Raw genomic sequence first — 115343 nt, 5'->3', positions numbered from 1 at the left:
ATGGAGACAGCAGGGATTCGTCGTTCGCTACCCCTCGAGCCGTGATGGTGCCTGCCGGAACACCGCCCTGTACCAGGTATTCGCGTACTGCTTCTGCACGGCGCTGGGACAGTCCAAGGTTATATTCACGGCTACCGATACGGTCTGTATGGCCGACCACAATCGCTGCGTCGTAATCCAGTTCGTTGAGCTGGCGCAGCAGAGCATCAAGCTCCTGACGTCCAGACGGTCTGATAGTTGACTCGTCAAAGTCAAACAGCAGGCTGGCGTCCAGTGTGATGCTTACAGGCTCAGGTGCGGGTTCAGGGGCAGGCTCGGGCCGTGGTGCGGGTGCAGGCGTCGGAGCGACAGGTGCTGGCGCCGGGGCAGCCCGTCCAAAGCGGTAAACCACACCAACAGTCGCCATATGGGCACTGTCGCCAATCATCTGGTTTGAAGGCAGCTTGTAGTAATCCAGCTCTGCGCGTGCGGACAGGGCATCAGTAAAGTCATATTCCAGACCAACGCCGGCCTTGCCCTCGAATTCACGATCGGTTCGGCCGTCAAAGCTGTTGGCAGGTGTAGATGGGAAACGGGAGAATGACTGCGCGACCGCAGTACGTGCCACACCGGCGCGGAGCAAGGCTGTCAGCCTGTCGGTTACCGGCATTTTGGTGACCAGATCGAGCCCGAAACCGTCTACATTGGCTCTGCCTCTCATGTTCTGAGCGGGAGCAAGTCTCGTGTTGAAGTCATAGTCGCCCAGACGAAAATAACTGAATTCGGCAGCGAAGATGTCGTTGATATCGTAGCCCAGCAGAAGTTTGCCGGCGCCGTCCTCATCATCCTTGGTCAGTGACAGTACCTGCCGCCCATTCGCCTGAAAGGTTTCTGAGACCTCTTCGCGAGACAGACGACCATAACTTTCGCCATAACTGCCGCCAATGTAAAAGCCGCTATCCTGAGCCATAGCAAATGAACTTGCCAGCAGCAGGGGGGCTGATACGATAGCAGCAGCGAGTGAGCCTTTAATCGGGTGGAATGGGTGTTTCATGTCTTTGAACTCCCTTGTGGGTTAGAATTCTCAGCTCATTCTTTATTATCAAGACAGTAAAAGCAAGGAATGCCCGCTCAGTAAGTGATTGATATCACAGTTGCCATGGTAGTTTCTGCGGATATGGCTCTCTAAGTCGGCGCGATTGAGAGGATAATGTGTCATGGGCTGGGATCCAGTCGTTCTGTTCTTTATTTTTGGCCTGGTGGCGGGCCTGCTGCGCAGTGAGTTGAAGCTGCCTCCTGCGCTATACGAGACGCTGTCCATCCTTCTTTTATTGGCAATCGGCCTGCACGGTGGCGTGGAGCTGGCCGCTCAGGCCAGTCCCGCCCTGCTTTGGCAGATGCTGGCGGTGTTATTGATGGGCGTGGCCTTGCCACTGATTGCCTTCCCACTTCTGCGCATCCTGCGCTTCGGGCGTATTGATTCTGCAAGTATTGCTGCGCACTACGGCTCTGTCAGCGCCGGTACCTTTGCCGTTGTGGTGGCCTATATGGTCACTGAGGAAGTTTTTTTCGAAAGTTATATGCCGCTGTTTGTAGCCATTCTGGAGATCCCGGCAATCATCGTCGGTATTATTCTGGCAAGAGGGCTTTCAAAACAGACCCACTGGGGCGAACTGGGCAGGGAAATACTGCTCGGTAAGAGCATCATGCTGCTATTGGGTGGTCTGGTTATAGGCGTGCTGGCGGGCAAAGAAGCGGTTGCACCTCTCGAGCCGCTCTATACCAGCATGTTCCCCCCGGTACTGGCGCTGTTCCTGCTGGAGATGGGGCTGATAGCCTCGAGGCAGATGTCAGCGCTGCGCTCCGTTGGTCTGCGCCTGGTGTTTTTCGCGCTGCTGATGCCATGGCTGGGCGCCGGCGTTGGTCTGATGGTAGGCGCAGGAATTGGCCTGTCGATCGGTGGCACGGCAATGCTGGCGACTCTGGGTGCGAGTGCTTCCTATATCGCGGTGCCTGCCGCCATGCGACTGGCCCTGCCTGAGGCCAACCCTTCACTTTCGCTGGCAGCGTCTCTGGGTATCACATTCCCGTTTAATATCCTGATTGGAATCCCTCTTTATCTGCAGGCAGCGCAATGGCTGCTGACTGGAGCATCATCATGAGCGAACACAGTGGCGCTGCAACACGGACATTGGTGACCATCATCTGCGAAGCGGTCCTGGAGTCCAGGCTGCTTAAAGACCTGGACGCGCTGGGGGCGCCCGGCTGGACGATCTCAGAAGCGCGCGGCAGTGGCAGTCGCGGCGTAAGGGCATCGGATTGGGACAACAACAGCAATATCCGGGTGGAGGTTGTCTGTGGTCGACCCGTGGCAGAAAAAATCATGCAGTACATGCAGGTGCACTATTATGCAGACTTTGCCATGATCTGCTTCCTGTCAGACGTGGAAGTGCTGCGATTGCACAAGTTCTGATATATACTACGCGCTTTTTCTTTCTGAGAGGAAATGCCAATGACCGCACCGGCAAAACCTTTGGTGGGTGTCATCATGGGGTCCAAGTCTGACTGGTCGACCATGAGCCATACCGCCCAGATGCTGGAGCAGCTCGGTATCCCCCACGAAGTCAAAGTCGTCTCGGCACACCGTACGCCTGATCTTTTGTTCAGCTACGCGGACACTGCCGCCGAGCGAGGGCTTGAAGTCATTATTGCAGGTGCAGGCGGCGCAGCCCACCTTCCCGGTATGTGTGCGTCAAAAACGCATCTGCCGGTGCTGGGTGTTCCGGTGCAGTCCTCCATGTTGTCTGGAGTAGACTCTCTTCTCTCAATTGTGCAGATGCCAGCGGGCATCGCTGTGGCTACTCTGGCTATCGGTCGCGCCGGTGCAGTCAATGCGGCGCTGCTGGCTGCCAGCATACTGGGTAACAAGTACCCCGAGTACCAGCAGGCACTCAAGGCCTTTCGGGACAATCAGACCCGGACAGTGCTGGACAATCCCGATCCAAGTCAGGCGTAACTGGCACAACGTGACGGTCAACTTATGAAAATAGGCGTGATTGGTGGTGGTCAATTGGGGCGGATGCTGGCTTTGGCAGGCACTCCGCTGGGGATGCAGTTTGTGTTTCTGGATCCAGCGTCGGATGCCTGCGCAGCCGCTCTGGGTTCGCACATCTGTGCAGATTACAACGACTACGATCATCTGCAGCAGCTGGCGCAGCAGGTTGACCTGGTAACCTTCGAGTTTGAGAACGTGCCAGCCGATACAGTTGCCTTTCTGTCGCAACTGGTGCCTGTCTATCCGGGTGCTGAAGCGCTGCGCATCGCACGCGACCGACTGCTGGAAAAGACGCTGTTCAGGCAGCTGGGTATTCCGGTTGCACCCTTCGCCGATATTCACAGCCAGGCTGATCTGGAAGAGGCTGCCAAAACCCTGGGTTTACCTGCGGTCCTGAAAACACGGACACTGGGTTACGATGGCAAGGGGCAACGTGTGCTGCGTCAGCCAGAAGACCTGCAGGGAGCATTCGCGGCACTGGGCTCGGTGCCCTGCATACTGGAAACCTTTGTGCCTTTCAGTGGCGAAGTTTCTCTGGTCGCTGTGCGCGGGCGCGATGGCGAAACCCGCGCCTATCCGCTGGTTCATAATACCCACACCGACGGTATCCTGCGCCTGTCCATCGCCAGTTCCGACCATCCCTTGCAGGCTCAGGCTGAGGACTACGTGAATCGCGTGCTGGAGCATCTGGATTATGTCGGGGTTCTGGCATTTGAATTCTTCGAAATTGATGGCGGGCTAAAAGCCAATGAAATTGCGCCGCGAGTGCATAACAGTGGTCACTGGACTATTGAAGGGGCCGAGTGCAGTCAGTTCGAAAATCATCTGCGGGCGATTACCGGACTGCCATTGGGTGATACCCGTAAAGTAGGCGAAAGTGCCATGATTAACTTCATAGGTGAAGTGCCCGACGCCAGCGCGGTTCTTGCCGAACAGTCATGCCACCTGCATCACTACAACAAGGCGTTTAAGGCCGGTCGCAAGGTCGGACACGCTACCCTTCGTTGCGACAGCATGGACCAGCTCCAGCAGACCCTGCAACGCATGCAACAGATAGTTTGACACCAGTCGCCAGCTGAGCAAGCATTGAGACAGACGCGATGGCCCGGACGCACCGGGCCGCGACAGGAGATGTCTGTATGTTGACCCGCAAGACCGTCAAACGTCGATCACTTCGATCACGCTTCATCAGCTGGTTTCTAAAGCGCAAATTCAAGCCCAAATTGATGGCCGACGGTTTTGACCCGATACGCTTCCGCAAAACTGTTGAGCGCGATATGGGGCAGGGGGGGCCGGCAGACGGTGTCAGCATCCGTGAAGTTGAACAGCCCGGCCTTAAGGGCGAGTGGCATGAGCCCGCTGATGCGGATCCGGCGCGATGCATCCTGTATTGCCATGGAGGCGGTTATCTGTTTGGTACAGCCGCCTCCTACCGTCCATTCACGACGCGACTCGCCAAACAGTCCGGTGCCAGGGTGTTTTCCCTGGACTATCGTCGTGCTCCGGAGGCGCCTTTTCCAGCGGCCGCGGATGATGCCATGGCTGCCTGGCACTACCTGTTGGAAACGTTTCAGCCAGAGCAGATTTATCTGGCGGGCGATTCTGCAGGTGGTGGACTGGTATTGTCACTGCTGCACCAGATACGACAGGCTGGTCTTGCCATGCCCGCGAAAGCTGTGGTGTTGTCCCCTTATGCTGATTTGAAGTGCACGGGAACGTCGCTGGACAGCAATGATCGTAGTTGTGCAATGTTCAGTGGCGACGCGATTCGTCGAGCTGCGGCGGGTTATTTAAATGGCGCTGATCCCAAAGATCCCCGAGCTTCACCGCTGTATGCGGACTACACAGGGTTTCCGCCACTGCGAATTTATCTGAGTGACTCAGAAGTGCTGCGCGATGACGGTATCAGGGTTGCGGAACGAGCCGCGGATGCTGGTGTCAGTGTCGAATTGCACACCTGGCGCGGCCAGCCTCATGTCTGGCCACTTTTTGTTCCAGTAATGCCAGAGGCAAACACCACGCTTCAGGAAATGGCTGATTTCTGCCGGACCTGATTTTTGCTCAGGATTCGCGTAGCACCAGTTCGACACGACGATTGCCAGCCCGACCCTCCGCGCTGGCATTGCTCTGCAGGGGTTGAGTGTCAGCGTAACCAATAGCGCGCATGCGTGATGGATCGATGCCATCACTTTCCAGAAAACGCAGTACAGAAATTGCGCGTGCGCTGGACAGCTCCCAGTTGGATGGGAAGCGGGGAGTGCTGATCGGTATATTGTCGGTGTGGCCTTCTACCGAGATGTCGCCACTGAATGCTTCAAGTACTTCAGTCAATTGGCTGATCAGAATCATACCCTCGTAACGCAGCTCTGCCTCGCCGCTGTCGAATAACAGGTTGTCGGCGATACGCAGGGTCAGTCCTTCTGTGCCAGGTGTCGCGTCGACGCCCTGCAGCGACAAAGCGTTGAGGCTGTCCTGCAGATCACCATAACGTTCCTCGTAATCCTCAATGCTCTGGTCGTTGGTACCGGTGGCGTCAGCATCGGGATTGGTCTCGCCAGAGTTGCCGGCAATTATGGCGTTGTACTCGGGTAAAACACCGATTCCTCCCGTCAAGACGCCGTCAGTGGCCGCCTGGACGCTGGTAATCTGATTCGGGTTAGTAGACGTGCTGCCAGTCACCAGTCCGTCGGCGCCGGGTGCTCCCGAGGTGACCAGGGTCTGGAGGACGGGCTCCTCTTCGGTTTTTGGTTCCGACATTGCCAGCAATAGCACAAAAAAGGCGATCAGCAGCGTCAAGACGTCCAGGTAGCTGAGCATCCAGGAATTATCCTGCTCTGGTGGTGCCCCGTCGTCGCCAACCTGGTCGACGGAATATCGACTCATTTCCATAACACAGTTCCAGTGCCGTCAGGCGTCCGCCCTCCGCTTCATGGGTGGCATGCCCTTGTCGCGAATTTCGTCTTCATAAGTTGCTGCAAAGCCTTTAAGCGTATCTTCGATGAAAGACGGCGGGCGGCGCTTGCTCATCATGGCGACGCCTTCGAGCACCATGTTCATCGCAATCAGGCGTTCCTCGGTTCGACGTTCCAGCTTGACGGCAATCGGCTGAAAAAACACGTTGCCCAGCAAAATACCGTAAAAGGTGGTCAGCAGCGCAACCGCCATCTGCGGACCGATCATGTCCAGGCTGCCTGAATCCATCACCGCCAGCATATTCACCAGCCCTACCAGCGTGCCTATCATGCCGAAGGCGGCAGCGTAGGTGGACATGGTTCGGAAGATATGCGCTTCGGCTTTCTCTCTCGCCTTCACGCGGGCGATCCGCCAGCGCATGGTGTCGATGATTTCCTGCTCGTCAGTATTGGCGATCACCAGCTGTATGCCATTGCGCAGAAAGGGGTTTTTTATCTTGACCAGCGCATCGTCGACATCCTTGATATTGCCTTGAAACCACAGGCGCGATACCTGCACCATCTCTTTGATGTCGTCACGCGTGTAGGTGTTTTCGCGCCGGAATACCAGGCCGACCAGTTTGAATACCCGCAACACCTCTTTCATGGGGTAGCTGATGAATGTCGCCGCCATTGTGCCGGTTATCACGATGGCCAACCCTGGCAGGTTCAAAAAGCTGGTCTCCGACTCAGCAGAAAAGAACAGTACGCTGGTCAGCAGCGCAACGCTGGACAGCATGCCGATGATGGTGGACGGATTCATAACAGGTCCTGGATTGCAGGTTAACTCCTTAAGTATCGGCTGGCGACGGTCAATCTTTAGTGCCAGATCTGCATGTCATTGAACCGTCATGTAAGTTACATCAATTGGTCACCAAAGCTTCATAGCATGGTCGCGAAAAATAAAACCGACAAATTCCCACATGCTTCTGGAGTTTTTTGATGAGCAATTCTCACGCATTCACATACCGCAAGCTTTTGATCGCCATGCTGGCTGTCAGCGGCGCAAGCGGCGCCAACGCACAGTCATCGGGCGAAATGGAAGAGATCCTGGTATTCGGCCAGCGCGCCGCCCAGAACAAAGCGCTGGATGAGTACCGTCGCGCCAACTCGATCACCAACTATATCGCAGCCGATGACATGGGGCAGTTCGTGGACCAGAACGTCGCCGAATCCCTGCAGCGTCTGCCTGGTATCTCTATTACCCGTGATCAGGGCGAGGGACGATTTGTCAGCGTGCGCGGTATTGATGCGGGACTGAGCACGGTCACCATCAATGGCGTGCGTATTGGCACACCGGAAGATGGTTCACGCGCTGTGCCGCTGGATGTGATTCCTACTGGCTCAGTTGATCTGCTGGAAGTCACCAAGGTACCAACTCCGGATATGCCAGGTGATGCCATTGGTGGCGCCGTCAATGTGCGCTCTGCGTCAGCCTTCGATCGTAACGAAAGGCAGATCAGTTATCGCGTACAAGGTTCCTATAACGAGCTGAGCGGTGAGACCTCTCCCAGAGGTCAGCTGGATTTCAGCGACGTGGTCAGCGCCTTTGGTGGCACCGAAAATCTGGGTGTGACCTTCGGCGTCAACTACACTGAACGCAGCATGGAGTCCGATAACATCGAGCCGGAGTACGACTTCCTGGATTTCAATGGCGAAGATGTCTTCTCACTGCTGGAAGTGAATGAGCGTAAGTATGCGCTGACCCGGGAGCGCATCGGCATGAACCTGAACCTGGAGTATCAGGCCAACGACCAGACCCGTCTGTATGCCAATACCGTTTATAGCGAATTTACCGACGCCGAAAGCCGCCAGCGTAATGTCTTTGTGTTTGAAGACGGCACCATCACCTCCTACGATGGTACCAACGTTACCTATGCGGACCTGCCGGAAGACAGCTTCCGCCGCCGTATTCGTTTCCGCACTAAAGACCAGGATACGCTGGCGTTCAATGTGGGCGCTGAACATGCCCTGCGCGCCTGGACGCTGGACTACAATGTCGGCGTCTCAACCACCAAAGAACGCGTGTTGGACGAGAAGGAAGGTCGCTTCGAGAAAACCGGCAGTGAGTTGGATGCGAATGTCGTGATTGGTCAGGGCATCGCGCGCTACACCTTTCTGGAAAACGGCTCGCCTGCCACAGCTTATCTGGATAATGCGATTTACGAGCTCGACCGCGTAGTGGTTGAGCCAATTCTGGTGGACGACGACGAAGTCAACTTCCAGCTCAACATGGAAGTGCCCTATGCCTTTGGTATGGAGTCACTGACATTAAAAGCAGGCCTGGATGGGCGCTACAAGGACAAAAAAACCGACATCAGCGAAATCGAAGAGCGTATTACACCCGATGTGATGCTGTCGCAGTTCACAACCACGGCACCATCCTACGGTCTGGGTAATCTGGGTCAGGGTATTGATGCGGGTGCGTTCATGAGCTACTACGATCAGAACCGCAACCAGTTTGCTGTTCGTCCTCAGGATCGGGATGAAACTCTGGTATTGAATACCGTTAACGATTTTGACGCTGAGGAAGATGTGACAGCCGCCTATCTGATGGGCACCTGGGCGCTGGACCGGCTGCAGATCATCGCGGGCGCGCGTGTCGAGCGCACCAGCTATAGTGCCGACGGCAATCAACTGGTGTTTGATGAAAATGAAAACCTCAGCGTCAATGCACGCTCGGTCTCATCGGACTACAGCAATTTGCTGCCGGGTCTGCACCTGCGTTATGAGCCGCTGGACAATCTGGTGGTTCGTGCGGCGTGGAGCAACACCATTGCGCGGCCCAATTTCAACGATATCTCGCCACGTTCACAGATCAATCGTGAATCACTGGAGATCGACATGGGCAACCCGGATCTGGATCCGTATGAATCCAGCAACCTGGACCTGCTGGCAGACTGGTACTACGGTGGGTCTGGTGTGATCTCTGCGGGTGTCTTTTATAAAGATATCGACGACTACATTGTTGAATTCACTACGCGTAACAGCACAGCATTCAACGGTTATGATGTCACCATGCCGATCAACGGCACCAAAGCATCGGTAACAGGTGTCGAATTCAATGCGCAGCAGGGGCTGGATGTTATCAATGCGCAATTGTCCGGCCTGCTGGTGGGACTTAACCTGACCGTGCTGGATACCGAGTTGAACGTTGCGGAACGTGCTAACGAAAACTTCATGCTGCCGCAGGCCGCAGAACGTTCAGCCAATGCCTATCTTGGATTTGAGAATGAGCGTTTAAGCACTCGTCTGAGTATTACGCATCGTGATGAGTACCTGGAAGAGATAGGTGACGACACTCGCTTCGACATCTACGTGGCGCCGCATACACAAGTGGATCTGACCGCGGCATATCGAATCAGCGACCAGCTTGAAGTAGTCGCGGAGTTGACCAACCTGACCGATGAGCCTTTGGAGCTGTATCAGGGAAGCAAGGCCTATACCTTCCAGTTTGAGGAATACGGCCCGACATTTGCCGTGGGTCTGAAAGGTCGATTCTAAGTACTTCTGGTCCAACGCAATAGCACAAGGCCCGGTTAACACCGGGCCTTTGTGTTTATGCCCCCAATTGAACCCGGCCGGTAATTACATTAATCTGCTGGAATACCGGGTTATTGTTATGAACGGGCTTCCAATCTATGGGTGACATCACACCTGTCCTGCCCTCACACTGCCTTAACTGTGACACTGAGTTGCAGGGGCAGTGGTGCCATCATTGCGGCCAGAAGGCCAGGAGCGAAGTCCGCCATTTTGGATCGGTTTTCACCGATATCCTCGACACTGTCTTTGAGTACGACAATCGCATCTGGCGAACACTGGTGCCCCTGTATTTTAAGCCCGGGCGTCTGACGCGCGACTATATGGCAGGCAAACGAGCTCGTTACGTATTGCCATTTCGGCTGTTCTTTGTCCTGAGTATCGTCAGTTTCCTGGCATTGCAGCTACTGGCATTGCCTGATGAAGTAACAGAACTGAGTGCCCGTGCGAATTATGAAATATTTGCGGAGCTCGAAACCGCAGACGCCGTTATCGCAGAACGTGATCGCTTGATATCAGAAATCCAGCAATCGCTCACTGAGCTGGAAGCCGGTTCGGTTGATGGCGGTGGACTTGCCGGCAACACGCTACGAAGTGCTAGAGACGGTATTGAAACTGCGGCCCGATCGCGGCTTGAAGAGCTTGGAGTCACAACTGAGCCGCCAGCTATTCCGCCGCCCGAGCCGGTGACGCCGCAGGAGCCAGCCGAAACCGGCCTGCCTGATACGACTGGCGAATCAGCAGAGGACAGCTTCCGCAGTGAGCTACAGATCGACTGGTTGCCGCAAAGTGCCAACCAGTGGCTGAATGCCATGGTCGAGCGTGGAGTCGGCAACCTGGAGCAGGTGAATCAGGATCCGGGCCGGTTGATTGATGCCATGTTCAGCCTGTTGCCTATCGTGCTTTTCTGCATGCTGCCCATTTTTGCGCTGTTGCTGAAGTTGTTCTATGTCTTCTCTGGCCGTATGTACATGGAGCATTTTGTGGTGGCTCTGCACAGCCACAGTTTCCTTTTCATGGCGCTGTTGATCGGTCTGCTTCTGAACTGGGTTTCCGGATTGCCGCCGGCTGGCTCGTTTCTGGACGGGGTTCTTTCCACCATCGGAAGGGTGGCTACAGTTTGGGCGCCGCTTTATCTTCTGCTGATGCAAAGGACTGTGTACGGGCAGGGCTGGGATATGACGGTAGCAAAATATCTGGTGATAGGGGTTCTGTACTTCATGCTGCTGGCAATGGCGCTGCTGACAGCGGCCTTGCTGAGTCTGGTCAGCCTTTAGCGAACGCTGTCAGGCTGACCTCCTCGAGATCACTGATTAAGCCAGGTTTTCGTTAGCGAAATCCCAGTTGATCAGGTTGTCGACAAAACTGTTCAGGAAGTCAGGGCGACGATTCTGGTAATCCAGGTAGTAGGCATGTTCCCACACGTCGCAGACCAGGATGGGCTTGGCGCTGGTGGTCAGCGGTGTTTCGGCATTCGGAGTCTTGACGACTTTCAGTTTGCCACCGTCTTCAACCAGCCATACCCAGCCGCTGCCGAACTGGCCGGCACCGCCATTCACGAATTCTTTCTTGAAATTTTCATAGCTGCCAAAATCAGCATTAATGCGATCGGCAATTGCGCCGGTTGGCGCGCCACCACCATTAGGTGTCATGCTTTTCCAGAAGAAATTGTGGTTGTACACCTGGGCGACGTTGTTGAACAGTGGGCCGCCTACTTTGGCTGATTCGCGGACCAGATCTTCCAGGTTATCGGCGTCGATGCCGGCGTCAGCCAGCAGTTCATTGCCTTTGACGACATAGGTGTTGTGGTGTTTGCCATGGTGGAAACTGAAGGTTTCCGCCGACATATGCGGCTCCAGTGCATTGGCCGCATACGGGAGTTCAGGTAGTTCTAATTTCATAGCATCCTCAGCTTGTTTTGGATTGAACTAGACCCAGTGAGCATAATGCACAAAGGCCGGTGATTCAAGGCAAGCCACTGTTGGACAGGCTTTGCTGGCAGCCCCTGAATGCGTCTACAATAGGCGGTAACCCTGTACTGAGGAATTGAGTGATGCGAGATAACGACGATATTGGTGATGATATTCCTTCGATGTCGGTGCCGAAGGATGAGGTAGCATCCCGCCAGAAAGGCCGTCGTCAGCCAGACCTGGTAAAAACGACCTCCTATGTCGAGCAGGTAAAGGTATCCACCTGGCCGGTACGCATCATGCTGGGTATATTGTCGCTGGCGCTGATAGGTGGTGCCTACGCCGGCTATACGGTTTATCAGGCCACCCTGCAGCAGCTTGATCAGGCAGAGCGCCGTATTCTGGACCTGGAAGACAGACTTGCCCTGGTCGGTGACAGCGCGGAGGAAACCACAGGCAATATCATTGAGCGTCTGGACTTTAATTTCTCGGAGATCGATAAACTGTGGGCGGCACGAAATGCCACCAACAGCAATGTCGACGATCTCACCGGGCGAGTTGCCAATGTTGAGACCCGTTCACAGGAAAACCTCACGGCGATTGAAGAAACCAACCAGCGAGTGGTCAATGTGTCCTCACTGGCTGAGGGCGCGCAGCGAGACATCGCAGCCGTGCGTCAGGAGACCAGTCAGGTGTCGCAGCGCCTGAATACACTGAACGGGCAGGTGCAAAACCTGCAGGGCGTGGCTCAGGAGCTGGTCAATCTACGCGCAACCATCAGTACTGCCGAGAATGCCTCAGGTGGTCTTAACGATCGCCTGATGCGCGTTGAAGAGGCGATTGAGGCGATTGATGCCTACCGTCTGCAGTCCAACCAGGCCCTGCAGCGACTGCAGCAGCAGATTGAAGCGGTCGCCCAGGATTAATCGAAACCAGAGCACTGGCAGAGCAGGCCGCGCCGCTATATAATGCGCGGCCTTTCTCAAGGCGGACGTGGTGGAATTGGTAGACACGCTGGATTTAGGTTCCAGTGCCGCAAGGTGTGAGAGTTCGAGTCTCTCCGTCCGCACCATTAAATAACTCACTTATCCTTCGCTCAGTATCTTTGCTTTTTCCCGTTACCCAGGACTAACGATTGATGCACGTCGTGCCTCAGTCATGTTCTGTTTGAAATTCAATGTGACCACACAGGGCTTTACATGTGTATATACACGGTATAAGATGCCCGCCATGAACAAAACAATCCTTGAAGACGTTTATAGCAATTGCGCCTGTTACCGTGCCCGGGCTGCCGCTCGCCGCGTGACTCGTGACTACGATGATGCGCTCAAGCCACTGGGTCTCAAGATCACCCAGTTTACGGTATTGGCCACTATCAAGGGACATAAACCCAGCTCTACGTCGAAGCTGGCCAATGGTCTGGCGATGGAGCGAACATCGTTGGTGCGCACACTGGAGCTGATGCAAACGAAAGGCTGGGTGCGACTGGGTCCTGAAGGTTATCGCCGCGAGCAGCAGATGGAGCTGACAGCCAAAGGTGAGGCGCTCCTTGAAAAGGCGTTGCCCGTCTGGCGGGAAGTGCAGACTCGATTTGAAAATCGCGTTGGTAAAGAACGCTGGGACGAGAACAAGGACTGGTTGCTGGATGTTGCTTTCGGTGACGATTAACAACCCCTTTTAATGACTGAAACGCCGGAACGGGGCGCAGTCCAATGAGAGGGGTTTTTTTATATATTACAAAGTGTATATACACGACATGAATAAAGAGACTGACGTAATTGGCAGCAAGCAGATGCTTGCTCAGCTTAAGGAGACAGACATGCAAGGTAACAGAGTGTTTTCACAACTGATTCGCTGGCGCTGGCCAACATTGATTATCTCGTTGTTGTTTTTTGGTGTATTGGCTGTCAATGCGCCAAAGCTCACTCGTGATACCAGTTCAGATGCTTTTATCGATCCGCTAGACCCGGCGCTACTGAATCGAGAGCGTGTAGAAGAGATTTTTGGTCTGGCGGACCCGATTGTCATCGCGGTTGTGAACGAAGGTAAAGACGGTATCTATAACCCGGGCTCACTGAATCTGGTGGCCTGGATTACGGATCAGTTGATGCGAGTGGGGAATATCGACCCGGACCAGGTGACGTCACTGGCGACCGAGTCGTCAATCACTGGCACTGCTTCGGGTATGGAAGTTGATGACTTCTTCGAGACCTTGCCAGTTGCCCAGGCTAATGTCGACCGCATTAAAACTGGCGTTGATAATTTCCCGTTGTATCAGGGGTCGCTGGTGGCAAGAAATGGAAAAGCGACAGTCGTGATAGGTGAACTGATCGATCCGGACCTGGCAACAGAGACCTACCAGGAAATCATGACATTACTGGAAGAGGCGCCGGCATCACCAGGCGACGCCCTGCATGTTACCGGTGAGGGCGCGGTAGCTGCCTATCTCTCTACTTACGTTGACAGTGATGCAAGCCGACTCAACCCACTGGCAGCCGTTGTCATTACTATTGTGCTGCTACTTGCGTTCAGAACACTGCGTGGCACCTTGCTGCCCAACCTGATTGTGTTGCTTACTGCCGGCGGTACGGTTGGCGCCATGGCTGCGTCAGGCGTGAGTTTCTATGTCATTACCAACGGACTGATTGTCTGCATGATTGGTATAGCCGTCGCGGATTCGGTACACATTTTCAGTCAGTACTACGAAGAAATCAGCAAAGACCCATTGGCAGATGGCAAGACGGTTACGCAACGTGCCATGTCTGCCATGTGGAAACCAGTGACCTTAACCACGCTAACGACCATGGCTGGATTTTTCGCTCTGGCTTTAACTACCACGATGCCGCCTATCTATTATTTCGGCATCTTTGGGGCCTGGGCCGTAGGGTTGGCCTGGCTGTTCTCAATGACGACTCTGCCTGCCATTCTCAGCATGTTGAAACCAAAGCAGAGCCGAAGTTTTCGTGCTGCAACCGAAGAACGAGGGCTGTCATTAAATGTGACTGGCCGCCTGATGCATCGGTTTGGTACTGCCGTAGTGAACTGGCCGCTAGGCGTTGTTGTGACGGGCACACTGATTGCTGTTATCGCCACTGTGGGTGCCATGTTTGTAGTGGCAAACGAGGAGAGGATTGACAGCTTTCGAACTGAGGAGCCCATCCATATCGCCGACAGGACGATTAATCGCCTTATGGATGGTACGTATTACCTTGACGTGATGATAGAGACAGAGCAGGCAGAAGGTGTGTTGGAACCGGCTGTGCTTCGACAGATTGATCAGACACAACGATACCTGGAAACGCTACCCAACGTGGGGGGCACGACATCTATCGTGGACTACATTAAACGTATGCATCAGGCGATCAATGAGGATGATCCTGACTACTACAGTATTCCCGATAATAAAAACCTTATCGCACAGTTGTTTCTGCTGTACTCAGCGTCGGGAGATCCTTCGGACTTTGAGGAGGAAATTGATGGCGAGCGGCGACTGGCATTGATTCGTGCCAACGTGGCTGTGAATCGCTATCAGGACAACTCTGTACTGGTTCAGCGTGTCACCGAGCACCTGAATGAGTCCTACCCGGTTGCCGGGGCCTCTGCAACATTAACCGGTGACTTGAACGTTGACTATCATTGGATTGATGGCATCGTGAAATCCAACCTGCTCAGTATCGTGCTTTGCCTGTCAGCGGTGTTTCTGATGGCATCTATCCTTTTTCGTTCTCTGGTAGCCGGACTGTTTGCCACCGTTCCGGTCAGCATGGCAGTGCTTTTTGTATACGCAGTGATGGGCGTAAGCGGTATCTGGCTGGGTGTCAGCACCTCCATGTTTGCATCCATCGCAATCGGCCTGGGTGTGGATTTTTCCATTCATACACTGCACAGCATGCAGGAGAAAATCTCGGCGGTAACGGGCTCATGGAACGAGCGCCTTGTGACACTTTATGCGTCCACCGGACGGGCGCAACTTTTTAATTTCCTGGCCATAGCCCTCGGGTTCAGCGTCTTGATGACATCCACGGTTCCGCCGCTGGTTCGCTTTGGTGCTCTGGTTGGAGTGGCCGTTGCATCCGCATTTTTGGCGGCGATGACGCTGTTACCAGCCATGGCATTGGTTTTTAAACCTGCCTTCCTGCATTCGAATCAGACTGAAAAGGAGTAACGACATGAAATTCTCCCTAACGATTTTGAGCCTGCTTACGGCATTACCCGTATTGCTCAATGCCGCCGACCTTGATGCATCCGCTCGTGGCATTATCGAAGCCGTTAATGCCAGAGAGGATGGGAATCATGTGACGCGAGATGCCACGTTCGAATTGACTGACCGTCGGGGAATAACCCGCGTGGAGAAAACCACGGGTTATCGAAAATATTTTGGTGATGAAAAAAGAACCGTCATTTTCTACACAGAACCCAGCAATGTTCGCGGTACTGGTTTCCTGACCTGGGACTATCCGGACGCAGGCACAGAGGATGATCAGTGGTTGTATCTTCCTGCGCTGGGAAAGGTGCGACGTATCTCTGCGTCTGACCGCGGTGACTACTTTTTGGGCACGGACCTGACCTATGATGAAATCAAGAAAGAGAACAAAATCGAAATTGACGATTATCACTATACGATAGTGGGTGATACGGTGATTGACGGTGTGCCGGTGACCGAAATTGAAGCAGTGCCCATCAATGAGGCTGTAGCTCGTGAGCTTGGCTATTCACGCATCGTGCTTTCGGTTGATCGTGAGATCCAGATGTCCAGGCACAGTGAATACTGGGATGTGAACGGCAATCACCTGAAAACCATACACAATGCCGGTATAGAGCAAATAGATGGTATCTGGACAGTAACCGAGGTCACGGTAGTCAATCACAAAACAAACCACAAGACCCGATTGCTGTTTGAGAATATCGATTACCAGACAGATGTGCCTGATCGCATTTTTAATCAGCAAATGCTGGAGCGGGGGCTGCGATGAAATGGCAGCTTTTGCTCAGTACCCTGTGGTGGAGTGTCAGTCCGGTGAGCAATGCAGAACTGGTCGGACCATGGACGAGTGTATGGTCCGGCCTTGATGCAGAATGGCGTGGACAATACAAGCTGCGTCTTACACAAGGCCTGGAAAACGTTGATCTAAGGGTTCTGCAGCACAGCCTGTTACCCGAACTCGATCTGACATTGCCGGGTGATCTACGTCTGCACATGGAAGGGCGATTGCGATTTGACGAACGTGATCGGCTGGAACCAGGTAGCACAAACGATAGCAAGTACCGTAGTGATTGGAGTCGCCGCCATGAATTCGGTGATCGCGGCGAAGCTGAATTACTAGAATTCTATGTAGATGGTTATGCTGGAGACACCTTCTTTCGGATGGGGAAACAAACAATTGCCTGGGGAGCCGCCATTGGCCTTGAGGTGCTTGATGTCGTCAATCCCGTCACTATGCGAGAGTTCGTGCTGCCAGATCGGGATGAAAGACGTATACCCTTGTGGGCCGTGAACATTGAAAGACCCGTCGGAGACTGGATGGCTTCCTTTATCTGGCTGCCGGATACAAGCTATGAGCAAATGCCTGTGCCGGGCGCTGCCTTCGCAATTCGTCCGCCTGCTTTTCTGATGCAACCGGATACACACTGGTTAGAAGCAGACAGGCCTGATGACCCGATATCCGATGCGGATTTTGGGACGCAGGTTACATCGTTCATCGCGGGCTGGGACGTCAGCCTTAACTACCTTTATCACTATAACGACCAACCGGTTCTGGAAAGGCAGTCGCATGATACGCACGTAAGTGTGAAACCCATCTATTACCGAACCCATACATTGGGAGGATCGCTATCAAACGCTTTCGGTGACTTCACCTTGCGTGCCGAATTCGGATACGACACCCGGCAGTATTATCCGAATGCCGATGAGTCAATTATAACTGGATGGTCCAGGTCACCAGAAGTCAGCTCGGTGGTAGGTGTCGACTACAGTGGTGTGAGTGACTGGTTGATTAGTACGCAGCTGTTTAGCAGTTACCTGCCTGACTATCGAAGCGGTCTGATCCGGGAGCGTCGGCAGGATCGGGCGACGCTGTTGATTAGAGGTGACTTGTTCGGGCATACGCAAACAGCAGAAATGCTGGTGATTCACTCACTGGATCAGCATGATGGGATTTTCCAGCTGGCCTGGGATTACAGGCTGCGCAGTCACATTACCCTTCAGGCCATGCTGGATATTCCCTATGGCCGCGCCTCAGGTGTTTTTGGACAGTTTAGACATCTGGATCAGTTCTCACTGGGGTTGGAGTACAGTTTTTGATGATCGCGTCGTCTGCCGGTGTTATCTTGAAGCGATTACATCTATGTGTCGGAAACAGCGAAGCCTGCGAGCGAGTAAATGAAAGTTAGCAATCTGTTTGCCAGGGTGCCTGACGGGACTGACGCCGAGCAGTTTGACGAAATACTCAATACGCCTGCTGTGCGCATCGAGCGCATCGTCTCTCGGGGGCACACATCTCCCACGGAAGGGTGGTACGACCAGGATGAACATGAGTGGGTCATGGTGCTGCAGGGCAGTGCAATCCTCGCCTTCGAAAACAGTCCAGATGTGCGCTTGGCTGCCGGCGACTACATCAATATTCCTGCACACTGCCGTCACCGGGTAGCGTGGACAGACCCGGAACACAATACAGTCTGGCTGGCGGTGTTTTATCGCTGACAGCGTGTCCTGTCGTTGCTTTCGCGAAGATCAACATGCAACCAGTCATGCGTGAGTCCATACCTGCGAGCGTGATCCCGATTTCCCATGCAATTCGCCCTGCCTGTTAAAAATTTAGCAATTAAAGCTTGACAGATTCTTTGCTGTGTTATTTTATTAGCACCATGCTAAATATTTAACAGATATGTTTGTAAACCGAACACCAGCCGGGAGCAACAGATGACCAAAGCCGACCAGTTAAGCCGCCGCGAGCGCCAGATTATGGATATTCTCTACCGGCTTGAGCATGCCAGCGTCAAAGACGTGATGGACCTGATGGAAGATCCCCCCAGCTATTCTTCGGTACGGACGCTATTGGGCAAGCTCGTGGAAAAAGGGCACATCGGTCACAAAGAGAGCGGCTTGAAGTACGTCTATTTTCCATTGGTAGCACGAGAGAAAGCCTCCCGGTCTGCACTGGGTAATGTGGTCAAGACCTTCTTTGATGATTCGCCTTATCTGGCGGTGAACTCCTTGCTGGATATGTCTATTGATGACCTCACAGACGAGGAGCTGGATGAACTGAAATCCATGATCCAGGCACACAAGCAGCGTAAATCCAAAAGCGGGGGAGATCAATAATGGAACAGATGATCTGGATTATGGACCTGGTCGGCAAGTCAGTCGTGCTGGTTGTGGTGTTTGCATTGGCAGCCAGTCTGTTCGCCAGCCGAAAAAGTGCCGAGAGTCACCACTTGTTGTGGCTTGGCTGCATGTTCTGTCTGGCCTTGATGCCGGTGATGCCGGTCGTGGTGCCGTGGATGTTGAGTCAGGAGACGTCAGCTGCTGCGGCTGGCGCACTGTTTGAACTCAAGATAACAAGTGGGGCTACTCAGCAAGGTAGTCAACTAACCCTTATTGACATGATGGCTGGCTTGTATGTGATTGTCGCGATGTTGTTGGCCATGCGTCTGGGAGTCGCCGCGTTGCGGCTGCGCCGGCTGACCCGCAGTGCCCGCATGGTAACTGATCCGCGAGTGACAGCAGAGACCGCCAGGCTTGCCACCGAGTTGCAGATTGCTCGACTGGTTAGTGTTCGTGTGGGCCGGGACCTGGACTCACCTGTTTCTTTTGGGCTGTTTCGACCTCAAATCCTATTGCCTGCAGCGGCCGACGACTGGTCGGAGGCCGTACTCAGGGATGTCTTACTTCATGAGCTCTGCCACATCAAACGTTTGGACTGGATAACGTCCCTGGTGTCCTATCTGATCGCGTGTGCGCTGTGGATTAACCCTCTGGTGTGGTTTGCCGTCAGGCGCCTGCATGAAGCCTCAGAAAACAGCTGCGATGCTGCTGTGCTACGTACCGGTCGGGCGGGCCCAGATTACGCAGAAAGCTTGCTGGGCGTGGCAACAGGCTGTATCCATGCCCGGCGTTCCAGACTCACCAGCCAGCTGCTGGTGCAGACAATGCACGATCGAAATACTCTCAAACAAAGAATAAGCCGAGTGCTTGAGGAGAACGTCATGAGTAGTCAGGAATCGAAACGCAGTGCACGTAGAACGCTGGCGGCAGTCGTCATGCTGTCCGTTGCCATGATGGGCATTGTGGGAAGCCATCAGGTGCTGAAGGCACAGGAGCAACCTAACCCGGACGCTCGTGAAGTGGATCAGGAAATGATTCCACTGAACACTGTAGAACCAATGTATCCAAAGCAGGCAGCCGATGAGGGGATTGAGGGTTGGGTGCATGTTCGATTCACCGTGACGGCGGATGGTATGGTGGACTCGGAGTCGGTTCGGGTGCTTGATGCGGAACCTGCTTACACATTCGATCACACGGCCGTGGCGGCCACTAAACAGTTCCGCTTTCGGCCGCGGGTGGTGGCCGGTCAGGCTGTGGACGTACCGAATGTGCAGTATGTGTTCCGCTATCAGTTGCAGAATCCTGACGCTGCACAATAATCGCTCTGTATTTGCGCAGCCCTGGTGATCACGGCCGGGCTGCGCTGCTTCGCTGCCTTTGTTATGCTGGGGCTTTACGGCGTTGAACACGTTGATGCCGGACACCCAGAGGCGGCGAATGAAAGATCTCAAGCAACTGATTGACCGAAAAAAGCAGTCAGTATCAGAACCCAAGGGCACTGTTCCTGCCAAACGTCCGGAAGTCAGCCAGTTCCTCCAGCAGGTCAAGTCTATGCCTCCGGTGAACACGAATGGCCGCAGCGGTCGTTTGATTTTTGCACTGGATGCCACCGCCTCCCGCGAGGCGACCTGGGACAAGGCCATGCAGCTTCAGGCTGACATGTTTGCCAGTGCCAGCAGCCTGGGCGGCCTGCAGATTCAACTTTGTTATTTCAGGGGCGTTGCCGAGTTTCGTGCCAGCGACTGGTACGGTGACTCCTCACAGTTGCTACCACAGATGACAGGCATTCGCTGCCAGGCGGGCATCACCAAGATCGAGAGACTGCTGGAGCACGTAAAGACTGAAACACGCCGTGAGAAAGTGCATGCAGTGGTATACGTCGGTGATTGCATGGAAGAGAGCATGGATGTGTTGTGCCAGCATGCCGGCGAGCTGGGCTTATTGCGTGTTCCTCTGTTTGTTTTTCAGGAAGGTCAGGATATTACTGCACAACGCTGTTTTGTTGAGATGGCGCGGCTTTCCGGCGGTGCCTATTCGCCCTTTGATCACGGCAGTGCGGAGCAGCTGCGTGACCTGTTGAAGGCCGTTGCGGTGTACGCCAGCGGCGGGATCAAGGCGCTGGAGGATTTCAGTCGTCGTGCCCACCCTTCAGTAAAATTGCTTGGCCAACAGCTATCCGGTTAAGCTTCCAGCCTGATTGTTCCACCTGCTGCTTAAAACGATTGGGAGACTGCATCGTTGTTGATTATTAGACTGCTGGGCCCGCTGTTGCTGATAGGGCTTGCCTGGTGGGGGCTGTTGCGCGTCAGGCAACATTACTCACTCACAAAACAGCAGTTTCGCTGGCTGGTTGCACTGACGTCGGTATTGGTGCTTGTACTGGCCCTTATCCTGATGGGACGACTGCCAGTGCAGGCAGTACTGGCACCAATCATATTCCTGCTTACATTCGCGATGCGCAATGCCCACTGGCTGATGCAGCTCGCGTCCATGTTACGTCTACGGCGCTCCTCGACGGGTTCAGGGCCTGCTGGCAGCGGTGGACGTCGCTCTGGCAGCTCTACAGTTAAAACTGACTGGCTGGCGATGGAGCTGCAGCACAGCACTGGGGCAATGGACGGGCGAGTCCTGCAAGGTCAGTTTAAGGGCAAGCGACTGTCGCAACTGGGTCTTCCGGACCTGTTGGAACTGGCGCAGGAGAGCCAGGACGACGCTGATACCCTGCAATTGCTGGAAGCCTATCTGGACCGGATGCATCCAGACTGGCGTGAGCAGGCCGATTCGGCTTCAAGCCAGACGGGCGGTGAACGTGCACATCAAGACAGCGATACAATGTCCGAGTCACTGGCGCTGGAAATACTGGGGCTTGAGGCGGGTGCCACCCGAGAGCAAATCGTGGCGGCCCACAGGCGCCTGATGCAGAAGCTGCACCCGGACCGGGGAGGTTCGCCTTACCTGGCGCAGCGGCTTAATGAGGCTCGTGATGTTTTGCTGGGAAAACGAGCCTGATTAATAACAGCTGGGCCAGTGGCTAAACCGGGGCTTATTTCTTTTTGTTAAGAAATGCCTGGAAAATCGCCTGGGCGTCAGGTGATTGCAGCAGTCGTGAGAATTGCAGCAGTTCAGCCTGAATTGTATCGTTCATTGGCGATGCCTGGTTGCGCTTTATCAATGCTTTTGAGGTGCGCACCGCATCGGCAGGCAGTTTCGCCAGTTCTGTCGCCTTGGCCATGGCGTGCTCCAGATATCCGGCCGAAGGCAGCACCTCATTCACCATGCCATACTGATGGGCTTTGGCGGCGGAGAAACGATCACCCAGCAACAACAGCTCGCTGGCGCGCTGGTGGCCCAGGATCTGCGGCAGCAGGGCACTGGAGCCGGCCTCTGGGCACAGACCCAGACGAGTGAATGGCAGCTGGAAGTAGGCATCCTCAGCCGCATACACAAGGTCACAGTGCAGCAGCATGGTGGTGCCAATACCGATGGCAAGCCCCCCGACCGCCGCCACAACTGGTTTGCCCGCATGTGCGATGGCCTTCATGAACTGAACAGAGGGACGCTCTGTGCCGACGTCAGACGATTTAACAAAGTCATTGACGTCGTTGCCACTGGTGAAGCAGTCCTCAGAACCCCGAATCAGAATCACCCGCGCGTCGTCGTCTTTTTCAGCAGCCGAAATGCCCTGAGCCAATGCCTGGTACATGGTCTGTGTCAGCGCATTCTTTTTTTCAGGGCGCTGAATCTGCATTACAAAAACGCCGTGTGTCAGTTGATAGCTAATATTCGGATCGGGTGATGTGATCATGGGTACCGCTCTGATAAATGAATGATTAGGCCAGCCAGACACCCGATTGTAGAGCAAGCAGTCAGCTATTGGTAGGGCTGGTGATACGCTCAAGGCGCTTGCGCACGTTGTCAGTCATAAGGCCCGCAGAGCTCATGTTCAGGCTGAGTTGCCGCAGCCTCTGGCGGGCAATTTCAGGGTGGCGAATACGGTATTGTCGCAGGTGCAGTCGGAGGTGTGCGGCATCCCAGCGACCTTCACGCGCCAGTACCGCGCTACTGTGTGTTGTATCGATCAGCAGCAGGGCGCTGTGTAGCAGATGGCTGCCCCTGAGTTCTCTCTCCTCTGCTGTGAGATCTGCAAAAGCTTCATGCAATGTGTCAGTGCCGAATTTCACATGCCTGGCTTCATCCTGCAATATCAGCGCAAGCCCCTGTTGCAGAGCCGGTATGCGGCTACTGCTTTTGAGCTCCCTGAATCTGGCCAGAGCCAGGCTTTCAATCAGGACCTGGCATACACTGAACTTATAGCGCCAGTCCGGGCTTTGCAGCGCGCCATGAATAAGCCTCGCGAGCTGATTGTTGGGCGCGGAAACAGGAAGCTTCGCCGCGACCATATACTGAATAAAAAAATCTACGTGACGGGCCTCATCTGAGACCTGACTACTCATGAACAGTCTTGCTGCTGGGGTGGGTACAACCGACAACAATTGCGCTGAAAGTAACAGAGCGGCCTGTTCGCCGTGAAGTATGTCGCTGAGCTCCATCGCATGACGACGCCAGCTCAGCGCCCGACGCCGTTCTCGGGAAAGTGACTGGTAAGGCTGGTAGGCGTCAAGAGGATCATCGCTTTTACACTCCGGAAAGGCAGAGCTGCGTTTCGACATGTCCCAGTTAATCTGTTGCTGCACATTCCACACCCGTGCGTTTGCCAACTCGTAAAGCATACGTTGGCGAGTCTCAGTGCGCGTTCCGGACGTGTCTGGGTTTTCATCAAGATAGCCCAAGAGGAATGAGCTTTGAAGCGAAGTTGAATAGCTTATATTTGTATGACTCATGGCCCTTTTATTGCTGACACTGGTGCCTGTGTACATATTGATTACCGCCGTCATTGCATAGATACCTAACCTGGATGTTAGACAGGAAGATGGAGGTTTGCCGGAAATTATTTTTAGGAAAATCTCAGATGCCTGTGCTTAAACTCTTGGTAACCATGGCGGGAATTGATAGTCACAAGGAACAGTGATATGCAAAATCGGCTTTTAACAACGGCAGACCATGACCGCACTGCAGAGTCGGAGACACTTCCGGGGTTATTGCGATGCCGCACGGCATCAGAACCTGAAAAACTGATATACACGTTTTTGAATGCTGACCTCAAACCGGAGTGTCAGATAACATTGTCAGGCCTGCTTGAGCAGTCGCAAAAACTGGCCTGTGGCATGCAGCGTATTGGCTTAAAGGGAACGCGGGTAGGCCTTATTTATACACATGGCCCGGAGTTCGTGCAGGTATTCTGGGCATCAGTGCTGGCGGGAGTCACGCCGGTACCGATGACAAAACCACGAGGCACATCCTGGACCGGGATGGCGGCGTTGCTAAGTAAACATGGTGTCCGCGCTGTGCTTACAGGGCAGACCCTGGCAGCCTTGATCAAGGTTGATCATGTACCGGTATACACACTTCAGTCGCTGCTTGAGTTCAGTCATGAACAGCCACAGCTTGAGCTGCAATCGCCACAGGCGTCCGACGTCGCTTTCATACAGTTTACTTCGGGATCCACCAGCCAACCCAAAGGAGTGGCAATCTCTCACAGCAACATATTGGCTAATGTCAGGCAGATTAGCAGTGCATTCCAATGCAACAGGGATGATGTCGGTCTTTCATGGCTACCGTTTCATCACGATATGGGCCTGATTGGACATGTCATCCAGCCAGTCTATGCGGGTATCCACAATTATTTTCTGTCGCCAAAGACATTTGTTGCCAGACCACTTAAGTGGCTTGCCGCGATCGACAAATACCGCGTCACCATTTCAGGTGCTCCAAGTTTTGCCTATCGTCGATGCCTGCAGCAGATATCCCAGTCTGGACAGCTGGACACGGATCTGGATCTGAGTTGCTGGCGCCTGGCTTACTGCGGCTCAGAGCGAGTCAGTTACCGGACACTCCGGGAATTTCTGATAGCACTGCGTCGATATGGCATGCAGGAACGGGCACTGTTTCCCTGTTACGGGCTTGCCGAGGCAACATTATTTGTCAGCGGAGTGCAAGGCTTGAAGGCAGACAGGGAAAGCCTCAATAAGAGGGATGATCAAGCCGTTGCTGTTGGGAGTAGCAGTCGAGTTATCAAGGTAGTGGATACCGTCAGGCGACGTTGTTGCGAAGACGGTCAGGAAGGTGAGATCTGGGTTAAATCGGCATCAGTAGCGCGCGGATATACCCTTGAAACTGAAAGTGATGGCAGGGTTTTTGGTCAAAAGCTTAACGACGTTTCCGGCAGATTCTTGCGTACCGGTGATCGCGGATATTTCAGAGCGGGACTGCTGTATGTCACCGGGCGAGAGAACAGTGTGCTCAAAGTCCGCGGTAGACCACTTTGTGCAGAGTTCATCGAGGGGCAGGTTGAACACAGGTTTACCAGACATGGCATTGGCAGATGTGCAGCTGTTGCAGTCAACTGTGACGGCTGTGAAACATTGGGGCTGGTTCTGGAAAGTACTCGGGCCATAGCCAGTCTCGACCTGCATCGGATTGTTTCCTTTGTGCTTGAGTTGACCGGGGTAGCGCCAGAGGGAGCGCACGTTCTATCAAGCGGACGTATGCCGTTGACGACCAGTGGAAAAATCAAGCGCGATCAGTGCAGATCGCTAATGCAGAGTCTGCTGGACAAGGAGGTCAACTGTGCCTGAGTCTCTGATAAGGGCCGGCATCGAGAATAAATTGCTGGAGCAGATTAATGTCACCGCGTCCCAATCAACTGGTAGTAAGGAGCCATGTCTGCAGTCCTATGACAGGGATATTCGCGTTGCCGACCTGGGGCTCGATTCCCTGAAGCTGGTAGAGGTTGTTTTTGAGCTGGAAGCTGAGTTCGGCATAGATGTGGATGAGTCCATGCTGATTCAGGTGTCTACTCTGGGTGACCTGGTGGAGCTTGTATTTTCCGCTATTCATACCGAGATTGCGACGTGATGCCTTGTGCCCGACCCAGAAAACAGCCAGCGGGGAGCGTCGGGCTGATGGCCTCCTGCCAGGACTTTCAACTCCGTTGTCAGCAGATTGAGGACCGCATGGCACAAAGCCTCCAGCTCAGGAGCCAGGCATTTATAGAGCACTCGATTCGTGCTGGGGATTTACCAGTCGATGGTTTGCGGATTCTAAGGACTGAGCGTGGAGCACAGGTCTTTGCTGCTTGCAGAAACGTCGAGGGTCCCACACAACGCGAAGAACATTTCGAGAAGTTGAAAGCACAGCTGAGCGTCATTGAAAAGCTGATGGCGCAGCCAATGAGTACTCTTGAGTGGATACATGTGTCATGTCGCAGGAAGTTACACGATTCGATAAAAGCCGCCATAGTTGAGCACCCGTTGCTGAGGGGGTACTTAAAACTCGTCAGCAATTGCACAAGCTATTCTGAGGCGCTTTTGAAAGAGGAACGTGTGACCAGGCAGCTGCGACGACAGATAATAGGTGTTCTGCTCGGCGAGCCTGAAAGGCGTGTGGCCAGGCTGCTGATTCAGCAGCAGCATATGACCGCGTTGTTTTACTGTTGGCGCCTGGCGCACTATCAGACTCGTAAAACTGATAACGCTCAGTTGAGCCGCTTCATCTGGCCTGAAGAAAGTGCCTATCAACGAATGATACAAGAGAATCAGGAATCTCGCGTACTGGTCACTATTCATATGGGAGATTTTGTGGGCGCCATGAAGCGGATAGCCACGCACGCATCTCCAGAGCGCAGTGTCATCACATTAAAACGTGAGCATGACAGCCCAGCACTGCAGCACCAGTTCCAGGGTGAAAAGGGTCAACATCATGTACTGCTGCATGGTCAGTATGACCCGGTGGAGATAGTGGCCAGAATGCGCCAAGGTAACCATACCCTGAACATTCTGTTCGATCTTGGTGACGATTTTGGAGAGACGACAGAAGTATACTTTTTTGGATATCGCGCGCGTTTCGTCAAGGGGCCCGCACTGCTGGCGATCATGGCTAAGGCGCCAATACTCCCGTTCTGCACATTCGAACAAAGTGGGGCAAGTTTTATTGACATGCAGGCGGAGATTGATGCCAGGCCAGTTCATGGGGAGCGTCTGGACGTCGCCTGTCAACGAATTACCCAGAAGCTTGCAAAACTGGCGGAGACATGGATACGACGCCATCCGGAGCAGTGGAAGTTTCTACCTGAGCTGCCAAGGTATCTGGACCGGCAATCTATAAGAGTTTGCAGTCAACAGCGTGCCGGAGGGTGACTGACATGTTGTTTCGGGAAGAAGCCCTGCAATTTAGTCGCGGTTCTCAATTTGGTGATGGAATACTGTACCAACCAGTCTCGGTGAGATTGATGGTGGCTGGTGCGCTAATGGCCTGTATTGTGTTTGTGTTGTTTGCCACCTTTGCGACATTCAAGCAGGTTGAGCGGGTGCGTGGTTATCTCAGTCCAGTAGTCGGCGAATCGAAAGTGTTTGCAAACACTGCTGGCACAATTTCGGCGATTAATATTAAAGAGGGCGATCTGGTAGAAGCCGGACAGGTGCTGATGACCATCAGCGCCCCGGGATTTGACGTCACAGGAAAGAATCAGCTGAAGGAACAGGTAATGCTGGTAGATAGCCAGATACAGCTTCTGAAGCAGCGTCAGATCAATAAAAAAGTACAGGCTCAAATAGAGCAACAAAAATTCCACAGCAGAACCCAGGGCCTGGTTGAGGAATTGAGGATCGCGGCGCAGGCGCATCAACTATTGAAACAGCGTCTTGAAATTATTGACAGCGATTACGAAAAACATCAGATACTGTTTGACCGTGACCTTATCTCACGACGAGAGCTGGATCGAATCAGATCCGAGCAGGTTAACTTGCAACAACAGAACATGTCATCTGAAGCAGAACTGCTCACCAGAGAGTCGGCATTACTGGACGCAACTCAGCAGCTGGAAATCTTGAAGGCACAGGCCCATGACCAGCAGTTGAGTCTCGCAGCTAACCTGCTGCAGCTGCAACAGCGCCGTGCTGAGCTGCAGATTCTGTCAGCTCAGAGCATTGTAGCTCCCGTATCAGGCATCGTGGATAACCTGATGTACGACGTGGGGGAGTCTGTGGACGCTCGCCTGCCGCTGTTGACTGTGCTGCCGGAGACTCAGGAACTGGAAGCTCATCTGTATTTGCCGTCCAGAGCCATTGGAGAGCTCAGGACGGGACAGGAGTTAATGATGAGTTACGACGCATTTCCCTACCAGTTGTATGGCACACACAGCGCCGAAGTAGCAAGAATATCAGGGACGGTGATCGATCCACGAGAGCATCTGATACCGCTTGAGGTGAACGAGCCCGTATACCTTGTGAGGGCCAGCACAGGCAGTGTCATCGAACATGCAGGCTCGCTGTATCAGTTACAGCCGGGTATGCAGTTCACCGCGGATGTGGTGACCGGTGAGGAAACCCTGATGCAACGAATAACAAGGCCGCTCAGTAGTGTGGAGCGTCGATTATGATCGCCTCACTGTTTGGCGGCAGGTTTCGTCTCCCCGTTATCTTGCAGTCCGAGCGTGCCGAATGTGGTCTCGCCTGTATTGCCATGATCGCCAGTTTCTTCGGTAATCGAATTGATCTCAATACTCTGCGTAGCCGTCACGAAATATCTGGTCGCGGAAGTCGCCTGTCTGATCTTTTGTCCATTGGAGAGTCCATCAGCCTGAAGGCCAGACCCCTGAAACTGGATATAAACGATCTGTCAGCAATTCAGCTGCCTGCAGTGCTGCACTGGGATATGAATCACTTTGTAGTACTCAAGAGCGTCAGTAAGCGCAGTATCCGCATACATGACCCGGCAGTCGGAGAGCGGCGTTACAGTATGGCCGAAGTCGGCAGGCATTTTACCGGCATCGCTCTGGAGATGACACCTGGCGCTGATTTTCATCAGGGCAGTACCAACATGCGATCGCGAATTTCTGATCTGTACCGACGCTACCCGGGTTTTAATCGCGCCGTTGTCCAGCTGTTTGTTCTGTCGCTGTTTCTGCAACTGGCATCGATAGGCAGCGCGTTTTACATGCAACTGGTCATAGACGAAGGCCTGTCCAGGCAGGATGCCGATGTGCTCAGTCTGCTGGCTCTGGCTTTTCTGATGCTGGGGCTGACGTCGGTAGCAATGACTTATGCCCGATCACAGGTGCAACTGTATTTTTCCAATCAGATCGGCTTTCAGATGGCTGGTAATGTTCTGACGCATCTATTGAGCCTGCCAGTCGCTTACTTTGAAAAACGTCATGTTGGCGACCTTGTCTCGCGCTTTGGCTCGATCAGGGAGATTAGACGCATTCTGACAGAGGATCTGATAACCGTGGTTCTTGACGGGGTTTTCGCGTTGATTACTCTGCTGGTCATGTTCTACTTTAGCGGCATGCTGGCGGTGACGGTGCTGCTGTTTGTCCTGGTGTCTGCCTTGCTTAAAGTGGTCTGTATTCCTGCCATGCAGTCTCTGCAGGAGCAGGTTGTGGTGGCAGAGGCCAAAACCAGCTCTCAACTGATGGAGAATATGCGCACCATTGAGGTCATCAAATTTTATTGCCGGGAGTTGACCCGACAGTTCCTGTGGCGAAATCGTTACGCTGAACAGATCAATGCCCAGGTACGGCTGGCAAGGTTCAATATCAACATTGACGCTGTTTACGGCGTGCTGACGACGGCGGAGCATGTGGTTGTGGTGTTTCTGGCAGCGACACTGGTACTGGATGGCAATATCACGCTGGGTTTCCTGACTGCCTTCGTTGCACTCAAGGGGAATTTCACCAGCGCCATCAGATCGTTTATCGAAAAGCTGGTTCAGATACGTCTGGTCAGGCTTCAGCTTGAAAGGGTGTCAGACATCACCTGCGCCGAGCGCGAAACCGAATCCCTGCATATGCCAGCAGTGCGCAGGCGTGTGAAGGGGCAGTTGACGATCGAGAACGTGTCTTACACCTATCCAGGCGCGACAGGTCCTGTTATCGATGGCATAAGCATTGAAGTGAAGCCGGGCGAGGTGCTGGCGATCTCGGGCGTTTCCGGCGCAGGCAAATCGACACTCCTGAAAATCATGGCCGGCCTGCTGAAACCCGATAGTGGCCGGGTTCTTATAGATGGCATCGATATCCTTCAGTATGGAGTCCGTGAGTATCGTTACGCCTGCGCGGGAGTCTTGCAGACCGATCAGCTATTGTCGGGTTCCATTGCAGATAACATCACAATGTTCGATGAGGCTGCAGATCAATCGCGTATGGAGTTTGCTGCTGAACAGGCTGGGATAAAATCCTTTGTTGCGAGCCTGCCAATGGCCTTCAACAGCCTGGTAGGTGATATGGGCTCGATGATGTCTGCGGGGCAGCAACAGCGTATCTTGTTGGCCAGGGCATTCTACAAAAGACCTGCGATCATGTTTCTGGATGAAGCAACCGCGAATCTGGATGAGGCGCTGGAGGAGGGGATACTCAAAAACCTTCGTGAACTGTCCTGCACTGTGTTGCTCATTTCGCATCGGCCTGTCGCGCTGAGAGCTGCCAGTCGAACCATAAAGTTCGGGCAGCTTTGAGCCTGGCGAAAATGCAAAAAAAACGGCGCAGCTGAATGGCTTCAGCGCGCCGCTTCTTGGATCGTCAATCTTGCGACCGACGACTCAGTAATACCTGTCAGGCAGTCATGGTCAAGGCACGCTTAACCAGATTGTCCATCAGTGGCATTTTGAAGTGGTTGCGTGTCAGAGGCTGTGCGCCCTGACTGGCCATACCGGCAACCATGTCGGCAGTCGCCTGGTTGCGGGGTTGACCCTGTATGGCACGCTCAACGTTTGTCATACGACGTGGCGTGCACTGGACAGCGCCTGCAACCATGCGTGAGTCAGCAATTGTGCCGCCTTCCACGCGCATTGCTGCCGCGATGCTTACCAGTGCAAAGTCCCAAACGTTACGGTCAGCGACCTTCTCGAAGTAGAACTCGGCATTGGCCCACTTGGCCGGGATGCGGACAGCGGTCAGAATGTCGCCTGGACGCAGAACGGTGGTGTTCTCGATATCAAGCGCTGGCCCAATCCAGAAGTCTTCTGCATCCACGACTCGTTCGCCACTTTCGTTGCGAATGACCATTTGTGCTTCCAGAGCGACCAGTGCAGGTGCCGTATCACTTGGCGTCACGGCTACACAGCGGCTGGCTTCGAACAGGGCGTGTTCACGGTTCTGACCATCAGGTGTGTCTGCGTAACACAGGTTGCCACCAGCGCGGTAGCAAGCCAGTCCGCGGCGGTAGTACCAGCAGCGTACGTCCTGAGCCATATTGCCGGCCAGGGTGCCGACGTTGCGGATCTGCGGGCTGGCAACCTTGCTGGCTGCCTGCGCAAGCAGGGCGTAACGCTCAAGGACGATAGGGCTGGTGGCCACTTCAGTCAGGGTAGTGAGGGCACCGATTTCGATGCCATCACTGGTTTCGCGAATACCGCGCAGAGCTTCAATTCCGTTCAGATCGATCAGCGCTTCTGGACGCTTGGCGCGGTCTTTGATCCATCCGTAGGTGTCCTGACCGCCACCCAGCAACCAGCCGCGATCGGCGAGTCGTGAGGCTAGCGCGAGGGCGTCTTCAACCTGAACCGGCTGATAGAGGCCCATTTCTGGCATATTGTCATAAGCTGGCATAGTTAAAACCTCAGAATGTGTTCGTTTTCAGTTCGCCGGTGTTGTACTGATCAAGCTGCGCTACATGATTCACGATCATGTCCGGAGTGATCGGCGCGCGGTTGAACAGGTGTTGCCCGCCAAGTGCATCGGTGATCGCACTGGCCAGCGCGGCTGCAGCACATCCCTGAGCTGGTTCACCCACACCACGTGAACCCATTGGGCTCTGTGGATCAGGGATATCCAGGCCAGCACTGTTACTTACGTGCGGGACATCCAGATAGCTGGGGATTCGAGCCTGATACAGGCCCACATTTGCTGGCAGGCCGTTCTGAGGATCATATACGTGACGTTCGTAACCGGACAGACCCACACCCCAGACGCCACCACCGTTCATACCCTGACGGAAGCCCAGTGGGTGAATGATCGTGCCGCAGTCGGCGACGCAGGTGTAATCCACGATGTCGTACTTGCCGGTATCCAGGTCCATTTCGATTTCCATGAAACCGATGGTCATGGCTGGCACCGTGCCAGAGTGACGAGAGTCCTTGGCAACACCAATCAGGCCGCTGCCTGCCAGACCCTGCACGGCACGCTTGGTGACGTCGTTGAGCTCTTCCGGGAACTCCTGGCCGCTGTATTCACCACCCATTGCCACGGCACGCTGCGCGGCTTCGGCGTAGGTCATACCCTGTTCCGGGTTGCTGGTCAGGAACACGCGCTGTCCATCGATGTCGTAGTCATCTGCATTGCCGCCCAGATCAGCGGCTGCGATGGCTTTAAGTTTGCGCAGGGCATCCTGGGCAGCCACATAGTTGGTACGAACTTCGGTGAACATGGTGTTACTGCCGGCCTGGTAGGTGCTGTAAGGCAGGTGCAGGTCAGTGTTGCCGCGTACGATCTCACAGTTGTCCCAGTCTACTTTCAGGACTTCTGCGGCGGTACGCACAACGGCTGCATAGGAGTACGTGCCGAGGTTACCGACACCAGTGTGCAGGTACAGCTTGCCATCGGTGCCGATGCGGCACAGACCGTCGTAACCGCTGGCGCCCGCTGAGTGATAACCCATGCCGATGCCGATACCAGTGACTTTGCTGCCATTACGCTGGCCGGAACGCTGTGAACGCTCGCTCCAGTTAAACATGTCCGCGCCCATCTGGATGGCCTGCGGGAAGAAGGCACTGGTCAGATCGCCGCGACGCGGACCAATCTTGTCTTCACTCACCGGCGCATTCAGGCGACGGACTTCCATACGGTCGAGTCCGGCTTGACGAATCGCTTTGTCATATATGGGTGCCAGTACAGCAGCCATCTCGTTTTGGCCTGGCCCACGCTGTGCACCACGCGGAGTGGTGTTAGTGTAGATGCTGACACCTCGGAAGCGCATGGCAGCGGGTTGCAGCATCAGTGTGATGTGCTCCGCAGCTGAACTGCCGCTGGCGCCACCGCCAGAACCGGCATCACCAACGATTATGGTATCGACTGCGCCGACTTCGCCATTCGGCTTGAGTCCCAGCTTGATCCAGCCCTGCATGCCCGCGCGTGCCGAGCCGATGTAAAACTCTTCTTCACGCGTGATTCGCAGCTGCACTGGACGGTTAATCTTGCGGGCCAGGTGACCGGTTACCGCCATGATCGGGTAAGGGAAAATCTTGCCGCCGAAACCACCACCAGTGTATTCGTTGATGAATACCAGGTTGGCCGGGTCAATACCCAGCATGCCGGCCAGAGGCGCGACTGCAATAGTGTGACTCTGCAGGGAGCCGTGGAAGTAGCAACGTCCATTTTCCCAATACGCCATACCGGTGCGCGGTTCCAGCGCGTGGTGCGGCTGACCGATAGTGACAAACGGCTCTTCAACGATGGTGGTGCACTGTGCGAATTCGGATTCGATATCGCCGTAGCTCCACTCGTCTCCGAAAGTGACGCCGCTGGGCTCGCGGCCGGCACGGAATGCGTTCATGGCATCGCGTGACCACTTGATCTCACCAACATCTGTACCGGCAGCGGTGGTACCTGCTGCGGCTTCGCCGGCGTTTCGGATCAGTGTGTTACCAGTCGGGTAGGGGTTTGGACCGCCCTCAACCAGTGTGTCCAGCGGGTCAGTGACGAACGGGCGACGCTCAAACTCAATGCGGATCTTCTCGATTGCGTTTTCGGCAATCTCTTCAGTGACCGCAGCGACCGCCAGCAGCGGCTGACCGATGTAGGTAATGTGATCGGATGCCAGCGCCGGGTTGGCGGGCGGTGGCGGCTGGGGCAGGTCAGCAGTAGTCAGAATGCCGACCACGCCTTCCATTGCTTCAGCTTCAGAGGTATCGATGCTGATAATACGACCTGCGGGTAGCGGGCTGGTCAGCAGGCGGGCGAATACCATGCCCTCTTTTTTGAAGTCTTCTGCGTAACGTGCAGCACCGGTTACCTTTGCTTCGATATCCGGCGGAGTGAAATTCTTACCGATATGCTTGTATGTCATGACAATTGCCCCGAGGCGCGCATCACGCCATTCAGATAGTGTTCATAGGCACCACAGCGACACAGATTGCCTGACATGGCCTGGCGAACTTCATCGCGGGTGGGTCGTGGATTCACTTTCAGCAGGGCAACAGCTGACATGATCTGTCCGGGGGTGCAGAAACCGCACTGGGGACTCAGCTCATCAATGAACGCCTGCTGGACGGGGTGCAGCGTGCCATCGGCGGCGCGCAGGCCTTCGACTGTCAGTACCGCACGGTCCTTGACCGAGTGGGTCAGCGTGGAGCACGCATAGTTGGTGACGTCGTCGATTGTGACCGTACAGGCACCACATTCACCGCGGTTACAGCCGATCTTGGTACCGGTCAGACCCAGTTTATAACGCAGGGTATGCGCCAGCGTCTCCTGGGGGGCTACGTCGACACGACGCGTACGACCGTTGATGTTAAGGGATATCAGGCGTTCTACGCCGCCGGCGGATCTTGAAGCAGCCGACGCGTAATACAGTCCGGCACCACTTGACGCAGCGGCCCCAACGAATATGACGCCCTTGATAAATCGTCTGCGGGTCAGTCTAGAGTTCACGGATGAATTCTCCACTTATTATTAAAAGATTGATGGAGGCTGGTTTTTGAGCTTGCTACTATAATATTTTATCGCCTGGAACACTAGGCTATGCCCGTTTAAAGCAAGTATCAAGTTCCAATACAAATTTGTCACAATTTGTGGTGATTTAGCTACATGCTGCGTGTGACCTGCGATCTCAGTCAGTAGTCAGGAAATCTTCAATCAAATCCGCCTTTTGGTCAATAAGATAGACACCATCCAGGTGTCCCCAGGGGCCTTCTATCTCTTCATAGGCACTACGTTTGCCCAGCCCGACGAGCGTTTCATGGGCCGTGCGCGCCAGGTAGGGTTGCAGCAACAGGTCGTTGCTGGCGGGGAGGAACAGTGTTTTTGCGGTAACTGGAGCCAAACCTGCGCCCAGCGTCTCCGAAAAACCGGCCATATACAGCTGGTTGGCCCGCACCAGATAAAGTACATGATTGGCGTCAGCAAAGCGCGTACGTGCCTCGGCGGCAGCACTCAACTGCTGCACCACCGTAAAGTCGGCACGAATATCCTGAAGCGGTGCAGTTTCCCGTGGGCCGCTGGCAGCATAGATCTGATTGAACATCATGGGGTGCATGGCCTGCAGAGTGACCATGCCAAGTGCCTGCCGTAGACCCACTAGTGGCGCATCGCCCTGGTAGTAGTCACCGTTGTTCCAGTTCGGGTCGGCGATAATGGGATTGGCCCACTGCTGCAGCGTGGCGATGGTCCATGGATCAACAGCACCCCCGCCAATCACTGAAATGACGCGCTGGACAAAGTCAGGATAGGCAGTCGCCCAGTCCAGTGCCTGCAGGGATCCCATTGATGCCCCAACGACGGCGTGCAGCCGGGTCACGCCCAGGCTGTCCAGCAGCGCCTTCTGGACATTCACAAAGTCACGAATGGTGACTACCGGAAAGTCCAGGGCGTAGGGCTGTCCTGTCGCGGGATTTATGCTGGCCGGTCCCGTTGTGGTAACCATGGGGTTATGCGGTTCCTGATTTACCAGGGTGTCCGAGCTGATGACGTAATACTTGTCAGTATCGATTGCTTTGCCGGGCCCGATGATGCTGTCCCAGTAGCCCGGCAGTGCGTCGTCTTGATCGTAGCGACCGGCGGCATGGCTATTGCCGGAAAAGAAATGCGTGATAAGGACAACATTGTCCTTGCGCTCATTCAGCTGACCATAGGCCTCCCAGCCAACACTGACCTCCGCAATACTGGCGCCGTTGAGTGTCTGAAAGTTCTGCGTTGTGAACACCTGTTTTGATACGATGCCAACTGAGCCCTCGTCTGCCGTTGTCGCCGCGCACATCAGGCACGCGATGGCAGCGAAAAAAAGGCGGATTTGCGCTGTGAATCTCGGGGTTCGGCTCATATTGGCAGCTCTCATCTTAATTCAATGGGGACGTTCGCTCTTACAGAAGAATATTTCGATACTGCTCGCGCAGCTCATTCTTTAGTACTTTGCCAGTGCCCGTCCGTGGAAGGGACGTCAGAAACTCAATACGGTCTGGCATCCACCAGCGTGCTATGCGCCCGTCCAGGAATTCACGGATGGCATCAGCATCAATGTGGCTTTTTGCCCGGGCTACGATAAACAGCACGGGGCGCTCATCCCATTTGGGGTGTCTCGCACCGATAACTGCACATTCACTGACGGCTTCATGTTGGCTGACAATATTCTCGATTTCCAGTGAGCTGATCCACTCGCCGCCGCTCTTTACCACATCCTTTATGCGATCGACCACCCGGAGGATCCCGTCCGCATCGATGGTGGCGATATCGCCCGTGGCCAGCCAGCCATCCGGAAACGCGCTCATGTCATCATTCTTGAAGTACTGTCTGCAGATCCAGGGACCGCGGACGCGAAGTTCTCCAGAAGCTTTGCCGTCGTGCGGCAGGGCGTGACCGGCGGCATCAAATATGCCCAGTTCAACGCCAAATGCCGCCCGTCCTGCGGAGGTCTGAAGGTCCAGACGTTTGTCATCCGGCAGGCTCAGCAGCCATGACGCGGGCGGCAGCGAGGTCGCCAGAGGCCCGGTTTCAGTCATACCCCAGATGGGTTGCCAGTAGACGCCATAGCGGCGGTGATAGGTCTCCACCATGCCACGGGGCGAGGCGGCCCCTCCAACGCAGACACGTTGCAGAGAGGTCTCAGTGATGTTCTGATCCAGCCAGTGATTGTGCAGCGTCAGCCAGATCGTCGGCACGCCCAATCCGACGGTCACATTTTCAGTGGCGATCAGCTCGGCCATTGAGGCGCCGTCCATACCAGCCCCTGGTAAAACCAGTTTGCAACCTGCCAGCGGTGCTGCGTATGGGGCGCCCCAGGCGCCGGCATGATACATCGCCACCATTGGCAGCAGCACGGTGTCAGTGTCCAGGTCCAGCAGCTCGCGCGAAGCCGTTGCCTGGGCATGCAATACCATCGCCCGGTGGGAATAGAGCACACCTTTTGGATTGCCAGTTGTACCGGAGGTATAGCACAGCGCTGCTGCGGTGTTTTCGTCAAACCGGGGCCAGTCGTAGCTGTCAGGCTGATTCTGCAGCAGGTCTTCGTAGCAGTGCAGCGGGCCAAGTGATGTCTCGGGCATGTGCGCGCGGTCGGTCATCACGACAAAACCCTTGACCGAAGTCAGTTGCTCGGCGATCGATTCAAGTAGTTCAACAAAACCCAGATCCACAAAGACGTACTTGTCCTCGGCGTGATTGATGACGTATTCGATCTGTTCACTGAACAGCCGCGGATTTACCGTGTGCAGCACAGCGCCGCGTCCGGAAACTGCGTAATAAAGCTCCATATGGCGATGCGTATTCCAGGCCAGAGTTGCTACGCAGTCACCAGATTTAATGTCCAGTTGTTCCAGAGCATTGGCCAGTTGTCCACTGCGCTGCCATATTTCCCGATAACTGCTGCGGTGGATATCGCCCTCCTGGCGACGCGATACCACTTGTTGATCAGGGTGGTGTCGTCTGCCGTGATCAAGCAGATCAATAATCAGCAGCGGGGAGTCCATCATATTGCCATGCATAAACAGTGTCTCAGAACAGATTGAATAACAGAATTGCGAGTGACAGCCCCATCAGCGGGACAACAACGGTGACAGCGCCAACTGCCCAGTAGGCATCCTTGTGCGATTCATTGCAGATGCCGCGAATGGTGGTTACCACGTAACCATTGTGCGGCAATGAATCCAGTGCTCCTGATGAAATAGCCACCACCCGGTGCAGCTGTTCCGGATTTACGCCGAGATCCAGATAGTGAGGGCCAACCGCGGGCAGGGCGATCACCTGGCCGCCGGATGCTGAGCCGGTCAGACCGGCAATGGCGCTGACCGCAATGGCTGCACCAACCAGCTCATTGCCAGGCAGCGAGGTCACGGCCGCGACTGCCAGATCAAACGCTGGCGTTACTCGGGCAACACCACCAAAACCCACTACGGCTGCGGTATTGCCAATGGCAATGAGCGCCCCGGTCGTGGCATTGCCCAACGCTGCCTGCAGGTTGGTAAAAAAGCGCCAGTTGATGATCATCAGACTGATCACGCCACCCAGCAGTGCGATAATCAGTGCGTTCTGCATCAGCGTGTCGTGATAGATGAATGATAGTCCCAATACCACAAGAAGGGGCAACAGTCCGGTTGCTGGATGTGGTAATTCCCGGTCGACGAGCTGAGGGTCGGAACTGCGTTCCTGGAAATGCTCGCCGCGTTTGACTGCGCTGTTGATGATGCGCTGCAGCCACCAGTAACCAAACACTGCCATGAAAACCGCGACGACCAGGCTGACTTCCCAGGCGGCGTAAGGTGTTGTGCCCAGGTATTCAATCGGGATCCAGTTCTGAATTTCCGGGGAGCCGGCAGAGGTCATTGTGAAGGTGACCGATCCAAATGCCAGTGCGGCAGGAATGAAGCGACGTGGCAGGTTGGCCTCCTTGAACAGGCTCAGCGCCATTGGGTAAACGGCAAATGCAACCACAAAAAGGCTGACGCCGCCGTAGGTTAAAACTGCACAGGCGGCCACAACGGCGAGCACCGCCCGTTGTTTGCCCAGTAGCCCGGTAATCCACGCAGCCACGCTGTCGGCTGCACCGGTATCCTCCATGAACTTACCGAATATTGAGCCGAGCAGGAACATGAAAAACCAGGATGCAATGAAGCCGGTAAAGCCGGCCAAGTAGTTCTGCACAAAATTGATGTCGCCGGTAAATACCGGGATGTTGCTGCTGAAGGCTACGATCAGTGCGCAGAGAGGCGCGCTGATAAAAAGATTCCAGCCACGCAGGGTCAGCACTATGAGCAGGGCCAGTCCTCCGACCAGACCGATTAAACTGATGACTTCCGACATGTGCCCCTCACGTTTTCTGATTATTGGCGTGAACTGATGGTTCCTCAGTGGGGGGTATTGTTCATCAATGCAACGGTGCAACCCATAGTACTATGGTACAGGTCACAAAGCTGACGACTTGGAGTAAGGTGGCTGCCGACCAATAAAAATCACGGGGGAGCCATTCCGATGCAACAGACAACATTCAAATACTCAGCCTGCGCCTTGGCCGTGTCAGCCGCGATCAGTGGCCTGGCTACCCCGGCCCTGGCCCAGGACCAGCAGGAACGTCAGCCCGAAGGCAGGATACTTGAGAGTATCGAAGTAACGGCGCGGCGCACCGTCGAGAACATGCAGCGTGTCCCGTTGGCCGTGACCTCGCTGGGTGAGGGCGAAATCGAAACGCGCGGTCTGGACACCATCCTTGAGGTTCAACAGTTTTCTCCCAACACTACCCTGCAGGAAAGCCGGGCCACTAACTCAACGCTGACTGCTTTCATCCGCGGCGTAGGTCAGGAAGATCCGCTTTGGGGATATGAATCCGGTGTTGGTATTTATGTAGACGATGTCTATCTTGCCAGACCACAGGGTGCTGTCCTTGATATTCTGAATATACAGCGTGTTGAGGTGCTGCGTGGACCTCAGGGCACACTCTACGGCAAGAACACCGTTGGTGGGGCGCTGAAGTATGTCACGCAGCGCATGAGTGGTGATGCCGAGCTCGACACGAAACTGACGGTTGGCAACTACGGCCAGCGTGACCTGAAACTGGTGGGCCAGGTGCCGGTAACCGACAAGCTTTATCTTGGTTTCGGCTATGCCGACCTCAATCGTGACGGCTACGGAAAATTTCTCGTCAGTGATCTGCCGGGCCAGGACCTGGAGAACTACAACAAAGACCTACAGGCGTTTCGTGTAACCGCTGAATATGCGCCGCTTGATAATGTGTTTATGCAGCTGGGTTATGATCGAACTGATGACAAATCCAACTCCAAGGGCGGTTATCGATTGCTCCCCAGTCTGTTGACCAATCAGGCGCCAGTCCCCGACAGCATTTACGACTCCTACACCAGCCTGCCGACTGAAAACCGGGTCGAGACCGAAGGTGTCAACCTGACCGTCACCTGGGATGTCAACGAGCGTGCGACGCTGAAATCTATTACCTCGCGCCGTGAGAATTACTCGCCGGTCAATATCGATTTCGACAACACACCACTGCGTATCTTTGACGTGCCGGCTATCTATGAAGACGAGTGGTTCACCCAGGAGCTGCAACTGAACTACCGCGGCGATAACTGGAATGTCGTGTCCGGAATTTATTACTTTGATTCAGAATCCTGTGGTGTATTTGACGCAATTCTGGAAAGGCTGGGACAGTCGTTGGGCGCGGCCGGTCTGACCCGTGAAGTGTCGGGCTGCAGCAATGGCACCAGCACAGCGGTCTACGCGGACGGTACCTACCGAATAAACGATCAGTGGAGCGTGAGCGGTGGCCTGCGTTATACAAAGGACGAGAAAGATGCCCTGGTACGCAACGGCCTGATCTTCGCGACCGTCTACCCTGAGTCTGGCTGGGTTCCCGGCTATACAAGGGCACCTGGAACCGGTACACCCGTTGTGCTGGATGACTCGGCTGACTGGTCCAAGGTGACGCCACGCATAAGCGTTGAGTATCAGGCGACAGAAGACACCATGTTTTATGCCAGCTACAGCGAAGGCTTCAAATCAGGTACCTTCAATCCACGAGCGGAGCGTGCCGAACCTGCAGCGGATCCGGAAGATGTGCAGTCCTACGAAGTGGGCGTCAAGACTGACCTGACGTCGACATTCCGACTGAATGCTGCCGCCTTTATGCTGGATCACAAGAACCGTCAGTACATTGCTGTGATTCCTGACCCCAACAACGCTGCTGCACTTAACCAGCGACTGGGTAACGTGGGTCAGTCAGATGCAACAGGCGCCGAATTCGAGTTTACCTGGCTGGCTACACAGAACCTGAGTCTGTTCGGCAACATCGGCGTGATCGATGCCAAGTTCAAGAATGTATTCAGCTTTGATGCCAATCTGAATCGTATCGATATCACAGACAATTTTGTGATCACAAATACGCCAGAGCGCACCATGAATGTCGGCTTTACCTACGATATGCCAATGGCGTCAGGTGATGTCGCGGTAACCGGCAACTACAGCTATCGCAGTAAATACAGCCTGACGGAATTGGGCAATGTGCTGGAGCAGGATGCCTACGGTGTGCTGAACCTGGGTGTCACCTGGACCAGCATGGACGATAAGTGGGCTCTCGGCCTGCATGGTAAAAACCTGACTGATGAAGAGTTCCTGGTGGGTAACTATGCGTTCCTGGGTGCTGCCAATGCGTCCCTGCCGAATGGATACGCACCGGGCCTGGGTGGCGACACCACGCTGATCGGATACTACGGTGCACCGCGTACAGTAAGTCTCTCTCTGGGATACCGCTTCTGACTGTGAGTAGTGGGTAGCTCCTCATGATCCTGGCCACCACGATAGCTTTCGTGGTGGCTTTTTTTTTGCCGCTGGTTTAGGTTTAACGTGAAAGCCGTATGTTTATCAGTACTGAAGCCCGTAACATGACAACAAGCCCACCTGAGTCTCTGGATGCCATCAAGGCAGTAATTGCCGATGATCACCCGCTATTTCGGGCGGCTCTTCGACAGACATTAAGCTCTACGCTTGCCGCCAGTGTGCATGAGGCGGCGAGCTTCACAGAGCTGATACAGTGCCTTGATCAGCATGCCCAGGTCGAGCTGGTTTTTCTTGATCTCAATATGCCGGGTAACCAGGGGCTGGCCGGGTTAACCGCCATCAGAAACCAGTTTCCTGACATCCTGGTGGTGGTTGTGTCTGCCAATGAGCAGCAGGACGTGATTGCGCGTGCCATGAGTTTTGGTGCCAGTGCCTATGTGCCCAAGTCTACACCACTGCCCGAAATTGTCATGGCGGTGGAGACCGTCCTGGCAGGCGACAGCTGGCTGCCCAACCATCTGCGCACTAGCTTGACGGATCAGTCGAATCGATTGCACCAGGAGTTCGCGATTAAACTGGGACAGTTGACACCTCAGCAGTTCAAGGTCTTGCGCTGCCTCGCAGATGGCCTGCTGAACAAGCAGATTGCCCATGAGCTGGATATTCAGGAAACAACGGTAAAGCAACATGTTTCTGCGATCCTGCGCAAGCTGGGGGTGATCAATCGTACTCAGGCTGGTGTGCTGTTTCACGATATGCTGCGTGCGGATGATGAAGACAATAATCCAACCGAAAGTATGTCTTAAAGCGTGTTTTTCAATAGCCGTTTGAGCGCTGCCTGTTTCACCGGTTTCGGCAGAAACAGGGCATTCACTTCTATTACCTGTTCACGAATATGTTCGTCAGGATCAGCTGTACTCAAAATAGCCGGGGTGTCTGCCCGGAAATGACGTCGCAACTGCCTTATTGCCTCCGTGCCAACTTCCTGATCAGACAAGTGGTAGTCAACGAATAACAGGTCGGGACGGCGATTCATCTGTAGTGCATCCTGCAGCGTCACAAAAGCATGGACCTCTGCGCCCCAGCCATTAAACAACGAGGAAAGTGCTTCACGTATATTGTCGTCGTCATCGAGAATAAGCACCCGTGTGTTGTCAGGAACCGACCAGCCTGCTCTGTCTGGAGGCGCTGTGCCTGGTCGCAGTGTCGCCGTGTTGGTTAGTCTGCTTGGCCAGTGGCTGACAGGCAGCGTAATGCCAAAACAGGTGCCTTTGTCCAGGGTGGAGTGCAGCCGCAACGGCAGATCCAGCAGTTTGCACATGCGATCAACTATCGCCAGGCCAAGCCCAAGGCCGGGGTTGTGATCCTGCTGATCCAGTTGTTTAAACTCCATGAATATTTCCTGAAATTTTTCAGGCGGGATGCCGCGGCCTGTGTCCCACACCTGAAGTTCTACGCGATTGCCAGACCGGCGCCGAACACCGCAAACAATACGACCACTGTTGGTATAACGTATTGCATTGGTAAGCAGGTTTTGCAGGATACGCTGGAGAATTTTCTGGTCGGTGTGGACCACTGCCTGTGTATGGTGCATGCACAGCGTAAGGCCTTTTTCCTGGGCCAGCATCTGGAACGATGCCTGCAGGGGTTCCATGATGTCCCAAAGTGCGATGTCACGCTTTACAGGTTGCAGATTGCCTGACTCCAGCTTGGTCATTTCCAGCAGCATGGTCAGCAGCTCTTCGGCATTCTGCAGGGATTGCTGTATCTGCAGCGCCAGTCTGGCCTCGTCGTGCTGCACGCGCTGCAGGAGCATTTCGCAGAACAGACTCGCTGCGTTGAATGGCTGCATCAGGTCATGCCCGGCGGCAGCGAAGAATTTCGATTTGCTCTGATGGGCCTGCTCTGCGGCTAGTTTGGCTTCTGACAAAGCCTGCGTGCGCTCAGCCACACGGGCCTCCAACTCCTGGTTAATGCGGCGCAGCTCGTTCTGAGCGTTGACCAGTTCTGTGATATCCGTGTAAGTGGTGACAAAGCCGCCATCGGGCATGGGATTTCCCTGCAGTTCAATGATCTGACCTGAAGGTTGCTGTCTCTGGTAACGATAGCGGCTGCCGGTTCTTAGATGCTCCAGTCGTTTGGCTACTTCTTCCTCAATGTTCGCATCGGGCGCGCCAAACAGGCCGCGACTGGCATTGAAATGCAGAATCTCTTCAATCGCGACACCGGCACGTATCAGTCCTTCCGGATAATCAAAAATCTCCAGATAACGACGGTTCCAGGCCACCAGCCGTAGTTCTTTGTCAATCACGCTGATGCCCTGCGGAATGTTCTCAACGGATGCCTGCAGCAGCTCACGATTGAAGCGATATAACTGAGAAGCTTCCGACGCCCAGTCGACCACCTCGTCGACCGCTACCGGCGATGTCCTGGCAAGACTGCTGATCAGCAGGCGGCTGGCGGCACTGCCGATTGCGCCGGCCAGCTCGCGCTCAAGCCGCGAAAGTAGTGCCGGATGTACCAGTTTTTCGTCGGGCAGATCGGCAATAGTCAGACCGAGGCGTTTGTCGAGACCGCCGGCGTCAGCCGGGTCAACAAAACGGGCCAGTACTGCCCGCAGTTTTCCCCAGGTTACCTGCTGCATTTCGTCCACCGGAGCGGACTCATTATCTGGCCGGGTAAATTGCTGAGCCTGGCCGCGTTCAACCGCACTCTGTCGAGTCAATATGGAAACCATTATGTAAATCAGTATATTGACGGCAAGACTGCTTACCACTCCGTCACTGATAGCCCGGTCGGAAAGTGTTCCTGACGGATTCAGGGAAGGCAACAGCAGCATAACTGTCCATACCGCTGTTCCGGACAAGAGGCCGGCCATGGCTCCATGCCGGCTGGCACGCGACCACAACAGGCCACCGAACATCGCCGGCGCCAGTTGTGATACCAGGGCCATGGCAATCAGGCCGTTACTGACCAGCGGGATGCCACCCTGAGTCAGCTTGTGGTAGACGTAGGCCAACAGGATGATGATCACCATAGTGAGTCGGCGCGTCAGCAGAATGTCGGCGGGCATGAGATTGGAGATCAGGTTGCCGGCTCGTCGGCTGCGGATCCATAACGGTGTAATCACGTCGTTGGAGATCATGATGCTCAAGGCCAGAGTCGCCATGATGACCATACTGGTTGCGGTCGACAGACCGCCAATGAACGCGATCAGGCTGATGTCCGGGCGGTCGGCCAGGATGGGTAGTGCGAGCAGAAAGGTATCCTGGTATTGTGCTTCAGGCACCAGCAGCATGCCGCCCATGGCAATCGGCAGAATAAAAAAGTTGATGGCAAACAGGTAAAGCGGGAAAGCCCAGCGAGCCTTTTTCAGCTCTTCCGCACTGTTGTTCTCAATAAAATTGACCTGAAATTGTCTGGGCAATACAAACATGGCCAGCGCACCCAGCAGCATATGAGTGACGTAGATATACACCCCGTCCTCTTTGGGCTGCAGCATGCGCTGCGCGATCGGGTCAGAAGCCGTTTTGATAATCAGGTCATTGATACCATCAAACAGCTGGTAGCTGACAAACAGGCCCACTATGGCGAAGGCCCCCAGCTTCACTACGGACTCGAAGGCAACTGCATCCATCAGGCCAGGATGCTGTTCGGCCAGACTCAGTCGGCGGGCGCCGAACAGAATGGCAAAGCCAATCATGGCCAGTGCAACCGCAGCGGCCAGGTCTACGAACCAGGGGGCAAGCGAGGGCTCTATACTGGTAACCGCTGCAAAGCTGGCGGCCACAGCGCGTAACTGCAAGGCAATGTAGGGGATCAGTGCGACCAGGCAGATCAAAGCAACGGCTGCGGCCAGGGTCGGAGACTTGCCGTAGCGTGACCCAATCAGGTCGGCGATAGACGTCAGGTTCTGTTGCTTGACCAGTTTCAACATTTTGATCTGAAACTGATGAGCAAACAGAAAAACACAGATGCCGCCTAGATAGGTTGGCGCAAACCACCAGCCGTAATTGGCGGCCTGGGTCACTGTGCCATAAAAGGCCCAGGTGGTGCAGTGAACGCCAAGCGCCAGGGTGTAGCGCCAGGGTCGCATCGTGTTACTGGTTCGCCTTTCACCGCGTGAGGCAATGCCAAACAGCAGGGTCAGGTAAATCACTGCCGCAATCAGTACGGTAGAAATCGATAGCATCGCTAGGGCGTCGTTTTGTTGTCTTTATCGATCCCATGGTATCACCCGCCAAACAAAAAGCCGACGATTCTGGTTGCATCTCCTGCAATCATCATTGCCACGCCTACCCACTGTTTGGTAGGCATCTTTTCTCTTAGCCCGGACTGAATCCATGCAACAGTCGGCCGGGAGGGAGTCACAAATACTGCAACTCCTGAAGACATGAGTGCACCCAGCCAGTCAGACTTCAGAGAGTGGGTGACTACATTAGTCGAAGAAACGACAAGCAGAAGTAACAATATCGCTTTTATGAGTGCCGAATTGATCATCTGCCTGCGCTCCAGGTAGGTTTTATTTACTTTCAGGATGAGTGGCCGTCGACAAAATCCTGCAGACCGAGCATATCTGATCCGTGACTGTTGATTGCTCCGGAATAGCTGTTCCAGGCACCCTGAGCCCAGTGCATCGTCTGATCAAAGTCTCTGACAATAGTGAATACTGTGTATCCGATTGTCAGTGGTCCCCAAAAATTTCCGCCGCCAACGCTGTTGGTCTCTTCATCGTTGAGCTCTCTCATAAAAATCTCCATTTTCTCTGTTAATTGACTTGCTGAGATCCGTCTCCATTCAATTAGGTTGTAGTCGTTACTCGACAGCATTTCCTGTATTTCACTTGATTGCTGAATTGTGCCCCATGGGCCGCCACGCTGAATGTGGTAAAATGCCGCCGTTTTCAGCGTCAGCGCCATACGGCCAGATGCACATGTCCCGTCAAGACAGGAATCACACATGACTGTAATCAAGCAAGACGACCTTATTCAGAGCGTGGCCGATGCGCTGCAGTACATCTCTTACTACCACCCTCTGGACTTTATCCAGGCGGTCAACGAAGCCTACGAGCGCGAGGAGTCACAGGCAGCCAAAGATGCCATGGCGCAGATCCTGATCAACTCCCGGCTGTGTGCCGAAGGCAAACGGCCAATCTGTCAGGACACCGGCATCGTGACCGTATTCATCAAAATCGGCATGAATGTCCAGTGGGAAGCGAACAGCAGCGTGGCTGACATGATCAATGAAGGGGTGCGTCGTGCCTACCTGCACCCGGACAACGTCCTGCGTGCCTCCATCCTGGCCGATCCGGCCGGCGCCCGTAAAAACACCAAGGACAACACGCCTGCCGTTATTCACATGGAAGTCGTGCCAGGAGATAAGGTTGATGTCATTGTGGCTGCCAAGGGCGGCGGCTCCGAGAACAAGGCAAAAATGGTCATGCTGAACCCCAGCGACAGCATCGTTGACTGGGTCGTCAAGACAGTGCCGACGATGGGCGCCGGCTGGTGTCCGCCCGGCATGCTGGGTATCGGTATTGGCGGGACTGCCGAAAAGGCTGCCGTTCTGGCCAAGGAAGCGCTGATGGATCCGATCGATATCCATGAGTTGCGCGAGCGTGGTCCACAGAATCGTGTTGAAGAGCTGCGACTGGAGATCATGGACAAGGTCAATGCGCTGGGTATCGGCGCCCAGGGCCTGGGTGGCTTGACCACCGTTCTTGATATCAAAATCAAGGATTACCCCACACACGCAGCGTCCCTGCCGGTAGCGATGATTCCGAACTGTGCGGCGACGCGCCACGCACACTTTGTGCTGGACGGATCGGGACCCGCACACCTGCAGCCGCCAAAGCTGGAAGACTGGCCGCAGATTACCTGGGACGCAGGCCCTACGGCGCGTCGGGTAAACCTGGACACAGTCACCGCTGAAGACGTTGCCAGCTGGAAGCCGGGTGAAACGCTGTTACTGTCAGGTAAGATGCTGACGGGTCGCGATGCTGCCCACAAGCGTATGGTGGATATGTTCAATCGTGGTGAATCGCTTCCTGATGGTGTCGACCTGAAGGGACGCTTTATCTACTACGTGGGCCCGGTCGATGCAGTTCGCGACGAGGTGATTGGGCCGGCTGGTCCGACCACAGCGACTCGCATGGACAAATTTACCGATACAATTCTTGAGAAAACCGGCCTGCTGGGCATGATCGGTAAAGCCGAGCGTGGCCAGGTGGCCATTGACGCCATCCAGAAACACAAAGCGGTCTACCTGATGGCGGTTGGTGGCGCAGCCTACCTTGTGTCCAAGGCAATCCGGGATGCTCGTATCGTTGCCTTCGAGGACCTGGGCATGGAAGCGATTCATGAGTTTGTGGTCGAGGATATGCCGGTGACGGTTGCTGTGGACGTCAATGGCAGCTCCGTGCATCGAACTGGACCTGCCGAATGGCAGGCAAAAATCGCCGAAGCCAGACCTGTCAAAGTAACTGGCTGATCTGCAGGTCTATCAGACAGGCTTCGGGAGACCCGAGCAATAGCGGTCTCCCGAAGCTCCAGTCTTTCTGGCGCTGCAATATTAAACATCCTGACTTTCTGTACCTGCCAACCGCGTTTCCCTCTGAACTTTTCTAATGCCATTCCCGCCTCGGGATAAGTTGATAGTGCTTTTTTTTGAGAAATCTCGAAAAGTCGCGACGGATTCTCGCGTACTACCCGTATCACGCTATGTAAACAGGCATATACTGGCCGAGCCAGAATGGGAGACTTATTATGATTAGACAAATCTATTGCATAGCACTTACCGCGTTATGCGCTGCAGGCGCATTGCAGGTATCAGCGCAGGAAACAGGTCAGGGTCATGGCCAGGGGCATGGCCAAGGGCAAGCACAGGCGCAGGCACAGGCACAGGCACAGGCACAGGCACAGGCACAGGCACAGGCACAGGCACAAGCTCGCTTTGAGGAGCTGGATGTTAATGGCGATGGCAATCTGACGCTTGAAGAATTCGCAGCGGCACCGATGGCCAACTTTCAGCGCCAGGACACCAACGGTGACGGTGCCATCAGCAGGCAGGAGGCTCTGGAGCGCGCGTTTCAGCGACTTGATCAGGATGGTAACGGCCTGATTTCTGCGGATGAAATGCGTCCACAAAGAGGCATGCAGCAGATGGGTGAAATGAGCCCTGAACAGCGCCGCCAGATGCGGGATCGTATGGGTGAAATGAGCCCCGAGCAGCGCCGTCAGATGCGTGAGCGGATGGCGAACATGACAGAGGAACAGCGAGCTGCGATGCGCGAGCGTATGGAAGAGCGACGTCAGGCAGGTCCAAATGGTGAGCAGCAGTCGGACCACACGGATCATTGATAGAGTTCTGTTTCCGCGCGCGGCAACTACTGCCAGGCAAGACATATGTCGATTGAAGAGCAGATGATGCAGGCAATCGTTGCTGGACGGCAGGATGCCTATGCCCGCGCGGTCCATCAGTATGGTCGTCTGATAGCTGCTTATGCTTACCGCTTGCTGGGCAGCCAGGCTGAGGCTGAAGATGTTGCGCAGGAGACCTTCCTGAAGTTATGGACCCAGGCAGCGCGCTGGGATCCCGCACGGGGCAATGTGTCCGCCTGGCTGCACCGTATCGCGCACAACCTGTGTGTCGATAATCTGCGGAAGCGGTCAGCGCAGGCAATTGACGCAGACCTTGATAGCGTTATTGATACCGGCGCAGCAGCTGCCGACCAGGGGCTGGCTGCGCAGCGTCAACACGAACGGTTGCAGCAACTGATTGGCGGACTGCCCGAGCGACAGCGCAGCGCTCTGATTCTGGTCCACTACCAGGGCTTATCGAATCAGCAGGCAGCCGATGTGCTTGATGTATCGGTTGATGCGCTGGAGTCCTTGCTCGCGCGTGCGCGCCGAGCCCTGAAGAGTCAAATGTCCGCGGAGGATAAATAATGTTGTCGAGAGATCGACTGATCAGTCTGATTGACGCCTACGGTGGAGACCTGCAGCGATGGCCAGCGGCCGAGCGCGAGCTCGCCGAGCAGTGCCTGGACAACTATCCCGAGCTGCTTGCTGAGCTGAAAAATGCACAGGCTCTGGACAGCTGGTTAAGCGATTCGCAGACTCCGGCATTTGCGGGTCTTGAGGCGCGTCTGCTGGCTCAGCCCTTACCGCCTCGTCGACCAGGCATTCTGGGGTGGGCAGGGCACTGGCTGATGGCGGTTACCTCAGCTGGTGTAGCTCAATGGTGGCGACCCGCAGTGCTGGCGTGTATTCCCCTGATGCTGGGTCTTTATGTTGGCATGCAGTTGAATCTGGACAGTGATGCGAACACCTGGCTGACCACCGATGAGGAGTTGTACTGGATGGCGCTGGGTGAATTAGTTGAGGAAACGCCATGATGCTTTTACGAAAGAACATGTTGGTCGTCGCCTTGCTGGTGTCGACAGGCGTGAATCTGTTTCTGGCAGGTGTAGTAGGTGCGCAGCTGTTCGACGGGCCAGAGCCGCCGCCTGCACCTGTAGGCATGATGTGGATGAATCAGTCACTGGATCCGCAGGCGCGCGATAGAGTGCAGTCGCAGATGCGGCTGGCTAACGAGGAGTTACGACAGGTGCGGCGTCAGATGCTTCAGGCGCAACGTGAAGTAAATCAGTTGCTGGTTCAGGAACCTCTGGACAGTGAGGCGCTAACGGGCGCTTTTGCAAGACTGCGACAGGCCAGTGTGGCGTATCAGGAGCGCAGTCACGGTCAATTGGTCGATATGATGAGCCGGCTGACGGTTGAGCAGAGGCAGCAGGCGTTGCGTCGACTGAGCGCCAGGCGTGGAGATGAACGACCACCTGTTGAAAGACGTCCGCCTGCGGATGCCCCATTGACGCCGCAATAGTGCCTGACTGAGGCGCTGGTGCCGTCAGTCAAGCATATCCCCGTAAGGCGACTGGTGGCGGGTTGATATTTCGTGTGTGTGTCCTGGCACCTTGATGGCATCACGGCTGATTCCCAGCTCTTCGCCTCCGAGTACATTGTGGTCAAATCGATAAATGACCTCGGCAGTATTGCGTCGAACCGACTCGTCATAGTCAGCAATTTTCTGCTTGACTGATTCATTGCGTTCGGCCCAGGCCGCGGTCGCCGACTTGCCGTGCCGCTTCTCCAGCATTTTGCGTGTCTGCTGTGGCGACAGCACGGAGGCAGTGGCATTGTTGCCGCCGAAACCTTTGGCATTGATCAGCACAGCATCCATCGCATCCGCGCCAACTTCAGTGTGGTTCAGCAGAAAATTGAGGTGGCTGCCATGTACATCGTCGGCAATTTTATCCACCGTGGTGATGCCCGGAATGATGCCGTACTGCCACACACCCAGGCTGGCTACCAGCTGGTCGCCGGATGCAGACGCCAGAGAGTGTCCGACATAGGTCTTGAGTGCAGTGACAGGCCAGTTTTTAATGCCCCAGGTTTGTGCCAGCGTGTTGAAGATATGAGACTCGGTCACGCGATTCTGAGGGGTGCCAGTGCCGTGTGCCTGCACGTAACTGCGTTGCTGCAGGCCCTGTTCGCCAATAACAGCCGCGGTTGCCGCCATCGCCTTCGCCATGGTGATGTAGTTACCGGCGCCCGGGCTGGATATGGATTTCTTGTAGCCGTCGGCATTGACGAATACATCGTTGACTGACCCGTAAATATTGGCGCCCAGTTCCAGAGCCAGTTTGTCGTCACAAAGGATGACAAACTGTGCTGACTCACCCAGTGTGAATCCAGCATTATTGCCAAACGGGCGGCAGGCCCGGCGATGATCCGGGGCACTCAGTCCTTTGTCAGCATCCAGTGCCAGCAGCGCTGCATCGTCCACCAGGGCGCCCATGGTGTGGTAGCCATCCATCACCTCCGGTACCAGTGGTGCTTCGGCGGTGCCGACAATAACCAGTCGGTGGGTACCGTTTCGAATGTCGCGGATACCCTGGCGCAGGTTATAGAGGAATGTAGCACACGCTGCTGCGTTAGTGCCGGTTGTCCCTAAATTGCCCAGTACATAGGCATTGATAAAGTCAGCTGGCATTTCAGCAAAACCCAGGGCCAGTTGCTTGGAACTGACTTTTTTGCCAAGCAGACGTGCCTGCAGCAGTCCGCCGTTGCCGTCATAGTCGAGCTGGCTCATGCTGCTGCCGGCGTACACACTGATCTGATCAGCTGATACATGCTGGAGTACGGTCTGCCAATCTACACCCAGTGACTGTATCGCATCACTGGCGCCGAACACCGTCATCTGCAAACCGCGCGGATGATTGCGCGACTGATAGAGCGCCCGCGGATCAAATCCGCTGGGCAGCTGGCCCGCAGAGTTGACCGCAGATTTACGTGTGTTCTCGGTCATGATCTCCAGCGATGTGGGGATTTCGACATCAACCAGCCCATTGCCGGCATCACTCAGCAGCCAGTCCATTGGTATTCGATCTGGCAAGTGCTGGCGCCGCATACGGAACCGGATCGGGCTGGTATCGCTGGCGTTCAGCACGGCCTTTTTGTGGTAGGGCAGGCGAGCGGGATCAAACAGATTGTTTTCAAGTTTCCGGATAAGTGTGCCGTGCTTCAGCTGTGCATCAATGCTCATCAGGTAGGGTTCGAGCTCGACGGCTTTGTTATCGGTCGGATTGAACCAGCGGCCTTCGTGCCATTGCAGCAGCCCCATCAGGCTGGCCAGGCTGGCTCTGGTCTGCATCGCATCCTGCGCGGCCAGCTGATCCATTATCATGCGGCGATACCCATGATGTGAGGAACTGCGGCCTGCCGGGTTGATCCCGCCGAAGCCAATAATCACGGGAAGTGCTGTCATCCGATAATTCTCCTTTACGCTATGACGGCCAGTGCAACGACTGCTACGATATGAGTAATATAGCTAAACACCCTTTGTGCAATTATGTCGTTACAGTCAAACAATATGGCATTTAAGACACCTGTCTCGTCAATTGACGAGCTACAGTCCTTGTTTGCCCGACTGGGGATCCCGGCCGATTACCCCACTACTTCGGGGTTGCCGTTTCATCCCGAGCCAGATCGGCTGGTTGATGCGGGTCATGACATGTTCCAGCGTCCCGTGCAGTTGACGCCAGTGGCCTTGCGGGCCTGGCAGGCCATGCAGGCAGCGGCTGCGCGTGACGGCATTACTCTGCAATTGATCTCGGCATTTCGCAGTGTGGCTTATCAGGCAGACCTGATCAAACGCAAGCTTGCCTCTGGTCGGACGCTTGAAGATGTCCTTGCCTACACTGCGGCCCCCGGTTTCAGCGAGCACCACACCGGGCGTGCCATTGACATCGGCACACCGGGCAGCAAACCACTGGAGACAGAGTTCGATAGTACAGCTGCTTACGCCTGGTTAACGGCCAATGCGGAGGATTACGGATTTTTGTTGTCCTATCCTGAGGGAGGTACCGGAATGATCTGTTACGAGCCCTGGCACTGGTGCTATCACGAGACAATCGACGCGCATCTGTTAGACAAAACTGAATTTAAGGAGTAGGCTGAAATCATCATGGGAGTATGTGTTTGATGACTCGATTGTGGTTTGGTTTGACCCGAATGGCATGTGTGACGATAGTGGTCCTGTCATTCGCTGGATGGAAAGTTAGTGCCCAGTCAGACAGTGAAGTCGCTGCTCCTGATCCCGAGTTTCAACAGTGGCTGCAGCAGCTAATCGCCGAGGCAAGAGAAGCCGGCATCTCCGAAGATATCATCGATCAGGCGCTGACAGGGTTGGCGCCCATCCCTCAGGTTGTAAGCAACGACCGTAATCAGGCCGAATTTGTCGAAACGCTGGCTCAGTATCTAGACAAGCGTGTGACGGACTGGCGCATCCAGACTGGCAGGACGCGCATGGCGCAGCACCGCGATGTGCTAAACCAGGTGGCTGCCGAATATGGTGTGCCGGCCCGCTTTATCGTCGCCATATGGGGTATCGAAACCAATTACGGCAATTTCACAGGTGGCACGGACGTGATTCGTGCCCTCGCCACGCTGGCCTACGACCCGCGCCGCGCTGCCTACTTCCGGGGTGAGCTGCTGTCCGCACTGCGCATTCTTCAGGAGGGTCATATCGACCATCCGAACATGAAAGGCTCCTGGGCTGGCGCCATGGGACAAAGCCAGTTCATGCCCTCCAGCTTTATCAACCACGCGGTAGATTTTGACGGCGACGGCCGGGTCGACATCTGGACGACCGAGGCTGATGTCTTTGCGTCTATTGCCAATTACCTGCGTAATGCCGGCTGGCAGTCTGGTGAGCGCTGGGGACGGCAAGTCACACTGCCTGCCGACTACCACGATCGCGCCTCGCAGTGGAGTCAGGAGAATGTCAGCTACTCATGCAGTGTGCTGCGTCGCCATACTGTGCAGCGTCCGGTGGACGAGTGGCAGCTTGAGGGCGTGCGCCAGGCTGATGGCAGCGACTTACCGACTTCAGACATCGCAGCATCCATTGTGTTGCCAGATGGCGCCGATGGGCCTGCATTTTTGACCTACCAGAACTTCCGTGCCCTGCTGAGCTACAACTGCGCGAATAACTACGCGCTGGCGGTTGCCAGACTGGCCGACAGTTTCTGATCACGTCCGCAAACTGGCTGATACAGCCGAGGAGGAGTTGACCTATAAAGTGACCAAAAAAATAGAAAAGTGATCACCGTTAAATCAGGAGACAAGTGATTATGTCCAATGAATTTCAGGTAGTGTTTCACAATCTCGAACAAACAGAAGCTATTGTTGACGCCGTTAACAAGCGAATCGATAAATTGCGTCGCTTCTGCAGTGACATCATAGGTGGTCGTGTGGTTCTTGATTCGCCCCACAACAACCACCACAAGGGTAAAGTCTATTCCGTGACCCTTGAATTACATACCCCGAACAAGCCTGTGGTTGTTACGCAGGAGCAGCATGACAATCACGCACACGAAGATCTCTATGTGGCGATTCGCGACGCGTTTAATGCCGCCGAGCGCCAGTTGAAGTCTGTCGACAAAAAACACCGCAAAGAAGCCATCCACAAAATGCCGGAAGCCGTTGATGACGGCATGGGCGATCTGGCCGATGACGAAGAGCCGGAATACACCAGCGCTACCGGCTAACGACCACGGTCGATCGTCAATGTGACGGGGGAGGTCTGCTGCGGCGGGCCTCTCCTGACAGAAAGTACGAATTTTCAAGCTCAGAACCCGCCACCGAACTTCGCTCGCAACCACCTTTCAAGTTACACTTTCGACTATTCATGAATAGTTGAGGTTAGTGTTTTATGTCTGATGCAAAAAACGACGTGCTGCGAACAGAGCTTGAGGCAGCCGCATTCCGGCGACTGCTGAGACACCTGGATGAAAACAAGCAGGTACAAAACATCGATTTGATGGAGCTGGCCGGATTCTGTCGTAATTGTCTTGCCAAGTGGTATGCGGCTGAAGCGCAGGAGCGGGGAGTTGCCATGGATTATGAGCAGGCAAGGGAACGGGTCTATGGCATGCCCTACGCTGAATGGAAAGAAAAATATCAGACACCTCGTTAGCGTGGGCTGTCACCCTTCCTGGTGCACGTTGAACACCTTGTTGCGCACCAGTCGTCGGTAAGCATTTGGGGTTACCCCCTGCAGACGCTTGAATAGCCCCGTAAAATAACTGACGTCCTGGTAAGCAACAGCAAAGGCGATTTCCGCAATACTGAGGTTGCTCTGTTTGAGCAACTCGCGTGCCTGGTCAACGCGAACTTCCTGCAGATACTGCATGGGCGTCTTGCCGGCCGCAAGGCGAAAGCGACGATTGAACGTGCGGCTGTTCAGACCGAAGCGTTTTGCCACCTCGGTGAGGTTGATCGTTTCCGCGTAGTGTTTCTGCAACCACTCCTGAACCTTGATGATCTGCTCGTCGTGATGGCTGTTCTTTTGATCAGTCGCCAGCAGCAGGGCTTCGAATGAGCGTTTGAGTTCGTGTGTGAAATGGCGCGCCACTTCGTCCGCGATCTGCGCATCAAACAGTACTTCGACAAAATGCAGCATGACATCGCGCACAGCATTGACGCTGCCCGTGCAATACAGCCTGTCCTGGTGTGTGATAAAGCGTTTTCGCTGGAGATTGACGCGAGGATACTCTCTGGAAAAATCGTCAAAGTAGCGCCAATGAGTCGTCGCCGTGCGATCGTCCAGCAGTCCCGCCTCTGCCAGGAAGTAGCTGCCTGTACCGACGCTGCAGAAGGTGGCGCCTCGCTGATATTGCTGCTGCAGCCAGTCAACCATCTGCGCATGGCGCCGCACTGCCGCGCGCGGATTGCCCCACAGCGCAGGAATGAAAACCAGATTGCTTTCCGCTACCTGGTCAATAGAGGTGGTCGGCGTCAGCGAGATGCCGGCGGTCATGGGCAACGGTTCTATGTGCTCGGCAACAATATCCAGTTGCAGCTCTCGCTGGCGTCGGTGCTGCCGCAGCCCGTGAATCGTGTCGGCAGCACTCATCATCTCCAGTGGTATGGATACGCTGGAGGCCAGAGCCTCGGGCAGGGCCAGCATGCAGACACGTTTCATGGCTGCATGTTATAACGAATTGAGACAATCCAGTAGCTGGCGCGGCCAGTAGGGGAATTGATTGTAACTTCATCGTCAAGCTGGCGGCCAAGCAGCGCTCGACCCAGAGGTGCATCCATGCTGATGTAGCCGTCATGGTCGCCGACTTCGTCGGGGCCAACGATACGGTACTGATTCACGTCGCCGGCCTCATTCTCAAGCTCCACCCAGGCGCCAAAATAGACTTTGTTCGTGTCATCGGGGGGGCGGCGGACCACCGTGGCGGCCTCCAGTCGTTTGCGTAAATAACGCACCCGCCGGTCGATTTCACGCAGCCGTTTTTTGCCGTAGATGTATTCGGCATTTTCGGATCGATCACCCAGTGCAGCTGCATCACTGACCTGCTGTGTGACCAGGGGCCGTTCCTCACGCCAGAGGGTATCCAGCTCCTGCCGCAGTCGGGCTTCGCCCTCTGCGGTCAGGTAGTTGGATTTTGGCGGGGCAGGTGGTCGGTAGCGGCTCATCCGTTCTGCTGAGCAAACTCCTTCATGAAGTCTGCCAGTGTCTGGCAGCCTTCCAGTGGCATGGCGTTATAGATTGACGCCCGGATGCCACCTACCAGACGGTGGCCCTTCAGCGCGTAGAGGTCACGTGCCAGAGCCTCATCCAGGAATTTCTTGTCGAGCGCGCTGTCTTTCAGGTTAAAGGTCACATTCATGTGTGAGCGATGTGCCTTTTGAGCAGAGCCGATGTAGAAATCATGGCTGTCAATCACATCATAAAGCAGCTTGGCTTTTTCCGCGTTAAGCTGTTCGATAGCCGGCAGTCCGCCCTGAGCTTTCAGCCATTTGAGCATCAGATTCATGATGTAGATGGCGAATGTGTTGATGGTGTTGGGCATGGAGTGATTTTTTTCGAAGGTCGCGTAATTGAGCAGCGACGGCGTCTGCGGCAGCGCGTGACCAATCAGGTCTTTGCGGACCAGTACCACGGCCATGCCTGAGGGGCCCAGGTTTTTCTGCAGGCCAGCGAAAATCAGGCCAAACTGGTCAAAGTTCAGTTTGCGTGACAGCAGTTCTGAAGTCATGTCGGCAACCAGTGGAATCTTGCCTGTGTCAGGGAACTGATTCCAGCGTGTACCGAAAATTGTATTGTTGCTGGTCAGGTGGACATAAGAGGTATCCGGGTCCAGCGCGCTGACGTCAAGCTCGGGAATATGGTCAAAGTTGCTGGCCTCGCTGCTGGCGGCGATGGTGATATTGCCGAAGCGGGAGGCTTCTTTGCGGGCGAGCTGCGCGAAATTACCTGTCTCTACGTAGGCTGCCTTGTGTGCTGGGTTCAGTCCCAGCAGGTTGAACGGTACTGCCGCGAACTGCATCTGGGCGCTACCGTGCATGTACAGAATCTCAAAGTTATCGGGCAGGCCGGATACTTCCCGGATCAGCTCGTCGGTTTCCGTCAGCAGAGCCTCAAACTCCTTGCTGCGGTGGCTGATTTCTACCACAGAGATGCCCATGCCGTTCCAGTCGAGCATCTCATCACGCGCCTGTTCCATGACTGACGTTGGCAGCATGGCCGGTCCGGCCCCAAAATTGTACACACGTTTCATAGCATTGGTTCCTGCAACTAATTGACTCAGTAGGTGTTTATAAACGGGTCACTCTGATGACATCAGCGGTATTGGCAATTGCAGCCACAGCGGCGTCAGAAGGCGCGCTGGCGAGGTCTATCAGGTTATAGGCAATCTCGTCCCGGCTCTTGTTGATCATGTCCACCACGTTGATGTTCTGGTCAGCAAGCACAGACAGGATTTTTCCCAACATGCCGGGGACGTTTTTATTGGTAATGGCCAGGCGGGTACCAGCATCGGCGCCAGGCACCCGATCCAGGGTCAGGAACGGGAAATTGACCGAGTTCCGGATATTACCATTCTCCAGAAAATCCTTCAGCTGTTCTGCTGCCATAATGGCGCAATTTTCTTCGGCTTCGGCGGTGCTTGCGCCGATGTGCGGCGTCAGGATCACATCTTCCCTGCCGATCAGTTCATGCCGCGGGAAGTCACTGACGTACAATCGCAGCTGCTTGCTGTTCAGGCCGGCAATGACTGCGTCGTGATCGACGATCTCGTCGCGGGCAAAGTTCAGCAGACACAAGCCCGGTTTCATCGCCGACACCAGGTCTGCATTGATCAGATTGCGCGTGCTGTCCAGTACCGGCAGGTGCAGACTGACAAAGTCAGCATTGGCCATCAGCGCGCTCAGGTTCTCGATTTTGTGAACCTGGCTCGGCAGTCGCCATGCGGCATCAACGGACAGGGCCGGATCGTAGCCAAGCACTGTCATACCCAGATCGATTGCCATGCCGGCCACCATGGAGCCGATGGCGCCCAGGCCGACGATACCAAGTGTTTTACCTGCCAGCTCCTGGCCGGCGAAACGCTTCTTCTCGGCTTCCAGCAGTTTGGACATTGCTGCGTTGTCGGTCATTTCATTAAGGGTGTCTACGAAGGCCATGCCCGGCAAAATGCCGCGCGACGCCAGCAGCATGCCGGTCAGAACCAGCTCCTTGACCGCGTTGGCGTTGGCGCCGGGTGTATTAAAGACAACAATACCTCGTTCAGTGCAGTGGCTGACCGGCACATTATTGACGCCTGCGCCGGCGCGGGCGACAGCACGGACTGAGTCATTCAGTTCTTCAGGGGCGAGTTTGTGGCTGCGCAGCAGGATGGCATCGGCCTGGTCCTGGATACCGCCTACCTGATAGTGCGACGACGTGAATCGATTTATGCCTTTTTCCGAGATCTGATTGTAGGTTGTGATCTTGTACATGTGTCTCTGCCCTGCATTATTTATTGTTGTCGATGGCCCTTTCCGGTCGCAATCCTCGGGGACATTAACCTGACGGCCAAAAAAGGAGCCATTTATAGCGTGAATCGTCGGTGAAAACCACCCTGGCCGGGTCTGTCCGCGTGACATGGTCATGAACGGGTGAAGCCGTTATCATTGGCGCTCTTGCAACTTACTGGCACAACATGAGCATGGATAATTCCCGATTTGTCGTCGGCAGGCCGACTCTGCTGCGCGACGGACTCCAACCCGGCGAGGTGCCCGTGCACCGGATTCTGTGCCCCAATGCCAGCACCATGACCGGGCCGGGCACCAATACCTATCTGATCGGTTCGGAGAGCATGGCGCTGGTGGATCCAGGCCCGGCGCTCCCAGAGCATATTGCCGCCATTGAGGCGGCGCTCGAGGGACGGCCGCTGGAATGGATTTTTGTCACTCATACGCATGGTGACCACTCGCCGGGGGCCATGGCACTGCACCGGGCTACCGGTGCGGAACTGATCGGTCTGGCAGCACCACCGGAGGCGGCCTATCAGGATACCGGGTTTCAGCCATCCCGCATCTACAAAGACCAGGAGCGTATCGAATGTGATGGTTTTACCATGCGCCTGATCAGCACACCTGGACATGTTTCCAATCATCTGTGTTTTCTGCTGGAGGAACAATCGCTGCTGTTCACCGGGGATCACATTCTGCAAGGCACGACGCCGGTCATACTGCCGCCTGATGGTGACATGAAGGACTATCTGGACTCGCTGCAGCAGTTGCGTAGTCTGCCGCTGCAGTATCTGGCGCCCGGACACGGAGAGTTGATGAGCGACCCGGAGCAGATGATCAGCGCCCTGATTCGTCATCGTCAGCGCCGCGAGCTGAAAATCATCACTCATCTTGCAGACATTCAGCCAGTCACGCTGAAGCAGCTGGTGGTCCCGGTGTATGATGATGTTCCAGCCCATTTGTTGCCATGGGCTGAGAAGACACTGCTGGCACATCTGCTGAAACTGGAAAGAGAAGGTCGCGCCCGCCAGCAGGGCAGTCAGCAGAACAGCGCTGCCAGCGACGATTCAGCTCTGTGGAGTCTGATCGGTGGTCAATGATGGCTGGCATGTCTACGTGGTTCGCTGCGGTGACGACAGCCTATACACCGGTATCAGTACCGACGTCGCCCGGCGCTTCGCCGAGCATCAGGCACAGGGTGCCCGGACTGCACGTTACCTGCGGGGGCGTGGTCCGCTGGAGCTGGTCTATGTGACGCAGAGCGTTGATCAACGCACAGCACGGCAGCTGGAATATAAAATCAAACAACTGAGCCGCGCAGAAAAACTGCAACTGATTGCCGGCCAACTGCAACTGGATATCACATCATGAACGAGCACCAGCATCAAAAAATCCCGGTTGGCATCAGTGCCTGCCTGGTGGGCGAAGAGGTGCGCTTCAACGGGGGCCACAAACAGCACTCCTACATTCAGCGCACGCTGGGACAGTATTTTGAGTTTCGCACCTTCTGTCCGGAGGTTGATATTGGCCTTGGCATTCCCCGGCGTCCAATCCGGCTGGTCAAGCGGGAAGACGAAGTACGCTGCGTTGATTTTGAGGACGATACCCTCGACTACACGGACAAGCTGACCGCCAGCGCTGATGCCCAGGCCCATTGGGTGGGTGAGATGTGCGGGTTTATACTGAAAAAAGATTCACCCAGCTGCGGTATGGAGCGGGTGAAGGTGTACGGTCCGGGGCATGCGCCTCGCGAGGGCGCCGGCATATTCGCAGCACGTATGATGGAGCGTTTTCCGGAGCTGCCGGTGGAAGAGGAAGGGCGACTTGGTGATGCCGTGTTGCGGGAGAACTTCATTCAGCGGGTCTACGTGATGAATCGCTGGCGACAACTGGTGGCTGATGGGTTGTCAGTGGCTTCCCTAACGGATTTTCATGCACGTCACAAACTGATACTGATGAGCCACTGCCAGAAAGCCTATCGCCGTCTGGGGCCGCTGGTGGCCAGCGCGCGCAAGGACAACGTCTTCGAGGTGGCCAAACAGTACCTGCCTGAGCTGATGCAGGCGCTGAAGGAGCGTGCTTCACGTGGCGATCACGTTAATGTGCTGCAGCATATTCAGGGTTATCTGAAAGAGCAGCTGGATGCGCAGGACAAAGAGGAATTACGCGAGATGCTGGAACGGTATCACAAAGGGCTGTTGCCCCTGATTGTGCCCATTACACTCCTGAATCATCATTTTCGCCGCAATCCGGTCGAGTACATTGAGCGTTCCTGGTACATGCATCCCTACCCGGCGGAAATGGCCCTGCAGAATCACATCTGAGTGCGCTATAATGCGCGCCTTTCCAAACTTTTCACTGCGGATTCATTCAAATGAGCGATATCGCGGCCTACATGGACAAGGTAGGCTCACAGGCCAGACAGGCGTCCCGTATCACTGCGGCGGCGACTACCGGCCAGAAAAACCAGGCACTGCTGGCAATGGCCGATGCTATTGAAAGCAGTCGCGCTGAACTGGAGAGTGCCAATGCGCGCGACCTGGAAGCCGGCAAGGCCAAGGGTCTTGATGCGGCCATGCTTGATCGCCTGGCCCTGACACCGGCCAGAATTGATGGCATGGTGGAAGGCCTGCGGCAGGTTGCGGCGCTGCAGGATCCAGTGGGCGAGATCAGCGACATGCGCTATCGCCCCAGTGGTATCCAGGTTGGCAAAATGCGCGTGCCGCTTGGTGTCATCGGTATCATTTATGAATCTCGACCCAACGTGACCTGTGAGGCTGCCAGTCTGTGTCTCAAATCAGGCAATGCTGCCATTCTGCGCGGCGGCTCAGAGGCGCTTCACTCCAATCAGGCGATCGCGGCCTGTATCCGCCAGGGGCTGGCAGCTGCTGGTCTGACCGAACATGCCGTGCAGGTAATTGATACCACTGACCGTGAAGCGGTCGGCCGGTTGATCACCATGCCGCAGTACGTCGATGTCATCGTGCCACGCGGCGGCAAAGGCCTGATTGAACGCATCAGCACCGAGTCTCGTGTGCCGGTCATCAAACATCTAGACGGCAATTGCCATGTTTATATTGATGACCGCGCTGATCTGGAGAAGGCGGTAAAAATCACGCTGAATGCCAAGACACAGCGTTACGGGACCTGCAATACACTGGAGTCCCTGCTGGTTGCCGAGGCGGTTGCCGCTGAGGTTCTGCCGCAGCTGGCTGAAGCGATGGCGCCGCACCAGATCGAGTGGCGCGCCTGTTCGCAGTCACTGCCATTGATTCCCGGTGCCGGAGAAGCCAGCGCTGCCGACTGGGACGAAGAGTATCTGGCGCCCATTCTCTCGGTGAAAATTGTCGCTGGTCTGGATGAAGCGATCGAGCATATCAATCTCCACAGTTCGGCTCATACCGAGTCAATCGTGACCGAGGACTTCAACCGTGCGCAGCGATTTCTCCGGGAAGTGGATTCCAGCTCGGTGATGATCAATGCGTCGACTCGATTCGCTGATGGATTTGAGTATGGCCTGGGTGCAGAAATCGGCATTTCGACCGACAAACTGCACGCGCGTGGTCCGGTTGGGCTGGAAGGCCTTACTTCGCAGAAATATATCGTGATTGGTGACGGTCACATCCGCACATGATCAATACCTCGGCGAGCATGCGACTGGGAATCATGGGTGGCATGTTCGACCCGGTGCACACTGGACACCTTCGGGTGGCGCAAACGGCTCAGTTGAAACTGAATCTGGACCAGGTGCGTCTGATTCCCTGTTCTGTTCCGGGGCATCGCGCGGGCGCTAACACCAGCGCTGAGCACCGGCTGGCCATGATGGAAGCCGCCATCGCGGACTATCCGGGCTTTGTTGTAGACACGCGAGAATTGCAGCGACCAGGTATTTCCTACATGGTCGATACGCTTGGCAGTCTGCGCGCGGAATTTCCGCAGGCAGCCATGGTCTATATTATGGGCATGGACAGTTTTCTGTCGCTGCCCAGCTGGCACCGCTGGCGGGATATCCTGGACTTGGCACATTTGTGTGTGGTCAGCCGTGATGAACTCTCGCAGGCGAATGCAGAACCAGCACTGCAGACGGAGCTGGCGGCACGTCTGGTGTCGAAACAGGAAGATTTGTTCGACACGCGGGCTGGCCGAATTTTGTTTGTAACAGGAATCAAACTGCCCCAGTCATCAACACGAGTTCGCCGGGATGCACGGCAAACCGGTACCATAGCGATTGACGATTTGCCAACAGTCGTCGCCGACTACATCAAAACGCATAAACTATACAGATAACCGCATGCCCACGGGCAGGAGATTGCAAGCATTGGAAAACAAGCAACTGATTGAAGTCATCAAAACGGCGCTGGAGGATATCAAGGGTCAGCAGATCGAAGTGTTTGACGTGGCTGACCTGACACCTTTAACGGACGCCATGGTGATATGTACAGGAACATCCAGTACCCATATCAAGGCACTGGCGGATGAGGTTGTGGTCAAGGTCAAACAGGCAGGCGCGCCGGTAAACAGTGTCGAAGGCCGGGAACAGGCCGAATGGGTGCTGGTTGATCTGGGCAACGTGGTCGTGCACCTCATGCTGGGTGCCACCCGCGCGCTGTATCGACTGGAAGACCTGTGGAGCTTCCGTCCGCAATCAGCAAATGACAAGCGAGCCGCCGACAAAGAGTGAACATCAATCTGATATCTGTGGGTACCCGCATGCCTGACTGGGTCAGTCAGGGCGTGCAGGAGTATCAAAAGCGGCTGCCAGCCGATTTTGCCCTGAACCTGATTGAAGTGCCAATGGCGCGGCGCAGCAAAAATCTGAATGTGGAGCAGATGATGGAGCAGGAGGCAGACAGTCTCCTGGCCAAAGTCGGCACACGTGACTATCTGGTTGCGCTGGATGTGCAGGGCAAAGCATTAAGCACAGAGCAGATGGCTTCACGGGTATCTGATATCCGTGACAATGGTTCTCATCTGAGTCTGCTTGTGGGCGGGCCCGACGGACTGTCACCCAGATGCCTGCAAAAGGCATCGGAAAAGTGGTCGCTGTCGGCACTGACGCTGCCTCACCCGCTGGTTCGAATTTTGATCGCAGAACAGATTTATCGTGTCTGGAGTGTGATCAATGGTCATCCCTACCATCGCGCCTGAAATTACGTGTAAACTAATTGATAAATAGCCTGTCTACTTAGGTTTCCAGGGCATGATGGCCCGGACGAGCGCTGACACCAGGACACTATGGCACACAAATTCCGTTTGGATGAGCATAAACAAGAGATACGGGTTTTTCACGGTCGATTGATTTTCGCGGCCGGGTTCGTGACGCTGCTGGTATTAATCCTCGCGGGATGGATGCTCAACCTGCAGCTTTTCAACCATGATTACTTTTCAGCGCGTTCTGATGGCAACCGACTCCATTCCCAGTTCATACCTCCCACGCGCGGACTGATCTACGATCGCAACGGCAGTCTGCTGGCGGACAATCGGCCAATTTTCAACCTGACGGTAGTTCGAGAGACGGCTACTGATTTTGAAAAATCACTGGAAGTGGTTCGCGACTTCATACCGCTCACCGATGAGGACCTGGAACAATACCGGGAGCGACTGCAGAGACGGTCCGTACCTCACACGTCAGTGCCATTGAAGTTTCAGCTGAATGACGAGGAAATTGCCCATATTGCGGTCAATCAGCACAAATTGCCTGGTTTTGCTGTCGAGGCGCAACTGCTGCGTTATTACCCGTATGGTGAAGCCACAGCGCACTCGATTGGTTATGTCTCGGAGATTAACCGTGACGAACTTCAGGCCATGAATGAAGAGCAATCGCGAAACTATCGTGGCAGCAATCACATCGGCAAGATTGGCATTGAGAAGACTTATGAGGAACACCTTCACGGTACTGTAGGCTTCGAAACCGTCGAGAAGAATAATCGGGGTCGCGTCACGCGCGTATTGGGGCGAACCGACCCGGTACCCGGGCTGGATATTCAGTTGCACATGGATATTCAGCTTCAGATCGCGGCAGAGGCTGCCCTGGGTGACCGGCGGGGCGCTATTGTCGCGATCGATCCTGCCACAGGAGGCGTGCTGGCCATGGTCAGCAAACCAGGTTATGACCCCAATCTGTTTGTGACCGGTATCAGTCGTGATCAGCTTAATGAGCTTAACCGGTCACGTTATTCGCCCATGTTCAACCGTGCGATCAACCCCAGAGTACCTGGCTCCACGATCAAGCCAATCGTAGGGCTTGCCGGTTTGTATCATGGCATTGTGGATAAGGAATTTACCATTCAGGACCCTGGCTTCTATCGACTGCCCGGACGTTCCCGGCCTTACTATGACTGGACGTGGTGGGTGGATAAGTCAGGACACGGCACCATCGATCTGGAGCGCGCGATTTATCAGTCATGCAATACCTATTTCAGTCATATCGCGGTTGAACTTGGCATTGATACGCTGCACGACTATCTGCTGACCTGGGGTTTCGGCAGCAACACTGCGCTGGATATTCCCAATGCCAATCCCGGCCTGGTGCCATCACCAGAGTGGAAGCGCGAGGCACGCGGCGAGCCCTGGTATCCGGGCGAAACGCCGCCTGAAGGTTTCGGCAATGGCATGTTCCAGGCCACCACTCTGCAAATGGCCAGCGCGGCGGCGACGATTGCCAACCACGGGGTCTTTAAACGCCCCCGCATGCTAAAGGCTGTCCAGAATGGTGTCGATGGCGAGTTTGCGGACACTATTTTTGCGGATGAGGACGTGCTGCAGCCGCTGCTCCCTTCAGCCGAAGACGTGGCCTATGTGCGACAGGCGATGGAGCATACCGTCAGCAAACCTTACGATCGCGAACACCGACGTCACGAGGGCACCGCCTATCCCTACGTGCACGGTGCAGAGCCACTGGCCTATCCGATGGGGGGCAAGTCGGGAACGGCGCAGGTGGTGGGGGTTCAGGTTGATGCACGGGGCAATCGCATGGATCCTGAAACCGTCAATGAGGATCACCTGAATCATGCGATGTTCATTGCGTTTGATGCATCCCCCAAATCACGCATCGCGGTGGCGGTGTTCATAGAGAATGGCGAGGGTGGCAGCTCGGTTGGTGGCCCATTGGCCCGGGAAGTGCTGGACGCGTATCTGCTGCCGATCATTGAACAAGAGCAGGTGGATGACGGGTCCCTGTTACTGACAAGCAGTGACTAACACGTTAGTATTGCGGGTCGCATACGATTGAAACAAAGGTAGTTCAGGTGATATGCGATCAGCCAGAGGCACAATAGTGAAAATAAGAATTTTTGTTGTAGTTGTGCTGGCCGGAGTGCTGGCAGCATGCGGCAGCACATCTACCCCGCGTGGTGACAGCAGCAGTTCACAAAGTGGCCGCTACAGTATCAGTCAGGACCGTGCGCCGACAGCACCAATGGATCCGGCGAGTATTCGCGAGGTTGTGCCTGAACCGCTGCAGAGAACCATGGCCGGCAATCGGTCGCCCTATACCGTCAATGGTCGAAGCTATCGAGTCATGGCGACAGAAGAGGGCTTTCAACAAACTGGTCTGGCATCCTGGTACGGTGAGAAGTTCCATGGCCATTTGACGTCCAATGGCGAAATCTTTGACATGTACCAGATTTCGGCGGCGCATACCGCGCTGCCCATCCCCAGTTTCGCCAGAGTCACCAACCTGGAAAATCAACGCAGCATCATCGTTCGTGTTAACGACCGTGGTCCCTTCCATAACGACCGCGTGATTGATCTTTCCTACGCCGCTGCCTGGAAGCTGGGTTTTGCCGACCAAGGCACGGCGCTGGTGCATATCGAATCCATTGTGCCTGGACAGCAGCTGCTGCTGGCAGCCAATGATGCTGGCAGTGCAGTCACAACATCTGCCAATAACGTCGCTGCAACGGACCTTGTAGCACAGACTGCAGGGAAGTATTTGCAAGCTGGCGCGTTTTCCAGTCGTAGAGCAGCTGAACAGCTGTCGGCGCGACTGCGCGACCTGACTTCTCGCCCGGTGTTTATTCGCTCTGTTCAGAGCAATCAACAGGAGCTGCACCGGGTTCGAATCGGGCCGATTATTGAGCAAAGCGAGATACAGCGCCTGACTGACCTGATGATAGCTGCTGACCTGGGTCAGCCATTTACCGTCGAAGAGTAATTAGTTCATGACAATACAGATTTCAAAAACAGACGCACAATCAACCACATCCGCTCATTCAGGACTGACGCGCTGGCGTCGCCTGGTTGCCGTGTTGACCACTGCCAGTCTGGTGCTGGCCTCGGCAATGCCGGCTGCGGCTCAGAACATTATGCCCAGAGCGCCGGAAATAGCCGGTAGCAGTTATATTCTGCTGGATGCCAAAACTGGTCATGTCATCATGGAACACAATGCAGACGAGGCGTTGCCGCCCGCCAGTCTGACCAAGATGATGACCTCATATATTGCCGAGGTGGAAATCGACAATGGCAATATGAGCTATGACGATCTTGTTTTTATCAGCGAGAAGGCATGGCAGACCCAAGGCTCCAAAACCTTCGTCGATGTAAACAGCCGCGTGCGTGTTGAAGATCTGCTGCGGGGCATCATCATTCAGTCCGGCAATGACGCCAGTGTGGCCATGGCGGAACACATAGCCGGCAGCGAAGCTGCCTTTGCGGACCTGATGAACCAGCACGCCCAGTCTTTGGGTATGTCCAGCTCCTACTTCATTAATTCCAGCGGCCTGGATGATGGCGCCGAAACCAACCTGATGTCGGCGCGCGATCTGGCGACGCTGGCACGCGTCAAGATCATGGAGCACCCTGATCATTACGCCATGTACTCGGAGCGTGAATTTACCTTCAATGGCATTACCCAGGCCAATCGCAATACATTGCTGTTTCGCGATCCGACTGTTGATGGCATGAAAACTGGCTGGACCACGGCTGCAGGTTACTGTCTGGTCGCTTCTGCCGAGCGTGATGGCATGCGCCTGATTTCTGTGGTGATGGGTACTGCCAACGAAGAGGCGCGCGCAGTAGAGACCCAGAAGATGCTCAGCTATGGTTTCCGTTTCTTTGAAACTCACAAACTTTATGATGCCGGCCAGGTTATCAATAATGCCCGCGTCTGGGCCGGGGCGGCCAACAGTGTTGATCTGGGCATCCAGGAAGAAGTGTTCCTGACCATTCCTCGTGGCAGGGCCGAGGATCTGGTGGCAACTCTTGATACAGAAGAGGTGATTCGCGGCGGTTTTGAGGCCGGTGAAGTGCTTGGTCAGGTTAACATCACGCTTGATGATGAGGTGCTGTACACCGGCGATGTCGTGGCAATAGATGCCGTGGAACGTGGTGGCTTCTTTAAGCGTCTGATCGATGCGCTGACGCTGTTCTTCATGAACCTGTTCAGGTAACAGACCATGAGCGAACCGAAAGCACCGAAAATCGAATTTCCCTGCCAGTATCCGATCAAAGTGATGGGCGAGGCGGTCGAGGGGTTTGAGCTTGACGTGCTGGAAATCGTCAAGCTTCACTCGCCCGGGGTGAGCGCCGACAACATGAATACCCGCGGCAGCGCCCAGGGCAACTATCTGTCCGTAACGATCGTGATCGAAGCTACCGGTGAAGAGCAGCTCCAGGCCCTGTTCGCGGACCTGAAAGGTCATTCGGCGGTCAGACTGGTTTTATGAGTCAGGCTCTGGTTCTTCGGCAACTGGGCTTGCAGCCTTATGTGCCGGTCTGGCAGGCAATGCAGACCTTCACATCCGAGCGGGACCAGACAACACCGGATGAGATCTGGATACTTTCGCATCCACCCGTGTTCACTCAGGGGCAGGCCGGCAAAGCCGAACATCTGCTGGCGCCTGGTGATATTCCGGTGGTGCAAATTGATCGCGGCGGTCAGGTCACCTATCATGGCCCCGGACAACTGGTGGTGTACCTGCTGATCGACATACGACGATCAGGGACGGGCGTCAGGGATCTGGTCAGTGGTATTGAGCAGGCCATCATCGAAACCCTGTCATCATTGAAAGTTAACGCACAGACTCGAACTGGAGCACCAGGCGTGTACGTCGGGGATGCCAAGATCGCCTCGCTCGGATTGCGTATTCGCAGAGGCTGCTCTTATCACGGCCTCAGCCTGAACGTGGCCATGGATCTGGAGCCGTTCTCACGAATCAATCCCTGTGGTTATCAGGGGCTTGCAGTCACTCAGGTGACTGAACTGGTGAACGGTGAAGAGCTGGGCCTGAAGACAGAAGCAGATTACATGCACACGGTAGAAAAACTGCTGTTGCAGGAGTTGATCACCCGCACAGGGGTGTACGGTTGGATTGACGTCAGGCAGACATTGCCGACCTGACGATGACAGGAGATTTTATGCAGGATTCGATGAATACACGCCGCCACAAGCGCAGCTTTATGCAACGAACGCTCGTCGTTCTCGCAAGCTGTGGCATGCTCGTCACGACCTCGGCGCTGGCCCAGACCAATACGCTGGTGCGTGTGGCCACTTCCTATGGCGACTTTACGATTGAACTGTTTGATCAGCAGACGCCCAACACCGTGCGCAATTTTCTCGGCTATGTGGATCGCGGTGACTACAGTGGGTCTGTTTTTCACCGCTCGGTAGACAATTTTGTCATTCAGTCAGGTGCCTATCGCTGGCTGGGGAATTGCCCGCAGGGTGCCAGTCCCGGAATCAATTGCAGTGCGCAGCGAATCACCCAGCGTGACGCCGTAGTTAATGAGCCGGGGATTTCCAATACCGCGGGTACACTGGCAATGGCTAAACTGGAAGGAAACCCGAACAGCGCAACCAGCCAGTGGTTCATTAACGTTTCCAACAATGCGGAAACACTGGACAATCAGAACGGCGGCTTCACAGTGTTTGCGCGCATACTTGGGGAAGGGCTTGAAGTTGCCGATGCCATAAACGATCTGACGGAATATGCGATTGGTGGTGAGGCGCAGGCCATGCCTTTGCGCAGCTCAGAAGGGGCGCCATTGCCCTCGAACGGGATTCCACCCGTGACCGAGAACCTGGTGTTGATCAATATGCACCGGGTACAGCGGTTCAGCTCTGCCATGCACGTGTTTGAATACCAGACGGGCATACTCAGCACGAAGGTCAATGCCGGGGACGAGCTCGGACACATGAGCATGCTCCTGCGTGTGGTTGCCGGGGACGATCCCGCCCAGACTTATTTTGAGATTGATCCACGCAGTATGGTGGATCTGGCGATCAACCCCGAGGGTATGGCAAGCTTCAGTACCAGCGATCAGCGGCTGCGTATCCCGCAAGTCGAGATCAATAATAATGGCAACGTCTCTCTGGTGAATAATGTCGTACTCAGAATGGTAGACGAGGCCCGGCTTCGTTTTGTTCTGGAATCCTACGAATGAGTGCACCGCGCGGCGAGTTTAGTTCACGTTTTGGTTTCTTGATGGCAGCCTCAGGCTCAGCAGTGGGGCTGGGCAATATCTGGGGATTTCCAACCAATGCGGCGAGTAACGGCGGCGCGGCATTCCTGTTTACCTATCTGATACTGGCGTTCGCGCTGGCTTACCCGGCATTGATGGCTGAACTTATCATCGGACGTCATGCCAAAGCCAATGCGGTCACTGCTTTGAGAGGGCTTGCCACCAGCCAGGCAAGCCGTGCACTGGGCACCACGGTTGGTTTCGCTGGTATGATAACGGTCAGCTTTATCCTGAGCTTTTACGCCATAGTCAGCGGCTGGATGATGGCCTACATGCTGGCGGCTGGTGCTGATATCGTTGGCGCAGATGCGCTTTCCTCCTGGTTGCAGACCCCTGGGCTGACACGCGACTCTCTGTTCACTGTTGTATTCATGATGCTCACTATTGCGGTAGTAGTGGCTGGCGTTAAACACGGTATCGAGAAGTGGGCCTCGCGCCTGATGCCATCGCTGGTTGTCATCCTGGTGGCGCTTATTGCCTATGTGATGACACTGGACGGCGCCATGGATGGATTGCGTCTGTATCTGGTGCCTGATTTCAGTCGTGTCGCAGATACGGGCTTGCTGCTCAGTGCCATGGGGCAGGCTTTCTTTTCACTGTCTCTTGGTGTCGGCACCATGCTGATTTACGGCTCCTATATCAGCAAACGGGAAAACCTGCCGGCGCTGGGTGGTATGGTCACCCTGCTGGATATTGCAATTGCGGTAACTGCCGGATTGTTGATTCTGCCGGCGATGATGGTGGCGCTGAACAATGGTATTCAGATTTACGACGATCAGGGTGGCCTGGTCGCTGGTCCGGGACTAATCATTGCGGTATTGCCTGCATTGTTTGAACAGATGGGCGGCGCTGGCATGCTGGTGGCGCTGGCCTTTTTTGTATTAATGACCATCGCATCGCTGACCTCATCCATATCCATGCTTGAGGTGCCGCTTTCGTATCTGGTTGAGACCCGCTCGGTATCACGACGCAGGGCGGGCGTTGTGCTGGGTGCTGGTATTGCGGTCATCAGCTTGATAATTGTTTTCAATTTCAACGTATTGTTCGATCTGGTGGTAAGCCTGACCACCGAATACAGTCAGCCGCTGCTGGGATTCTTCTTTGCCATATTTGCTGGCTGGATATGGAATCGCAATGGCATACTGACTGAAATCAAACAGGGCTGTGAAGGCGCGGAATACGGTCTGTTCTGGCGCATTTGGCCGTTTTATATCCGTTTCATCTGTCCGCTGGCGATTCTTGCGGTTTATGTTCAAATGCTGTTTGCCTGAATATCTGACCCCAGGCTCAGAGCTCAGGCAATAGCCTGTTTAACCGCGTTGCAGAACCGAGTAATTTCCGCTTCGGTATTAAAATAGTGTACGGAAGCGCGATTGATATCGCCCAGCCCCCGTTCCTCAAACTCAAGACGTGTATTGCGCTGGCGCAATACAGAGCTATTGATGCTCTGCGCCTGCAGACGCTGTTGCAGCGTCTCTGCAGACAGTGGTGTGTCGAAGGTGACGATGCCTCCCAGGTGTTCACATTGGCTCGCTTCTGCCATGAAACCCGGATCGTGAATACGCACGCCTGAAATACGCGACAGCTGCTGGCGCAAGCTGTGCCCAAGACGCTGGATGGCAGCCGAGGTTTCGGCGATGTTGTTGTCGAGGGCGTACTGCGCAGCAATGGCCAGGCCGATCTTGCCCGCCACATAGTGTTCAAATAGTTCGAATCGCCTGGCGTCGTCCCGCCACTCAAAATGATCGCGCTGCAGCCAGCTGATTGCACTCAGGTCCACGGTAGCCGGTTTCAGAAAGTCCAGAATGCTGTGGCGCACATACATAAACCCCGTGCCTCGAGGTCCTCGCAGGTATTTGCGGCCGCTGCCGGTCAGCATGTCGCAGTGGATCTCATTGACGTCCAGTTCAGTCTGGCCCGCGGACTGGCAGGCGTCCAGCAGAAACAGTATGCGGCGCTGCTGGCAGAGTCTGCCCACTTCGGCAGCGGGGTGAATGACACCTGACTGACTGGGTATGTGTGTCAGCGCCACCAGTCTGACATTGTCGTCCAGCGCAGCCTCCAGTTTTTCCAGGTCAATCTGACCCAATTCGTTGTTTGGCACGATATCGATAATCACACCCTGTGTTTTTGCAAGGTGCAGCAAAGACAGGTAATTGCTGGCGTATTCCGAGACACCGGTAACGATATGATCGCCGACCTCAAAGGGGATTGCCTGCAGCAGGAGGTTCCAGCCGCGCGAGGCATTCTCGACATAAGCGATTTCACGAGGGTTGCAGTTCAGCAGGGCAGCAAAGGCTGTATAGAATCGTTCACTGGCGTCGGCGTTTGCCTGCGCAGCCTCGTAGCCGCCCACTGTTTGCTCGAGTAACAGGTGCTGCACAACCGCGTCCGTCACTGGACGCGGCTGCAGCGATGAGCCGGCGTTATTGAAGTGGAGCAGCTCCCGGCACGCCGGGGTGTCACTTCTCAGCAGCTCGATTGGCTTCATGCTCAGGCCAGCTTGATGGCGCGGCCGTGGTTGTATACTTCCACCAGTTGCTCATGCATGGCTTTTATCGCCGTTTCGAAGTCATCTTCGTCCAGCACAAACTGCATGTCGACCTGCCGCATACACTGATGTACACCCTGAATATCAACGCCAGCATCCGCCAGCGCCTTGGCTGTACGAGCCAGCATGCCAGGAATCTTCAGGTCACTGCCAATCGCAGAAACGATACACACCTTGCGCACGTTTATTTCGGCGCCGGGGAACAGATCAGCCAGTGATGCCTGAATGCGCTTGACGGTTTTCAGGTTGGCAGACAGGTAGTGAGTAATAGTGTTGGCATTGAGGTCTTTGTTGATTACCTGTGCCTTGTATCGCGTAATTTGTCCCAGAAACTGTTTCTCGTAATGTGATAGGTCGCCCACCATGTCCTGGTCAAACAGCTCAATGGCATACACACCTTTCCGGCCGGCGATGATTTCAACGCAGGCGGACTCACTGACGTAGTCGCGCGTGATCAAGGTGCCGTTGTGTTCGGGCTCAAATGTATTCTTTACACGCAAATGGATGTTGCTCTGTCGCAGGCCTTTGGCGGCCCGGGGATGGATCGCTTCCATGCCAAGGTTGGCCAACTGGTCTGCCACGTCATAGTTTGTGCGGCCAATCGGTACCGCTTTGTCTTCGCCGACAATGCCCGGGTCGGCACTGCTGAGGTGAAATTCTTTGTGGATGACCGCTTCGCGAGCGCCCGTCAGCACGGCAATCCTGCTGAATGTCATTTCGCTGTAGCCACGGTCGAATATGGCCATCAGGCCGCCATCACAATGGCTGTAACCGGTTGCAATCGGCAGCTCATTGCTTAGATCGATACCTTCAAAAGCTTTGGTGATATGGTCGTCCAGCGACAGATGTTTGGTACTGGCCCAGCCTGACAAGTCGACGAGACGTGCGTTCAGTCCGTGCAGCCGCAAAAGTTGCGCGGTATTGGAGGCGCTGTGCATTTCGCCCAGACTTGCCAGCATTTCGCGAACCGTCTGCAGGTAGTCGGACAGCGCAAAATGGCCGTGCTGACAGAGACTGGAAACGTCCTCCAGAACACTTTCCGCATCGTTCAGGCGGTCCAGAATGAAGCTGTCGGCCTCTTCTTTCTCGCTGGCTGCGTGCGGAGCGAATAAATCGGCATTGATCTCCAGCATGCGATCGCGCAGCGCTTTAAACGCATCACGCCAGCTTTGCTGCTCTTCAGCGTCAGAAAAAAGTGCATAAATGCCGGGCTGTCCGGTTTTTTTGTGCTCCAACAACATGTTGGTGATGCCGGCATACGCTGATACAACAAAGATTCGCTGGTAGTAATCGCCTTTGAGCGCGGGGTTCATGAAGATATTCTGTCGAACGGCGTCAAATTGACTCATGGAAGTGCCGCCGATTTTTTCGACGGTGTGCTTCTTGTCATTGTCTAGACTACTGGCGGCAACTGATGCATTGGCGTCTGTCATTTGTCATCCTGTGGTGATGAATGGGAATATCAAAGCCGCAATATTATAGCGTATCGGCAACAGGATTTCATGGCAGTGCCCCGGGCGCGCCGGTAGCCGCTTAGTCGAGGATGTGGAAATAGATGTATTGCGCGTCCGGATCCTGCGGAATCGGATGGTCCTCGCGCGTAAGCGGCAGTGGAGTGAACAGCGACTTGAAGCCGTCGCACAAGGTGTTAAATATCACTTCCTGAATGATCAGGATATTGTAGTGTCGCAGCCCCAGATCATCTGCACGTGCGTGGATGGCTTTATGGATGACGGGGTGCTTTCGTAGTTCTTCATAGCGATAGGCCTGTACCAGTGCATCACCAAAAAGATCGTAAGCGCGAATACCACTGCTCTGAAACGTGCCCTGTACCGAATTGTAGGCTAGCCCCATAGCCGCCTTGATTGGATAGCCATAGGCGAATTTGTCGACCTCCGCGTTAAACGCTCTGAACATCAGCAGGGCAGTTTCAACAGCATGGTCTGCAAGTGTGTGTTTCTGATCAGTCAGGAATGGATAGCCGACCGCACTGATGAAGCCGTCGCCTGTCTCCTTGAGTCGGAATGCGCGTGCCTGTAATGGGTTATGTTTGTAACCCATCATGCATATCTGCGAAAACGCCCGAAACACCTCAAGGAAAAAATCCTGAGTTCGTTCATGTTTTATGTTGCTTGAGTTCTGGATATCAAAGACGTTGATAATGGCCTTGCTCTTCTCAACCGGCATGGTGGATTCGAGCTGATCGCCAGCCTTGATTCGCTCCAGCTGGTGAGGGTAAACCAGTTTGGACAATTGCTTGTACAGATGCTGACGGGTGTCTGCGTCAATGGATTTGTAGTAAAAGCGTGTCTGTATTCGGCGGAAAAACAGCCAGCTGACAATGATGCCGCCCAGATAACCCTGCACCAGCTGTATCGCGTTGATGGCGAGGAACTCCGGATTGATCAGGAATATCAGAAGGGCGGCGAGCAGAGCAAATATAGTATTGCGCAGCAATGTCAGTGCAAAACTTATGTGGTACGAAAAGGCGGTGGTCATCAACACCACAAAGTTGATCTGGCCAGACAGCGCCAGGAAGGCGTCAGACTGATAGCTCTCTGAAAGGTTGGGCTCAAACACAAAATGCAGTGTCAGGCAGAACCCCCCCAGAATACTCAACAGGAAGACGTCGAGAACGCTGCGCGAATATTTTTCGAAGCCTGCAAACAATAGCGTCAGTAGCGGATACAGAAACACCAGCGCGATGGGCGGAGCATAGGCAAACATACTGTGCAGTGCGTAGGGATTGCCGCTTTCCTGCAGGTTGCTCCAGGTCAGCATCGAAGACAGGGCCAGCAAAACGGCTGCGGCTTTCCCTGGCCAGTTACGCAATGCCTTGGCAGCATCCTCGCGCATTTCGTCCCTGAATTCTGCAGCGTGCTCTTTACAGTACGCCGCGTATTTGTCTGTTTTCATAGTCGCAAAGTCATGATGCGGGCCTGATTCTGTGTGTGTGCCGATTATACATAATTGGTGCCAGTCGGCAATTGCGAACACGCGGACTGGAGTGTATAACAATGTCAAAGTTTCATCATACTGCAAAGGGATTGTGTCATGCTGCAAATGGCGGTTTTTTCGCTATATCTGACTATTGTGCTGAGCCTTGTCTGGGCTCGTTTCCGTTTCTTTACCGTTAATGTTGGCACTGGCCGACTACGCGCATTGACGTATGATTTTGCAGTCGCGATTCAAATGCTGTCAACCGCATGGCATTTTTATAATGTGACGGATATCACAAAACCAGAGCTGATCATTTGTGCGCTCTTGTACAGCCTTTCGCTGGTGATATTCTGGTCAGCGATAAGCACCGCCAAGTCACTTGACTTCGCATTTAGTAACCATGTCGGAAGTATTGTGACATCAGGTCCGTTTGGTGTTTTTCGTCATCCATTTTATGTCTCATACATGATTGCCTGGTTCGCCAGTACGTGGCTGTTCGGTACGATATTGTTGTGGCTGAGCTTCGTGTATCTGATGGCGTTTTATGTGATGTCTGCTAGAAAGGAAGAACGCATGATCCTGAATAGTGATCAGGCAAGCGAGTATCAACTTTACCAACAACACGTAGGCATGTTCCTACCGAGGATAAAACGATGGAAGCGATCAAATTCAAAACTCTGACCCAGGAAAAAGATATCGAGTATTTTTTGAGCCGTTTTGAGGGCTACGTCGGTGTCAAGCTGCCTTATGACTATGCGCAGCGCAGCACGTTTGTGGCTGGCTATAAGGGTGACGAGATGGTTGGTGGATACATGCTGGTTACCAAGCCGGAGTTCAGAAGTCTGATGTTTGTTCCCGATGACGTCAGGGAATCTCATGAATTCTTCCGTAACGAAGCCTACGACATGATGGAAATCAACGGTGTCTGGATGAGTGCGTCGCTGAAAACAGCTTCTGAACAGTTCAGTATCTGGTTAAAACTGATACTTGACGCCTTTAAGTGCCGCAAACAGTTTGTCCTGTTGATGGCGAATCAGCGTAATATCAATATTCGACACGTGCACGCCATGACGGGAGCCAAGGATATTTATGAAGGCGCTCCGATGCTGATGTCAGGCGACAAGAGCCATTCAACTATTCGTGTGAGCTACACAACACGGTGGTCACTGCTGTTGAATGTGCCTCGTTACTGGTTTGAGTACAAGAGCCGCGAGCGTCGTTTCCACCGTCGTCTCAAGCAGCGTGCCTACTCTCGGGTCGCCAGCAGAGCGAGCTGATAGGCGCGACAGGAAATACCTCGGTGGCTTCACATTGAGCAGGACCGGTTGCACCGGTTCTGCTTGTGCCGACCTTTGACTGGCATTAACATGTATTCATTCACGATGGAGGAATACGTGTGAGCCAGGAAAGAATCAGGCAGTTGCTGCAGGAACTTCAGTCGGAGCTAGCCAAAACAGAGGATCTGGATGACGACACGCTGGCACTGGCGCGCCAGCTTGATGACGATGTTGATACGCTGTTGGAAACATCCGCGCGAAACAGTCCGGAAATGGATAATGCCATCGCGCTGGAGGCGCGCTTCGCCGCGACACATCCCGTCGCCGAGCGACTGATGCGTGAGATTATTGCCACCTTGAGTCGGATGGGAGTTTAAGCGCCCGGCCACTCAGCCGAGCGACCAGCTGCTCCAGCAGTTCCCATGCAGACAGATGGGTCAGGCCCTTGACGCTGATGTCGATCTGTCTGGCCAGCGTCAGCTGTTTTCTAAGCGCGGGTTCGCTTAAACGGTTTAACGCAGAGCTCATCAGCGCCTGTCTTGACTTCCAGACCCGCTGGGACTGTATGACGCTTTGTGCCGACAGACCTCTCTGCATTTGACAGGCCATGCCATGCAGAGTGCGGAGCTCACGGGCCAGCATGGTATTGATCATCAGGGCCTGGGCGCCTTCGTCGCGCATACGTCGCAGTGTTCTTATCGCCTTGCCACCTTCGCCAGCCAGGCAGGCATCAATCAACGCAAACACATTGAAGCGCGAGCTGTCCGCGACGCTGCGAGCGATCGCTGCCGCGTCAAGATGTGTACCTGACCCGAACAGCAGAGATAGTTTTTCAATCTCCTGGTCAGCGGCCAGCATATTACCTTCAACCCGATCTGCAAGCAGTTGGCAGGCATCAGCATCGGCACTCAATTGACGCTGAGAAAGGCGTTGCGTGATCCATGCTGGCAGGCGTGATGCCTCAACCGGATAAAGCTGCACTACGCCAAGCAAGGATTCGAGCTGCTTGTACCACTGGGTTTTGGTCGCAGCCCCTTCGATACGGGGGCTCAGGATAAGCAGCAAGGTGTCTTCCGGGGCTGACTTGAGATACTCAATCAACAGTTTTCTGTCAGCGTCGGCGATCTTGCTGGAGCCCAGGCGCAGCTCGATCAGCTTTTTGTCGCTGAATAATGACATGCTGGCACCTGCCGAGGTCAACGTTCGCCAGTCAAACTGCCGGTCTGCCTCATAGACTTCGCGTTCGGTATAACCCAGTGTTTTGGTGGTCTGCCTGACAATATCTGCACAGTCACGCATCTGCAGGGGTTCATCTCCAGCCAGCCAGTAGCCTGGCATCAGTTTGCCTGACTGAAAGTGTCTGGCTAACTGATCGGCATACAGCTTCATAATTCCACGGCCTGCAGGCGTCGGACTATGTTGTCGGCGAGTTCGCGCCGCATGTCATTTAAAGTCAGCTCCAGCCCGCTGTTGCTGCCACTGATGTTCGCAGTGTCTTCGTAAAATGTGCCCCGCACTTGAAAGGTCTCGGGGCCAGCGATGACCTGACCGCCCTGTCGCAAAGCGGCATCGACACTCAGCATCAGTTCGTACTGACCCGCCCCGGCTCGCGTATTGATGCTGATTGCACGCCGCTCCAGTTGCTCCGCAGACAGAGCAAGCTCCAGAACCTGCCCGTTGCCATGAACAATTTCGACATCGCTGGCCTCCAGAGTGTCTTCCAGTGCTCCCTGCAAAGGGTAGGGGCCTGATGGCACGGTCAGCGCCATCTGCTGCATCGGCAACACGGCTGTCTGGGCGCCGCGAAGCGCGAAGCCACAGCCAGACAACGCCACAAGCAGCGAGATCAGCAACAGACGGCGTAAAGCGTTCATCAGCCCACCACGATGTTGATCAGCTTGCCCGGCACAACAATCACCTTGCGAACGGTCTTGTCGGCAATATGCCGTTGTACGTTGTCATCGGCCATGGCCAGTGCTTCCAGCTTGTCCTTGCTGGTGTCACGCGCGACGGTCAACTTGCCACGCAGCTTGCCATTGACCTGTATGACGACCTGAATCTCATCCTGCACAAGAGCGGTCTGATCAACTGTCGGCCAGGGCTCATCAATGATGGCGCCCGGTTTTCCGATACTTGCCCACAGAGCGTGGCAAAAATGCGGAACTACTGGCGACAGGCCAAGCAGCACAATCTGCAGAGCTTCTCCGATGACTGCATTATCCTGCTCACTCAAATTGTCAGCGCGGTCATCCTGGAAACGGGTGATGCTGTTAACCAGTTCCATAATGGCTGCGATGGCTGTGTTGAATGTCTGCCGTCGCCCATAGTCGTCACTGACCTTTTCCAGTGTCGTATGCGTTTTGTAGCGCAGCTGCTTCTGCTCACTGTCCAACTGGGTCTGGTCCGGCGATTGCGAAGACGCAGTGCTATGACCGTAGCCTGTTACGACGCGCCAGAGTTTGCGCAGGAACCTGGAGCTGCCTTCCACGCCGCTGTCCGACCATTCAAGAGACTGGTTGGGCGGTGCTGCAAACATCGTAAACAGTCTCACCGTGTCTGCGCCATACTGCTCGATCAGTTTGGCCGGTTCCACGGTGTTGCCTTTGGACTTGGACATCTTGCTGCCGTCTTTGAGAACCATGCCCTGAGTCAGCAGGCGTTTGAAAGGTTCGTCCGAGGAAATGAGACCCTCGTCGCGCATCAGTTTATGGAAGAAACGCGCATACAGCAGGTGAAGAATGGCGTGTTCTATGCCGCCGATATACTGATCCACAGACAGCCAGTAATTTGCGCGCTCGTCCAGCATGCCAGTCTTGAGGTCAGGGCAGCTGTATCGGGCATAATACCAGGACGATTCCATGAAGGTATCGAAGGTGTCTGTCTCGCGCTCTGCATCTTTGCCACAAGAGGGACACTTGACACTATAGAATTCCGGCATTTTCTTTAATGGAGAGCCAGAGTCCGTGAAACTGACATCTTCTGGCAATACCACTGGCAGATCCTGCTCAGGCACCGGTACAGCGCCACAATCCGGGCAGTTGATGATCGGGATAGGGGTGCCCCAGTAACGTTGCCGGGATACACCCCAGTCACGCAGGCGGAAGTTGATCTGTTTGCTGCCAAGATCCCGCTCGCGCAGCCATTTTTCAATCGCCTCAAAAGCGGTTGCCGAATCCATGCCATCAAACTGGCCGGAATTGATAAGAATGCCTTTGCTTGTAAACGCCTGCTCTTCAAGCTTGCAGACTTCGTCATCGCTGCCGGGTTTGATCACCTGCTTGATGGGCAGCTGGTACTTGCGGGCAAATTCGTAATCGCGCTGATCATGGGCAGGCACGGCCATCACGGCGCCAGTGCCGTAGCTCATCAGGACAAAATTGGCGACAAACACCGGTACCTGTTCGCCACTGATCGGGTGAACAGCCTTGAACCCGCTGTCCATGCCTTTCTTTTCCATCGTAGCCATGTCAGCTTCTGCCACTTTGATGTGGCTTTGTTCTTCAATGAAACGTGCAAGCTCGACGTTCTGTTCAGCCGCCTGCAAGGCCAGTGGATGCTGCGGTGCGACAGCGACATAGCTCACGCCCATCAGGGTGTCCGGGCGGGTTGTATAGACCGTAAGCCTGGTGTCCTGGCCTGCCACTTCGAAGCTAAGCTCCACACCTTCGGATCGACCAATCCAGTTGGCCTGCATGGTTCGCACTTCGTCTGGCCAGCCATCCAGTTTGTCCAGGTCGTCCAGCAGTTCCTGTGCATAGGCCGTGATCTTGATGAACCACTGAGGGATCTTGCGACGCTCCACCAGGGCGCCGGAACGCCAGCCGCGTCCGTCAACCACCTGCTCATTGGCAAGCACAGTCTGATCGACAGGGTCCCAGTTCACTTCGGCTTCTTTTTTGTAGACAAGGCCTTTCTCGAACAGACGCGTAAAAAACCATTGTTCCCAGCGGTAATAGTCCGGATGACAGGTTGCCAGCTCCCGGCTCCAGTCATAGGCATAACCCAGCTGTTTGAGCTGCTTGCGCATGTAGTCGATGTTGCTCCAGGTCCATGAGGCCGGCGCGATACCGCGCTGCATGGCGGCATTTTCCGCAGGCAGGCCGAACGCGTCCCAACCCATGGGCTGCAGCACACTCTTGCCCTGCATTCGCTGATAGCGGCTGATGACATCGCCGATCAGGTAGTTTCGTACGTGTCCCATGTGCAGGTGGCCACTGGGATACGGGAACATCGACAGGCAGTAGAACTTTTCCCGGGTCGGATCTTCGCTGGCCTTGAATGACTGGTGTTGCTCCCAGTATTGCTGTGCCTGTGCCTCCACTTCTTGTGGATTGTATTGGGTTTCTTCGCTGTTGCTCATGGCTGGTAAGTTGTCTCGAATAGTCGTCTGTTTGGGGCAGTATTGTTTTCGGTTAGTGTTTGCGTCTGTCTAGTCAATGTTTTCTGCCGCGCCCGGAGGCAGCGCGGTCAGTTTTAGCAGACGTATCTGGCGACTGTCGGCGTTCAGAACCGTGAACTGGTAGCCGCCCAGTGCAACTGTCTCATCGCGTTCCGGGATATGCCGCAGCTCCTGCAACAGCAGGCCACCAACGGTGTCGGCATCATCTTCGCTGAACTCGCTGCCGAAGAATTCATTGAACTCTTCAACCGGGGTCAGCGCCTTGACGATATACTGCTCATCGCCTAGCGGTTTGATGTAGCTCTCGTCATCGACGTCGTATTCGTCATCGATCTCACCGATGATCTGTTCCAGAACGTCCTCAATGGTGACCAGCCCGCAGACCATACCATATTCGTCAATTACGACTGCCATATGGTTGCGTGTCTCGCGGAACTCACGCAGCAGAACGTTCAGTCGTTTGCTTTCCGGAACACAGGTTGCCGGTCGGATCATATCTTTCAGGTTGAATCGTTCGGCGTTATCGCCCAGCGCCAGTGGCAGCAGATCCTTTGCCAGCAAAATCCCAATCACCTGGTCTGGGTTTTCACCCGTCACCGGGAAGCGGGAGTGCGCAGCTTCGACGACGACGTCGAGAATTTCGGCGAGCGTCTGTCGCACCGAGACCGTCGTCATCTGCGAGCGCGGGATCATGATCTCGCGCACCTGCATGCTGGATACCTGCAGGGCACCTTCAATGATGCTCAGTGCATCAGCATCCAGCACCTGATCCTGCTCGGCATTGCGGAGCAGATTCAGCAGGCTTCTGGTGTCGGTTGGTTCATCAGAAAACACCTGCGCGATGCGCTCGAGCCAGGACTTTTGCCGCGGCTCGCTACTGGGAGGGTCGTCGGTCATGCCGGTATGTTGCTCCTGTCGTAATAGGGGTTGGCAATATTGAAGCCTTCAAGAATGCGTATTTCCAGCTGTTCCATGAGTTCTGCTTCTTCGTCGTCCTGATGATCCAGTCCGCAAAGATGCAGGACGCCGTGCACAATCAGGTGCGCCCAGTGGTCAATTGTCGACTTGCCCTGTGCCTGTGCCTCTTCGATAACGATATCGGCACACACGACCAGGTCACCCAGCGGATATTCGTCCAGTTGTGCTGCAACGGTACCGGGAATGTCGGCAGGAAACGAAAGAATATTGGTTGCATAGTCTTTCTGGCGATATTGGTGGTTCAGTTGGGCTGCCTCGTCGCGATCAACGATCCGCACACTGATGACACAGGGTTGGCCGCTGCGCTGCTGCTCGTGCAGGGATTCATTGGCAGTCTGATGTGTCAGTGCGGCAGTACACCAGGACGCGATGCTGTCGCTGTCCGGCGCATTGAGAGATGGATGCTCACAAATGACATCAACCGTCACGTTCATGGCTGCCGTCATCTTTACTCAGCGATTTGATGGTCGTCTGTCTCTCGTAGGCGTCGTAAGCTTCGACGATGCGCTGCACGAGTGCATGTCGCACCACATCTTTGGAGTCAAAAAAGTTGAAGCCGATTCCTGGCAGGCCGTTCAATACCTTCAGGACGTGAACCAGGCCGGAGCGTGTGCCTGAGGGCAGGTCGATCTGGGTGACATCACCGGTAATGACAGCGGTGGAGCCGAAACCGATTCGCGTCAGAAACATCTTCATCTGGGAAATGGTGGTGTTCTGACTTTCATCCAGAATAATAAACGAGCCGTTCAGGGTGCGTCCGCGCATGTAGGCCAGAGGCGCCACTTCGATAACGTTTTTTTCGATCAGGCGGGTAACCCGCTCAAACCCGAGCATTTCGTAGAGAGCGTCGTAGAGAGGGCGCAGATATGGATCGATTTTCTGGGACAGGTCGCCAGGCAGGAAGCCCAGTTTTTCGCCAGCCTCGACGGCGGGTCGCACGAGCAGCAGTCGTTTGACCTGGTCCTGCATCAATGCTTCGACGGCACAGGCGACGGCCAGATAGGTCTTGCCGGTGCCTGCCGGACCGATACCAAAATTGATGTCCATCTGACGGATCGACTCGACGTACTGCCGCTGATGTCGGCCGCGCGGTTTGATTGAGCTGTGCGGGGTCTTTATCAGGACTGGCCGGGTGCTGTCTTCGGCGGACTGAACTGCCTGTGGTGTGGCTGGCGGTACAGGCGTAAACCCTGACTCCTTGAGAGTCAGGTGAATAAGGTCGGGGCTGACATTGGTGCCATCAGCAGTCACGGCATAGAGCGACTCAAGCACTCTGATGCCCTCGCGGACGGCATCAGCTTCGCCAGACAATTCAAATTCGCTGCCGCGTTGCCGAATCTGCAGCGCCAGTGATTTTTCGATCTGGTGGATGTGCTCGTTCAGATGACCGCCCAGGTTCGCCAGGCGATGTGTGTCTTCCGGCGTCAAAGTGAGCCGTTGAGTGCTTTGTTCAGTAGCCATGCAGCTGGGGTACTACCTCCACCTCAAATGTGAGACGTCATATTTTCAGACTGGGCAATCAGTATAGAGCAATCCGTGTGATGGGCAAAATCTGGCCACAATTATCTCCGCAACTGCCCGCTACAGGTCCAGATGCTGTTGCTTAGAGCTCTCCGGCCAGGGAGTTCGGATAGGCCTCGCGGATGCGGACATCTACAAACTGCCCGATCAGGCGGGTGTCGTCACAGTGGAAATTGACCACGCGGTTGTTCTCGGTGCGGCCCTGCAGGCTGCTCAGGCCACGTTTGGATTCGCCGGTGACCAGCACGCGCTGGGTGCTGCCCACCATTGCCTGGCTGATAGCGGCTGCCTGCTGGTTGATCTGTGCCTGGAGCACAGTAAGCCGGTGCTTCTTTTCCTGCTCACTGGTATTGTCGGGCAGGTCTGATGCCGGCGTGCCTGGTCTGGGGCTGTAGATGAAACTGAATGATGTGTCGAAACCGACATCAATAATCAGGTTCATGGTGTCTTCAAAATCCTTCTGTGTCTCGCCAGGAAAGCCAACAATAAAGTCCGACGACATACTGATGTCGGGGCGAATTGCCTTCAGTTTGCGAATGATGGATTTATATTCCAGAGCAGTGTGTCCGCGTTTCATGGCGGCCAGGATGCGATCCGAACCGCTTTGCACTGGCAAGTGCAGATGGCTGACCAGTGCCGGCACGTGACGATAGACCTCAATCAGATTGGCAGAAAACTCTGTCGGGTGTGACGTCGTAAAACGAATGCGGTCGATTCCGTCCAGCGCCGAGATGTAGGTAATCAGGGTCGCCAGGTCAACAATCTGGCCGTCGTGGCTCAGCCCGCGGTAGGCGTTGACATTCTGACCCAGCAGATTGATTTCACGCACGCCCTGTGTTGCCAGATGCGCTGCTTCTGCCAGAACGTCATCCAGCGGTCGACTTACTTCCTCGCCGCGGGTGTAGGGCACGACGCAGAATGAACAGTACTTGCTGCAGCCTTCCATGATGGTCAGAAATGCCTGGCAGCCTGCGACACTTGGTTCCGGCAGGCGGTCGAATTTTTCGATCTCTGGAAACGTAATGTCTACCAGCGGCAGTCCGCGGCCGGAGCGGTTCAGCATTTCAGGCAATTTGTGCAGTGTCTGGGGACCAAAAACAACATCGACATAGGGCGCGCGTTTTCCAATTGCTTCGCCTTCCTGGCTCGCCACGCAGCCACCCACAGCTATTTTAAGACCGGGTTTGGCTTCCTTGAGACTGCGCCAGCGGCCCAGTTGGTGAAAGACTTTTTCCTGGGCTTTTTCACGGATCGAGCAGGTATTGAGAAGCAGAATGTCGGCTTCTTCTGGTGTTTCCACCAGGTCTGCACCTTGCGTCTCGCGCAGCAAATCCAGCATGCGTGACGAATCATACTCATTCATCTGGCATCCGTGGGTCTTGATGTAGACTTTTTTGCGTGTGCCGCTGGCTTGCTCGTTGGTGCTCATGACAATTCGGGCTCGTTGTGGAAATAAAGCTGCTGAATTACAGAAAGGCGCGGATTATACCAGTTCTGACGCTCGCGAATAAGTCTGAATGGGCTTCAAAAGAAGCCTGACTATCAGTCAGCTGTATTCCGGGCAGGGGTTTGCGTTACAATACGCGCCTCGCTCCCATTCCCAGTAGTCGTCCACGAGAGTCTTATGGCCAGTCGTCAGGAAATCTATCGCATTACATTCCTCAACAAAGGGAAGGTCTATGAGCTGTTTGCACGTCAGGTGTATCAAAGCGAGCTCTATGGATTCATTGAAATAGAGGAATTCCTGTTCGATGAGCGCAGTCAGGTGGTGGTCGATCCCGGCGAAGAGAAACTCAAAAACGAGTTTCAGGACGTTAAACGCAGCTTTATTCCCCTTCAGGCCATCATCCGCATAGATGAAGTCGAAAAGACTGGCGTCGCCAAGATTTCCAGTGGCGACAACGTCATGCCTTTCCCCATACCCGGATTTGTCAGTCAGCATCAGTCTGAGAGCTGATCGTCCCACCGTCGTTCAGTCTGCATTCAGGCAGGTAGCGCTATAACGGTACCGAGCATGTGCAAACGAGGAGGGCAGGTGATGAAGTTCTATTCAAGAAAGTATCGTATGGTGATGCTGGCAGCGGCTACATTAATGCTGGCATCAGTCAGCACAGGCGCGCTCGCAGATCGCTACAAGCGAGTGACGGTCTACGAGACTATTCACAAACCGATCACGGTGGTTCACTCGCCAGTTATTGGCTCTGTTTATATCGGCACTACCGTATATCGAGCCGACTATGGTCATGGGCGTCATCACGACAACCGTAAACACTACCGCAAACACGGTCATCATGATCGGGGATATCACGGCAAAGGACATCGCAAACATGACCATCATCGCCATGGTCACGGCTATAGTGGCCACTTCCAGGGGCATGACATCTGGCGTGGCGGCAGTTACCACGATCGTCACCAGCACAACGCGCGCGGCAGCTGGGAGACTGATCGCCGCCACGGCACTGTCTATGTCAATGAAAGAGGACGCAAGGGCTCGACCTATCGTCAGGTCGAGCGCAACAGCGTGGTGATTCGCCAGCGGGGCCGTTAGGCGGCTTCCAGGCTGGCCAGCTCCACACACAATACAAACACCGCCATGGCTTCGTCGATCTCCTCAAGGCTGGGGAAGGACGGTGCCAGGCGGATGTTGCTGTTGTTGGGGTCTCGCTGATACGGCCAGGTTGAGCCAGCCGGTGTCAGCTTGACGCCTGCTTCCGCGCAGAGTTTGACTACCTTGTCTGCCAGTCCTGGCTGGGTATCGAACAGCACAAAATAGCCCCCCTGCGGGCGCGTCCAGTTACCCAGTGGCTGCCCGTTAACGGTCTTGCCTGCCAGACTGTCGTCAAGATGTTTCAATACCCGCTCGAACTTGGGCTGCAGAATGGCGCGGTGTTGCTGCATCAGGCTGCGCAATCCGTCCATGTTCTTCAGGAAACGCACATGGCGTAACTGGTTGACCTTGTCCGGGCCGATGGTTGAGATACCCAGATAGTCAGCAAACTGTTTGATATTGGCTTCCGATGACGCGATAAACGCCATGCCGGCACCGGCAAAGGTGATCTTGGAGGTTGAGCCAATGACGATGGCGCTATCCAGGGTGCCCTGTTGTTCACATAGGCTCAACAGGTTTGCCAGCTCGGGCGGGTTGTCGACCAGATGGTGCTCGGCATAGGCGTTATCCCACATGATACGGAAATTGGCGCCAGCGATTTTTGCCAACGCCGCAAAACGGCTGACCACAGCGTCAGAGTAAACGACACCGTTCGGGTTGGCATACTTGGGCACACACCAGATGCCCTTGATCAGCGAATCGCTTTTGACCAACTGCTCGACCTGATCCATGTCAGGCCCTTCCTCTGTCATAGCCACCGGGATCATCTCGATGCCGAGCGCCTCGCAGACCGAAAAGTGACGGTCGTAGCCGGGTGCCGGACACAGAAATTTGACTTTCTGGCCGTCACGCGCTTCTTTGCTCCAGGCAGAATCTGCGCCTTTGACACCATTGATGTGCGCATTGGCAACGTACTGATACATAAGCTGCAGTGAGCTGTTACCGCCCACCATGACCTGCGCAGGGCGTGTTTCCAGATAATCTGCAGCGAATTGCCGGGCTTCAGGGATTCCCAGGCCGCCGCCGTAGTTTCGGGCGTCAGTGCCGTCAGCACAGCGGTAATTGCCTTGCAGGGTGCCGTCCAGGGCATTGCTCAGGTCCAGTTGCGCAGTGGCCGGTTTGCCACGCGTCAGGTCCAGATTGAGCTTTCGGGCCTTGATCTGTTGGTAGGCAGACTGTAATTCCTGAAGACGCGCTTGTGCGTTAGTCATGCTGACGATGTACTCCTTGCTGGATGTGTGGTGAGTGGCTTGCATTGTTGGTCTGCGACGGTGTTGTCAGGCCGGGCGTCAGACCAGAAAAACCGCGTCGACCAGAGACGCTGGCCGAAAACAGTCGACTGAAACCAATGCGGGTAGGCATTTTACAGTATACTCGCGGCAAACTCGATCCACAGGCCGCAATTGATGAATGAAACAAGCCAGTCCAGCCACCCGTATCAGTCGCTGGGCCCAGATCAGGTGCTGGATGCGATTGATGGCCTGGGTTTACAGACCAATGCGCGCGTATTTGCTCTCAACAGCTATGAGAACCGCGTGTATCAGGTGGGCATGGAGGACGGATCCTATCTGGTGGTGAAGTTTTATCGACCCGATCGCTGGAGTGACGAACAGATCCTGGAGGAGCACGCGTTTGCGCAGGAGCTGGCAGATCTGGATGTGCCTGTGGTCCCGCCGCAGCGCATCAATGAGCAGACTTTGCATGCCTGCCAGTGTGGAACCCAGCAATTTCGGTTCGCATTGTTTCCCCGACTGGCGGGGCGGGCCCCGGAGCTGGACAACCCGGACAACCTGCTGGTAATGGGCAGGTTCATCGGCCGGGTCCATCTGGTTGGTTCTCAGCGCAGCTTCGCTAATCGACTGCAATTGTCAGTCGCCACTCATGCCGTTGCCAGTCGTGAGTTTCTGTTGCGGCATGATTTTATTCCCGCCTCTTTGCGCACCGCCTATGAGACGCTGTCGGGTCATCTTGTTGAACGATTGGATCGGGTATTTGCAGATCAGCCCAACCTTCAGCAAATCAGGCTGCACGGCGACTGTCACCCTGGCAATGTACTCTGGCGCGATGAGAGGCCGTTTTTTGTCGATTTTGATGACGCGCTGACCGGGCCTGCCATGCAGGACCTGTGGATGATGCTATCGGGTGAACGTGATCAGCAGCAGGCACAATTGCTGGAAATAGTGGAGGGCTATGAGGAGTTCTTTGATTTTCAGCCACGTCAGCTGGCACTGATTGAGCCGCTGCGGACCATGCGACTTATGCATTACAGCTCGTGGCTGGCGCGGCGATGGGATGATCCGGCGTTCCCGATGAGCTTTCCCTGGTTTAATACCGAGCGATACTGGTCAGAACATATTCTGGAGTTGCGCGAGCAAATGGCTGCGCTGGATGAGCCACTGTTGCGTCTGTATCCATAAAGAGTCAGTGAAGCCATGGCTGCAGGGCACCCGCGGCCATTCACCGCTCTTCGTTGAGTAACTCCACCAGCGCCTGTTCCAGCAGTTCTGTATCGCCTTCCCGAAACCCTTCGTGCACTTTACGAATTACGCCTTGCCGGTCGATCAGGAATGAAGTCGGCATGCCGAACACATCGTAGGCATTCATAACGTCAGTGGTTCGATCGGCGACCAGATGGTAGGCCAGCGGGGTTTCAAGATCGGCCAGGAATTCGTGGGCATCCTCGATAGGGTCATCGATTGTGATGGCTACCACTTCGAAGCCCTGGTCACGATACTGTTCGTAAAGGGTATTGATCTGAGGCAGTGAGCGCAGGCAGGGCAGGCACCAGGATGCCCAGAAGTCGACATAGACTATTTTTCCGCGCAGATCTTCAAGTGCCACGGCGCTGTCCTGGTCGCGTACACCCGGCAGTTCAAATGCCGGAGCGGTATCGCCTGGCTCAAGAGCAGATACAGAGCTTGCCAGCAGGCAGAACAGACTGGCAGCCAGCGCTACGCCGCGTACCGGGTTTTTGCCAAGCAGGAGCTTCACAGAGTTCAACATGATGCGATCAGGCCGCCGAAGCTTGCTGGTTGGCAAAATTGTGCATCAGATCCTGCCATCGCTGACGCTGCAGCTTAAGCTTGTAACGGACCTCACGGTAACTGTCGCGCAGTGCCAGACGATCCCACTTTTCGTGAATCTGGTCGTGCAGCTGCGTTGTTTTAGCCTCATACCATTCCTGGCGATGCTTGGCCCAAAGGTCCAGCGTCGATTTCAGTTGCTGGTACTCTTCTTCCAGTTTAGCTCGCCACTTTTCGGCGTTCGCCAGCGTGCTGCAGCGTTCGGAGGCGTGTCGATATTGCATCTCCAGGCGGGCTGTTTCGATGCTCAGTGGAGACACTCGTTTCAGGTCGCTGGTCAGACCCAGCCACTCACAGCTTCGGATCAGCCATTTAGTAGGGTCGAAGTGCCACCAGCGGATGCCGTTGCGATAGTCCCACTGAAAGGTGTGGTGGTAGTTGTGGTAGCCCTCGCCATAAGTGAGGAATGCCAGCAGCGAGTTGTCACGGGCTGAACTCTTGTCGCTATAGGGTTGTCGCCCCCACATGTGTGCCAGTGAGTTGATCAGATAGGTGACGTGCTGACTGAGTACAAGGCGCAGCAGACCACTTAACAGCAGGCCAGCCATGATGCTGCCACCAAGGTAGCCGATAAATGCCGGAACGGCGATGTTCATGAACAGCACAAGGGCCAGGTAGTGTTTGTGCTGCCATTGCAGAATGGGGTCTTTCTGCAGATCCTTGATATTGGAGAAGTCCTGCACGCCACTGGGGTAGTGACGCACGATCCAGCCAATATGCGAAAACCAGAATCCGCGGCCGGCGGAGTAAGGGTCGCGATCATTGTTGTCGACAAAAGCATGGTGTCGGCGGTGGTCCGATGCCCAGTTAAAAACGTCATTCTGCAGGGCGCAGGCACCACCCAGCGCAAAAATGAAACGCAGCACCGGATGTGCTTTGTACGCCTTGTGTGACCAGAGTCGGTGGTAACCAGCGGTAATTGAAATGCCGCAGAAGCCCATCATCAGCACGAACATGACCCAGTCGTATACCGAGTAACCGTAAACGAACCCGAACAGGGGAACGAGAATCACGGCTAAGATCGGTGTGCTGGTAAATAGCACCATATTGGTCCAGTTAATCGGGGCATGCTCCTTTGCCGCTGCTGAGTCTGTGTTACCTGGCTGGGAAAGCTGCTTGTCTTGCATATGTCTATAACTTCCTGAAAAACCGAATGAATACTGCTGTTAACGTGGCCTTGCGGTGGATTAACCCCTGGAATGGACTATTGAATGAACTAAGACAGGCCAGAGGTCTGGAATATTACACGCTTAGGCGTGCAAATAGAAATATGACAGCCACGAATCGGAGTACAATACACCTGCCATTCATGCGGCAATGATACATTGGGCAGCCCGGAGCTGGGCTCAGGGGGTAGCGTAATGATGACAGATGATCAACTGGTGGACCTGCAAACACGGATAGCGTTTCAGGAAGACAGCCTGTCGACTTTGAACGATGTGATTGCCAGGCAGCAGCAGCAGATTGACGCTCTGGAACGCGAGCTGGCGCTCCACCGCGACAAGATTACAGAACTACTGGAAATCCAGGCAGAGCGGTCAATCAGTCCCGGCGCGCAGGAAGAAAAACCACCGCATTATTGATTGTCATGCGCCGGCGACGATGCGTGCCGGCGCAATCCGTATGCGGGACGGGCGGTCAGACAATCGTAGTCAGTCTCATTGCTGCTGGCTCAATGCAACAACGTCATCTGCCTGCAAGCCTTTGTCACCTTCGCTGACAGCAAACTCGACGCGTTGTCCGTCACGCAGAATACGATGTCCTTCGCCGCGGATTGCTCGAAAATGGACGAAAACATCGTCCCCACTATCACGGGTAATGAAGCCAAATCCTTTGCTGGCATTGAACCATTTGACGCTGCCCTGCTCGCGTGCGGCATTGCTGCTGGATCGATTCTGCTTTGGCTTGCGGGAACGTTTTTTCCTGGGGCTGCTTTGCAGGCGACTGGCAAGCAGCGAACTGAGCAATGTTGCCAGCAAAATCAAGACCAGTAAGCCGGCCATCTGATTGACGGCGGGCACCAGGAAGTACAAAACGGGTGCACTGATAATAGTTGCGACTACTGCCGCGATGACTGTATTGCGGAACATGGGCTCTCTCTTGGGGGAATACTTTAGGCGGCGCTCTGGGCCTGATGGTCGAGAGGGGGCTTGCCCGCGCCGGCAGTCGGGCAATTTGATGCCTCTTGTTGCCAGCCAGTATTCCTGCATCCTGATTGTTGTTGTTAATATCCGGGCTGGATTGTACCCGTATCGCGTCAGGATTCAAACTCTCCGCAGCCTGAATCGATTGCAGGCGTCGTTAAGTTATCGTTCAGCTGATTACCGCTATTCTGCACACGTCAACCAATGGACGAGGTGCAAAATGAACATCCACACGCAAGCAAAAAAAAGATCAATGCTGGCGATCGCGCTGTCAGCCGGTTTCTGGCTTTCGTCATCAGTCGCGTCTGCACAGACTCAGTATGTTTACGCTGACGTTATTGATACACGGCCTGTTTACCAGTCGGTCACGATTTCAGAGCCTCTTGAAACCTGCTGGAATGAGCAGGTCCTGGTAAAGGAAGACCGCCATGGGCAAAGCCGTACTCCAGTGCTGATCAGCACCATAGTCGGTGGTGCTATAGGTAACGCGCTTGGCACCAATAAATCGAGTCAGCGAGTTGGTGCGGTGGTTGGCGCTGTGTTGGGGCATTCTGTAGGCCGTGATATAGTGAAAGCCAACCACAAACCGCAGCACGCCCGGTACCAGACCGTGCAGCATTGCGAAGTGACAGAGTCCTACCGCGATGAGGAGCGCCTGACCGGATACCAGGTGCGCTACCGCTATAACGGCGAGGAATACACGGTACACACGGATCACGATCCCGGCAGAAAAATTCGGCTTCGCGTCGACGTTGCGCCGGTGTTTTAACTCTCTCCGGCAAGCTGCTGATGAGCCCGGTGGAGTGATTCCGGCTGTATCCTGACGGCAGTTTCGACATATGGAGAGACATAGTGAGTATGGTGACGTTAATGAGGGGCCGGCGCAGGAATCGATTGCTGATAGCAGCCATCGTATCCTGGCTGGCTCTGGCCGGAAGCGACGTGGTCGCGCAACCTCCGGCTGATCAGGCCGAGCAGCAACAGAACAGTGGTCGGACGGTCAATCAGCGACAGGCACTGGATATCGTCAGAGCCCAGTTTCCTGGCGAGGTCATCAGCATCAATGAAGTCAGGCAGGGCGACCGGGTTCGTTATCGGGTCAGACTGGACAATGAAGGAAATATTTACACTGTCTATGTCGACAAAGCGACAGGTGCCATCAGCAGGGAGTGAGCATGCGGGTATTGGTTGTAGAAGATGCCAGCCTGTTGCGGCAGCAGCTTAAACTGGGTCTGGAGCAGGCCGGATTTGTCGTCGATGATGCCAGGGACGGACGCACAGGCGTTTACCTGGCCGTCGAAAATGATTACGACGCCGCCATCATTGATCTTGGCCTGCCAGAACTGGATGGCATCAGCCTGATTCGCCAGATGCGTGAGGCGGGGCAACGCTATCCAGTACTGATTCTTACAGCGCGCGGTGATTGGCAGGATAAAGTCAGTGGCCTTGATGCAGGCGCCGATGATTACGTCGTAAAACCGTTTCGCATGGAAGAAATTCTTGCGCGCCTCAATGCCCTGATGCGCCGCGCCGCTGGCTTCGCCAGCCCGATCATCACCTCGGGATCCATCCAGCTCGATACCAGTGCCAAACGCGTCAGTGTTAACGGCACTGGCGTGGATCTGACCGCCTACGAGTACAAGACACTTGAGTATCTGATGTTGCACCCTGATCAGGTTGTCTCCAAGACGGAACTGACTGAGCACCTGTACGCACAGGATTACGATCGTGACAGCAATGTGCTGGAGGTGTTCGTTCGGCGCCTGAGACAGAAGCTTGATCCGGATCAGACGCTCAATCCTATTGAAACTGTGCGGGGCCAGGGTTACCGCATGCGCGTCATGGATTGATGCCAGGTGTCCAGGCCCGGTTCCTATTCGCTGCAGAGCCGACTGCTGGTCTCGGTCAGCATTCTCCTGGCGGTGTTTCTGGGTTTGACGGGAGTGGTGCTGGACAGGGCGTTCAGAGCCAGCGCCGAGGCCGGCATAGCCGAACAGTTACAGGTTCAGATCTACGTGCTGCTGGCGGCTGTCGATCAAAGCGACGGCGACTTCTATTTCATTGAAGATCTGCGCGAGCCGCGCTTTTCTCAGCTCAATTCCGGGCTTTACGGCCTAATCAGAGATGCTGACGGACAGGTGTTGTTGCGCACTCCCTCGGCGCTTGAACTCGCTGTTAATGAGCTGGCGCTGGGACGTGAGCTGTCACGTGGCGACACGCAGTTTCGTCGTCTGGCCGGGGCATCAGAACTGGAATTCTTTGTTAGCAGTTATGCTGTGACCTGGGAAAATCGACCCGCGCCTGTCATCTTTACGGTGCTCGAGGATACTGCCACTTATCAGTTGGAGGTGAATCAGTTTCGTCGCAGCCTGTGGTCCTGGCTGGGAGGCCTGGCCGCGCTGCTTTTATTGTTGCAGCTGGCGCTATTAAGATGGGGGCTGGCACCGTTGAGAAGACTGGCCCGGGATCTGGTCAGCATCGAAAGAGGTGACAGCGAAACCCTCGGAGAAGACTATCCGCGCGAGTTGAACGCAGTAACAACCAACCTCAATCTTTTGATTCAGTCAGAGCGCAAACAGCAGCAGCGCTATCGCACCACACTGGGCGATCTGGCGCACAGCCTGAAAACACCACTGGCCGTTATTCAGGGCGAGATGGCCGGCCTCAGGTCCGGACCCGATCACGCGGGTGCGACCGCGAGCGATACAGTGCGTGCCGATGTGATTCAGGAACAGCTTGATGCCATGAACCAGATTGTGGGTTATCAATTGCAGCGTGCCGTAAGAGGGGATAACACCAGTGCGCTGGCACGTCAGGTCAACCTCGCCGAGGCGACCGCGCGGGTAGCGCGGGCGCTGGAAAAGGTCTACGCCGACAAATCGGTAAAGATCACACAACAAGTGGACGAGCAGACCTTCTTCCTGGGAGACGAACGGGATCTGATGGAGGTTCTGGGCAATCTGATGGACAACGCCTGCAAGTATGGTCGGGGCAGGGTACTGGTGTCTTCATCCTCTGTTGGCACTGATTCCGGTGCTGCGCAGCTTCGTGTGGAAGACGATGGCAGTGGCATACTGCCTGAGGCAAACGAGCTGGTACTGCAGCGAGGAGTCAGGCTGGATACCTTGCCGCAGGGGCAGGGCATAGGCCTGGCAGTTGTGGCAGATATCGTGCACAGCTATGGAGGTCAGATCCAGATAGAGCGGAGCAGCCTGGGGGGCGCCGCAGTCATTGTAACCCTCAACAACATCCGGGTCAGCAATCTGCGCGAAAGTACCGCTCGCTAAACTTTTCCAGTCTCAGCTGGTGTCGCCCGGTTTATCTGCGCAGCCGTCGATCAGAAAACCAGTGCAGCGCCGCAGGACACCAGCGTCATCGCGAACAGGAACCACTTGATGGTGCTTTGCTGCACGCTGATGGCAAATTTTACGCTCAAGTGACTGCCCAGCATTGTTCCGGCCGCAAGTACAAGGCCCGGCAGCCAGCGCACCAGATCGAACCAGAGGAAGATGGCCAGTGAAACGGCTGTAAAACACAGCGTGCAGACCATTTTCAGCGCGTTCGCCCGGACCAGGTCGTAGCGCAACCCGCCAGCCAGGGCGGCCAGCAATATAAAACCGACTCCCGCCTGCACGAAGCCACCATAAACTCCGGCCAGGAAGAGACCTGCCCATGCACCGGGACTTTCACCCGGCGTCTTTACGGGGGTGCCTGGAGGCGGCGCGATGAAACCCGGGCGCACCAGGATGATGGCTGACATCAATAGAATTGTTCCCAATAGCAGCGGTTTGAGCGCCACATTCGGCAGCAGCGCTGCAATCAGTGCACCGATGGCGCCGCCAATCAGATTGGGGACCAGAATAGGCCAGATTGACTGAGTATCCAGTCGCCCGTATTTGTGAAACCCTTTGACCGCAACGACGCCCTGCAAGATGACGCCAACACGATTGGTGCCGTTGGCCACGTCGGGTGGCAGGCCCAGCAACATCAGGGCCGGCAGGGTCAGATTGGATCCGCCTCCGGCAAGGGTGTTTATCCACCCGGCGATGAGACCTGTCAGGGCCAGCAGCATGAGAAGCAGCAGATCGTATTCCATGCCCGTGAGTACCCGATTCATTGCGAAGCGCGGATTATAGGTAATTTACCCGCTGCCGCCAAAACTATCTGCTTTTTTATTGAGCATTGACGGGGATTCATGACTACAGTCTTGGTGGAGTCGTGAAATTTGCAGGGATGGCAATTATGCGTGCAACAGGGTCGTTCAAGATCCTCTGGAAGAACCGTGGTGTCGCCACACTAGAGCTGCTGCTGGCGGGCCTGCTGGCAGGCAGTGCCATCTCCGTCTCAGGGCTGATGCAGATCCACAGTGATGACGCCCTGTCGCGGGCCCTCGCTGCGCATCAAGCTTCAGTGCTGCTGGAGGAGTGGCTGGCATTACATGAGTTGTCGCCAGAACTTGCCTGCGCTGCCGAACGGACAAACTGTACGGCATTGAATAGCGGGAACACCGCGCTTCTGGACCATGATCAGGCAGTGGAGCTACTTGATCAGTGGGAGCAGCAATTGATAGACGCTGAGGCAGCAGAAATGTTCGGTCATTTTTCACTGCATGCCGCTGAAGACTACACGTCGATTTGCTGGCAACAGCCAATGCGCGCCACAGAATGTCTGATTCGGGTGGCATCCGCTCAGGAGTCGGATGCCTGATGAAGTTGCTCGCGAACATGCGATCAGGGCATGGTTTCAGTCTGCTGGAACTCCTGCTTGTCATCGCCTCAGGCGCAGTCATCAGTGGGTCTTTATTACAGGTCTACCTGTATGGACATCAGGACCGCTTAAGGCAGCTCGAGCGGCAGCAGTCTCTGGATACCTCGACGGTGGTGCGTCGGATATTTGGTGAGGACCTGCGACTCGCGCTGGATATGGCAGAAGCATTGGCACGCGCAGGCGCCACTGGATTGGTGCCCGTTGAGAAATGGCATGCTGGCGCGTCGTTCAGCCGCCCGTCCACAGCGGTCAGCGGCAGCGATGTTGTTATCGTCAGGCACTATTCCGTCACCGGTCTCTTCGAGAGCAGCAACCTGTACTACCTGGCACATCGTGGTGGTCGCCGAGACCAGCCCGCCGGGCTTTATCTTCGGAGAAGTCGACCGGAAGGTGGCTTTTATAGAGGCGAGGAACTTGTGACTGGTTTGAGTGATCTGAGGGTCGCAGTTTGTCAGCGGCGCTGTGATAGCACTAGCCGAGTCGAACATGGGAATCTGACTGCAGTCCGCATCCGCTACCGAGTGGCTGAAGATTCAGGCCTGATGCGGGGTCTGCTGACGGTGCCGGCAGGTATCAGTGACACCGAGCCGGCAGTGCTTAATGAGAGCTCCCCGTGAGCCCGAAAAACTGGCATCGGCAATTCCACTCCCGCAGGCAGCTGGGCGCGGTGTTGCCGCTGTGTCTGATCCTGAGTCTAGCCCTTGCTTTGATGGTTCAGGCAACTCTGGCATCGGCAGTCCTGACCCACCGTAAAGTGTTCAACCTGTTACATGCCAAAGGGTTCTGTGTGGTCGAACTGGCTTCTCAAGATCATGGCGAAAGAGGCGAGAACATAGCCGGTGAGACCCCGTGGGAGGCCGACAGCTTTGTGGCTAATCGTGAGGCCTTGCTGTCTGAAGTCCTGGTGAAATGTAAAGCCGCTGGCGTTAGCAAGCCGTAGCGGAATCAACAAGACTTCGGTCAGACATCGTCGCAATCGAGTGGATTGCCAGCACCATCCTCGCGCCAGCCGTCGCCGTCTGAGTCTTCTGCCAGTCGAATGCGACCTGCGCCGTTTATTACCAGCTGGTGAGGAGAGCCGGCATCAGTTTGGAGCGGACACCACATCAAACTGCCATTCTGATGAAGCAGCGCACCTGTTGTATCAAACTCCAGACGATTCGACGCACCGAAGCTGCGCCAGTGAACCGTGCCGTGAACTGCCGTCCAGTCCTGTCTGTGCACCTGCTCACCGTCGGAAACCAGTACGATCCCCAGGTTCCAGTCAGCTCCGCAACCTTCAAACCGTGCAGGGCACAGCGTGACAGCCAGGTCGGAACGGATGGCATGGCTGCGTGCCAGCTGTATCATCTCGGCAGCCTGCGAAATCACTCTCTCGCTCTCATCTCTCAGAAGCCATTGTGAGGCTGGAAGGGAAAACTGCAGCATTATTGTTATAATCACGGTGCAGATCATGATCTCCAGCAGGTTTACGCCTGATTGTCGAAACTCAATCGCGTGACGCCGGTACACCCGGCTGCAGTGGGTCCTCATCCATGAACTCCCGGCATGACTAGTATGTGGTCAAATAAAACTATAGCAGCTCTTCCGCAGATCGATGGGTGGTGCTGTGTCTGATTTTCTGATTTGCGGAGGCGGCATATCCGGATTGCTGGTTGCGCGTGAGCTGGTACTGGCAGGTGCGACCGTGCATCTGGTGGAGCGCGGCCGGATAGGTGCAGAGGCATCCTGGGCTGGTGGTGGTATCGTTTCACCACTTTATCCATGGCGTTACGAGGATGCGGTATCGGCTCTGGCCAATCAGGCCCAGGACGCCTACCCGTCACTGGCTGGCAGTCTGTACGCAGAAACCGGTATTGATCCGGAACTCAATGAGTGTGGACTGCTGATGCTGGACGCCGAGGACCACGTTGAGGCACTTGATTGGGCCAGTCGATTTGGGCGGCAGATGAGCCTGTGGCAGGCAGATCACGTTTATCGGCACGAGCCCGCACTTGCCGAGGGGTTCACACAGGCGCTGGCAATGCCAAAGGTGGCCAACATTCGCAATCCCCGGCTGTTAAAAGCCTTGCATCAATGGCTTCGGCAGCATGCCTCGGCAACCATAACGGAGAACTGCGAAGTGCTTGGCCTGAACCACACCGGCGGCACAGTTCAAAGTGTAAGCGCCAACGTGGGCGGACAGAAGAAGTCTCTCACGGCAAGCCACGTTGTAATCACAGCAGGTGCCTGGGCGGGCTCACTGCTCAAGGCTGCGGGCCTCAACGTTCCCATCGAACCGGTCAAGGGTCAGATGATGCTGTACAGGGCAGATCGGCAGCTGCTGAGAGGTATCGTTCTGAATCAGGGACGCTATCTGATTCCCCGGCGCGACAATCATATACTTATCGGCAGCACGCTGGAGGCAGCAGGCTTCGACAAGACAACCACCCAGCAGGCGTATGAGAGTTTAAAAATCTCAGCAGAACGGATGTTGCCCGCGCTTGCCGATGTTCCGATCGTAAACCACTGGGCCGGCCTCAGGCCTGGGGCTCCGCGGGGCGTTCCGTTTATTGGTGCATTGCCCGGCTTCAAGAATCTCTCGATCAATGCTGGCCACTACCGTAATGGACTGGTTCTGGCGCCGGCCTCGGCGGCTTTGCTGGCGGACCTGGTAACAGGCAGGCGACCAAAAATTGACCCGCGTCCCTATGACCCGGCTCATCGCCTGGCAAACACAAGTTTTGCCTCGCATTCGATTATCGCTGACAATAGCGCGCAACCGCGAACACAGCACCGTTAGTACCCCGGAGACAGGCACGATATGGCAAGACAGCTCAGGCTGGTAATGGCCCAGTTGAATTTATTGGCAGGCGATATCGCCGGCAACGCTGATCGCGTTCTGGATACGGCAAAACAGGCGATTGCTGAGCACCAGGCCGATGTTGTGGTTTACCCGGAGCTGGCGCTGACCGCATACCCGCCGGAGGACCTGCTGTTGAGGCCCGCGCTGGCGACGCGTGTTGATGATGCCCTGGCGAAAATATGTGAGGCAGCCCTGCCGGCCTGGCTGGTGATCGGTTTTCCGCTTTACGAGCAGGGGCGGTTATTTAATGCGCTTGCTGTCATTCACGGTGGTGGTATCCAGGCCATCTATCGAAAGCAGTGCCTGCCAAATTATCAGGTGTTTGACGAGCGGCGCTACTTCAGTGCCGGTGACGCCCCCTGTCTGGTAGACATAGAAGGTGTGAAAACGGCATTCACCATTTGTGAGGATATCTGGGAGGCGGGACCTACCCGGCAGGCTGCGCAGGCGGGTGCGGCTCTGATGATCAATATCAATGCCTCGCCATTTCATCTGGACAAGATGGAACGCCGGCTGGCCTTGCTGGCAGATCGTGCTGCCAGCGCGGCGATGCCGATCGTATATGTCAATCAGGTTGGTGGGCAGGATGAGCTGGTATTCGACGGCAACTCCATGATTGCTGACGCGTCCGGCGAGGTTCAGGTTTGTGGTCCGGCATTTGCTGAAGCGCTGATCCCTGTGGCCCTTAATGTTGAGGCCGATGCGGTCACGTTCGCCAATCCACTGACGGCAACAACTGCACTGCCAGGCATAGAAAGTCGATGCTATCAGGCGATGGCGCTGGGGCTGCGTGATTACCTGCGCAAGAATGGCTTCAAAAAAGTTTTGCTTGGACTCTCTGGGGGTATCGATTCAGCACTCACGCTGGCTGTCGCGGTTGACGCGCTGGGAGCAGAGAATGTCAGCGCTGTGATGATGCCCTACGATTATACTTCGCCACTGAGCCTGCAGCTCGCCGAGCAGCAGGCCACACGGCTGGGTGTGGACTATCAGATCATTGCCATCAATGACATTTACCGTGCGTTTGAAGCCGCCCTGGCAGCGGAGTTCGCAGGTATGCCTCCCGACCTGACGGAACAGAATATTCAGGCGCGCTGCCGCGGCACTTTGCTGATGGCGATTTCAAACAAAAAAGGTGCACTGGTGGTGACTACCGGCAACAAGAGTGAGCTGGCGGTCGGTTACTGCACGCTCTACGGAGACATGGTGGGCGCCTTTAGTGTGCTGAAGGATGCCAGCAAGACGCTGGTATACAGACTGGCCCGCTATCGTAACGAAGTGGCTGCAGAAGCAGGGGAGACTGACATCATTCCCCAGGGGGTCATCGATCGTCCTCCGTCGGCTGAGCTTGCTCCGGATCAGCGCGACGATGATAACCTGCCACCTTACGATCGACTGGATGCGATCATGGCCATGTATGTGGAACAGGACATGAGTGCGGAGGCCATCATTCGCAGTGGACAGGATCGTGATGAAGTCTATCGTGTGCTCCGCCTTATTGATATCAATGAGTACAAGCGCCGTCAGGCGCCAATTGGCGTACGATTGACGGAGCGTGCGTTTGGACGGGACAGGCGCTATCCACTGACACACGGCTGGAAAATTGGCGATTGATGCCTATTCGCGCTGGCCAGCGGCTACAGACCACTCACCAGGTATGACAGGTAGACACTGCATATGCACACGATAATCCGTGACACCCTGACTGACTCTCAGGCTTATCTGGGAAACTTTCTTTCTGATGAAACCAATATTCAGGCAATTGCGGATGCCGCAGAAGTGCTGATAGCTGCACTGTCGCAGGACAAGGCGATCTACAGCTGCGGTAACGGCGGGTCAATGAGTGACGCCATGCATTTCGCTGAAGAGCTCACCGGGCGCTACCGTGATAATCGGGCGGCGCTGTCAGCTACGGCGATCAGCGATCCCGGGCATATCAGCTGTGTGGCCAACGACTTTGGGTATGAACATATTTTTTCCCGATATCTGCAGGGACGTGCTCGATCCGGCGACTGCCTGCTTGCGATCAGCACCAGTGGCACCAGCAAAAATGTCATCCGTGCGGCGGAGTACGCAAGAGAGTCGGGTATAGCTGTGGTCAGTCTTACCGGGAAGCCCGGTTCAGTACTGGGCACACTGGCCACGGTTGATATCAGCGCCGGTGCCAGTCGCTATGCGGACCGGGTGCAGGAAGTTCACATCAAGATTATTCACATCCTGATAGAACTGATTGAACGCCGTTTCTTTCCGGAAAACTACCCGTCAGCTCAAGGCTGACCGGGAGTCCCAGGTACGGGTTCAGAAGGTGTGCCGGGCGGTGGCTCGGTTGGCAGCACTCGCTCGTCGGCGCCGCGTCCGAAGCGTCCAAACGTCAGAATATTCAGCAGCGAACGACCAGACTCCAGTCCCGTCGTGTCTGGCTCAATAGAACGCTGGGGGCGCTGCGTGGGTGCTAGCGGTGTGTCATCGACGTTGCTGCCGAGCAGACCAAAACTGACCATGTATAGCAGTGAAGGGTCTGTGACATGATTGCGGACTATAAAGTCACCATCGCTGTCCAGCGATGCATGATCCGGGAAGTTGGTTCGCAGCAGCGCGAGTGAGGTATCAGCAAGGTCGTTCAGGCCAAGACGCAGGTAACACTCGACCATAATGGATACGGCATCGGCTACCGCCGGTGAGCCCTGAAAGTTCTCAACCACATATCTGGCGCGGTTAAGCGCGGCAATGTAGGCACGACGCTCAAGATAATAGTTGGCAACGTGGATTTCATGGATAGCCAGGTTGTTGCGCAAATAGATCATGCGCGCCCGGGCATCAGCCGCATAATCACTGTCCGGGTAAAGCGACAGCAGAATGGAAAACTCGTTAAATGCATCGCGAGCCCGGCTGATATCCCGCTTGGACTGATCCGTTGGCAGGAAACGGCTCATGAAACCGGTGTTCTCAGAAAAGCTGGCGACGCCTTTCAGATAATAGGCGTAGTCTATGCTGGGGTGATCGGGGTGCAGACGTATAAATCGATCCGCGGCAGCCCTGGCGCCTTCCAGATTACCACTTCGGTAATGCGCGTAGACCAGCTCCAGTTGGGCCTGAGAGGCAAACTGGCCGAACGGGAATCGCGACTCCAGCGCCTGGTAGGTGCGCACGGCAGCGCTGAAGTTGGAAGAGTTCAGCTGCCTGTTGGCGGTGCGATAGAATTGCTCTTCTGTCGACAGATTGGCAAACTCGTCACGTTCCTCGCTGTTAAACAGGGAACAGGACGCCAGACTCAGAAGTAACGTAAATAGCAGCAGGACTCGCACGCGGTAGACACCTCAAAAACATTCAAAACAGACTATAATGTCTGGTTGCAGTCGACTATTTAACCACATCAGTGCCACAGAACCCAAGGGCGCAGAGGCCTCAGTTTTACCATGACCGATACAATTAATCTTAGCGCCACCGTTCCCGAAGAGCTTGATGGCTCCCGCTTGGACCAGATTGCTGCGAATTTGTTCAATGACTATTCGCGGGGTCGACTGCAGCAGTGGATCAAGGACGGCGTGCTGCGCGTCAACGGACAGGAGCGTCGATCCAAAGACCGGCTGCTGACTGGCGATGTGCTGGAGCTACGCGCTGAGCCGGTAGCAGAGGAGGCCAGCGAATGGCAGGCTGAGCCGATCGAGCTCAATATCGTGTATGAAGATGAATCAGTCCTGGTCATCAACAAGGCCGCAGGCACCGTGGTTCACCCTGCTGCCGGCAATCGCTCCGGCACCCTGATGAATGGTCTGCTTCACCACTGCCCGGAACTGCACAATATCCCGCGTGCCGGGATTGTGCATCGACTGGACAAGGATACAACCGGGCTGATGGTGGTCGCCAAGACCCTGCCGGCACATCACCGGCTGGTCAGGCAGTTGCAGCGCCGTGAGGTGACGCGCCAGTATCAGGCAGTTGTCTGCGGTGTGCTGACAGCCGGCGGCTGCGTTGACGAGCCGCTGGGACGTCATCCGGTGCACCGGAAAAAACGCGCAGTAACCGAAAGTGGCAAAGAGGCCGTCACACACTATCGCGTGATTTCAAGATTCAAAGCGCACACCCATGTGCAGCTGCAGCTGGAAACCGGCCGTACCCACCAGATACGGGTACACATGGCGCATATCCGTTATCCGCTGGTTGGTGACCCACTGTATGGTGGTCGTTTGCATATACCATCCGGCGCGACACCGGCCCTGGCCGAGCAGTTGCGCGGATTCCACAGACAGGCCCTGCATGCAGCCAGACTTGGATTCTTACACCCCGCCAACGGTGAAGAAGTCAGCTGGGAGGTGCCATTGCCCGAGGACATGCAGATACTGATCAACACCTTGCAGGAAGATGCGCGTGGCAGATGATGACCGGGAGCTCTGGCAACACAGTGAGGACGGCCAGGTTTGCTGGCTGGTGCCGCAGTGGCCAGCGCCCGACTCAGTCTGTGCGCTGGTAACTTCGCGACAGGGCGGTGTCAGTGTTGGGCCGTATTGCGGGCTTAATCTTGGTACTCATGTTGATGATGATCCTGTACACGTGTCAGCAAACCGGGACCTGTTGGCGGAACAACTGCCGGCGGGATTGCGGCTGGGCTGGATGAAACAGGTGCACGGCACGCGTGTTATTGACGCAGCCACTATCGATGATGAGGTTCCGGAGGCTGACGCAGCGTGGGTGTCGACACCTGGCGCGGCGGCACTTGTAATGACTGCGGATTGTCTGCCGGTGTTCATAGCGGATCAGCAGGGCTCGGTCGCAGCGGTAGCGCACGCAGGCTGGCGCGGACTGCTGGATGGGATACTGGAAAATACTGTCGCCAGCCTGCCGGTGGATCCAGGCAAACTTCTGGCCTGGCTGGGGCCGGCCATCGCTGCCTGCCACTTTGAGGTGGGCGACGAAGTAAGAGAGGCCTTTCTGGGCCGGGCCGAAAGCACCACCCAGCGCTCTAAGATCGCGGACAGCTTCTTACGCAGCCCGCAGCACCCCGACAAGTGGATGATGGACATATACCAGGTCGCCAGAATCAGGCTACGTGCTGTTGGCGTTGAAGCCGTCCATGGCGGCGGTTTGTGTACCGTTTGTGACGATACCCACTTTTTTTCCTACCGTCGCGATGGTGTCACCGGACGCATGGCGAGTGTGATTTACATCAAACAATCCGCTACTTGACGCTTGTTGGGGAGCGGCCTACTTGAAATTCCCCCGTGTCACCGCAATCTTTATTGGCAACGAAGTTAGTAATCCGGCGTGCCCAGCCTCTCGCTTCCGCATGCCAATCGAGGTGATGCTATGAGAATGGATCAATTAACCAGTAAATTGCAGGCTGCCCTGGCGGATGCGCAGTCCATGGCCCTGGGCAATGACAACAATTTCATTGAACCCGTACATCTGATTTTGGCGCTGCTTGATCAGCGCGGTGGTTCAGTGCGGCCGCTGCTGTCGCAGACCGGTTTTAACATTCAGGAGTTGCGTGATGGTTTGCAGGCCATCGTCAAACGCCTGCCGACAGTGGAAGGCACCGGCGGTGACGTTGCCATGTCCAACGAGCTCGGGCGCCTGTTGAATCAGGCCGACAAGATATCGCAAAAAGGCGGTGACAAATATATTTCCAGTGAAACCGTCCTGCTTGCTGCCATGTCCGATAAGGGCGAGATGGGTAAACTGCTGAACAGCTTTGGCGTCAGTGAAAAAGCACTTGAAAATGCAATCCGCAATCTGCGTGGCGGCGATAAAGTGACGGATGCTGGTGCGGAAGACGCATTTCAGGCGCTGCAAAAATATTGTATCGATGTCACCGAGCGTGCCGAGCAGGGCAACCTGGATCCGGTGATTGGCCGTGACAGTGAAATTCGCCGAACCATTCAGGTGCTGCAGCGACGGACCAAGAACAACCCGGTGCTGATCGGTGAACCCGGCGTCGGCAAAACTGCTATCGTCGAAGGCCTTGCCCAGCGAATCGTCAACGGAGAGGTGCCGGAAGGTCTAAAAGACAAGCGCATTCTGGCACTGGACATGGGCGCCCTGATTGCAGGGGCCAAGTTCCGCGGCGAGTTCGAAGAACGTCTGAAAGCAGTGTTGAATGAGCTCTCCAAGCAGGAAGGCTCTGTCATTCTGTTTATCGATGAAATTCACACCATGGTCGGCGCCGGCAAAGCCGATGGTGCCATGGACGCAGGCAATATGCTGAAACCGGCGCTGGCACGCGGGGAATTGCATTGCGTCGGCGCGACAACACTTGATGAGTATCGACAGTACATTGAAAAGGACGCCGCACTGGAGCGACGCTTCCAGAAAGTGCTGGTCGAGGAGCCTTCCGAGGAAGACACCATTGCCATTCTGCGCGGGCTCAAGGAGCGCTACGAAGTGCACCATGGCGTACAGATTGCGGACGCAGCCATCATCGCCGCAGCTCGGCTGTCGCAGCGCTACATTCCGGATCGTCAGTTGCCCGACAAGGCTATCGACCTGATCGACGAGGCGGCCAGTCTTATCCGTATGGAGATTGACTCCAAACCTGAGGAAATGGACAAGCTGGAACGACGCCTGATCCAGTTGAAGATCGAGCGCGAGGCTCTCAAGAAGGAAGAAGATGAGGCGTCCAGGAAGCGACTCGAAAAGCTGGCTGACGATATTACCAGGGTAGAGAAAGAATACGCCGATCTGGAAGAAATATGGAAAGCGGAGAAAGCTTCTGTGCAAGGCACTCAGTCCATCAAGAGTAATCTGGAAAAGGCCCGGGCTGATCTGGAAATCGCCCGCCGGGCGGGCGACCTGGCGCGCATGTCTGAATTGCAGTACGGCATCATCCCCAATCTGGAGAAGACGCTGGATATGTCGACCCAGGCGGAAATGATGGAGATGAAGCTGTTGCGCAACCGCGTGACGGAAGAAGAGATCGCGGATGTCGTGTCGCGCTGGACCGGGATCCCTGTCTCGAAGATGCTGCAGAGTGACAAGCAGAAACTGCTGGAAATGGAGCATGCTCTGCACCGTCGGGTGATTGGGCAGGAGGAGGCCATATCTGCCGTCGCCAATGCCGTGCGCCGCTCCCGATCTGGTCTGTCGGATCCCAACCGTCCGAACGGTTCATTTCTGTTCCTGGGGCCGACCGGTGTTGGTAAAACCGAGTTGTGCAAGGCGCTGGCCGAGTTCCTGTTCGATACCGAGGAGGCGATGGTCCGAATCGATATGTCCGAATTCATGGAACAACATTCAGTTGCCAGGTTGATCGGCGCGCCGCCGGGGTATGTGGGTTATGAAGAGGGCGGTTATCTGACTGAAGCTGTCCGCCGCCGACCCTATTCAGTGCTGTTACTGGATGAGGTGGAGAAGGCGCACCCTGACGTATTCAACATCCTTCTGCAGGTGCTGGATGACGGACGCCTGACTGATGGACACGGTCGCACGGTGGACTTCCGAAATACGGTAATTGTAATGACGTCCAATCTGGGTTCGGATCGCATTCAGGAGATGCTGCTGGATCCGTCGGACGAGAACGCCTATGAGCAGGCCCGGCATGAAGTCATGAATGTGGTGACGCGACATTTCCGCCCGGAGTTTGTGAACCGCATCGACGAAACGGTGGTTTTCCACCCCTTGCTGGCCTCACAGATCAGGGGCATTGCGGATATCCAGATTGCCTCACTGAGCAAGCGGCTGCAGTACAACGACCTTGGACTCGAGGTGTCGCCAGCGGTGCTGGACCGGATTGCCGAGCTTGGTTACGACCCGGTTTACGGTGCGCGACCGCTAAAGCGAGCGATTCAAAACTGGATCGAGAACCCGCTGGCGCAGCGTGTGATAAAGGGTGAGTACCTGCCAGGTGACCGGATCACGATTGATGTTGGCGCCGACGGGTTCACATTCGGCAAGCAGGGGGCAGGCAGTCTGCACTGATGACTGCCCCTGTTGAAAGTCTCCTTGCGCCTTGACAACAGGCGGAATCATGGGACAATTGTCTGCTCACAACCGGCGCTCCACTCTGAGTGTCCGGTTGCTGCAGACTGAGAAGGTAACCCCCTCCCCGACTCTGCAAGACAGGCCACAACAATTATTGCCGACAGCCTGTCGACCGGTGTGCCGCAATCGGCGCCCACACCGGTTCCTCATAGGTGACTGACAAACCACCTATGGCTTCAAAGTGTTACAACGCAAGAAGCCGCTCATCTTTTGATATAAACTAGCGCCGGATTATCGCGACCTCGCGGTATTCCTTCGATGTCATTGCGACATGGAAAATTGGATTCAATAGAGGCTAAGACTGTGGAATTGCTTTCTGGTGGTGAAATGCTGATTCGTGCTCTGCACGACGAGGGCGTTGAGCTTATGTTCGGTTATCCGGGCGGCGCAGCGCTGCATATTTACGATGCGATATTCAACCAGGACAAGGTGGATCACATTCTGGTACGACACGAGCAGGCGGCGACGCACGCTGCCGACGGTTATGCCAGAGCCACCGGCAAGCCTGGTGTGGTGCTGGTGACCTCGGGCCCTGGTGCCACCAATGCCATTACCGGTATCGCAACTGCGTTTATGGACTCCATTCCGATGGTGGTGATCTCCGGTCAGGTTGACAGCTCGCTGATCGGTTCCGACGCATTCCAGGAAACCGACATGGTGGGTGTCTCTCGCCCCATCGTCAAACACAGCTTCATGGTTCAGAAAGCTGAAGATATTCCTGCCGTTGTCAAAAAGGCGTTCTACATTGCGACCACCGGCCGGCCTGGCCCGGTTGTCATTGATGTCCCGAAGGACGTCACAGATCCGGCACGCAAATTTGAGTATCGCTATCCTGAATCAGTGAAGATGCGCTCCTACTCGGTGCCCGCGAAAGGTCACACCGGGCAGATCAAAAAAGCAGTGGAAATTCTGTTGGCGGCCAAGCGTCCGGTTATTTACGCCGGCGGTGGTGTTATACAGGGTAACGGCTCAGAGCTGCTGACCCGCCTGGCGCAAACACTCGGGTTTCCGATTACCAATACATTGATGGGTCTGGGTGCTTACCCGGCTACGGACAAACAGTTTCTCGGCATGCTGGGTATGCACGGTACCTACGAAGCCAATATGGCCATGCATTTCAGCGATGTGGTGCTGGGTATTGGTGTTCGCTTTGACGATCGTGTGACCAATGCTGTCAACAAATTCTGCCCGGGGGCCAAGATTCTTCATGTTGATATCGACCCAGCATCGATCTCCAAAACCGTCGCTGCTGATGTCCCCATCGTGGGTTCGGTCACCAGTGTTCTGGAAGAAATGCTGGAGTTGATTGGTAGCGCGGACGCCCGTGTCGACAGTAAGTCGCTTGAATTGTGGTGGCAGCAGATTGAGGGCTGGCGGGCCAAGCAGTGCCTGAAAGTCAAATCTGCAGAGGGTGAAACCATCAAGCCTCAGCAGGCGGTTCAGAGTGTTTACAAGGCAACGCGAGGCGAAGCCTATGTATCCTCTGATGTGGGTCAGCACCAGATGTTTGCCGCGCAGTATTACCATTTCGACAAGCCACGCCGCTGGATCAACTCCGGCGGACTGGGCACCATGGGTTTTGGTTTTCCTGCCGCGATTGGCGTGCAGCTGGCCTATCCTGACGCAATCTCAGTCTGTATCACAGGCGAGGGCAGTATTCAGATGTGTATACAGGAACTGGCTACCTGTCTGCAGTATGGTCTGCCGATCAAGATTGTGTGTCTGAACAACCAGGCGCTGGGTATGGTCAAGCAGTGGCAGGACATGCAATACGGTGGGCGTCACTCGCACAGCACCTATTCTGAATCACTGCCTGACTTTATCAAGCTGGTAGAGGCTTACGGGCACGTCGGAATGCGCATTGAGAAACTGTCCGAGCTGGACAGCAAAATGGAAGAAGCATTCGCGCTGAAGGACAAGCTGGTATTTATCGATGTGGCAGTGGATCAGGCTGAGCATGTTTACCCGATGGCTATCAAAGGCGGGTCAATGAAAGACATGTGGTTGAGCAAAACGGAGAGAACATAAGATGCGGCACATAATTTCCATACTGTTGGAGAATGAACCTGGCGCCCTGTCTCGTGTTGTCGGTTTGTTTTCTCAGCGTAACTACAATATTGAATCACTCACTGTGGCACCAACTGAAGACCACACGCTGTCACGATTGACGATCACCACCATTGGCGATGATCGTAAGATCGAGCAGATCACCAAACACCTGAACAAACTGATCGATGTGGTGAAACTGGTGGATTTGACGGAGGGTTCGCATATTGAACGCGAACTGATGTTGATCAAGGTGAAGGCCACCGGCGCTCAACGTGCCGAGATCAAGCGCACCACGGATATTTTCCGTGGACAGATCGTTGATGTGACCAGCACGGTTTACAGCATTCAGTTGACCGGAACCTCTGACAAGCTTGACAGCTTCATCGCTGCTCTGGGCAATGCAGCGGTACTGGAAGTGGCGCGTACCGGTGTGACCGGTATTTCAAGAGGTGAGAAAGTACTGAGCCTGTGAAGGCTCAGTTATCCCGGTGTGGTGAGCCGCGGACATGCTTTATTTAAAGTATGAATGCGGCTGATATGTGATCTGTGCCGAATGCACTGAGGAAAATAAGTAAACGTTAGCGAATCTCAAATCTGCATTATCTTGATTGACGTGAGCACCTGCGCCTGGAAGGGCACAGGTGACTCACTATCACAGAGGCGATTTAGATCGCCTTTTTCATCGCAGTCATGTAAGAGCGCAGACGACGACCTACAATCTCGATCGGATGGTTACGGATAGACTGGTTCACAGCAATCAGTGCCGTGTTGTCGACGTTGTTGTCGCTCAACTGCAGGCCCTTGCCGATTACGTCAGTGTCAACTTTCTGCATGAAACCTTCCAGCAGCGGCACTGCTGCGTGTGAGAACAGATAGCAGCCATACTCAGCAGTATCTGAGATCACCTTGTTCATTTCATACAGCTTTTTACGACCGATCAGGTTGGCGATCAGTGGTGTCTCGTGCAGTGACTCGTAGTAGGCGGACTCTTCGATAATGCCTGCGTCCGTCATGGTCTCAAAGGCCAGCTCTACACCGGCTTTCAGAAAGGCGGCCATCAGAATGCCGTTGTCGTAATACTCCTGTTCAGAAATATCCATGTCACCGGCAGTCGACTTTTCGAATGCTGTCTCACCGGTCTGTTCGCGCCAGGTCAACAGGTTCTTGTCGTCATTTGCCCAGTCTTCCATCATGGTGCGTGAAAACTCACCGCTCATGATGTCGTCCATATGTTTCTGGAACAGTGGTGCCATAATTTCTTTAAGTTCCTGGGCCAGTGAGTTGGCAACCAGCTTGGCAGGATTGGACAGACGGTCCATCATGTTGGTGATGCCGCCGTGCTTGAGGCCTTCAGAAATAACTTCCCAGCCATGCTGGATCAGTTTGGATGCATAACCGGCTTCGACACCTTTCTCGATCATGCGGTTGTAGCAAAGAATGGAGCCGGTCTGCAGTACGCCACAAAGAATGGTCTGCTCACCCATCAGGTCGGATTTTACTTCCGCAATAAAAGAAGACTCCAGAACACCTGCACGATGACCGCCGGTAGCAGCCGCGTATGCCTTGGCCAGTTCCAGGCCTTCGCCCTGCGGATCGTTCTCCGGGTGAACCGCGATCAGGGTCGGTACACCAAAGCCACGTTTGTACTCTTCGCGGACTTCTGAGCCCGGGCACTTGGGCGCTACCATGATGACGGTCAGGTCGTCACGGATCTGCATGCCTTCTTCAACAATGTTGAAGCCATGTGAGTAGGCCAGGCAGGCGCCTTTTTTCATCAATGGCATGACCTGCTTGATAACAGAGGTATGCTGCTTGTCCGGTGTCAGGTTGAGTACCAGGTCGGCCTGTGGAATCAGGTCTTCGTAAGTGCCGGCGGTAAAGCCATTTTCTGTGGCGTTTTTCCATGACTGGCGCTTCTCGGCAATAGCCTCAGCGCGCAGGGCGTAGCTGATATCCAGGCCGCTGTCACGCATGTTGAGGCCTTGGTTAAGGCCTTGTGCGCCGCAACCGACGATGACTACTTTCTTGCCCAGCAGACGGTTGACGCCATCAGCGAATTCGGCTGTATCCATAAAACGGCATTTGCCGAGTTGCTGCAGTTGCTGGCGCAGTGACAAGGTGTTGAAGTAATTCATAATCCGGTCCTTTATTGCAATCAGGTTGAATTTGGTCAGGCGGCCATACTAATAGGTGAGCATGCTTGCGTAAAATGATATATTGTCAATTTCGTATTGCGAAAATTGCAATAAAATCGACTGGCGCGCCAGAGAGGCACGGTATCTTGGCATGGATATCAGAGATCTAAAAATGTTTTTGGCTTTGGCGCGCACGCTGCATTTCGCCAAAGCCAGTCGCGAACTTCACATCAGTGCGTCGGGGTTGACGCGCGCCATTCAGCGACTGGAGCAGGAGCTCGGGGTGGTTTTGTTTGAGCGTGATCGGCGCTCGGTCAAACTGACGGCCGAGGCCTACCTGGTCAGGGATTTTGCGAACGATGTCGTTGATCGCTGGCAGCTTCTCCAGGCAGGGCTGCAATCCGACGAAGTGGTGCGAGGGGCTTTGAGTCTGTTCTGTTCGGTGACCGCGAGCTACAGCTTTCTGCAGGCCTTGATGCAGAGGTTTCGTGCCGAATATCCGCAGGTTGAGCTGCAATTGCACACAGGTGATTCGGCGCAGGCCCTGTCACGCGTGAGCGATGAGCTTGATGCTCTGGCAATAGCAGCGCTTCCTGAGCAGCTGCCTGACAGTATGGAGTTTCTGCCACTTGGCCATTCGCCACTGGTGTGTATCGGACCCACGATCGACTGCCCGTTGCGCCAGGCCTTGCAGCGGGCTGAGCAGATAAATAAGTATGATTGGGCGCAGATCCCGTTGATACTCTCTGAAACAGGCCTGTCGCGCCAACGCCTTGAGCAGTGGTTTCACCAGCGTGGTATTAAACCGCAGGTTTATGCGCAGGTATCCGGACATGAAGCCATGGTCAGCATGGTCAGTCTTGGCTGTGGTATTGCCGTGGTGCCGCGGGTTGTCGTTGACAACAGTCCATCGAGTGCGCACATTGAAGTGCTTCCGGTCATGACTGAGCTGGAGCCATTCACAATCGGCCTCTGTGCGCTGAAGCGCCGCTTGAGCAATCCGCTGATCAACGCTTTCTGGAAAGTGACCGAATCATTGTCCGACCGGCATGAGCGCTCACTGCAGCGTTTTGACAAGCGTGTATAATCGGGTGTACCGAGTGTGGTAAAGAATCACCAACAACAGCGAGTAATACATGAGCGATAAGTCGCAGCAAGACAACAACTCACAGGATGACAGCGACAGCTTTATTCCGATCGATGAACACGAAGAGTTTGTGTCAGAGGGCGGGCGCAAGATCAGCCGCAAAGGCATTTATCTGCTGCCCAATCTGCTGACGCTGGGCGCTTTGTTCGCGGGTTTCTACGCGATCATAGCTGGTATGAATGGCAATTTTAATGCGGCTGGCTGGGCGATTCTGGTGGCCGCCGTTATGGACGGGCTGGATGGTCGCGTGGCCCGGTTGACCAACACCCAAAGCGCCTTCGGTGCGCAGTTCGACAGTCTGGCAGACATGGTGTCCTTTGGTGTGGCGCCGGCGCTGATCATTTTCAGCTGGACGCTGTCCTCACTGGGCAATGCGGGCTGGGCCGCGAGTTTCATCTTCATGTCCTGTGCGGCGCTGCGGCTGGCGCGCTTCAATGTGCAGCTGGGCACCGTCGACAAACGTTTTTTTGTTGGTTTGCAAAGTCCGGTCGCGGCTGGGCTGGTAACATTCGTGGTGTGGGTTGCGTATAAATACAATATTCAGCCAGGTTACTGGACTGCGATCGGTGCAGCATTGCTGACAGCGATTACCGGTTTGTTGATGGTGTCAAATTACCGGTATTACAGCTTCAAAGAGATACACTTCAAAGGGACTGTCCCCTACGTCGTATTCGTGATGGCAGTAGTATTGCTGGTGGTGATCGCGCAGCGCCCGCATGAAGTGCTGCTTACCATGTGCGTAGTTTACGTTTGTTCCGGTCCTGTTATTGGAGCATACAAGAAGTTAAAGCTGCGTCGCGAGCAAACCGGACAGTCGGCTGAACCGTAATGACAGTCAGGCCAATGAAAGCACCTTAGTTTCAGACACCCAAGTCTCAGGGAGTGCAGTTATGTTGATCAAGACCAAACGAGAAATACCGTCATCAGAGATTACACCTGAGTCAGTTTATCGCAACCGTCGTAAATTCATGACTGATGCCTTGAGTTTTGGGGCGGTGGGTGCTTCCGGACTGTTGATGCCTGGTCTGGCGGGTGCAGCCTCTGGCGATGGCCTGCGTGCCAGGGCGCCGGCGGACCTTGAGCGATCAGCGCCGGCGCAGTGGTGGGAAGATAAGTTCAGCAATATTGAAGCAGCGGAGCGGGGCGGCCCGTTCTGGACAGACGAGTCTCTGACGCCTTACCAGGATGTCGTGACTTACAATAACTTTTACGAGTTTGGCATGGACAAGGAAGATCCCTACCGTAACTCGCAGTCTTTTAATGTCGACCCCTGGTCTATTGATATCGGGGGTGAATGCGCGAAACCCGGCGTGTACCATCTGGAAGACCTGGTGCAACCTGCGCAACTGGAAGAGCGAATCTATCGCCTGCGCTGTGTAGAGCGATGGTCGATGGTGATTCCCTGGGTTGGCTTTTCGCTGGCTTCCCTGATCGAACGAATGGAGCCGACCTCAAAAGCCAAATATGTCGCCTTTGAAACGCTGGTGGACCCTGAGCAGATGCCCGCTCAACGCAGTCGTTTCAGTATCGTCGACTGGCCCTATCGGGAAGGGCTGCGCATGGATGAGGCGATGAATCCGCTGACTTTCCTGGCGGTAGGTCTCTATGGTAACTACATGCCACCTCAGAATGGGGCGCCGATCAGGCTGGTAGTACCCTGGAAGTACGGCTTCAAGAGCGTCAAGTCCATCGTCAAGATCCGATTTGTTGAAGAAGAGCCGCCCACCACATGGAATATGATGCAGCCAAATGAATATGGTTTTTATGCCAATGTGAATCCGAATGTTCACCACCCGCGCTGGCGTCAGGACATGGAAACAAGGCTGCCGCGTACCCTGTTCAGCCCGTCGCGTCAGGAGACCCTGATGTTTAATGGCTATGGAGAGGAAGTGGCGCATCTGTATCAGGGTATGGACCTGTCCCGTTATTACTAGGCCCGTTATTACCAGGAGAAAGGATTGACTGCGCGAGCTGCGCCGGACTGGCGACGCAACCCTTCGCTATGGCGTTGGATCAGGTGGGGCATCTGGGGTTTGGCCTGCATGCCTTTCCTCTATTTGTTGCTGGGTGCGATACAGAATACCCTCGGGGCTGACCCTGCTAAAGAACTTGCTCTGGAAACGGGTCGCTGGACTTTGCGTTTTCTGCTGATGAGTCTGGCAATCACGCCAATGCGAGAACTGATGGGGCTTACCGGAGCGGCTCCGCTGCGCAGGACCCTGGGCCTGTTCGCACTGTTCTATGCCAGTCTGCACTTTGTAGTGTATGTCGTGTTTCTGCTCGAGCTGCGCTGGTTCGAGGTCGGTGACGATATTCTGGAGAGGCCTTATATCACGGTCGGCTTTGTATCTTTTCTGATTCTGGCCGCCATGGGAGCAACATCTCCCAAGCGTATGGTGCGTCTGATGGGCAGGCGTTGGAAACCGCTTCACCGACTGGTTTATGTTGCCGCTATTCTCGGTGTATTACACCTCACCTGGATTTTGCGTACAGATGTTTTCGACGCAGTATTTTATGGTACACTACTCGCCCTGCTTTTGGGGTACCGACTAGTGCAGTATCTTAGGCGACAGGCCAGGCGATCAAATCGCGCCGGCGCATCGTCAGTTTCGAGTCAGTAACCCAGTCAGGTACGCAGGTTTCAATCGCACACTGGTGCGTAATATTGGGACCTCGTCAGGGCTCGACAAAACTTCTTAACAAATTTTTGTCAAAGTGCTTGCAGGCATCAAAAACTGTGGCATAATGCGCGCCCCTGACAGCTGAAGGGCAACTTCAGCAGGCAGGCCCGGTA

110 protein-coding genes, 1 tRNA gene and 1 pseudogene (1 of these 112 running past the window's edge) are annotated in these 115343 nt (G+C 55.1%); 74 read left to right on the top strand and 38 right to left on the bottom strand.

The features are described 5' to 3' along the window. Positions 1 to 1033 carry the 5' portion of an OmpA family protein gene (locus tag LVD14_RS14275; RefSeq protein WP_237134795.1) on the bottom strand. The gene continues 98 nt to the left of window position 1, outside the view, so only the first 1033 of its 1131 coding nucleotides appear in the window; the start codon lies at positions 1031 to 1033; its stop codon lies beyond the left edge, outside the window. Between the two features lie 163 nt (positions 1034 to 1196). Here LVD14_RS14275 and LVD14_RS14270 point away from each other — a divergent pair, with 163 nt between their 5' ends. From LVD14_RS14270 to LVD14_RS14250, 5 genes are all read left to right on the top strand, one after another. Continuing rightward, positions 1197 to 2141, top strand: coding sequence for a sodium-dependent bicarbonate transport family permease (locus LVD14_RS14270; protein ID WP_237134794.1), 945 nt, complete (start codon positions 1197 to 1199; stop codon positions 2139 to 2141). Beyond that, positions 2138 to 2452 (top strand): P-II family nitrogen regulator, encoded by a 315-nt coding sequence (locus LVD14_RS14265; protein ID WP_237134793.1) that lies wholly within the window; start codon positions 2138 to 2140, stop codon positions 2450 to 2452. Before LVD14_RS14270 ends, LVD14_RS14265 begins: the two co-directional genes overlap by 4 nt. A 39-nt stretch (positions 2453 to 2491) precedes the next feature. Beyond that, a complete protein-coding gene (gene purE / locus LVD14_RS14260; protein WP_237134792.1) occupies positions 2492 to 2995 on the top strand; it encodes a 5-(carboxyamino)imidazole ribonucleotide mutase in 504 nt (167 codons plus the stop codon). 24 nt (positions 2996 to 3019) lie between these two features. After that, positions 3020 to 4096: a 5-(carboxyamino)imidazole ribonucleotide synthase gene (locus LVD14_RS14255; RefSeq protein WP_237134791.1), complete on the top strand. Its 1077-nt coding sequence runs from the start codon at positions 3020 to 3022 to the stop codon at positions 4094 to 4096. 77 nt (positions 4097 to 4173) lie between these two features. Continuing rightward, positions 4174 to 5088, top strand: a complete 915-nt coding sequence (locus tag LVD14_RS14250) for an alpha/beta hydrolase (protein WP_237134790.1) — start codon at positions 4174 to 4176, stop codon at positions 5086 to 5088. A 7-nt stretch (positions 5089 to 5095) separates the two neighbouring features. On the opposite strand, the gene LVD14_RS14245 is transcribed toward LVD14_RS14250, so the two are convergent. Next, positions 5096 to 5923, bottom strand: coding sequence for a flagellar motor protein MotB (locus LVD14_RS14245; protein ID WP_237134789.1), 828 nt, complete (start codon positions 5921 to 5923; stop codon positions 5096 to 5098). A gap of 18 nt (positions 5924 to 5941) precedes the next feature. Further along, the gene (locus LVD14_RS14240) at positions 5942 to 6748 is read right to left on the bottom strand and encodes a motility protein A (protein WP_237134788.1); all 807 of its coding nucleotides are present in this window, start codon (positions 6746 to 6748) and stop codon (positions 5942 to 5944) included. 179 nt (positions 6749 to 6927) lie between these two features. Between LVD14_RS14240 and LVD14_RS14235 the strand changes: the two genes are divergently transcribed. Both LVD14_RS14235 and LVD14_RS14230 read left to right on the top strand, forming a co-directional pair. Next, entirely contained in the window at positions 6928 to 9489 is a 2562-nt protein-coding gene (locus tag LVD14_RS14235) for a TonB-dependent receptor (protein ID WP_237134787.1), read from the top strand. Positions 9490 to 9626: 137 nt separating this feature from the next. Further along, positions 9627 to 10802, top strand: coding sequence for a DUF3667 domain-containing protein (locus tag LVD14_RS14230; protein WP_237134786.1), 1176 nt, complete (start codon positions 9627 to 9629; stop codon positions 10800 to 10802). 36 nt (positions 10803 to 10838) lie between these two features. On the opposite strand, the gene LVD14_RS14225 is transcribed toward LVD14_RS14230, so the two are convergent. Beyond that, positions 10839 to 11426: a superoxide dismutase gene (locus LVD14_RS14225; protein WP_237134785.1), complete on the bottom strand. Its 588-nt coding sequence runs from the start codon at positions 11424 to 11426 to the stop codon at positions 10839 to 10841. Positions 11427 to 11578: 152 nt separating this feature from the next. Between LVD14_RS14225 and LVD14_RS14220 the strand changes: the two genes are divergently transcribed. The 11 genes from LVD14_RS14220 to LVD14_RS14170 all read left to right on the top strand — a co-directional run bounded on the left by LVD14_RS14220 (position 11579) and on the right by LVD14_RS14170 (position 21768). Continuing rightward, positions 11579 to 12361 (top strand): hypothetical protein, encoded by a 783-nt coding sequence (locus LVD14_RS14220; RefSeq protein ID WP_237134784.1) that lies wholly within the window; start codon positions 11579 to 11581, stop codon positions 12359 to 12361. Between the two features lie 61 nt (positions 12362 to 12422). After that, positions 12423 to 12507: transfer RNA gene (locus LVD14_RS14215), tRNA-Leu, on the top strand. A 158-nt stretch (positions 12508 to 12665) separates the two neighbouring features. Next, entirely contained in the window at positions 12666 to 13103 is a 438-nt protein-coding gene (locus LVD14_RS14210; protein ID WP_237134783.1) for a MarR family winged helix-turn-helix transcriptional regulator, read from the top strand. A 151-nt stretch (positions 13104 to 13254) separates the two neighbouring features. Continuing rightward, positions 13255 to 15600, top strand: a complete 2346-nt coding sequence (locus LVD14_RS14205; RefSeq protein ID WP_237134782.1) for an efflux RND transporter permease subunit — start codon at positions 13255 to 13257, stop codon at positions 15598 to 15600. A 4-nt stretch (positions 15601 to 15604) separates the two neighbouring features. After that, positions 15605 to 16408, top strand: coding sequence for an outer membrane lipoprotein-sorting protein (locus LVD14_RS14200; RefSeq protein WP_237134781.1), 804 nt, complete (start codon positions 15605 to 15607; stop codon positions 16406 to 16408). Then, positions 16405 to 17736: a DUF1302 family protein gene (locus LVD14_RS14195; protein WP_237134780.1), complete on the top strand. Its 1332-nt coding sequence runs from the start codon at positions 16405 to 16407 to the stop codon at positions 17734 to 17736. The genes LVD14_RS14200 and LVD14_RS14195 overlap by 4 nt, the downstream gene beginning before the upstream one ends. A gap of 78 nt (positions 17737 to 17814) precedes the next feature. Next, positions 17815 to 18135, top strand: coding sequence for a cupin domain-containing protein (locus LVD14_RS14190; protein WP_237134779.1), 321 nt, complete (start codon positions 17815 to 17817; stop codon positions 18133 to 18135). A gap of 219 nt (positions 18136 to 18354) precedes the next feature. Next, complete coding sequence (locus LVD14_RS14185) at positions 18355 to 18756, top strand: BlaI/MecI/CopY family transcriptional regulator (protein WP_237134778.1); 402 nt, start codon at positions 18355 to 18357, stop codon at positions 18754 to 18756. After that, entirely contained in the window at positions 18756 to 20078 is a 1323-nt protein-coding gene (locus LVD14_RS14180; RefSeq protein ID WP_237134777.1) for a M56 family metallopeptidase, read from the top strand. The genes LVD14_RS14185 and LVD14_RS14180 overlap by 1 nt, the downstream gene beginning before the upstream one ends. Before the next feature lie 118 nt (positions 20079 to 20196). Next, on the top strand, positions 20197 to 20943 hold the full coding sequence (locus LVD14_RS14175; RefSeq protein ID WP_237134776.1) for a VWA domain-containing protein: 747 nt from the start codon (positions 20197 to 20199) through the stop codon (positions 20941 to 20943). A 54-nt stretch (positions 20944 to 20997) separates the two neighbouring features. Further along, positions 20998 to 21768: a molecular chaperone DnaJ gene (locus LVD14_RS14170; protein ID WP_237134775.1), complete on the top strand. Its 771-nt coding sequence runs from the start codon at positions 20998 to 21000 to the stop codon at positions 21766 to 21768. Between the two features lie 34 nt (positions 21769 to 21802). On the opposite strand, the gene LVD14_RS14165 is transcribed toward LVD14_RS14170, so the two are convergent. Beyond that, a complete protein-coding gene (locus tag LVD14_RS14165; RefSeq protein ID WP_237134774.1) occupies positions 21803 to 22564 on the bottom strand; it encodes an enoyl-CoA hydratase in 762 nt (253 codons plus the stop codon). 61 nt (positions 22565 to 22625) lie between these two features. Next, positions 22626 to 23489 carry a ferritin-like domain-containing protein gene (locus LVD14_RS14160; RefSeq protein ID WP_272907350.1) on the bottom strand — a complete coding sequence of 288 codons (864 nt, stop codon included), beginning with the start codon at positions 23487 to 23489 and terminating at the stop codon, positions 22626 to 22628. 300 nt (positions 23490 to 23789) lie between these two features. Between LVD14_RS14160 and LVD14_RS14155 the strand changes: the two genes are divergently transcribed. The 5 genes from LVD14_RS14155 (at position 23790) to LVD14_RS14135 (ending at position 30330) form a co-directional block, all read left to right on the top strand. Continuing rightward, positions 23790 to 25454, top strand: coding sequence for an AMP-binding protein (locus LVD14_RS14155; RefSeq protein ID WP_237134772.1), 1665 nt, complete (start codon positions 23790 to 23792; stop codon positions 25452 to 25454). Continuing rightward, positions 25447 to 25734, top strand: coding sequence for an acyl carrier protein (locus LVD14_RS14150; RefSeq protein WP_237134771.1), 288 nt, complete (start codon positions 25447 to 25449; stop codon positions 25732 to 25734). Before LVD14_RS14155 ends, LVD14_RS14150 begins: the two co-directional genes overlap by 8 nt. 467 nt (positions 25735 to 26201) lie before the next feature. Next, entirely contained in the window at positions 26202 to 27014 is an 813-nt protein-coding gene (locus LVD14_RS14145) for a hypothetical protein (protein ID WP_237134770.1), read from the top strand. Positions 27015 to 27019: 5 nt separating this feature from the next. Then, on the top strand, positions 27020 to 28255 hold the full coding sequence (locus LVD14_RS14140) for an HlyD family secretion protein (RefSeq protein ID WP_237134769.1): 1236 nt from the start codon (positions 27020 to 27022) through the stop codon (positions 28253 to 28255). Further along, on the top strand, positions 28252 to 30330 hold the full coding sequence (locus tag LVD14_RS14135) for a peptidase domain-containing ABC transporter (protein ID WP_237134768.1): 2079 nt from the start codon (positions 28252 to 28254) through the stop codon (positions 30328 to 30330). Before LVD14_RS14140 ends, LVD14_RS14135 begins: the two co-directional genes overlap by 4 nt. A 97-nt stretch (positions 30331 to 30427) precedes the next feature. On the opposite strand, the gene LVD14_RS14130 is transcribed toward LVD14_RS14135, so the two are convergent. From LVD14_RS14130 to LVD14_RS14105, 6 genes are all read right to left on the bottom strand, one after another. Further along, positions 30428 to 31423 (bottom strand): FAD binding domain-containing protein, encoded by a 996-nt coding sequence (locus LVD14_RS14130; protein WP_237134767.1) that lies wholly within the window; start codon positions 31421 to 31423, stop codon positions 30428 to 30430. A 10-nt stretch (positions 31424 to 31433) separates the two neighbouring features. After that, the gene (locus LVD14_RS14125; RefSeq protein WP_237134766.1) at positions 31434 to 33878 is read right to left on the bottom strand and encodes a xanthine dehydrogenase family protein molybdopterin-binding subunit; all 2445 of its coding nucleotides are present in this window, start codon (positions 33876 to 33878) and stop codon (positions 31434 to 31436) included. Then, complete coding sequence (locus tag LVD14_RS14120) at positions 33875 to 34462, bottom strand: (2Fe-2S)-binding protein (RefSeq protein ID WP_237134765.1); 588 nt, start codon at positions 34460 to 34462, stop codon at positions 33875 to 33877. Before LVD14_RS14120 ends, LVD14_RS14125 begins: the two co-directional genes overlap by 4 nt. A 178-nt stretch (positions 34463 to 34640) precedes the next feature. Beyond that, positions 34641 to 35849, bottom strand: a complete 1209-nt coding sequence (locus LVD14_RS14115; protein WP_237134764.1) for a homoserine O-acetyltransferase family protein — start codon at positions 35847 to 35849, stop codon at positions 34641 to 34643. 40 nt (positions 35850 to 35889) lie between these two features. Continuing rightward, positions 35890 to 37494 (bottom strand): long-chain fatty acid--CoA ligase, encoded by a 1605-nt coding sequence (locus LVD14_RS14110; protein WP_317622735.1) that lies wholly within the window; start codon positions 37492 to 37494, stop codon positions 35890 to 35892. A 22-nt stretch (positions 37495 to 37516) separates the two neighbouring features. Continuing rightward, positions 37517 to 38821, bottom strand: a complete 1305-nt coding sequence (locus LVD14_RS14105; protein WP_237134762.1) for a GntP family permease — start codon at positions 38819 to 38821, stop codon at positions 37517 to 37519. A gap of 168 nt (positions 38822 to 38989) precedes the next feature. Between LVD14_RS14105 and LVD14_RS14100 the strand changes: the two genes are divergently transcribed. Further along, complete coding sequence (locus LVD14_RS14100) at positions 38990 to 41281, top strand: TonB-dependent receptor (RefSeq protein ID WP_237134761.1); 2292 nt, start codon at positions 38990 to 38992, stop codon at positions 41279 to 41281. 125 nt (positions 41282 to 41406) lie between these two features. Then, entirely contained in the window at positions 41407 to 42108 is a 702-nt protein-coding gene (locus tag LVD14_RS14095) for a response regulator (protein ID WP_237134760.1), read from the top strand. On the opposite strand, the gene LVD14_RS14090 is transcribed toward LVD14_RS14095, so the two are convergent. The 3 genes from LVD14_RS14090 to LVD14_RS14080 are packed head-to-tail and all read right to left on the bottom strand — an operon-like array spanning position 42105 to position 46221. Next, positions 42105 to 45494, bottom strand: coding sequence for a PAS domain-containing hybrid sensor histidine kinase/response regulator (locus LVD14_RS14090; protein ID WP_237134759.1), 3390 nt, complete (start codon positions 45492 to 45494; stop codon positions 42105 to 42107). The genes LVD14_RS14095 and LVD14_RS14090 overlap by 4 nt on opposite strands. Before the next feature lie 41 nt (positions 45495 to 45535). After that, the gene (locus LVD14_RS14085) at positions 45536 to 45802 is read right to left on the bottom strand and encodes a hypothetical protein (protein ID WP_237134758.1); all 267 of its coding nucleotides are present in this window, start codon (positions 45800 to 45802) and stop codon (positions 45536 to 45538) included. A gap of 32 nt (positions 45803 to 45834) precedes the next feature. Then, positions 45835 to 46221: a hypothetical protein gene (locus tag LVD14_RS14080; protein ID WP_237134757.1), complete on the bottom strand. Its 387-nt coding sequence runs from the start codon at positions 46219 to 46221 to the stop codon at positions 45835 to 45837. A 40-nt stretch (positions 46222 to 46261) separates the two neighbouring features. Between LVD14_RS14080 and LVD14_RS14075 the strand changes: the two genes are divergently transcribed. From LVD14_RS14075 to LVD14_RS14055, 5 genes are all read left to right on the top strand, one after another. Beyond that, positions 46262 to 47791, top strand: a complete 1530-nt coding sequence (locus tag LVD14_RS14075) for a fumarate hydratase (RefSeq protein WP_237134756.1) — start codon at positions 46262 to 46264, stop codon at positions 47789 to 47791. Between the two features lie 275 nt (positions 47792 to 48066). Continuing rightward, positions 48067 to 48660: an EF-hand domain-containing protein gene (locus LVD14_RS14070; protein WP_237134755.1), complete on the top strand. Its 594-nt coding sequence runs from the start codon at positions 48067 to 48069 to the stop codon at positions 48658 to 48660. A gap of 45 nt (positions 48661 to 48705) precedes the next feature. Beyond that, positions 48706 to 49248, top strand: coding sequence for a sigma-70 family RNA polymerase sigma factor (locus tag LVD14_RS14065; RefSeq protein ID WP_237134754.1), 543 nt, complete (start codon positions 48706 to 48708; stop codon positions 49246 to 49248). Next, the gene (locus tag LVD14_RS14060) at positions 49248 to 49697 is read left to right on the top strand and encodes a hypothetical protein (protein ID WP_237134753.1); all 450 of its coding nucleotides are present in this window, start codon (positions 49248 to 49250) and stop codon (positions 49695 to 49697) included. The genes LVD14_RS14065 and LVD14_RS14060 overlap by 1 nt, the downstream gene beginning before the upstream one ends. Continuing rightward, on the top strand, positions 49694 to 50185 hold the full coding sequence (locus tag LVD14_RS14055) for a periplasmic heavy metal sensor (RefSeq protein ID WP_237134752.1): 492 nt from the start codon (positions 49694 to 49696) through the stop codon (positions 50183 to 50185). Before LVD14_RS14060 ends, LVD14_RS14055 begins: the two co-directional genes overlap by 4 nt. A 24-nt stretch (positions 50186 to 50209) precedes the next feature. On the opposite strand, the gene LVD14_RS14050 is transcribed toward LVD14_RS14055, so the two are convergent. After that, on the bottom strand, positions 50210 to 52129 hold the full coding sequence (locus tag LVD14_RS14050; RefSeq protein WP_237134751.1) for a beta-ketoacyl synthase: 1920 nt from the start codon (positions 52127 to 52129) through the stop codon (positions 50210 to 50212). Positions 52130 to 52234: 105 nt separating this feature from the next. Here LVD14_RS14050 and LVD14_RS14045 point away from each other — a divergent pair, with 105 nt between their 5' ends. The 4 genes from LVD14_RS14045 (at position 52235) to LVD14_RS14030 (ending at position 54841) form a co-directional block, all read left to right on the top strand. Beyond that, positions 52235 to 52816 (top strand): M15 family metallopeptidase, encoded by a 582-nt coding sequence (locus tag LVD14_RS14045; protein WP_237134750.1) that lies wholly within the window; start codon positions 52235 to 52237, stop codon positions 52814 to 52816. 29 nt (positions 52817 to 52845) lie between these two features. Next, positions 52846 to 53895 (top strand): lytic transglycosylase domain-containing protein, encoded by a 1050-nt coding sequence (locus LVD14_RS14040; protein ID WP_237134749.1) that lies wholly within the window; start codon positions 52846 to 52848, stop codon positions 53893 to 53895. A gap of 101 nt (positions 53896 to 53996) precedes the next feature. Next, entirely contained in the window at positions 53997 to 54413 is a 417-nt protein-coding gene (gene hpf, locus LVD14_RS14035) for a ribosome hibernation-promoting factor, HPF/YfiA family (RefSeq protein WP_237134748.1), read from the top strand. Positions 54414 to 54577: 164 nt separating this feature from the next. After that, a complete protein-coding gene (locus LVD14_RS14030; protein ID WP_237134747.1) occupies positions 54578 to 54841 on the top strand; it encodes a DUF1244 domain-containing protein in 264 nt (87 codons plus the stop codon). Between the two features lie 9 nt (positions 54842 to 54850). Here LVD14_RS14030 and LVD14_RS14025 read toward each other — a convergent pair whose 3' ends face one another. Genes LVD14_RS14025 through LVD14_RS14010 form a run of 4 tightly spaced genes read right to left on the bottom strand, consistent with a single transcriptional unit; the run spans position 54851 to position 58656 of the window. Beyond that, the gene (locus tag LVD14_RS14025; RefSeq protein ID WP_237134746.1) at positions 54851 to 55849 is read right to left on the bottom strand and encodes a GlxA family transcriptional regulator; all 999 of its coding nucleotides are present in this window, start codon (positions 55847 to 55849) and stop codon (positions 54851 to 54853) included. Then, positions 55846 to 56352: a transcription elongation factor GreB gene (gene greB, locus LVD14_RS14020; RefSeq protein WP_237134745.1), complete on the bottom strand. Its 507-nt coding sequence runs from the start codon at positions 56350 to 56352 to the stop codon at positions 55846 to 55848. Before greB ends, LVD14_RS14025 begins: the two co-directional genes overlap by 4 nt. Next, positions 56349 to 57437, bottom strand: coding sequence for a 3-phosphoserine/phosphohydroxythreonine transaminase (gene serC / locus LVD14_RS14015; protein WP_237134744.1), 1089 nt, complete (start codon positions 57435 to 57437; stop codon positions 56349 to 56351). Before serC ends, greB begins: the two co-directional genes overlap by 4 nt. 37 nt (positions 57438 to 57474) lie before the next feature. Then, positions 57475 to 58656: a 3-phosphoglycerate dehydrogenase family protein gene (locus LVD14_RS14010; protein ID WP_237134743.1), complete on the bottom strand. Its 1182-nt coding sequence runs from the start codon at positions 58654 to 58656 to the stop codon at positions 57475 to 57477. A gap of 209 nt (positions 58657 to 58865) precedes the next feature. Here LVD14_RS14010 and LVD14_RS14005 point away from each other — a divergent pair, with 209 nt between their 5' ends. The 14 genes from LVD14_RS14005 (at position 58866) to LVD14_RS13940 (ending at position 71402) form a co-directional block, all read left to right on the top strand. Then, positions 58866 to 59771 (top strand): MBL fold metallo-hydrolase, encoded by a 906-nt coding sequence (locus LVD14_RS14005; protein WP_237134742.1) that lies wholly within the window; start codon positions 58866 to 58868, stop codon positions 59769 to 59771. Then, complete coding sequence (locus LVD14_RS14000) at positions 59761 to 60042, top strand: GIY-YIG nuclease family protein (RefSeq protein ID WP_237134741.1); 282 nt, start codon at positions 59761 to 59763, stop codon at positions 60040 to 60042. The genes LVD14_RS14005 and LVD14_RS14000 overlap by 11 nt, the downstream gene beginning before the upstream one ends. Then, positions 60039 to 60995, top strand: a complete 957-nt coding sequence (locus LVD14_RS13995; RefSeq protein WP_237134740.1) for a YbgA family protein — start codon at positions 60039 to 60041, stop codon at positions 60993 to 60995. The genes LVD14_RS14000 and LVD14_RS13995 overlap by 4 nt, the downstream gene beginning before the upstream one ends. 50 nt (positions 60996 to 61045) lie before the next feature. Beyond that, positions 61046 to 62305, top strand: coding sequence for a glutamate-5-semialdehyde dehydrogenase (locus tag LVD14_RS13990; RefSeq protein ID WP_237134739.1), 1260 nt, complete (start codon positions 61046 to 61048; stop codon positions 62303 to 62305). Beyond that, positions 62302 to 62958 (top strand): nicotinate-nucleotide adenylyltransferase, encoded by a 657-nt coding sequence (gene nadD / locus LVD14_RS13985; RefSeq protein ID WP_237134738.1) that lies wholly within the window; start codon positions 62302 to 62304, stop codon positions 62956 to 62958. The genes LVD14_RS13990 and nadD overlap by 4 nt, the downstream gene beginning before the upstream one ends. A 31-nt stretch (positions 62959 to 62989) precedes the next feature. Then, positions 62990 to 63352 carry a ribosome silencing factor gene (rsfS, locus tag LVD14_RS13980; RefSeq protein WP_237134737.1) on the top strand — a complete coding sequence of 121 codons (363 nt, stop codon included), beginning with the start codon at positions 62990 to 62992 and terminating at the stop codon, positions 63350 to 63352. Next, a complete protein-coding gene (rlmH, locus tag LVD14_RS13975) occupies positions 63349 to 63819 on the top strand; it encodes a 23S rRNA (pseudouridine(1915)-N(3))-methyltransferase RlmH (protein WP_237134736.1) in 471 nt (156 codons plus the stop codon). Before rsfS ends, rlmH begins: the two co-directional genes overlap by 4 nt. Before the next feature lie 87 nt (positions 63820 to 63906). After that, a complete protein-coding gene (mrdA, locus tag LVD14_RS13970) occupies positions 63907 to 65871 on the top strand; it encodes a penicillin-binding protein 2 (RefSeq protein ID WP_237134735.1) in 1965 nt (654 codons plus the stop codon). A 76-nt stretch (positions 65872 to 65947) separates the two neighbouring features. Further along, positions 65948 to 66826, top strand: coding sequence for a septal ring lytic transglycosylase RlpA family protein (locus LVD14_RS13965; protein ID WP_237134734.1), 879 nt, complete (start codon positions 65948 to 65950; stop codon positions 66824 to 66826). A gap of 127 nt (positions 66827 to 66953) precedes the next feature. After that, positions 66954 to 68060 (top strand): D-alanyl-D-alanine carboxypeptidase family protein, encoded by a 1107-nt coding sequence (locus LVD14_RS13960; protein WP_317622190.1) that lies wholly within the window; start codon positions 66954 to 66956, stop codon positions 68058 to 68060. Between the two features lie 6 nt (positions 68061 to 68066). Next, the gene (locus tag LVD14_RS13955) at positions 68067 to 68336 is read left to right on the top strand and encodes a YbeD family protein (RefSeq protein ID WP_237134732.1); all 270 of its coding nucleotides are present in this window, start codon (positions 68067 to 68069) and stop codon (positions 68334 to 68336) included. Next, complete coding sequence (gene lipB, locus LVD14_RS13950) at positions 68333 to 69010, top strand: lipoyl(octanoyl) transferase LipB (protein WP_272907348.1); 678 nt, start codon at positions 68333 to 68335, stop codon at positions 69008 to 69010. Before LVD14_RS13955 ends, lipB begins: the two co-directional genes overlap by 4 nt. A 17-nt stretch (positions 69011 to 69027) precedes the next feature. After that, positions 69028 to 70053, top strand: coding sequence for a peptidylprolyl isomerase (locus LVD14_RS13945; RefSeq protein WP_237134731.1), 1026 nt, complete (start codon positions 69028 to 69030; stop codon positions 70051 to 70053). Continuing rightward, on the top strand, positions 70050 to 71402 hold the full coding sequence (locus LVD14_RS13940; RefSeq protein ID WP_237134730.1) for a sodium-dependent transporter: 1353 nt from the start codon (positions 70050 to 70052) through the stop codon (positions 71400 to 71402). Before LVD14_RS13945 ends, LVD14_RS13940 begins: the two co-directional genes overlap by 4 nt. Positions 71403 to 71425: 23 nt before the next feature. On the opposite strand, the gene LVD14_RS13935 is transcribed toward LVD14_RS13940, so the two are convergent. From LVD14_RS13935 to LVD14_RS13925, 3 genes are all read right to left on the bottom strand, one after another. After that, positions 71426 to 72622, bottom strand: coding sequence for an aminotransferase class V-fold PLP-dependent enzyme (locus LVD14_RS13935; protein WP_237134729.1), 1197 nt, complete (start codon positions 72620 to 72622; stop codon positions 71426 to 71428). 2 nt (positions 72623 to 72624) lie between these two features. Then, positions 72625 to 74115, bottom strand: coding sequence for an aspartate kinase (locus tag LVD14_RS13930; RefSeq protein ID WP_237134728.1), 1491 nt, complete (start codon positions 74113 to 74115; stop codon positions 72625 to 72627). 100 nt (positions 74116 to 74215) lie between these two features. Next, complete coding sequence (locus LVD14_RS13925; protein ID WP_237134727.1) at positions 74216 to 75598, bottom strand: hypothetical protein; 1383 nt, start codon at positions 75596 to 75598, stop codon at positions 74216 to 74218. Positions 75599 to 75736: 138 nt separating this feature from the next. On the opposite strand from LVD14_RS13925, the gene LVD14_RS13920 reads away from it, so the two are divergent. The 3 genes from LVD14_RS13920 to LVD14_RS13910 all read left to right on the top strand — a co-directional run bounded on the left by LVD14_RS13920 (position 75737) and on the right by LVD14_RS13910 (position 77276). After that, a complete protein-coding gene (locus LVD14_RS13920; protein ID WP_237134726.1) occupies positions 75737 to 76303 on the top strand; it encodes a methyltransferase family protein in 567 nt (188 codons plus the stop codon). Beyond that, positions 76276 to 76899 carry a hypothetical protein gene (locus LVD14_RS13915; protein WP_237134725.1) on the top strand — a complete coding sequence of 208 codons (624 nt, stop codon included), beginning with the start codon at positions 76276 to 76278 and terminating at the stop codon, positions 76897 to 76899. Before LVD14_RS13920 ends, LVD14_RS13915 begins: the two co-directional genes overlap by 28 nt. Positions 76900 to 77018: 119 nt before the next feature. After that, on the top strand, positions 77019 to 77276 hold the full coding sequence (locus LVD14_RS13910; protein WP_237134724.1) for a DUF4404 family protein: 258 nt from the start codon (positions 77019 to 77021) through the stop codon (positions 77274 to 77276). Here the strand turns inward: LVD14_RS13910 and holA are convergent. From holA to miaB, 7 genes are all read right to left on the bottom strand, one after another. Continuing rightward, on the bottom strand, positions 77245 to 78288 hold the full coding sequence (gene holA / locus LVD14_RS13905; RefSeq protein WP_237134723.1) for a DNA polymerase III subunit delta: 1044 nt from the start codon (positions 78286 to 78288) through the stop codon (positions 77245 to 77247). The two genes, LVD14_RS13910 and holA, sit on opposite strands and share 32 nt — an antisense overlap. Continuing rightward, positions 78285 to 78773, bottom strand: a complete 489-nt coding sequence (gene lptE / locus LVD14_RS13900) for an LPS assembly lipoprotein LptE (RefSeq protein WP_237134722.1) — start codon at positions 78771 to 78773, stop codon at positions 78285 to 78287. The genes holA and lptE overlap by 4 nt, the downstream gene beginning before the upstream one ends. Beyond that, complete coding sequence (leuS, locus tag LVD14_RS13895) at positions 78773 to 81259, bottom strand: leucine--tRNA ligase (protein WP_237134721.1); 2487 nt, start codon at positions 81257 to 81259, stop codon at positions 78773 to 78775. Before leuS ends, lptE begins: the two co-directional genes overlap by 1 nt. Positions 81260 to 81328: 69 nt before the next feature. Next, positions 81329 to 82195 carry an HlyC/CorC family transporter gene (locus tag LVD14_RS13890; RefSeq protein ID WP_237134720.1) on the bottom strand — a complete coding sequence of 289 codons (867 nt, stop codon included), beginning with the start codon at positions 82193 to 82195 and terminating at the stop codon, positions 81329 to 81331. After that, on the bottom strand, positions 82192 to 82722 hold the full coding sequence (gene ybeY / locus LVD14_RS13885) for an rRNA maturation RNase YbeY (protein ID WP_237134719.1): 531 nt from the start codon (positions 82720 to 82722) through the stop codon (positions 82192 to 82194). The genes LVD14_RS13890 and ybeY overlap by 4 nt, the downstream gene beginning before the upstream one ends. Continuing rightward, on the bottom strand, positions 82694 to 83737 hold the full coding sequence (locus LVD14_RS13880; RefSeq protein ID WP_237134718.1) for a PhoH family protein: 1044 nt from the start codon (positions 83735 to 83737) through the stop codon (positions 82694 to 82696). The genes ybeY and LVD14_RS13880 overlap by 29 nt, the downstream gene beginning before the upstream one ends. A gap of 142 nt (positions 83738 to 83879) precedes the next feature. Beyond that, positions 83880 to 85226, bottom strand: coding sequence for a tRNA (N6-isopentenyl adenosine(37)-C2)-methylthiotransferase MiaB (miaB, locus tag LVD14_RS13875; protein WP_237134717.1), 1347 nt, complete (start codon positions 85224 to 85226; stop codon positions 83880 to 83882). Positions 85227 to 85421: 195 nt separating this feature from the next. Between miaB and LVD14_RS13870 the strand changes: the two genes are divergently transcribed. Together LVD14_RS13870 and LVD14_RS13865 are read left to right on the top strand one after the other, a co-directional pair. Continuing rightward, complete coding sequence (locus tag LVD14_RS13870; protein WP_237134716.1) at positions 85422 to 85754, top strand: DUF1820 family protein; 333 nt, start codon at positions 85422 to 85424, stop codon at positions 85752 to 85754. A gap of 81 nt (positions 85755 to 85835) precedes the next feature. Next, complete coding sequence (locus LVD14_RS13865; protein WP_237134715.1) at positions 85836 to 86345, top strand: hypothetical protein; 510 nt, start codon at positions 85836 to 85838, stop codon at positions 86343 to 86345. Here LVD14_RS13865 and LVD14_RS13860 read toward each other — a convergent pair. Further along, positions 86342 to 87616: an aminotransferase class I/II-fold pyridoxal phosphate-dependent enzyme gene (locus LVD14_RS13860; RefSeq protein WP_237134714.1), complete on the bottom strand. Its 1275-nt coding sequence runs from the start codon at positions 87614 to 87616 to the stop codon at positions 86342 to 86344. The two genes, LVD14_RS13865 and LVD14_RS13860, sit on opposite strands and share 4 nt — an antisense overlap. A gap of 195 nt (positions 87617 to 87811) precedes the next feature. On the opposite strand from LVD14_RS13860, the gene LVD14_RS13855 reads away from it, so the two are divergent. After that, the gene (locus LVD14_RS13855; protein ID WP_237134713.1) at positions 87812 to 88822 is read left to right on the top strand and encodes a serine/threonine protein kinase; all 1011 of its coding nucleotides are present in this window, start codon (positions 87812 to 87814) and stop codon (positions 88820 to 88822) included. A 40-nt stretch (positions 88823 to 88862) separates the two neighbouring features. Here LVD14_RS13855 and LVD14_RS13850 read toward each other — a convergent pair whose 3' ends face one another. Then, positions 88863 to 89408 carry a TlpA family protein disulfide reductase gene (locus LVD14_RS13850; RefSeq protein ID WP_237134712.1) on the bottom strand — a complete coding sequence of 182 codons (546 nt, stop codon included), beginning with the start codon at positions 89406 to 89408 and terminating at the stop codon, positions 88863 to 88865. A 7-nt stretch (positions 89409 to 89415) separates the two neighbouring features. After that, complete coding sequence (locus LVD14_RS13845) at positions 89416 to 90615, bottom strand: acyl-CoA desaturase (RefSeq protein WP_237134711.1); 1200 nt, start codon at positions 90613 to 90615, stop codon at positions 89416 to 89418. Between the two features lie 234 nt (positions 90616 to 90849). Between LVD14_RS13845 and LVD14_RS13840 the strand changes: the two genes are divergently transcribed. Then, positions 90850 to 91071, top strand: coding sequence for a SlyX family protein (locus LVD14_RS13840; RefSeq protein ID WP_237134710.1), 222 nt, complete (start codon positions 90850 to 90852; stop codon positions 91069 to 91071). A gap of 75 nt (positions 91072 to 91146) precedes the next feature. Here LVD14_RS13840 and LVD14_RS13835 read toward each other — a convergent pair. Beyond that, positions 91147 to 91353, bottom strand: a pseudogene (locus tag LVD14_RS13835) (cold-shock protein); the annotation flags it as partial. A 532-nt stretch (positions 91354 to 91885) separates the two neighbouring features. Here LVD14_RS13835 and LVD14_RS13830 point away from each other — a divergent pair. The 4 genes from LVD14_RS13830 (at position 91886) to LVD14_RS15580 (ending at position 94919) form a co-directional block, all read left to right on the top strand. Continuing rightward, positions 91886 to 92401, top strand: a complete 516-nt coding sequence (locus LVD14_RS13830) for a glycine zipper 2TM domain-containing protein (RefSeq protein WP_237134709.1) — start codon at positions 91886 to 91888, stop codon at positions 92399 to 92401. A gap of 125 nt (positions 92402 to 92526) precedes the next feature. Beyond that, entirely contained in the window at positions 92527 to 92805 is a 279-nt protein-coding gene (locus LVD14_RS13825; protein WP_237134708.1) for a PepSY domain-containing protein, read from the top strand. A gap of 2 nt (positions 92806 to 92807) precedes the next feature. After that, a complete protein-coding gene (locus tag LVD14_RS13820) occupies positions 92808 to 93482 on the top strand; it encodes a response regulator transcription factor (RefSeq protein WP_237134707.1) in 675 nt (224 codons plus the stop codon). 6 nt (positions 93483 to 93488) lie between these two features. Further along, complete coding sequence (locus tag LVD14_RS15580) at positions 93489 to 94919, top strand: ATP-binding protein (RefSeq protein WP_237134706.1); 1431 nt, start codon at positions 93489 to 93491, stop codon at positions 94917 to 94919. Positions 94920 to 94969: 50 nt separating this feature from the next. Here the strand turns inward: LVD14_RS15580 and LVD14_RS13810 are convergent, their stop codons facing one another. After that, entirely contained in the window at positions 94970 to 95728 is a 759-nt protein-coding gene (locus tag LVD14_RS13810; protein WP_237134705.1) for a sulfite exporter TauE/SafE family protein, read from the bottom strand. A 146-nt stretch (positions 95729 to 95874) separates the two neighbouring features. Here LVD14_RS13810 and LVD14_RS13805 point away from each other — a divergent pair, with 146 nt between their 5' ends. From LVD14_RS13805 to LVD14_RS13795, 3 genes are read left to right on the top strand one after another with little or no spacing between them, the layout of a single operon-like run. Beyond that, positions 95875 to 96339: a hypothetical protein gene (locus tag LVD14_RS13805; protein WP_237134704.1), complete on the top strand. Its 465-nt coding sequence runs from the start codon at positions 95875 to 95877 to the stop codon at positions 96337 to 96339. Next, positions 96339 to 97016, top strand: coding sequence for a type II secretion system protein J (locus LVD14_RS13800; protein ID WP_237134703.1), 678 nt, complete (start codon positions 96339 to 96341; stop codon positions 97014 to 97016). The genes LVD14_RS13805 and LVD14_RS13800 overlap by 1 nt, the downstream gene beginning before the upstream one ends. Then, positions 97013 to 97339 (top strand): hypothetical protein, encoded by a 327-nt coding sequence (locus tag LVD14_RS13795; protein ID WP_237134702.1) that lies wholly within the window; start codon positions 97013 to 97015, stop codon positions 97337 to 97339. The genes LVD14_RS13800 and LVD14_RS13795 overlap by 4 nt, the downstream gene beginning before the upstream one ends. 20 nt (positions 97340 to 97359) lie before the next feature. On the opposite strand, the gene LVD14_RS13790 is transcribed toward LVD14_RS13795, so the two are convergent. Next, a complete protein-coding gene (locus tag LVD14_RS13790; protein WP_237134701.1) occupies positions 97360 to 97932 on the bottom strand; it encodes a GspH/FimT family pseudopilin in 573 nt (190 codons plus the stop codon). Positions 97933 to 98008: 76 nt separating this feature from the next. Here LVD14_RS13790 and thiO point away from each other — a divergent pair, with 76 nt between their 5' ends. The 3 genes from thiO to LVD14_RS13775 all read left to right on the top strand — a co-directional run bounded on the left by thiO (position 98009) and on the right by LVD14_RS13775 (position 101521). Continuing rightward, a complete protein-coding gene (gene thiO / locus LVD14_RS13785) occupies positions 98009 to 99181 on the top strand; it encodes a glycine oxidase ThiO (RefSeq protein ID WP_411268292.1) in 1173 nt (390 codons plus the stop codon). Between the two features lie 21 nt (positions 99182 to 99202). Then, the gene (locus LVD14_RS13780; protein WP_237134699.1) at positions 99203 to 100858 is read left to right on the top strand and encodes an NAD+ synthase; all 1656 of its coding nucleotides are present in this window, start codon (positions 99203 to 99205) and stop codon (positions 100856 to 100858) included. Between the two features lie 63 nt (positions 100859 to 100921). Further along, entirely contained in the window at positions 100922 to 101521 is a 600-nt protein-coding gene (locus LVD14_RS13775) for an SIS domain-containing protein (protein ID WP_237134698.1), read from the top strand. On the opposite strand, the gene LVD14_RS13770 is transcribed toward LVD14_RS13775, so the two are convergent. Then, positions 101512 to 102549 carry an outer membrane protein assembly factor BamD gene (locus LVD14_RS13770; protein ID WP_237134697.1) on the bottom strand — a complete coding sequence of 346 codons (1038 nt, stop codon included), beginning with the start codon at positions 102547 to 102549 and terminating at the stop codon, positions 101512 to 101514. The two genes, LVD14_RS13775 and LVD14_RS13770, sit on opposite strands and share 10 nt — an antisense overlap. A 111-nt stretch (positions 102550 to 102660) precedes the next feature. On the opposite strand from LVD14_RS13770, the gene rluD reads away from it, so the two are divergent. From rluD to ilvN, 5 genes are all read left to right on the top strand, one after another. Next, positions 102661 to 103623 (top strand): 23S rRNA pseudouridine(1911/1915/1917) synthase RluD, encoded by a 963-nt coding sequence (gene rluD / locus LVD14_RS13765; protein ID WP_237134696.1) that lies wholly within the window; start codon positions 102661 to 102663, stop codon positions 103621 to 103623. Further along, positions 103613 to 104428 (top strand): peptidoglycan editing factor PgeF, encoded by an 816-nt coding sequence (gene pgeF, locus LVD14_RS13760; RefSeq protein ID WP_237134695.1) that lies wholly within the window; start codon positions 103613 to 103615, stop codon positions 104426 to 104428. Before rluD ends, pgeF begins: the two co-directional genes overlap by 11 nt. A 120-nt stretch (positions 104429 to 104548) precedes the next feature. Continuing rightward, positions 104549 to 107155, top strand: coding sequence for an ATP-dependent chaperone ClpB (gene clpB / locus LVD14_RS13755; protein WP_237134694.1), 2607 nt, complete (start codon positions 104549 to 104551; stop codon positions 107153 to 107155). Between the two features lie 366 nt (positions 107156 to 107521). Further along, positions 107522 to 109246, top strand: a complete 1725-nt coding sequence (locus LVD14_RS13750; protein ID WP_237134693.1) for an acetolactate synthase 3 large subunit — start codon at positions 107522 to 107524, stop codon at positions 109244 to 109246. Between the two features lies 1 nt (position 109247). Then, positions 109248 to 109739 (top strand): acetolactate synthase small subunit, encoded by a 492-nt coding sequence (gene ilvN, locus LVD14_RS13745; protein ID WP_237134692.1) that lies wholly within the window; start codon positions 109248 to 109250, stop codon positions 109737 to 109739. Positions 109740 to 109932: 193 nt separating this feature from the next. Here the strand turns inward: ilvN and ilvC are convergent, their stop codons facing one another. Then, positions 109933 to 111402 carry a ketol-acid reductoisomerase gene (gene ilvC, locus LVD14_RS13740; protein ID WP_272907347.1) on the bottom strand — a complete coding sequence of 490 codons (1470 nt, stop codon included), beginning with the start codon at positions 111400 to 111402 and terminating at the stop codon, positions 109933 to 109935. 151 nt (positions 111403 to 111553) lie between these two features. Here ilvC and ilvY point away from each other — a divergent pair, with 151 nt between their 5' ends. The 4 genes from ilvY (at position 111554) to LVD14_RS13720 (ending at position 115170) form a co-directional block, all read left to right on the top strand. Continuing rightward, the gene (ilvY, locus tag LVD14_RS13735; RefSeq protein WP_237134691.1) at positions 111554 to 112489 is read left to right on the top strand and encodes an HTH-type transcriptional activator IlvY; all 936 of its coding nucleotides are present in this window, start codon (positions 111554 to 111556) and stop codon (positions 112487 to 112489) included. 49 nt (positions 112490 to 112538) lie between these two features. Beyond that, positions 112539 to 113378 (top strand): CDP-diacylglycerol--serine O-phosphatidyltransferase, encoded by an 840-nt coding sequence (pssA, locus tag LVD14_RS13730; RefSeq protein WP_237134690.1) that lies wholly within the window; start codon positions 112539 to 112541, stop codon positions 113376 to 113378. A gap of 61 nt (positions 113379 to 113439) precedes the next feature. After that, a complete protein-coding gene (gene msrP, locus LVD14_RS13725; protein ID WP_237134689.1) occupies positions 113440 to 114483 on the top strand; it encodes a protein-methionine-sulfoxide reductase catalytic subunit MsrP in 1044 nt (347 codons plus the stop codon). Positions 114484 to 114591: 108 nt separating this feature from the next. Next, positions 114592 to 115170, top strand: coding sequence for a sulfite oxidase heme-binding subunit YedZ (locus LVD14_RS13720; RefSeq protein ID WP_237134688.1), 579 nt, complete (start codon positions 114592 to 114594; stop codon positions 115168 to 115170). Positions 115171 to 115343 lie beyond the last annotated feature (173 nt).

It is taken from the genome of Pseudohongiella sp. O18, assembly GCF_021729085.1.
Taxonomy (GTDB): Bacteria; Pseudomonadota; Gammaproteobacteria; order Pseudomonadales; family Pseudohongiellaceae; genus Pseudohongiella.
The sequence above is the reverse complement of the archived record's forward strand: the minus strand, read 5'-3'. Positions and strand labels throughout refer to the sequence as shown.

Bases quoted from the DNA above. Each gene is read 5' to 3' on its own strand.
- ilvY (WP_237134691.1), top strand. From the start codon at position 111,554: ATGGATATCAGAGATCTAAAAATGTTTTTGGCTTTGGCGCGCACGCTG.
- ybeY (WP_237134719.1), bottom strand. From the start codon at position 82,722: ATGACGGCAGCCATGAACGTGACGGTTGATGTCATTTGTGAGCATCCA.
- ilvN (WP_237134692.1), top strand. From the start codon at position 109,248: ATGCGGCACATAATTTCCATACTGTTGGAGAATGAACCTGGCGCCCTG.
- LVD14_RS13855 (WP_237134713.1), top strand. From the start codon at position 87,812: ATGAATGAAACAAGCCAGTCCAGCCACCCGTATCAGTCGCTGGGCCCA.
- LVD14_RS14025 (WP_237134746.1), bottom strand. From the start codon at position 55,849: ATGAAACGTGTCTGCATGCTGGCCCTGCCCGAGGCTCTGGCCTCCAGC.
- LVD14_RS13845 (WP_237134711.1), bottom strand. From the start codon at position 90,615: ATGCAAGACAAGCAGCTTTCCCAGCCAGGTAACACAGACTCAGCAGCG.
- LVD14_RS14110 (WP_317622735.1), bottom strand. From the start codon at position 37,494: ATGATGGACTCCCCGCTGCTGATTATTGATCTGCTTGATCACGGCAGA.
- LVD14_RS14045 (WP_237134750.1), top strand. From the start codon at position 52,235: ATGGCATTTAAGACACCTGTCTCGTCAATTGACGAGCTACAGTCCTTG.
- LVD14_RS14270 (WP_237134794.1), top strand. From the start codon at position 1,197: ATGGGCTGGGATCCAGTCGTTCTGTTCTTTATTTTTGGCCTGGTGGCG.
- LVD14_RS14140 (WP_237134769.1), top strand. From the start codon at position 27,020: ATGTTGTTTCGGGAAGAAGCCCTGCAATTTAGTCGCGGTTCTCAATTT.
- LVD14_RS13990 (WP_237134739.1), top strand. From the start codon at position 61,046: ATGAGCGATATCGCGGCCTACATGGACAAGGTAGGCTCACAGGCCAGA.
- LVD14_RS14050 (WP_237134751.1), bottom strand. From the start codon at position 52,129: ATGACAGCACTTCCCGTGATTATTGGCTTCGGCGGGATCAACCCGGCA.
- ilvC (WP_272907347.1), bottom strand. From the start codon at position 111,402: ATGAATTACTTCAACACCTTGTCACTGCGCCAGCAACTGCAGCAACTC.
- LVD14_RS14090 (WP_237134759.1), bottom strand. From the start codon at position 45,494: ATGCTATCGATTTCTACCGTACTGATTGCGGCAGTGATTTACCTGACC.
- LVD14_RS14160 (WP_272907350.1), bottom strand. From the start codon at position 23,489: ATGCTTTACGAGTTGGCAAACGCACGGGTGTGGAATGTGCAGCAACAG.
- pssA (WP_237134690.1), top strand. From the start codon at position 112,539: ATGAGCGATAAGTCGCAGCAAGACAACAACTCACAGGATGACAGCGAC.
- LVD14_RS14240 (WP_237134788.1), bottom strand. From the start codon at position 6,748: ATGAATCCGTCCACCATCATCGGCATGCTGTCCAGCGTTGCGCTGCTG.
- LVD14_RS13935 (WP_237134729.1), bottom strand. From the start codon at position 72,622: ATGAAGCCAATCGAGCTGCTGAGAAGTGACACCCCGGCGTGCCGGGAG.
- LVD14_RS14165 (WP_237134774.1), bottom strand. From the start codon at position 22,564: ATGATCACATCACCCGATCCGAATATTAGCTATCAACTGACACACGGC.
- LVD14_RS13880 (WP_237134718.1), bottom strand. From the start codon at position 83,737: ATGGCTACTGAACAAAGCACTCAACGGCTCACTTTGACGCCGGAAGAC.
- leuS (WP_237134721.1), bottom strand. From the start codon at position 81,259: ATGAGCAACAGCGAAGAAACCCAATACAATCCACAAGAAGTGGAGGCA.
- LVD14_RS14080 (WP_237134757.1), bottom strand. From the start codon at position 46,221: ATGGCGCTGACGCTGAAAACGGCGGCATTTTACCACATTCAGCGTGGC.
- LVD14_RS14055 (WP_237134752.1), top strand. From the start codon at position 49,694: ATGATGCTTTTACGAAAGAACATGTTGGTCGTCGCCTTGCTGGTGTCG.
- LVD14_RS13995 (WP_237134740.1), top strand. From the start codon at position 60,039: ATGAACGAGCACCAGCATCAAAAAATCCCGGTTGGCATCAGTGCCTGC.
- LVD14_RS13920 (WP_237134726.1), top strand. From the start codon at position 75,737: ATGCTGCAAATGGCGGTTTTTTCGCTATATCTGACTATTGTGCTGAGC.
- LVD14_RS14005 (WP_237134742.1), top strand. From the start codon at position 58,866: ATGGATAATTCCCGATTTGTCGTCGGCAGGCCGACTCTGCTGCGCGAC.
- LVD14_RS14185 (WP_237134778.1), top strand. From the start codon at position 18,355: ATGACCAAAGCCGACCAGTTAAGCCGCCGCGAGCGCCAGATTATGGAT.
- LVD14_RS14065 (WP_237134754.1), top strand. From the start codon at position 48,706: ATGTCGATTGAAGAGCAGATGATGCAGGCAATCGTTGCTGGACGGCAG.
- LVD14_RS13830 (WP_237134709.1), top strand. From the start codon at position 91,886: ATGCTGGCGATCGCGCTGTCAGCCGGTTTCTGGCTTTCGTCATCAGTC.
- LVD14_RS14250 (WP_237134790.1), top strand. From the start codon at position 4,174: ATGTTGACCCGCAAGACCGTCAAACGTCGATCACTTCGATCACGCTTC.
- LVD14_RS13780 (WP_237134699.1), top strand. From the start codon at position 99,203: ATGGCAAGACAGCTCAGGCTGGTAATGGCCCAGTTGAATTTATTGGCA.
- LVD14_RS14060 (WP_237134753.1), top strand. From the start codon at position 49,248: ATGTTGTCGAGAGATCGACTGATCAGTCTGATTGACGCCTACGGTGGA.
- LVD14_RS14070 (WP_237134755.1), top strand. From the start codon at position 48,067: ATGATTAGACAAATCTATTGCATAGCACTTACCGCGTTATGCGCTGCA.
- LVD14_RS14030 (WP_237134747.1), top strand. From the start codon at position 54,578: ATGTCTGATGCAAAAAACGACGTGCTGCGAACAGAGCTTGAGGCAGCC.
- LVD14_RS14135 (WP_237134768.1), top strand. From the start codon at position 28,252: ATGATCGCCTCACTGTTTGGCGGCAGGTTTCGTCTCCCCGTTATCTTG.
- clpB (WP_237134694.1), top strand. From the start codon at position 104,549: ATGAGAATGGATCAATTAACCAGTAAATTGCAGGCTGCCCTGGCGGAT.
- LVD14_RS14115 (WP_237134764.1), bottom strand. From the start codon at position 35,849: ATGAGCCGAACCCCGAGATTCACAGCGCAAATCCGCCTTTTTTTCGCT.
- LVD14_RS13870 (WP_237134716.1), top strand. From the start codon at position 85,422: ATGGCCAGTCGTCAGGAAATCTATCGCATTACATTCCTCAACAAAGGG.
- LVD14_RS13955 (WP_237134732.1), top strand. From the start codon at position 68,067: ATGAGCGAACCGAAAGCACCGAAAATCGAATTTCCCTGCCAGTATCCG.
- purE (WP_237134792.1), top strand. From the start codon at position 2,492: ATGACCGCACCGGCAAAACCTTTGGTGGGTGTCATCATGGGGTCCAAG.
- LVD14_RS13930 (WP_237134728.1), bottom strand. From the start codon at position 74,115: ATGACAGACGCCAATGCATCAGTTGCCGCCAGTAGTCTAGACAATGAC.
- LVD14_RS13865 (WP_237134715.1), top strand. From the start codon at position 85,836: ATGAAGTTCTATTCAAGAAAGTATCGTATGGTGATGCTGGCAGCGGCT.
- LVD14_RS14200 (WP_237134781.1), top strand. From the start codon at position 15,605: ATGAAATTCTCCCTAACGATTTTGAGCCTGCTTACGGCATTACCCGTA.
- miaB (WP_237134717.1), bottom strand. From the start codon at position 85,226: ATGAGCACCAACGAGCAAGCCAGCGGCACACGCAAAAAAGTCTACATC.
- LVD14_RS14155 (WP_237134772.1), top strand. From the start codon at position 23,790: ATGCAAAATCGGCTTTTAACAACGGCAGACCATGACCGCACTGCAGAG.
- rluD (WP_237134696.1), top strand. From the start codon at position 102,661: ATGACCGATACAATTAATCTTAGCGCCACCGTTCCCGAAGAGCTTGAT.
- LVD14_RS14195 (WP_237134780.1), top strand. From the start codon at position 16,405: ATGAAATGGCAGCTTTTGCTCAGTACCCTGTGGTGGAGTGTCAGTCCG.
- LVD14_RS13720 (WP_237134688.1), top strand. From the start codon at position 114,592: ATGCCTTTCCTCTATTTGTTGCTGGGTGCGATACAGAATACCCTCGGG.
- lptE (WP_237134722.1), bottom strand. From the start codon at position 78,773: ATGAACGCTTTACGCCGTCTGTTGCTGATCTCGCTGCTTGTGGCGTTG.
- lipB (WP_272907348.1), top strand. From the start codon at position 68,333: ATGAGTCAGGCTCTGGTTCTTCGGCAACTGGGCTTGCAGCCTTATGTG.
- LVD14_RS14075 (WP_237134756.1), top strand. From the start codon at position 46,262: ATGACTGTAATCAAGCAAGACGACCTTATTCAGAGCGTGGCCGATGCG.
- LVD14_RS13915 (WP_237134725.1), top strand. From the start codon at position 76,276: ATGGAAGCGATCAAATTCAAAACTCTGACCCAGGAAAAAGATATCGAG.
- LVD14_RS13810 (WP_237134705.1), bottom strand. From the start codon at position 95,728: ATGGAATACGATCTGCTGCTTCTCATGCTGCTGGCCCTGACAGGTCTC.
- LVD14_RS14255 (WP_237134791.1), top strand. From the start codon at position 3,020: ATGAAAATAGGCGTGATTGGTGGTGGTCAATTGGGGCGGATGCTGGCT.
- LVD14_RS13820 (WP_237134707.1), top strand. From the start codon at position 92,808: ATGCGGGTATTGGTTGTAGAAGATGCCAGCCTGTTGCGGCAGCAGCTT.
- LVD14_RS13775 (WP_237134698.1), top strand. From the start codon at position 100,922: ATGCACACGATAATCCGTGACACCCTGACTGACTCTCAGGCTTATCTG.
- LVD14_RS13925 (WP_237134727.1), bottom strand. From the start codon at position 75,598: ATGAAAACAGACAAATACGCGGCGTACTGTAAAGAGCACGCTGCAGAA.
- LVD14_RS13940 (WP_237134730.1), top strand. From the start codon at position 70,050: ATGAGTGCACCGCGCGGCGAGTTTAGTTCACGTTTTGGTTTCTTGATG.
- LVD14_RS14220 (WP_237134784.1), top strand. From the start codon at position 11,579: ATGCGAGATAACGACGATATTGGTGATGATATTCCTTCGATGTCGGTG.
- LVD14_RS14125 (WP_237134766.1), bottom strand. From the start codon at position 33,878: ATGACATACAAGCATATCGGTAAGAATTTCACTCCGCCGGATATCGAA.
- LVD14_RS13890 (WP_237134720.1), bottom strand. From the start codon at position 82,195: ATGACCGACGACCCTCCCAGTAGCGAGCCGCGGCAAAAGTCCTGGCTC.
- LVD14_RS14095 (WP_237134760.1), top strand. From the start codon at position 41,407: ATGACAACAAGCCCACCTGAGTCTCTGGATGCCATCAAGGCAGTAATT.
- greB (WP_237134745.1), bottom strand. From the start codon at position 56,352: ATGAGCCGCTACCGACCACCTGCCCCGCCAAAATCCAACTACCTGACC.
- LVD14_RS14210 (WP_237134783.1), top strand. From the start codon at position 12,666: ATGAACAAAACAATCCTTGAAGACGTTTATAGCAATTGCGCCTGTTAC.
- LVD14_RS13945 (WP_237134731.1), top strand. From the start codon at position 69,028: ATGCAGGATTCGATGAATACACGCCGCCACAAGCGCAGCTTTATGCAA.
- LVD14_RS13840 (WP_237134710.1), top strand. From the start codon at position 90,850: ATGATGACAGATGATCAACTGGTGGACCTGCAAACACGGATAGCGTTT.
- holA (WP_237134723.1), bottom strand. From the start codon at position 78,288: ATGAAGCTGTATGCCGATCAGTTAGCCAGACACTTTCAGTCAGGCAAA.
- serC (WP_237134744.1), bottom strand. From the start codon at position 57,437: ATGAAACGTGTGTACAATTTTGGGGCCGGACCGGCCATGCTGCCAACG.
- LVD14_RS13790 (WP_237134701.1), bottom strand. From the start codon at position 97,932: ATGAGGACCCACTGCAGCCGGGTGTACCGGCGTCACGCGATTGAGTTT.
- LVD14_RS13850 (WP_237134712.1), bottom strand. From the start codon at position 89,408: ATGTTGAACTCTGTGAAGCTCCTGCTTGGCAAAAACCCGGTACGCGGC.
- LVD14_RS13800 (WP_237134703.1), top strand. From the start codon at position 96,339: ATGAAGTTGCTCGCGAACATGCGATCAGGGCATGGTTTCAGTCTGCTG.
- LVD14_RS14040 (WP_237134749.1), top strand. From the start codon at position 52,846: ATGACTCGATTGTGGTTTGGTTTGACCCGAATGGCATGTGTGACGATA.
- LVD14_RS14085 (WP_237134758.1), bottom strand. From the start codon at position 45,802: ATGATCAATTCGGCACTCATAAAAGCGATATTGTTACTTCTGCTTGTC.
- LVD14_RS14245 (WP_237134789.1), bottom strand. From the start codon at position 5,923: ATGGAAATGAGTCGATATTCCGTCGACCAGGTTGGCGACGACGGGGCA.
- LVD14_RS13860 (WP_237134714.1), bottom strand. From the start codon at position 87,616: ATGACTAACGCACAAGCGCGTCTTCAGGAATTACAGTCTGCCTACCAA.
- LVD14_RS14100 (WP_237134761.1), top strand. From the start codon at position 38,990: ATGCAACAGACAACATTCAAATACTCAGCCTGCGCCTTGGCCGTGTCA.
- hpf (WP_237134748.1), top strand. From the start codon at position 53,997: ATGTCCAATGAATTTCAGGTAGTGTTTCACAATCTCGAACAAACAGAA.
- LVD14_RS14180 (WP_237134777.1), top strand. From the start codon at position 18,756: ATGGAACAGATGATCTGGATTATGGACCTGGTCGGCAAGTCAGTCGTG.
- mrdA (WP_237134735.1), top strand. From the start codon at position 63,907: ATGGCACACAAATTCCGTTTGGATGAGCATAAACAAGAGATACGGGTT.
- LVD14_RS14225 (WP_237134785.1), bottom strand. From the start codon at position 11,426: ATGAAATTAGAACTACCTGAACTCCCGTATGCGGCCAATGCACTGGAG.
- LVD14_RS14010 (WP_237134743.1), bottom strand. From the start codon at position 58,656: ATGTACAAGATCACAACCTACAATCAGATCTCGGAAAAAGGCATAAAT.
- LVD14_RS14205 (WP_237134782.1), top strand. From the start codon at position 13,255: ATGCAAGGTAACAGAGTGTTTTCACAACTGATTCGCTGGCGCTGGCCA.
- LVD14_RS14235 (WP_237134787.1), top strand. From the start codon at position 6,928: ATGAGCAATTCTCACGCATTCACATACCGCAAGCTTTTGATCGCCATG.
- msrP (WP_237134689.1), top strand. From the start codon at position 113,440: ATGTTGATCAAGACCAAACGAGAAATACCGTCATCAGAGATTACACCT.
- LVD14_RS14190 (WP_237134779.1), top strand. From the start codon at position 17,815: ATGAAAGTTAGCAATCTGTTTGCCAGGGTGCCTGACGGGACTGACGCC.
- LVD14_RS14105 (WP_237134762.1), bottom strand. From the start codon at position 38,821: ATGTCGGAAGTCATCAGTTTAATCGGTCTGGTCGGAGGACTGGCCCTG.
- LVD14_RS14175 (WP_237134776.1), top strand. From the start codon at position 20,197: ATGAAAGATCTCAAGCAACTGATTGACCGAAAAAAGCAGTCAGTATCA.
- LVD14_RS14265 (WP_237134793.1), top strand. From the start codon at position 2,138: ATGAGCGAACACAGTGGCGCTGCAACACGGACATTGGTGACCATCATC.
- nadD (WP_237134738.1), top strand. From the start codon at position 62,302: ATGATCAATACCTCGGCGAGCATGCGACTGGGAATCATGGGTGGCATG.
- LVD14_RS14230 (WP_237134786.1), top strand. From the start codon at position 9,627: ATGGGTGACATCACACCTGTCCTGCCCTCACACTGCCTTAACTGTGAC.
- LVD14_RS14130 (WP_237134767.1), bottom strand. From the start codon at position 31,423: ATGCCAGCTTATGACAATATGCCAGAAATGGGCCTCTATCAGCCGGTT.
- LVD14_RS13960 (WP_317622190.1), top strand. From the start codon at position 66,954: ATGCCGGCTGCGGCTCAGAACATTATGCCCAGAGCGCCGGAAATAGCC.
- LVD14_RS13805 (WP_237134704.1), top strand. From the start codon at position 95,875: ATGCGTGCAACAGGGTCGTTCAAGATCCTCTGGAAGAACCGTGGTGTC.